This is a genomic window from Microbacterium oxydans, assembly GCF_900095745.1.
Taxonomy (GTDB): Bacteria; Actinomycetota; Actinomycetes; order Actinomycetales; family Microbacteriaceae; genus Microbacterium; species Microbacterium oxydans_B.
Genome location: NZ_FMIR01000013.1, coordinates 55,310 through 170,652, shown reverse-complemented (window position 1 = coordinate 170,652; position 115,343 = coordinate 55,310). Strand labels below are relative to the sequence as shown.

94 protein-coding genes and 1 tRNA gene (2 of these 95 running past the window's edge) are annotated in these 115,343 nt (G+C 69.6%); 58 read left to right on the top strand and 37 right to left on the bottom strand.

Annotation, left to right across the window (positions count from 1 at the left end):
- On the bottom strand, positions 1 to 388 hold the beginning of the coding sequence (locus tag BQ2383_RS06130) for an ROK family protein (protein WP_091031161.1). 806 nt of this gene lie to the left of the window's left edge; 388 of the gene's 1,194 nt are visible here — the first part of the coding sequence; it begins with the start codon at positions 386 to 388; the stop codon falls past the left edge of the window.
- A gap of 113 nt (positions 389 to 501) precedes the next feature.
- Here BQ2383_RS06130 and BQ2383_RS06125 point away from each other — a divergent pair, with 113 nt between their 5' ends.
- The 8 genes from BQ2383_RS06125 to BQ2383_RS06090 all read left to right on the top strand — a co-directional run bounded on the left by BQ2383_RS06125 (position 502) and on the right by BQ2383_RS06090 (position 8,798).
- On the top strand, positions 502 to 1,611 hold the full coding sequence (locus tag BQ2383_RS06125) for a Gfo/Idh/MocA family protein (protein ID WP_091031157.1): 1,110 nt from the start codon (positions 502 to 504) through the stop codon (positions 1,609 to 1,611).
- On the top strand, positions 1,608 to 3,146 hold the full coding sequence (locus BQ2383_RS06120) for a sugar ABC transporter ATP-binding protein (protein WP_091031154.1): 1,539 nt from the start codon (positions 1,608 to 1,610) through the stop codon (positions 3,144 to 3,146). The genes BQ2383_RS06125 and BQ2383_RS06120 overlap by 4 nt, the downstream gene beginning before the upstream one ends.
- Positions 3,143 to 4,249: an ABC transporter permease gene (locus tag BQ2383_RS06115; protein WP_081859863.1), complete on the top strand. Its 1,107-nt coding sequence runs from the start codon at positions 3,143 to 3,145 to the stop codon at positions 4,247 to 4,249. The genes BQ2383_RS06120 and BQ2383_RS06115 overlap by 4 nt, the downstream gene beginning before the upstream one ends.
- Positions 4,246 to 5,310 carry an ABC transporter permease gene (locus tag BQ2383_RS06110; RefSeq protein WP_244175915.1) on the top strand — a complete coding sequence of 355 codons (1,065 nt, stop codon included), beginning with the start codon at positions 4,246 to 4,248 and terminating at the stop codon, positions 5,308 to 5,310. The genes BQ2383_RS06115 and BQ2383_RS06110 overlap by 4 nt, the downstream gene beginning before the upstream one ends.
- Before the next feature lie 2 nt (positions 5,311 to 5,312).
- Positions 5,313 to 6,521: a substrate-binding domain-containing protein gene (locus BQ2383_RS06105; RefSeq protein WP_029262663.1), complete on the top strand. Its 1,209-nt coding sequence runs from the start codon at positions 5,313 to 5,315 to the stop codon at positions 6,519 to 6,521.
- A gap of 78 nt (positions 6,522 to 6,599) precedes the next feature.
- Entirely contained in the window at positions 6,600 to 7,481 is an 882-nt protein-coding gene (locus BQ2383_RS06100; protein ID WP_091031150.1) for a sugar phosphate isomerase/epimerase family protein, read from the top strand.
- On the top strand, positions 7,478 to 8,485 hold the full coding sequence (locus BQ2383_RS06095) for a sugar phosphate isomerase/epimerase family protein (RefSeq protein ID WP_029262661.1): 1,008 nt from the start codon (positions 7,478 to 7,480) through the stop codon (positions 8,483 to 8,485). Before BQ2383_RS06100 ends, BQ2383_RS06095 begins: the two co-directional genes overlap by 4 nt.
- Before the next feature lie 19 nt (positions 8,486 to 8,504).
- The gene (locus tag BQ2383_RS06090) at positions 8,505 to 8,798 is read left to right on the top strand and encodes a Dabb family protein (protein WP_091031146.1); all 294 of its coding nucleotides are present in this window, start codon (positions 8,505 to 8,507) and stop codon (positions 8,796 to 8,798) included.
- Positions 8,799 to 8,807: 9 nt separating this feature from the next.
- Here the strand turns inward: BQ2383_RS06090 and BQ2383_RS06085 are convergent, their stop codons facing one another.
- Complete coding sequence (locus BQ2383_RS06085) at positions 8,808 to 9,791, bottom strand: NYN domain-containing protein (RefSeq protein ID WP_091031143.1); 984 nt, start codon at positions 9,789 to 9,791, stop codon at positions 8,808 to 8,810.
- Between the two features lie 2 nt (positions 9,792 to 9,793).
- Positions 9,794 to 10,780, bottom strand: a complete 987-nt coding sequence (locus BQ2383_RS06080; RefSeq protein ID WP_091031140.1) for a Gfo/Idh/MocA family protein — start codon at positions 10,778 to 10,780, stop codon at positions 9,794 to 9,796.
- A gap of 106 nt (positions 10,781 to 10,886) precedes the next feature.
- On the opposite strand from BQ2383_RS06080, the gene BQ2383_RS06075 reads away from it, so the two are divergent.
- The 8 genes from BQ2383_RS06075 (at position 10,887) to BQ2383_RS06040 (ending at position 19,830) form a co-directional block, all read left to right on the top strand.
- Positions 10,887 to 12,284 (top strand): NtaA/DmoA family FMN-dependent monooxygenase, encoded by a 1,398-nt coding sequence (locus tag BQ2383_RS06075; RefSeq protein WP_091031135.1) that lies wholly within the window; start codon positions 10,887 to 10,889, stop codon positions 12,282 to 12,284.
- Between the two features lie 107 nt (positions 12,285 to 12,391).
- Entirely contained in the window at positions 12,392 to 14,026 is a 1,635-nt protein-coding gene (locus BQ2383_RS06070; RefSeq protein ID WP_091031314.1) for a TIGR04028 family ABC transporter substrate-binding protein, read from the top strand.
- Positions 14,027 to 14,042: 16 nt separating this feature from the next.
- Positions 14,043 to 15,011, top strand: a complete 969-nt coding sequence (locus tag BQ2383_RS06065) for an ABC transporter permease (RefSeq protein WP_091031132.1) — start codon at positions 14,043 to 14,045, stop codon at positions 15,009 to 15,011.
- On the top strand, positions 15,008 to 15,904 hold the full coding sequence (locus BQ2383_RS06060; RefSeq protein WP_091031129.1) for an ABC transporter permease: 897 nt from the start codon (positions 15,008 to 15,010) through the stop codon (positions 15,902 to 15,904). The genes BQ2383_RS06065 and BQ2383_RS06060 overlap by 4 nt, the downstream gene beginning before the upstream one ends.
- Positions 15,901 to 17,550 carry a dipeptide ABC transporter ATP-binding protein gene (locus tag BQ2383_RS06055; protein WP_091031125.1) on the top strand — a complete coding sequence of 550 codons (1,650 nt, stop codon included), beginning with the start codon at positions 15,901 to 15,903 and terminating at the stop codon, positions 17,548 to 17,550. Before BQ2383_RS06060 ends, BQ2383_RS06055 begins: the two co-directional genes overlap by 4 nt.
- Entirely contained in the window at positions 17,547 to 18,599 is a 1,053-nt protein-coding gene (locus BQ2383_RS06050) for a putative FMN-dependent luciferase-like monooxygenase (protein ID WP_091031122.1), read from the top strand. The genes BQ2383_RS06055 and BQ2383_RS06050 overlap by 4 nt, the downstream gene beginning before the upstream one ends.
- Complete coding sequence (locus tag BQ2383_RS06045) at positions 18,596 to 19,225, top strand: CMD domain protein (protein WP_091031119.1); 630 nt, start codon at positions 18,596 to 18,598, stop codon at positions 19,223 to 19,225. The genes BQ2383_RS06050 and BQ2383_RS06045 overlap by 4 nt, the downstream gene beginning before the upstream one ends.
- Entirely contained in the window at positions 19,222 to 19,830 is a 609-nt protein-coding gene (locus BQ2383_RS06040; protein ID WP_091031115.1) for an alkylhydroperoxidase domain protein, read from the top strand. The genes BQ2383_RS06045 and BQ2383_RS06040 overlap by 4 nt, the downstream gene beginning before the upstream one ends.
- Positions 19,831 to 19,852: 22 nt before the next feature.
- On the opposite strand, the gene BQ2383_RS06035 is transcribed toward BQ2383_RS06040, so the two are convergent.
- Positions 19,853 to 20,797: a quinone oxidoreductase family protein gene (locus BQ2383_RS06035; protein ID WP_091031112.1), complete on the bottom strand. Its 945-nt coding sequence runs from the start codon at positions 20,795 to 20,797 to the stop codon at positions 19,853 to 19,855.
- A gap of 38 nt (positions 20,798 to 20,835) precedes the next feature.
- Positions 20,836 to 24,771, bottom strand: a complete 3,936-nt coding sequence (hrpA, locus tag BQ2383_RS06030) for an ATP-dependent RNA helicase HrpA (protein ID WP_091031108.1) — start codon at positions 24,769 to 24,771, stop codon at positions 20,836 to 20,838.
- 43 nt (positions 24,772 to 24,814) lie between these two features.
- Here hrpA and BQ2383_RS06025 point away from each other — a divergent pair, with 43 nt between their 5' ends.
- The 3 genes from BQ2383_RS06025 (at position 24,815) to msuE (ending at position 27,566) form a co-directional block, all read left to right on the top strand.
- Positions 24,815 to 26,074, top strand: a complete 1,260-nt coding sequence (locus tag BQ2383_RS06025) for a heparan-alpha-glucosaminide N-acetyltransferase domain-containing protein (protein ID WP_244175913.1) — start codon at positions 24,815 to 24,817, stop codon at positions 26,072 to 26,074.
- The gene (locus tag BQ2383_RS06020) at positions 26,071 to 26,907 is read left to right on the top strand and encodes an aldo/keto reductase (protein WP_091031103.1); all 837 of its coding nucleotides are present in this window, start codon (positions 26,071 to 26,073) and stop codon (positions 26,905 to 26,907) included. Before BQ2383_RS06025 ends, BQ2383_RS06020 begins: the two co-directional genes overlap by 4 nt.
- An 89-nt stretch (positions 26,908 to 26,996) precedes the next feature.
- Entirely contained in the window at positions 26,997 to 27,566 is a 570-nt protein-coding gene (msuE, locus tag BQ2383_RS06015; RefSeq protein ID WP_029262645.1) for an FMN reductase, read from the top strand.
- A 27-nt stretch (positions 27,567 to 27,593) separates the two neighbouring features.
- Here msuE and BQ2383_RS06010 read toward each other — a convergent pair whose 3' ends face one another.
- The gene (locus BQ2383_RS06010) at positions 27,594 to 28,574 is read right to left on the bottom strand and encodes an aldo/keto reductase (protein WP_091031101.1); all 981 of its coding nucleotides are present in this window, start codon (positions 28,572 to 28,574) and stop codon (positions 27,594 to 27,596) included.
- A 125-nt stretch (positions 28,575 to 28,699) separates the two neighbouring features.
- Here BQ2383_RS06010 and BQ2383_RS06005 point away from each other — a divergent pair, with 125 nt between their 5' ends.
- The 5 genes from BQ2383_RS06005 (at position 28,700) to BQ2383_RS05985 (ending at position 34,493) form a co-directional block, all read left to right on the top strand.
- A complete protein-coding gene (locus BQ2383_RS06005; RefSeq protein ID WP_091031099.1) occupies positions 28,700 to 29,569 on the top strand; it encodes a helix-turn-helix transcriptional regulator in 870 nt (289 codons plus the stop codon).
- A 4-nt stretch (positions 29,570 to 29,573) separates the two neighbouring features.
- A complete protein-coding gene (locus BQ2383_RS06000) occupies positions 29,574 to 31,376 on the top strand; it encodes a thioredoxin domain-containing protein (protein ID WP_091031096.1) in 1,803 nt (600 codons plus the stop codon).
- A 163-nt stretch (positions 31,377 to 31,539) separates the two neighbouring features.
- On the top strand, positions 31,540 to 32,607 hold the full coding sequence (gene hisC, locus BQ2383_RS05995) for a histidinol-phosphate transaminase (protein WP_091031093.1): 1,068 nt from the start codon (positions 31,540 to 31,542) through the stop codon (positions 32,605 to 32,607).
- The gene (locus BQ2383_RS05990) at positions 32,604 to 34,007 is read left to right on the top strand and encodes an amino acid permease (RefSeq protein WP_091031091.1); all 1,404 of its coding nucleotides are present in this window, start codon (positions 32,604 to 32,606) and stop codon (positions 34,005 to 34,007) included. Before hisC ends, BQ2383_RS05990 begins: the two co-directional genes overlap by 4 nt.
- A 3-nt stretch (positions 34,008 to 34,010) precedes the next feature.
- Positions 34,011 to 34,493, top strand: a complete 483-nt coding sequence (locus tag BQ2383_RS05985) for an Lrp/AsnC family transcriptional regulator (protein WP_091031088.1) — start codon at positions 34,011 to 34,013, stop codon at positions 34,491 to 34,493.
- Between the two features lie 4 nt (positions 34,494 to 34,497).
- Here the strand turns inward: BQ2383_RS05985 and BQ2383_RS05980 are convergent, their stop codons facing one another.
- Positions 34,498 to 36,051 (bottom strand): dolichyl-phosphate-mannose--protein mannosyltransferase, encoded by a 1,554-nt coding sequence (locus BQ2383_RS05980; protein ID WP_091031085.1) that lies wholly within the window; start codon positions 36,049 to 36,051, stop codon positions 34,498 to 34,500.
- Between the two features lie 35 nt (positions 36,052 to 36,086).
- Between BQ2383_RS05980 and rsmI the strand changes: the two genes are divergently transcribed.
- The 10 genes from rsmI (at position 36,087) to BQ2383_RS05930 (ending at position 48,677) form a co-directional block, all read left to right on the top strand.
- Positions 36,087 to 36,914 (top strand): 16S rRNA (cytidine(1402)-2'-O)-methyltransferase, encoded by an 828-nt coding sequence (gene rsmI, locus BQ2383_RS05975; RefSeq protein WP_091031082.1) that lies wholly within the window; start codon positions 36,087 to 36,089, stop codon positions 36,912 to 36,914.
- Positions 36,911 to 38,017 (top strand): LacI family DNA-binding transcriptional regulator, encoded by a 1,107-nt coding sequence (locus tag BQ2383_RS05970; protein WP_091031078.1) that lies wholly within the window; start codon positions 36,911 to 36,913, stop codon positions 38,015 to 38,017. Before rsmI ends, BQ2383_RS05970 begins: the two co-directional genes overlap by 4 nt.
- A gap of 107 nt (positions 38,018 to 38,124) precedes the next feature.
- Positions 38,125 to 39,816 (top strand): ABC transporter substrate-binding protein, encoded by a 1,692-nt coding sequence (locus BQ2383_RS05965; protein ID WP_237682466.1) that lies wholly within the window; start codon positions 38,125 to 38,127, stop codon positions 39,814 to 39,816.
- Positions 39,813 to 40,793, top strand: a complete 981-nt coding sequence (locus tag BQ2383_RS05960) for an ABC transporter permease (protein ID WP_091031072.1) — start codon at positions 39,813 to 39,815, stop codon at positions 40,791 to 40,793. The genes BQ2383_RS05965 and BQ2383_RS05960 overlap by 4 nt, the downstream gene beginning before the upstream one ends.
- Entirely contained in the window at positions 40,790 to 41,704 is a 915-nt protein-coding gene (locus tag BQ2383_RS05955; RefSeq protein ID WP_091031069.1) for an ABC transporter permease, read from the top strand. Before BQ2383_RS05960 ends, BQ2383_RS05955 begins: the two co-directional genes overlap by 4 nt.
- 5 nt (positions 41,705 to 41,709) lie before the next feature.
- Positions 41,710 to 43,410, top strand: coding sequence for an ABC transporter ATP-binding protein (locus BQ2383_RS05950; protein ID WP_091031311.1), 1,701 nt, complete (start codon positions 41,710 to 41,712; stop codon positions 43,408 to 43,410).
- Between the two features lie 34 nt (positions 43,411 to 43,444).
- Positions 43,445 to 44,614: a glycoside hydrolase family 1 protein gene (locus BQ2383_RS05945; protein WP_091031064.1), complete on the top strand. Its 1,170-nt coding sequence runs from the start codon at positions 43,445 to 43,447 to the stop codon at positions 44,612 to 44,614.
- 22 nt (positions 44,615 to 44,636) lie between these two features.
- Positions 44,637 to 46,178, top strand: coding sequence for a molybdopterin-dependent oxidoreductase (locus tag BQ2383_RS05940; protein ID WP_237682464.1), 1,542 nt, complete (start codon positions 44,637 to 44,639; stop codon positions 46,176 to 46,178).
- Positions 46,179 to 46,217: 39 nt separating this feature from the next.
- Positions 46,218 to 47,795 (top strand): methionine--tRNA ligase, encoded by a 1,578-nt coding sequence (gene metG / locus BQ2383_RS05935; protein ID WP_091031060.1) that lies wholly within the window; start codon positions 46,218 to 46,220, stop codon positions 47,793 to 47,795.
- Positions 47,796 to 47,798: 3 nt separating this feature from the next.
- Positions 47,799 to 48,677 (top strand): TatD family hydrolase, encoded by an 879-nt coding sequence (locus BQ2383_RS05930; protein WP_091031057.1) that lies wholly within the window; start codon positions 47,799 to 47,801, stop codon positions 48,675 to 48,677.
- Here BQ2383_RS05930 and BQ2383_RS05925 read toward each other — a convergent pair.
- A complete protein-coding gene (locus tag BQ2383_RS05925) occupies positions 48,656 to 49,921 on the bottom strand; it encodes an MFS transporter (protein WP_244175910.1) in 1,266 nt (421 codons plus the stop codon). The genes BQ2383_RS05930 and BQ2383_RS05925 overlap by 22 nt on opposite strands.
- A gap of 67 nt (positions 49,922 to 49,988) precedes the next feature.
- On the opposite strand from BQ2383_RS05925, the gene rsmA reads away from it, so the two are divergent.
- The 3 genes from rsmA to BQ2383_RS05910 are packed head-to-tail and all read left to right on the top strand — an operon-like array spanning position 49,989 to position 52,853.
- Positions 49,989 to 50,849 (top strand): 16S rRNA (adenine(1518)-N(6)/adenine(1519)-N(6))-dimethyltransferase RsmA, encoded by an 861-nt coding sequence (gene rsmA / locus BQ2383_RS05920; RefSeq protein WP_091031054.1) that lies wholly within the window; start codon positions 49,989 to 49,991, stop codon positions 50,847 to 50,849.
- Positions 50,846 to 51,913, top strand: a complete 1,068-nt coding sequence (mgrA, locus tag BQ2383_RS05915; RefSeq protein WP_091031052.1) for an L-glyceraldehyde 3-phosphate reductase — start codon at positions 50,846 to 50,848, stop codon at positions 51,911 to 51,913. Before rsmA ends, mgrA begins: the two co-directional genes overlap by 4 nt.
- Before the next feature lie 7 nt (positions 51,914 to 51,920).
- Positions 51,921 to 52,853 (top strand): 4-(cytidine 5'-diphospho)-2-C-methyl-D-erythritol kinase, encoded by a 933-nt coding sequence (locus BQ2383_RS05910; protein ID WP_091031050.1) that lies wholly within the window; start codon positions 51,921 to 51,923, stop codon positions 52,851 to 52,853.
- Between the two features lie 17 nt (positions 52,854 to 52,870).
- On the opposite strand, the gene BQ2383_RS05905 is transcribed toward BQ2383_RS05910, so the two are convergent.
- The 13 genes from BQ2383_RS05905 to BQ2383_RS05845 form a co-directional block, all read right to left on the bottom strand.
- Entirely contained in the window at positions 52,871 to 53,332 is a 462-nt protein-coding gene (locus tag BQ2383_RS05905) for an Lrp/AsnC family transcriptional regulator (protein WP_091031302.1), read from the bottom strand.
- A gap of 218 nt (positions 53,333 to 53,550) precedes the next feature.
- The gene (locus BQ2383_RS05900) at positions 53,551 to 55,221 is read right to left on the bottom strand and encodes a helix-turn-helix domain-containing protein (RefSeq protein ID WP_167381551.1); all 1,671 of its coding nucleotides are present in this window, start codon (positions 55,219 to 55,221) and stop codon (positions 53,551 to 53,553) included.
- 122 nt (positions 55,222 to 55,343) lie between these two features.
- A complete protein-coding gene (menC, locus tag BQ2383_RS05895) occupies positions 55,344 to 56,450 on the bottom strand; it encodes an o-succinylbenzoate synthase (protein ID WP_091031046.1) in 1,107 nt (368 codons plus the stop codon).
- Entirely contained in the window at positions 56,447 to 57,316 is an 870-nt protein-coding gene (locus tag BQ2383_RS05890) for a GNAT family N-acetyltransferase (RefSeq protein WP_208617626.1), read from the bottom strand. The genes menC and BQ2383_RS05890 overlap by 4 nt, the downstream gene beginning before the upstream one ends.
- Positions 57,313 to 58,416 (bottom strand): M20 family metallopeptidase, encoded by a 1,104-nt coding sequence (locus BQ2383_RS05885; RefSeq protein ID WP_091031040.1) that lies wholly within the window; start codon positions 58,414 to 58,416, stop codon positions 57,313 to 57,315. The genes BQ2383_RS05890 and BQ2383_RS05885 overlap by 4 nt, the downstream gene beginning before the upstream one ends.
- Complete coding sequence (locus BQ2383_RS05880; protein WP_091031037.1) at positions 58,416 to 61,748, bottom strand: serine hydrolase; 3,333 nt, start codon at positions 61,746 to 61,748, stop codon at positions 58,416 to 58,418. Before BQ2383_RS05880 ends, BQ2383_RS05885 begins: the two co-directional genes overlap by 1 nt.
- A gap of 19 nt (positions 61,749 to 61,767) precedes the next feature.
- On the bottom strand, positions 61,768 to 62,811 hold the full coding sequence (locus tag BQ2383_RS05875) for an ABC transporter ATP-binding protein (protein ID WP_091031034.1): 1,044 nt from the start codon (positions 62,809 to 62,811) through the stop codon (positions 61,768 to 61,770).
- Positions 62,808 to 64,739, bottom strand: coding sequence for a dipeptide/oligopeptide/nickel ABC transporter permease/ATP-binding protein (locus BQ2383_RS05870; RefSeq protein WP_091031031.1), 1,932 nt, complete (start codon positions 64,737 to 64,739; stop codon positions 62,808 to 62,810). Before BQ2383_RS05870 ends, BQ2383_RS05875 begins: the two co-directional genes overlap by 4 nt.
- Positions 64,736 to 65,734, bottom strand: a complete 999-nt coding sequence (locus BQ2383_RS05865) for an ABC transporter permease (RefSeq protein ID WP_091031028.1) — start codon at positions 65,732 to 65,734, stop codon at positions 64,736 to 64,738. Before BQ2383_RS05865 ends, BQ2383_RS05870 begins: the two co-directional genes overlap by 4 nt.
- 22 nt (positions 65,735 to 65,756) lie before the next feature.
- Positions 65,757 to 67,352 (bottom strand): ABC transporter substrate-binding protein, encoded by a 1,596-nt coding sequence (locus BQ2383_RS05860; protein WP_091031024.1) that lies wholly within the window; start codon positions 67,350 to 67,352, stop codon positions 65,757 to 65,759.
- A gap of 65 nt (positions 67,353 to 67,417) precedes the next feature.
- The gene (locus BQ2383_RS05855; RefSeq protein ID WP_091031020.1) at positions 67,418 to 68,341 is read right to left on the bottom strand and encodes a serine hydrolase; all 924 of its coding nucleotides are present in this window, start codon (positions 68,339 to 68,341) and stop codon (positions 67,418 to 67,420) included.
- Positions 68,338 to 69,726 carry a serine hydrolase domain-containing protein gene (locus BQ2383_RS05850; protein WP_091031017.1) on the bottom strand — a complete coding sequence of 463 codons (1,389 nt, stop codon included), beginning with the start codon at positions 69,724 to 69,726 and terminating at the stop codon, positions 68,338 to 68,340. The genes BQ2383_RS05855 and BQ2383_RS05850 overlap by 4 nt, the downstream gene beginning before the upstream one ends.
- 143 nt (positions 69,727 to 69,869) lie before the next feature.
- Positions 69,870 to 71,354, bottom strand: a complete 1,485-nt coding sequence (locus tag BQ2383_RS05845; RefSeq protein ID WP_091031013.1) for an amidohydrolase family protein — start codon at positions 71,352 to 71,354, stop codon at positions 69,870 to 69,872.
- Between the two features lie 180 nt (positions 71,355 to 71,534).
- Here BQ2383_RS05845 and BQ2383_RS05840 point away from each other — a divergent pair, with 180 nt between their 5' ends.
- The 4 genes from BQ2383_RS05840 (at position 71,535) to BQ2383_RS05825 (ending at position 76,843) form a co-directional block, all read left to right on the top strand.
- Positions 71,535 to 72,548: a LacI family DNA-binding transcriptional regulator gene (locus BQ2383_RS05840; protein WP_091031010.1), complete on the top strand. Its 1,014-nt coding sequence runs from the start codon at positions 71,535 to 71,537 to the stop codon at positions 72,546 to 72,548.
- A gap of 182 nt (positions 72,549 to 72,730) precedes the next feature.
- Positions 72,731 to 74,299, top strand: a complete 1,569-nt coding sequence (gene mmsA / locus BQ2383_RS05835; protein WP_432206335.1) for a multiple monosaccharide ABC transporter ATP-binding protein — start codon at positions 72,731 to 72,733, stop codon at positions 74,297 to 74,299.
- Entirely contained in the window at positions 74,296 to 75,663 is a 1,368-nt protein-coding gene (gene mmsB, locus BQ2383_RS05830) for a multiple monosaccharide ABC transporter permease (protein WP_091031004.1), read from the top strand. Before mmsA ends, mmsB begins: the two co-directional genes overlap by 4 nt.
- A 61-nt stretch (positions 75,664 to 75,724) precedes the next feature.
- On the top strand, positions 75,725 to 76,843 hold the full coding sequence (locus tag BQ2383_RS05825; RefSeq protein ID WP_091031000.1) for a substrate-binding domain-containing protein: 1,119 nt from the start codon (positions 75,725 to 75,727) through the stop codon (positions 76,841 to 76,843).
- A 99-nt stretch (positions 76,844 to 76,942) separates the two neighbouring features.
- Here the strand turns inward: BQ2383_RS05825 and BQ2383_RS05820 are convergent, their stop codons facing one another.
- From BQ2383_RS05820 to BQ2383_RS05795, 6 genes are read right to left on the bottom strand one after another with little or no spacing between them, the layout of a single operon-like run.
- On the bottom strand, positions 76,943 to 78,313 hold the full coding sequence (locus tag BQ2383_RS05820) for an HNH endonuclease signature motif containing protein (protein WP_091030997.1): 1,371 nt from the start codon (positions 78,311 to 78,313) through the stop codon (positions 76,943 to 76,945).
- 41 nt (positions 78,314 to 78,354) lie between these two features.
- The gene (locus tag BQ2383_RS05815) at positions 78,355 to 79,680 is read right to left on the bottom strand and encodes a glycoside hydrolase family 125 protein (RefSeq protein ID WP_091030993.1); all 1,326 of its coding nucleotides are present in this window, start codon (positions 79,678 to 79,680) and stop codon (positions 78,355 to 78,357) included.
- Positions 79,668 to 81,941: a glycoside hydrolase family 3 protein gene (locus tag BQ2383_RS05810; protein WP_091030990.1), complete on the bottom strand. Its 2,274-nt coding sequence runs from the start codon at positions 81,939 to 81,941 to the stop codon at positions 79,668 to 79,670. The genes BQ2383_RS05815 and BQ2383_RS05810 overlap by 13 nt, the downstream gene beginning before the upstream one ends.
- Complete coding sequence (locus tag BQ2383_RS05805; protein ID WP_091030986.1) at positions 81,938 to 82,789, bottom strand: carbohydrate ABC transporter permease; 852 nt, start codon at positions 82,787 to 82,789, stop codon at positions 81,938 to 81,940. Before BQ2383_RS05805 ends, BQ2383_RS05810 begins: the two co-directional genes overlap by 4 nt.
- A gap of 20 nt (positions 82,790 to 82,809) precedes the next feature.
- Entirely contained in the window at positions 82,810 to 83,742 is a 933-nt protein-coding gene (locus tag BQ2383_RS05800) for a carbohydrate ABC transporter permease (RefSeq protein ID WP_091030982.1), read from the bottom strand.
- A gap of 17 nt (positions 83,743 to 83,759) precedes the next feature.
- Entirely contained in the window at positions 83,760 to 85,043 is a 1,284-nt protein-coding gene (locus BQ2383_RS05795; RefSeq protein ID WP_091030977.1) for an ABC transporter substrate-binding protein, read from the bottom strand.
- Positions 85,044 to 85,178: 135 nt separating this feature from the next.
- Between BQ2383_RS05795 and BQ2383_RS05790 the strand changes: the two genes are divergently transcribed.
- Together BQ2383_RS05790 and BQ2383_RS05785 are read left to right on the top strand one after the other, a co-directional pair.
- Positions 85,179 to 86,219 (top strand): LacI family DNA-binding transcriptional regulator, encoded by a 1,041-nt coding sequence (locus BQ2383_RS05790; RefSeq protein ID WP_091031295.1) that lies wholly within the window; start codon positions 85,179 to 85,181, stop codon positions 86,217 to 86,219.
- A gap of 7 nt (positions 86,220 to 86,226) precedes the next feature.
- A complete protein-coding gene (locus BQ2383_RS05785) occupies positions 86,227 to 87,483 on the top strand; it encodes a glycoside hydrolase 5 family protein (RefSeq protein WP_244175909.1) in 1,257 nt (418 codons plus the stop codon).
- A gap of 3 nt (positions 87,484 to 87,486) precedes the next feature.
- Here the strand turns inward: BQ2383_RS05785 and BQ2383_RS05780 are convergent, their stop codons facing one another.
- Positions 87,487 to 88,335, bottom strand: coding sequence for a spermidine synthase (locus BQ2383_RS05780; RefSeq protein WP_140403306.1), 849 nt, complete (start codon positions 88,333 to 88,335; stop codon positions 87,487 to 87,489).
- Positions 88,336 to 88,391: 56 nt separating this feature from the next.
- Here BQ2383_RS05780 and BQ2383_RS05775 point away from each other — a divergent pair, with 56 nt between their 5' ends.
- The 5 genes from BQ2383_RS05775 to BQ2383_RS05755 all read left to right on the top strand — a co-directional run bounded on the left by BQ2383_RS05775 (position 88,392) and on the right by BQ2383_RS05755 (position 94,840).
- Positions 88,392 to 90,215: an ABC-F family ATP-binding cassette domain-containing protein gene (locus tag BQ2383_RS05775; RefSeq protein WP_091030969.1), complete on the top strand. Its 1,824-nt coding sequence runs from the start codon at positions 88,392 to 88,394 to the stop codon at positions 90,213 to 90,215.
- Between the two features lie 40 nt (positions 90,216 to 90,255).
- Complete coding sequence (locus BQ2383_RS05770) at positions 90,256 to 92,025, top strand: Na+/H+ antiporter (RefSeq protein ID WP_091030966.1); 1,770 nt, start codon at positions 90,256 to 90,258, stop codon at positions 92,023 to 92,025.
- Between the two features lie 103 nt (positions 92,026 to 92,128).
- Positions 92,129 to 93,040, top strand: coding sequence for a MetQ/NlpA family ABC transporter substrate-binding protein (locus BQ2383_RS05765; protein ID WP_091030962.1), 912 nt, complete (start codon positions 92,129 to 92,131; stop codon positions 93,038 to 93,040).
- 97 nt (positions 93,041 to 93,137) lie between these two features.
- Positions 93,138 to 94,181, top strand: a complete 1,044-nt coding sequence (locus tag BQ2383_RS05760) for a methionine ABC transporter ATP-binding protein (RefSeq protein ID WP_091030959.1) — start codon at positions 93,138 to 93,140, stop codon at positions 94,179 to 94,181.
- The gene (locus BQ2383_RS05755; RefSeq protein ID WP_091030955.1) at positions 94,181 to 94,840 is read left to right on the top strand and encodes a methionine ABC transporter permease; all 660 of its coding nucleotides are present in this window, start codon (positions 94,181 to 94,183) and stop codon (positions 94,838 to 94,840) included. The genes BQ2383_RS05760 and BQ2383_RS05755 overlap by 1 nt, the downstream gene beginning before the upstream one ends.
- Here BQ2383_RS05755 and BQ2383_RS05750 read toward each other — a convergent pair.
- Both BQ2383_RS05750 and BQ2383_RS05745 read right to left on the bottom strand, forming a co-directional pair.
- Positions 94,827 to 95,750 carry a pseudouridine synthase gene (locus BQ2383_RS05750; RefSeq protein WP_208617625.1) on the bottom strand — a complete coding sequence of 308 codons (924 nt, stop codon included), beginning with the start codon at positions 95,748 to 95,750 and terminating at the stop codon, positions 94,827 to 94,829. The genes BQ2383_RS05755 and BQ2383_RS05750 overlap by 14 nt on opposite strands.
- Positions 95,751 to 95,839: 89 nt before the next feature.
- Positions 95,840 to 96,589 carry an SDR family oxidoreductase gene (locus tag BQ2383_RS05745; protein ID WP_091030948.1) on the bottom strand — a complete coding sequence of 250 codons (750 nt, stop codon included), beginning with the start codon at positions 96,587 to 96,589 and terminating at the stop codon, positions 95,840 to 95,842.
- A gap of 62 nt (positions 96,590 to 96,651) precedes the next feature.
- Here BQ2383_RS05745 and BQ2383_RS05740 point away from each other — a divergent pair, with 62 nt between their 5' ends.
- Positions 96,652 to 97,128: an RrF2 family transcriptional regulator gene (locus tag BQ2383_RS05740; protein ID WP_091030945.1), complete on the top strand. Its 477-nt coding sequence runs from the start codon at positions 96,652 to 96,654 to the stop codon at positions 97,126 to 97,128.
- 32 nt (positions 97,129 to 97,160) lie between these two features.
- On the opposite strand, the gene BQ2383_RS05735 is transcribed toward BQ2383_RS05740, so the two are convergent.
- Positions 97,161 to 97,655: a MarR family winged helix-turn-helix transcriptional regulator gene (locus tag BQ2383_RS05735; protein WP_091030941.1), complete on the bottom strand. Its 495-nt coding sequence runs from the start codon at positions 97,653 to 97,655 to the stop codon at positions 97,161 to 97,163.
- 7 nt (positions 97,656 to 97,662) lie between these two features.
- Complete coding sequence (locus BQ2383_RS05730) at positions 97,663 to 98,160, bottom strand: GNAT family N-acetyltransferase (protein ID WP_091031289.1); 498 nt, start codon at positions 98,158 to 98,160, stop codon at positions 97,663 to 97,665.
- A 126-nt stretch (positions 98,161 to 98,286) separates the two neighbouring features.
- On the opposite strand from BQ2383_RS05730, the gene BQ2383_RS05725 reads away from it, so the two are divergent.
- The 6 genes from BQ2383_RS05725 (at position 98,287) to BQ2383_RS05700 (ending at position 103,885) form a co-directional block, all read left to right on the top strand.
- Positions 98,287 to 98,358, top strand: a tRNA-Gln gene (locus BQ2383_RS05725).
- A 1-nt stretch (position 98,359) separates the two neighbouring features.
- A complete protein-coding gene (gene glmU / locus BQ2383_RS05720) occupies positions 98,360 to 99,790 on the top strand; it encodes a bifunctional UDP-N-acetylglucosamine diphosphorylase/glucosamine-1-phosphate N-acetyltransferase GlmU (protein ID WP_091030938.1) in 1,431 nt (476 codons plus the stop codon).
- A 7-nt stretch (positions 99,791 to 99,797) separates the two neighbouring features.
- Entirely contained in the window at positions 99,798 to 100,832 is a 1,035-nt protein-coding gene (locus tag BQ2383_RS05715) for a ribose-phosphate diphosphokinase (RefSeq protein ID WP_091030934.1), read from the top strand.
- 93 nt (positions 100,833 to 100,925) lie between these two features.
- Complete coding sequence (locus BQ2383_RS05710) at positions 100,926 to 101,399, top strand: FMN-binding protein (RefSeq protein WP_091030931.1); 474 nt, start codon at positions 100,926 to 100,928, stop codon at positions 101,397 to 101,399.
- 14 nt (positions 101,400 to 101,413) lie between these two features.
- Positions 101,414 to 102,295, top strand: coding sequence for an FAD:protein FMN transferase (locus BQ2383_RS05705; protein WP_091030926.1), 882 nt, complete (start codon positions 101,414 to 101,416; stop codon positions 102,293 to 102,295).
- A gap of 15 nt (positions 102,296 to 102,310) precedes the next feature.
- Positions 102,311 to 103,885, top strand: a complete 1,575-nt coding sequence (locus BQ2383_RS05700) for a flavodoxin reductase (protein ID WP_091031287.1) — start codon at positions 102,311 to 102,313, stop codon at positions 103,883 to 103,885.
- A gap of 19 nt (positions 103,886 to 103,904) precedes the next feature.
- On the opposite strand, the gene BQ2383_RS05695 is transcribed toward BQ2383_RS05700, so the two are convergent.
- The 3 genes from BQ2383_RS05695 to BQ2383_RS05685 form a co-directional block, all read right to left on the bottom strand.
- The gene (locus BQ2383_RS05695) at positions 103,905 to 105,413 is read right to left on the bottom strand and encodes a sensor histidine kinase (protein WP_091030922.1); all 1,509 of its coding nucleotides are present in this window, start codon (positions 105,411 to 105,413) and stop codon (positions 103,905 to 103,907) included.
- Between the two features lie 26 nt (positions 105,414 to 105,439).
- Positions 105,440 to 106,168 carry a response regulator transcription factor gene (locus BQ2383_RS05690; RefSeq protein ID WP_091030915.1) on the bottom strand — a complete coding sequence of 243 codons (729 nt, stop codon included), beginning with the start codon at positions 106,166 to 106,168 and terminating at the stop codon, positions 105,440 to 105,442.
- A 75-nt stretch (positions 106,169 to 106,243) separates the two neighbouring features.
- A complete protein-coding gene (locus tag BQ2383_RS05685; protein ID WP_167381547.1) occupies positions 106,244 to 107,209 on the bottom strand; it encodes an acetylxylan esterase in 966 nt (321 codons plus the stop codon).
- A 123-nt stretch (positions 107,210 to 107,332) separates the two neighbouring features.
- Here BQ2383_RS05685 and BQ2383_RS05680 point away from each other — a divergent pair, with 123 nt between their 5' ends.
- On the top strand, positions 107,333 to 111,343 hold the full coding sequence (locus BQ2383_RS05680) for a hypothetical protein (RefSeq protein ID WP_140403305.1): 4,011 nt from the start codon (positions 107,333 to 107,335) through the stop codon (positions 111,341 to 111,343).
- 72 nt (positions 111,344 to 111,415) lie between these two features.
- On the opposite strand, the gene BQ2383_RS05675 is transcribed toward BQ2383_RS05680, so the two are convergent.
- Entirely contained in the window at positions 111,416 to 112,576 is a 1,161-nt protein-coding gene (locus tag BQ2383_RS05675; protein ID WP_091030903.1) for a mandelate racemase/muconate lactonizing enzyme family protein, read from the bottom strand.
- Between the two features lie 83 nt (positions 112,577 to 112,659).
- Entirely contained in the window at positions 112,660 to 113,463 is an 804-nt protein-coding gene (locus BQ2383_RS05670) for an IclR family transcriptional regulator (protein ID WP_029273785.1), read from the bottom strand.
- Between the two features lie 335 nt (positions 113,464 to 113,798).
- On the opposite strand from BQ2383_RS05670, the gene BQ2383_RS05665 reads away from it, so the two are divergent.
- Positions 113,799 to 114,629 carry a carbohydrate ABC transporter permease gene (locus tag BQ2383_RS05665; protein ID WP_231481692.1) on the top strand — a complete coding sequence of 277 codons (831 nt, stop codon included), beginning with the start codon at positions 113,799 to 113,801 and terminating at the stop codon, positions 114,627 to 114,629.
- Positions 114,629 to 115,343, top strand: partial view of a carbohydrate ABC transporter permease gene (locus BQ2383_RS05660; protein WP_051662341.1) — the 5' portion only. Its footprint extends 143 nt past the window's final position; 715 of the gene's 858 nt are visible here — the first part of the coding sequence; it begins with the start codon at positions 114,629 to 114,631; its stop codon lies beyond the right edge, outside the window. Before BQ2383_RS05665 ends, BQ2383_RS05660 begins: the two co-directional genes overlap by 1 nt.

Sequence of the window (115,343 nt, the reverse complement as noted above, 5' to 3'; positions counted from 1 at the left end):
CGGCGTCGGCGAGGATCGTGTCGAGCAGGCTCTCCGGCCCGTCGCCGATGTCGATCGTGCGCGTGCGGGCATCGAGGATGACGGCGGCCAGGTCGGCGACCGCGACCGTCGCGTGCGTGGCGCCGAGGTCGACCGCCAGCACGAGCCCGGCGCGCGGGTTGAAGGCCACGCGTGCGGGCGGTCGGCCACCCGTGGAGACGGCTTCTCCGGCGGGGCGGACGAGGTCGGCGGCGAGGAGCGCGTCGACCCGCAGGGCGACAGTCGACCGGGCGAGGCCGGTGAGGATGGCGAGTTCCGCCTTCGTTCTGGCGTGGCCGTCGCGGAGGATCTGGAAGATCTCTCCGATCCCCGATGCGATCGCCGGAGTCGGCCTGAGAACGTCAACCATTGCGTCAGTAAACCACAGCACTTCGGCGTCTCGCCGATCGACTTCCGATTTCCGTCAGATAACTTTTGACGAAGGTATAGCAAAAGTCTGCAGGTCTGTGTCAGAATCGCCGCATGACAACGGATGTCACTGACACCGGTCTCGGAACGATCCGAGCCGGCATCCTCGGCGGAGGATTCATGGCCCGCGTGCATCGCACCGCGGCCCGCGACGCCGGCGGCGAACTGCGCGCCGTCGCCACCCGCTCTCGCGAAGGAAGCCGCGATGCCGCACTGGCACTCGGCGCCGGTCGAGCCGAGAGCGATGCGGCCGGTCTGCTGACAGCGGCGGACATCGACGTCGTGCACATCTGCACGCCGAACGCCACGCACGCCGAACTGGCGCTCCAGGCTCTGAACGCCGGCAAGCACGTCGTATGCGAGAAGCCGCTCGCGACGACGGCCCCGGACGCGAGGGTTCTCGCCGAGACAGCCGAGGCCCGCGGGCTGGTGGCGGCCGTGCCGTTCATCTACCGCTATCACCCGATGGTGCGCGAGGCCAGGGCACGGATCGCCCGCGGCGAGGCCGGCGACCTGCTCACCCTCGACTGCTCCTATCTGCAGGACTGGATGCTGCTGTCGAGCGACGACGACTGGCGGGTGCGCTCCGAGTCCGGCGGTGCATCCCGCGCCTTCGCCGACATCGGCTCGCACCTGTGCGACCTGATCGAGTTCGTGATCGGCGAGCGCATCCACGCGCTGAGCGCCCGCACCCGTCGGGTCTTCTCGGAGCGCTCGGGGCAGTCGGTCGACACGGAGGACATCGTCGCGGTGCTCGTCGAGACCGAGTCGGGCGCCCTCGGCACGCTGCTCATCTCGCAGATGGCCGCCGGCCGCAAGAACGCCCTCACCCTCGAGTTGCACGGCTCGCGGCAGAGCCTGCGCTTCGAGCAGGAGCGCCCCGAGGAGCTGTGGATCGGCATGCGCGAGGAATCCCGGCTGCTGCTGCGCGACCCCGCCACCGCCGACCCGGATTCCGCGCGGCTGCAGCGGGTTCCGGCAGGACACCCGATGGGGTACCAGGATGCCTTCAACAGCTTCATCGCCGACGTCTATGCGGCGATCGCCGGTGCGGAACCCGATGGGCTCCCGACTTTCGCCGACGGATACCGCTCGGCCGTGCTCACGGAGGCCGTGCTCGCCTCGGCGGCCGATGGCGGACGATGGGTGGAGGTGACGGCATGATCACGACCACGACCGAACCCGTGCTGCAGGTGGCCGGCATCCGCAAGTCGTTCTTCGGCGTCGAGGTGCTCAAGGGCATCGACTTCGACGTGCGACCCGGCGAGGTGCACGGTCTCGTCGGCGAGAACGGCGCGGGCAAGTCCACGCTGATGAAGATCATCGCCGGCGTGCAGCCGGCCGATGAGGGCACGATCTCGTATCGCGGCGAAGAGGTGCATCACGCGCACCCGCGCCAGGCGATGGATGCCGGCATCGTCACGGTCTTCCAGGAGTTCACCCTGCTGCCGGAGCGCACGGTGGCGCAGAACGTCTACCTCGGACGCGAGCCGCGTCGGCGGGGATTCGTCGACCAGCGCGCCATGAACTCGCGGACCGCCGACCTACTGACCGACCTCGGGGTCTCCTTCATCGAGCCGACCGCGCGCGTCGGTTCGCTCACGGTCGCCGAGCAGCAGATCGTCGAGATCGTCAAGGCGCTCTCCTTCGATGCTCGGGTCATCTCGATGGACGAGCCGACCGCCGCCCTCAGCGACCGCGAGGTCGAGCTGCTCTACGCGATCATCCGCCGGCTCACCTCCCGCGGCGTCGCCGTGATCTACGTCTCGCACCGGTTGAAGGAGATCTTCGACCTGTGCGATCGCATCACGATCCTCAAGGACGGCGCGCTCGTCTCGACCGACGAGACCGCGGCACTGACCACGGATGAGCTCGTGCGGCGCATGGTCGGCCGCTCCATCCAGTCGTACTTCCCGGATGCGGTCGAGGGCACGACGGTCGGGAAGGCGCGGCTCGAACTCGACGGCTGCGGCAACGCCTACGTCGACGGGGTCTCCCTCGCACTCCGCGCCGGGGAGATCGTCGGCATCGCCGGTCTGCAGGGTTCCGGACGCACCGAGTTGGTGGAAGGGGTGTTCGGCATCCAGGCCTTCACCCGCGGATCGATGCGCATCGACGGGGCGCCCGTGCGCATCGGCACCGCCCGCGCCGCCGTCCGCGCCGGGCTCGCCCTCGTCTCCGAGGACCGCAAGGCGCAGGGCCTCGCCCTCGGGCAGTCCGTCCTCGACAACGCTCTGCTGGTCGTCCGCAGTGTCTTCGCCGGTCGCACCGCCGCCTCCCGGCGGGAGGTGCCCGGCATCCTGAGCTCGCTCGAGGTCAGCTCGCGGGGCCTGGATCAGGAGGTGCGCTTCCTCTCCGGCGGCAACCAGCAGAAGGTGGTGCTGGCCAAGTGGCTGCTCACCCAGCCGCAGATCGTGCTCTTCGACGAGCCCACCCGCGGCATCGACGTCGGTGCGAAGTACGCCGTCTACCAGCTGATGCGCGAGCTCGCAGCGCAAGGGAAGGCCGTGCTGATGGTGTCGAGCGAACTGCCGGAGGTGATCGGCATGAGCGACCGGATCCTGGTCATGCACGACGGCGAACTCGTCGCCGAACTGCCGGCGGGCTCCGCCGAGCACGAGATCCTCGGGGCCGCAACCGGCGCCGCCCATCCGGGCACCCTCGATCCCGGCACCGCGGCGGAAGGGGGTGCGCGATGAAGCGTCTGAAGATCGATTCCACGGTCATCGTGCTCGGCATCCTGCTCCTGGTGCTCGTCATCGGCGCGATCCTGGTCGGTACGGTGGGACGTAACTTCCTCAGCGCCGGCAACATCCGCGACATCCTGACCGGCATGAGCGTGCTCGGCCTCGTCGCGATCGGGCAGACGCTCGTGGTGCTCGGTGCCTCGCTCGACCTCTCGGTCACCTACGTGATCAGCCTGTCGAGTCTGCTGGCGGCCACGATGATGAACGACAACGCGGCGAACATCCCGGTGGCCGTGATCGTCACGCTGCTCGTGTGCGCCGGCGTGGGTCTCGTGAACGGACTCATCGTCACGGTGCTCAAGGTCAACGGCTTCATCGCCACACTCGGCGTCGGACTCATCCTGCAGGGCATCCTCAACACGAACTTCGAGGGATCTGCGGGGAAGGTGCCCTGGGCGTTCCAGCTCATCGGCGCCACCGGCGTCGGCCCCATCCCGGTCTCCACGCTCATCATGATCGTGCTGGCCGTCGTGATCTGGGTGCTCCTCAACCGCACCCGCACCGGCGCCCACCTCTACGCCGTCGGCGGCGATCCCGAGATCGCCCGGCTCTCCGGCGTGCGCACCCGGATGCCGCTCATCTGGGCGCACGTGCTCTGCTCGGTGTTCGCGGGTCTCGCGGGTCTGCTGCTCGCCAGCCGCCTCGGCGTCGGCAGCCCGACCGTCGGGCAGCAGGGCGGCTACGCGCTGCTCTCGATCGCGGCGGTCGTGCTCGGCGGAACACTGCTGCTCGGTGGACGCGGCTCCGTCTGGGGCACGATCGGCGGCGTGGCGATCCTCGCGGTCGTCGACAACGTCATGAGCGTCATGCAGGTCAACCCGTTCCTCAAGGACGTCGTCCGCGGCGTCGTCATCGTCGCCGCGGTGGCCGTGTACAGCCGCCGCTCGATCATCCGCCGCCGTCCACGCTTCGGCGCCGGAGGCACCCGCACCGGTGGGGACGATGCCGCGAAGGCAGCGGCACCCGAGATGGCCGCCGCCGCGTCGCAGCTCGCCGACGTCACCACTGTCACCGCATCCGATATCGGCACCGCCACGGAAGGAGGACGCTCATGAACGCGCTGCGCACTCTCGTGAGTCCCCGCGGGGCCGTGTTCCTGTTGCTCGTGCTGCTGTTGGTGGCCGTCACGATCCTCAACCCGAGCTTCGCCGAGCCCGGTCAGTTCATGCGCTTCATCCAGCGGGTGGCGCCCATCGCGATCGTCGCGATCGGCCAGTACTTCGTGATCATCGCGGGGGAGTTCGACCTCTCGCAGGGCTCGCTCATCACGGCGCAGGTGATCATCGCCGGCAACCTGGTCGGTCAGGACGACGCCCGCACGGTGCCGGTCCTGCTGCTCATGACCGTCTTCGCGGTGGCCGTCGGGCTCGTGAACGGGGTGATCACGACACTGCTGAAGGTGCCGTCGTTCATCGTCACGCTCGGCATGATGCTCGCCCTCCTAGGTGGAGTGATGTGGTGGACCGGGGGAGCGGCCACCGGGAACCCGGCCGACAGCTTCCGCGAGATCGGTCGCGGCGGCATCCGCGACGTGCCGTTCCTCGAGTTCATCCCCTGGGCGGTGCTGCTGCTCATCGTGTGGCTGGGACTCGGCATCTGGATCACCAAGCGCCCGCTGGGCAAGACGCTGATCGCGGTCGGCGACAACGCCGGTGCGGTCGACTACGCCGGGGCCCGCCGCGCCTGGGTGACGACGCGCGCGTTCGTCATCTCGTCGCTCTCCGCCTCGCTGTCGGCCGTGCTCCTCGTCGGATACGCCGGCGTGCACCCCTCGGTCGGCCGCGGATACGAGTTCACGGCGATCACCGCCGTGGTGCTCGGAGGCGTGGTGCTGGGCGGTGGCCGAGGGTGGATCGTCGGCGCGGTCGCCGGTGCCTTCGCCCTCGAGGCCCTGTTCATGCTGCTGAACATCGCGGGCATCCCCTCGACACTGCGCGATGCCGTGCAGGGCGTCATCATCATCGCCGCGGTCGCCTACTCCGCCGTCGCCTTCCGGGCGCGGCGCAAGCGCGGCCCGCTGCCCTCGGACATCCCTCCCGAAGAACCCAGGATCCCTGAAGCAACCAGAATCCCTGAAACCACCAGCACCATCAACACAGAAACCAGAGGAGATTAGCAATGCGACGATCGATGAAGATCGCCACCGCAGGGGTGGCTCTCTTCGGCCTCATCGCGCTCGCCGGGTGTACGACCGACCCGTCCGTGGCGCCGGCGGAGTCGGAGAACCCCGAGGAGACGGCAGAGACGACAGAGTGGTTCGACCAGGAGCTCTTCGACAAGCAGGACGAGGAGCGCGGCGTCACCCCTCAGGGGCCGGAAGACGAGCCCTACCTGCAGCACATCAACGCCGAGATGGTCGACACGGCGGAGTTCGCGAGCGAAGGGGCCAAGAAGGCCTGCTTCGCCAACGCGTCGATCTCCAACCCGTGGCGCCAGACCGGCTGGATCACGATGAACGAGCAGCTGAAGTCGCTGCAGGACGCGGGCGCCATCAGCGAGATGGAGACCCGCGACGCGCAGGACTCCGATGACACGCAGATCGCGGACATCGACTACTTCATCGCCGAGGGCGAATGCGACGTCTTCCTCATCTCGCCGAACAGCACGGCGGCCATGACCCCGGCCGTCGAGCGGGCCTGCGAGACGGGCAAGCCGGTCGTCGTGTTCGACCGCGGCGTGAACACTGACTGCCCGGTCACGTTCATCCACCCGATCGGCGGCTTCGCCTGGGGCATCGACACTGCCGAGTTCCTCATCGACAACCTCGAAGAGGGCGACAAGGTCGTGGCACTGCGCATCCTCCCGGGTGTCGACGTGCTCGAGCACCGCTGGGCCGCCGCCGAGAAGCTCTTCGACGAGGCCGGCATCGAGGCCGTGGACCACTTCACGGGCGCCGACCCCGCCGAGATCAAGAGCATCATCAGCGACGAGCTCGCCAAGGGCGACGTGCACGGCATCTGGATGGATGCCGGTGACGGCGCCGTCGCGGCCATCGAGGCGTTCGAGGACGCCGGAGCGGACTACCCGGTCATGACCGGTGAGGACGAGATGAGCTTCCTGCGCAAGTGGAAGGACACGGGGCTCACGGGTCTCGCGCCGGTGTACTCCAACTTCCAGTGGCGCACTCCGCTGCTCGCGGCGCAGATGATCTTCGCCGGCGAAGAAGTTCCGAAGGAATGGGTCCTCCCGCAGAAGCCGATCACGGAGCCCGAGCTCGACGACTACCTGAAGGCCAACGAGGGCATGCCCGACGGCCACTACGCCAAGTTCGGCGGGGAGAACCTCCCCGGCTACCCGACGGTGTGGCAGCAGCGTCAGATCCCGTAACCGAAATCCGCTCCCGCCCTTCCGCTCCGCACCCGCGGGGTGGGAGGGTGGGAGCGCTTCACGATCACAAGGACAACGATGCCCCGCACGATCGCCGTCAACACTTGGGTGTGGACGTCTCCGCTGACCGACGCGACGCTCGAGCCGCTCGCCCGCAAGGCCCAGAGCCTCGGGTACGACGCGCTGGAGCTGCCGCTCGAGAGCGTCGGCGACTGGGATCCCGTGCGCACCCGCGACCTGCTCGACGCGCTCGGGCTCGGCGCGATCGTCGTCGGAGCCATGGGGCCCGGACGCTCGCTGGTCGCCTGTGCCGGCGATGTCGCCGCGACCCAGACGTACCTGCGGGCCTGCATCGCGGCGGCGCAGACGCTCGGGGCCGGAGTCGTGGCCGGCCCCTTCTACGCGCCGACCGGCGTGACCTGGCGGATGGATGCCGACGAGCGGGCGGCGGTCGTGGGGGAGCTGCGGGAGAACCTCGCGCCCCTCGTGGCCGAGGCCGCCGAGGCGGGCATCACCCTCGCGATCGAGCCGCTGAACCGCTACGAGACGAGCCTGCTCAACACGGTCGAGCAGAGCCTCGACGCTCTCGGCCCGCTGCTCGGTGCCGGTCTCGGACTCGCGCTCGACACGTATCACCTCAACATCGAAGAGAAGAAGCCCGACGAGGCGATCCGGGCCGCCGGTGCCGCCATCGCCCACGTGCAGGTATGCGGTAGCGACCGCGGTGCCGTCGGCGACGACCACACCGACTGGCCAGGGATCCTCGCGGCCCTCGATGATGCCGGCTATCGCGGCCCGCTCGGGTTGGAGAGCTTCACGGGGGAGAACGCCACGATCGCGGTCGCGGCCTCGGTGTGGCGACCGCTCGCCCCGAGCCAGGACGAACTCGCCGCGCGCAGCATCGCTGCCCTGCGCGCTTTCGATACGAACCGAGCCCTCGATACGAAGGAGTATCCATGAGCACGCATCCGGTCACCCTCTTCACCGGGCAATGGGCGGACTTGCCGTTCGAGGAGGTCGCCCGCCTTGCCGCGGAGTGGGGGTATGACGGGCTCGAGGTCGCCGCGTCCGGTGATCATCTCGACCTGCGGCGTGCCGATGAGGACGACGCCTATGTGGCGTCGCGCCGGGAGATCCTCGACCGGCACGGCCTGAAGATCTTCGCGATCTCGAACCATCTCGCCGGTCAAGCCGTGTGTGATGCGCCGATCGACTTTCGACACCAGGCGATCCTGCGCGAGTACGTGTGGGGTGACGGTGAGGCGGAGGGCGTGCGGCAGCGGGCTGCCGAAGACATGAAGCGGGCGGCCCGCGTCGCGCGCAAGCTCGACATCGACACCGTGGTCGGGTTCACCGGCTCCTCGATCTGGCCCTATCTGGCGATGTTCCCGCCGGTGCCGGCATCCGTCATCGAGGGCGGGTTCGAGGACTTCGCGGCCCGGTGGAATCCGATCCTCGACGTGTTCGATGCGGAGGGCGTGCGGTTCGCGCACGAGGTGCACCCGGGAGAGATCGCCTACGACTACTGGTCGTCGGTGCGTGCGCTGGAGGCGATCGACCACCGCGAGGCGTTCGGGTTCAACTGGGACCCGTCGCACATGATGTGGCAGAACATCGACCCGGTCGGGTTCATCGTGGACTTCGCGGACCGGATCTACCACGTGGACTGCAAGGACACCCGGATGCGGCCGCACAACGGCCGGGCCGGGGTGCTCGGCTCGCACCTGCCGTGGGGTGATCCGCGGCGCGGCTGGGACTTCGTCTCGACGGGGCACGGGGATGTGCCGTGGGAGGATTCGTTCCGCGCTCTGGATGCGATCGGCTACTCCGGCCCCATTTCGATCGAGTGGGAGGATGCCGGGATGGACCGCCTGCATGGCGCCCCCGAGGCGCTGGCCTACGTGCGTTCGCTGCTGTGGCCGAAACCCGAAGCATCGTTCGACGCCGCGTTCAGCAACCAGTGACCACCCCGACAGGAACCCCATGCCGATCCAGCACACCGTCGTCTTCCGCCTGATCCATCCGGCCGGTTCCGCCGAGGAGCAGGAGTTCCTGGCGACCGGCCATGCCGTGCTCACGTCGATCCCCGGCGTCGGGGACTTCACGATCCGCCGTCAGGTCAGCGCGAAGAGCGACCTCACGCATCAGTTCTCGATGGTGTTCGCCGATCAGAGCGTTTACGACGCCTACGACGGCCATCCCGCGCACAGGGCGTTCGTCGCGGAGCGGTGGGTGCCCGAGGTCGCCGAGTTCCAGGAGTACGACTTCGTGGAGTGAGTCTCCCGATCAGCCCGTGAGCTCGCGCAACCGCACGAGGCGCTCGTGCCCGGTCTCTTCGAGTTCCGCGATGTCGTCGCGGGACTTGAGGAAGTCGGAGAATGAGCGGTAGCCGAGGGCCTTCTCGCTGAACGAGGGGTCCATGCGACGCATGTGCGTCTTCACGGCGGAGCTGTGCAGCCACTCGTCGGCATCGGCCTTGTCGTGGCCGAGACGCAGGGCGCGCTCGAGCAGCTGTGTCGCTTCGCCCTGTTCGTCGAGCTTGGGCTCCTCGACCTTGGCCGCGGCCGCCTTCGACCTCGCGCGGCGCGGGGCCTTGGCCTTCGGCGCATCCGCCGCGTCGGCCGCATCCGGCACCGTCTCCGGCGCGGGCTCCGCGACGGCCTCGGCCTTCGCCGCTGCGACGACGGGAGCGGCCTTGGCCGGACGCACGACACCGGGCAGCGAGTCGTACGACTCGAACTCGTCGCAGGCTGCGGCGAGCGACTTGGCCGTCGAGCCGGACACGCCGACGCCGATCACGTAACGTCCGAGACGCTTGCAGCGCTGGGCAAGCGGCACGTAGTCGCTGTCGCCGGCCACGATCACGACGTGCGTGAGGTCGGGTAGGCGGAACATGTCTTCGACCGCATCCACGGCGAGGCGGATGTCGGCGCCGTTCTTGGCGTAGGCCGCGGCGGGGAACAGCTGCACGAGGTCGACGGCGCGGGCCACGAGCTGCGAGCGGTACACGGCGTTCACGGGGGAGGACCAGTCGGCGTAGGCGCGCGTCAGCACGAGCGTGCCGAAGGACGCGGCGTAGTCGATGATGGCGCCGACCTCGATCATGGCGCGGCTGAGGCGCTCGACGACGTCGGGGTCGTTCGGGTTCTCGGTGATCCGCTGCCGGTCCTTGCCGTAGGCGTTGCGCCCGTGCACCCGGTCGTACCAGGAGATGACGATGTTGTCGAAGTCGAGGTAGACGGCGACGCGGGCATCGGTGGTCTCGGCCATGATCAGGCCTCCTCACGGGGGTAGCGGACGCCGATCTGCGCCCTGATCTCATCGAGCGTGCCCATGATGGCGACGCTCTCGGCGATCGGAAGGATGTCGCCCTCGAGGATGCCGTCGCGCACCAGGCGCTCGGCGGCGAGGGCCTGGAACTGCATGCCGCGGCCGTCGACCTCGGAGACGTACTCCTCCTGCACCGTGCCGTCCGGGAGGGTGACCCGGAACGTGGTGGGGGTGTACCAGACCCGGTCGATGTCGATCCGCGCCTTGGTGCCGATGATGCTGGCCGCGTTCGGCCCGGATGCCCGCGAGGAGGAGAGCGTGGTCGAGATCGCACCGCCCTCGTGCGTCATGACGGTGGCGACCTCGGAGTCGGCGCCGGTCTCGATCAGACGGCCGACGGCGCGGATATCGGTCGGAGCTCCCAGCATGTCCCAGACGAAGGAGATCGGGTAGATGCCCAGGTCGAGCAGCGCGCCGCCGCCCAGCTCCAGGGCGTTGAGCCGGTGCGTCGGGTCGGTGGGCAGCAGCTGGGTGTGATCGGCGCTGACCGCACGGATCTCGCCGAGGGCGCCATCGGCGATGAGCTCGCGGATGCGGATCATGTGCGGCAGATACCGCGTCCACATCGCCTCCATCACCAGGAGGCCCTTCTCGGCGGCGAGCGCCTGCAGGTCTTCGGCCTCGGCGCGGTTCAACGTGAACGCCTTCTCGGCGAGCACGTGCTTGCCGTGCTCGAGCGCGAGCCGGGCGTTCTCGTGATGCATCGGATGCGGCGTGGAGACGTAGATGATGTCGACGTCGGGGTCGGACACCAGCGCCTCGTACGAGGGGTGCGCGTGCGCGATGTCGAAGCGGGCGGCGAACGCATCGGCCGACTCCTGGGAACGTGAACCCACCGCCACGAGGTCGAGCCCCGCCGTGCGCAGATCGGATGCGAACGCGCCGGCGATGCCGCCGGTAGCGAGGATTCCCCAACGAAGACCAGTCATGGTCTCAGCGTACGGGGTGGGGTGCGCATGTCGGACTGTTACACCCCGAGACGTCCGGCGACGGCCGCCTGGTCGCGGGTGCGCGCCCGCTCCTACCGTGACGAGCATGACCGAACCCCTCATCATCGGCGCCATGGTGCGCACCCTGGGGGCCTACCCCTCGGGCTGGCGTCAGCCTGGCGCGCACCGCGATCCCGCCGCGGACGCCGCCATCCTCCGGCACATCGCATGCGAGGGGGAGGAGGCCGGACTCGACTACCTCTTCTTCGGCGACTGGCTCGCGACGGGCCCCGACCTGGAGTTCCGCGACCCGTATCTGCTGGCGCGCATCGACCCGGTGAGCGCGGTGCTGTTCCTCGCCGGGGTCACCTCGCGCATCGGCCTCATCGCCACGGTCAACACCACCTACGCCGACCCGTACACGACGGCGCGCTCGCTGGCCTCGCTCGACGTACTCACCGGCGGACGTGCGGGCGTGAACCTCGTCACGGGTGCCGAGCCGCGTGCAGCGGGCAACCACGGCCGCGACGCGCACGCCGACAACGAGACGCGCTACGACCGCGCCGAGGAGTTCGTCGAGGCGCTCCGGCGCCTCTGGGACTCGTGGGACGAAGACGCCTGGATCGCGGATGCCGACCGCGGCGTGCTCATCGACCCGCAGGGTCTCCGTGCCGCCGACCTGCAGGGCTCGCAGGTGCGGGTCACCGGTCCGCTCAACGTCGCGCGGCCGCCGCAGGGGCAGATCCCGATCGTGCATGCCGGCACGTCGCCGCGGTCGCGTGCGCTCGCCGCGACCGAGGCCGACCTCGCCCTGACCGCCGCGCCGACGCTCGCCGACGCGATCGCCACGCGCCGCCTGCTGCGCGACATCGCGGCCGAAGCCGGACGGTCACCCGATGCGGTGAAGGTGATCGCCCCGGTGCTGCCGGTCGTCGCCGACACGGATGCCGACGCCCGCCGCATCGTCGAGCGCCTGCTCGCCCTCGTGCCGCTCGCCGAGGGACGTCAGACGGCTCGCACCGCGTTCCCGCCGAACCGCACGGTGGCCGCGCTCGCCGATGCGTTCGACGTCGCCGCAGACGACCCGCTGCGCGCGTCGGAGTTCGACCGCCCGGTCACGGCCGCCGAGGCGCAGCGGTTGGGGGAGCGCGGCTCCGCACTCATCGAGCGCCTCGCCGGCATCGCCGGACTGCGCATCTCGGGAGCCGGGTTGACGACCGGCGATCCGCTCACCTGGCGGCACCTCGTGGCTGCCAACGCGGTGCCGGCGGCCTTCGTGGTCGGCGACGCCGGCACCATCGCGGACCACTTCGAGACCTGGCGCGACGAGGGGGCGGCCGACGGGTTCAACGTGCTGTCGGCCTTCCAGCCCGCCCAGTTCGAGGCGTTCACGCGGCAGGCCGCCCCCGAGCTGCGCCGCCGCGGGCTGCTGCGAGACGCGGCGGAGAGTGAGGGGGCGACCCTCCGCGACCGTCTGCGCATTTCCTCGTATGTCGACGCGTGACCACGCATGTCGTCGCGCGACACCCGGTGTCCGCCGCCTCGCGGCACGGCCACTCCGATTCCTACCGTGAACACATCCCGACACCCGAAGCCCAGGAGACCCTCCGCATGAACCGCCGTCTCATCCGTGCCGCCGCCATCGCGGTCCCGCTCGTCCTCGCGGGCAGCCTCGCCGCCTGCGCCTCCTCGCCTGCTCCTGCCAACGCCCCCTCCGAGGGCGGCGACCCCGTCACCGGCGGCACGCTCACCTACCTCGAGCACCAGGCGTACACGAACCTGTACCCGCCGCAGGCCGGCTTCTACCCGAACGGCGGCATCGTCAACAACATCGCCGCCCGCCTGACCTGGCAGAACCCGGAGACGCTCGAGATCGAGCCGTGGATCGCCTCGGACTGGACCGTGAACGCGGATGCCACCGAGTACACGTTCGACCTGAACCCCGACGTGACGTTCTCGGACGGCACCGTGCTCGATGCCGCGGCCGTCGCGAAGAACTTCGACACGTACGGGCTGGGCGATGCGGACCGCGGCCTCACGGTCTCGGAGGCGATCAACAACTACGCCAGCAGCGAGGTCGTCGACGAGGACACCGTGACGTTCCGCTTCAGTGCGCCGTCGCCCGGGTTCCTGCAGGCCACCTCGACCATCAACTCGGGCCTGCTGTCGCCGGAGACGCTCGACGGCACGATCGAGGACTTCGGCGCGGGCAACGCGGCCGAGATCATCGGATCCGGACCGTTCACCGTCACCGACGAGAAGCTGGGCACCGAATACACGCTCACCGCCCGTGACGACTACGAGTGGGGCCCCGACAGCGTCGACAACGCCGGCCGCCCCTACCTCGACGCCGTGCACGTGCTCATCACCCCCGAGGACTCGGTGCGCATCGGCTCGCTGCTCGCGGGTCAGGCCGACTACGTCCGCTACGTGCAGGCGTTCGACGAGGACCGCGTCGAAGGCGCCGGCTTCACGCTCTACGCCCCGCAGACCCGCGGCGTGAACAACTCGATCGCTCTGCGCCCCGAGAACCCGCTGCTGGGCGACATCCGCGTGCGCCAGGCGCTCGTCGCCGCCGTGGACGCGAAGGAGGTCGTCGACACGCTCTTCACCGAGAACTACCCGGTGGCGACGTCGGTGCTCTCCTCGCAGGCCGTCGGCTACAAGGACGAGTCCGCGCACTACGCCTACGACCCCGACAAGGCCGAGGAGCTGCTCGACGAGGCGGGCTGGGAGCCCGGCGCCGACGGCATCCGCGAGAAGGACGGCGAGCGCCTGTCGATCACCGTCTACGAGGCCAAGCCGCAGCCGCTGTCGAAGCAGACGCTCGAGCTCGTCGCGCAGCAGCTGGCGAAGGTCGGTGTGGAGCTCTCGGTCAAGCCCGGCGACGCCGGCAGCGCGGCCGAAGACACCCGCGATCCGCTGAAGACCGGCTTCTACCACTCGATGGTCGGACGGGCGGACCTCGACGTCATCAAGAGCCAGTACTTCACGAAGAACCGTGACGTGCTGATCTCGAAGGACGCGAAGCTCGACGAGCTGCTGCTCGCCGTGGCCTCCGAGCCCGACGCTGACAAGCGCATCGCCGCCTCGCAGGCCGTGCAGGACTACATCGCCGAGCAGGCCTATGTCATCCCCCTGTTCGAGGAGCCGCAGGTGTACGGCACCGCGACCTACGTGCAGGGCGTCGCCTTCGAGTCGGTGGGGCGTCCGACGTTCTCCGGCGTCTGGCTCGCCGAGCACTGAGAGTACCGGTGACACGATGAGCTTCGTCCTCCGACGAGCCGGGCAGGCCGCGATCGTTCTGATCGCGGCCTTCACGGCCACCTTCTTCCTGCTGCAGCTGCTGCCGGGCGACGCGATCCTGATCAAGTTCTCCGACCCCAGCCTCGGGCTGTCGCCGGACCAGCTCGACAGCATCCGCGCCACCTACGGCGCAGACCTGCCGTGGTGGGAGCAGTACGTGCACGCGGGACTCGGCTTCCTCGCCGGGGACTTCGGGTTCTCGACCCAGTTCGGCACCCCGGTGCTGACGATGCTGGGCGAAGCACTCCCCGCGACCCTGCTGCTCGCGTCGCTCGGACTCGTCGTGGCGCTGATCCTCGCCATCCTCATCGCCGGGCTCTCCTCGCTCGCGCCGTTCGCCTGGCTGCGCGACGGCCTGCGTCAGGTGCCCGGGCTGTTCGTGGCGGTGCCGGTCTTCTGGCTCGGCATCCTGCTCATCCAGGTGTTCTCGTTCGGGCTCGGATGGGTGCCTATCGTCGGCGCCGACCCGGTGGCCGGACTCGTCCTGCCGGTGCTCACCCTCGCCGTGCCGATCTCGGCCCCGCTGGCCCAGGTGCTGGTGCGCGCGATCGACCAGGTGCAGGCGCAGCCGTTCGTCACGGTGGTGCGGGCGAAGGGCGCTCCGCCGCTGTGGGTGCTCACCCGCTCGGTGGCCCGGAACGCCGCCGTGCCGACCCTGACCATCGCCGGTGTCCTGTTCGGCGAGCTCGTCGGCGGGGCCGTGGTGACCGAGACCGTGTTCGGCCGCACGGGCATCGGCCGCCTCACCGAGCAGGCCGTCGCGAACCAGGACATCCCGGTGCTGCAGGGCGTCGTGCTGCTGTCGGCCCTCGGCTTCGTGATCATCAGCTTCGCGGTCGACCTCGTGACGCCGCTCATCGACCCCCGCCAACGCACCGTCGCCCGCGCCTCGGCGCCCCGCGTACTCCAGGAGGCGACCGCATGACCGCTCCCGTGATCATCGATCCCGTGGTCGGGCCCGACCCGGCCGCGCCCGCGCATCCGGCCGCGACCGAGACCGAGAAGGCCCCTCGCCGCCGACTGCGCGGCCGCGCCTGGGGTCTGTACCTGGCCTACGCGATCGTCGCGCTCGCCGTGCTCTGGGCCGTCATCCCCGGGGTTTTCGCCCCCGGCGACCCGCTCACGGGCGTCCCGGCCGACAAGCTGCTCGCGCCGAGCGCCGCACACTGGTTCGGCACCGACACCCTCGGCCGCGACCTGTTCGGCCGTGTCGTGCACGGCGCGGTGCACTCGCTCTCGGGAGCGCTCATCGCCGTCACGGTCGGGCTCGCCCTCGGCACGCTGATCGGTGCGATCGCCGGTGCCGTCGGGGGTGTGGTCGACGACGTGCTGATGCGCGTGGTCGACGTGCTGCTCGCGATCCCGGGACTGCTCCTCGCCCTCACCGTCATCATCCTGCTCGGCTTCGGCACCGTGAACGCCGCGATCGCGGTCGGTCTCGGCAGCGTCGCGGCCTTCGCCCGGCTCATGCGCGCCGAGGTCGCGCGCGTGCGGCGCACCGAGTACGTCGAAGCCGCCTTCGGCAGCGGCGGCACGTTCTTCACCGTCCTGCGCCGCCACGTGCTGCCCAACTCGCTGACGCCGATCGTCGCGCTCGCCGCACTGCAGTTCGGCACGGCGATCCTCGCGATCTCGACGCTCGGGTTCCTCGGCTACGGTGCGCCGCCGCCCACGCCGGAGTGGGGCCTGCTGATCGCCGACGGCCGCAACTACGTGGGCACCGCCTGGTGGCTCACCGCCCTGCCCGGTCTCGTCGTGGTCGTCGTCGTCCTCAGCGCCAACCGGATCAGCCACCGCATCGGAAGGAGCGCGAAGTGAGCACCGTCATCTCCGCCACCGACCTCCGGATCTCCTACGGCGACAAGGACCGCCGCCGCGAGGTCGTGCACGGCGTCTCGTTCGAGATAGCGGAGGGCGAGACCCTGGCGCTCGTGGGGGAGTCGGGTTCGGGCAAGTCCACCACCGCGCACGCCCTGCTCGGGCTGCTGCCCGAAGGCGGCCGCGTCGACGGCGGGCGGGTGCTGCTCGGCGACCTCGACATCTCGGGGTGGTCCGATCGTGCGCTGCGCGGCATCCGCGGTCCCGAGATCGGTCTCGTGCCGCAGGATCCGACCACCTCGCTCGACCCCGTGCGCACGATCGGTGCGCAGGTCGAGGAGATCCTCCGTCTGCACGGGCACCGGGATCGCCGGTCGCGGCGGGCGCGGGCCATCGAGCTGCTCGACCGTGTCGGCATCGACGACCCCGACCTGCGGGCGTGCCAGTATCCGCACGAGCTCTCGGGCGGCATGCGCCAGCGCGTGCTCATCGCCACCGCGATCGCCCTGCGGCCGCGGCTCCTGATCGCCGACGAGCCCACCAGCGCCCTCGACGCCACGGTGCAGCGCAAGGTGCTCGACCTGCTCGACGAGCTGCAGCGCGAGGAAGGCACCAGCATCCTGCTCGTGACCCACGACCTCGGCGTCGCGGCCGACCGGGCCGAGCGGCTCGTCGTGCTCAAAGACGGTCGCATCGTCGAGCAGGGCTCCAGCGAGGCGGTGCTCGCCGCACCGGCCGACCCGTACACGAAGCAGCTGCTCGCCGACGCTCCGGCGTTCGCGACAGGTTTCCGTCGGCCGGATGCCCCGCCGTTCCTGCGTGATGCCGCGGCGGTCGCCGCCGAGAACCCCTGGGCGATCGTGGCCGACGGGCTCGTGAAGGAGTTCCGCGTCGCGGGGCGCGAGCGCTTCCGTGCCGTCGACGACGTGTCGTTCCGGGTGCGCAAGGGCACCACGCATGCGCTCGTGGGGGAGTCGGGCTCGGGCAAGACCACGACGGCACGGCTCATCACCCGCTTCCACCAACCGGATGCCGGAACGATCGAGGTCGACGGCGACGACGTGACCCACGCGAAGCGCGAGCAGCTGCGGGTGCTGCGCCGACGCATCCAGCTCGTCTATCAGAACCCGTTCGCCTCGCTCGACCCGCGCCAGCAGATCGCGGAGATCGTCGCCGAGCCGCTGGTGAACTTCGGCGTGGGCAGTCGCACCGAGCGCCGCGAGCGCGCTCTCGCCCTCCTCGACCGTGTGTCACTCCCCGCGGAGGTCGCACGGCGCACCCCGCGGGAACTGTCGGGCGGGCAGCGCCAGCGCGTCGCGATCGCCCGTGCGCTCGCGATCGACCCCGACATCGTGGTGCTCGACGAGGCGGTGTCGGCGCTGGACGTGACCGTGCAGGCCCGCATCCTCGAGCTGCTCACCTCGCTGCAGGCCGAGCTCGGGCTCACCTACCTGTTCATCTCGCACGACCTCGCGGTGGTGCGGCGGATCAGCCACACGGTCTCGGTGATGCGCCGCGGCCGGATCGTCGAGGAGGGGCAGACGGAAGACCTCTTCCGCGACCCGCAGCACGACTACACCCGGGAGCTGCTGGCCGCAGTGCCCGGAACCAGAGAAGTCTCCGGCATCAGAGAGGTACCCGCATGACCGCACCCACCGTCGCCTTCTTCACCCGACTGCTCGACGACGCCGCCCCTGCCGAGCGGTATGCGTTCGCGACCGCGCAGATCCAGCAGGCCGAGCGGCACGGCATCGGTCGGGCGTGGGTCGCGCAGCACCACTTCCACGCGGCCGAGGGCGGGCTGCCGTCGCCCCTGGTGTTCCTCGCGAACGTCGCCGCCGTGACTTCCACCATCCGTCTCGGCACCGGCGTGATCACGCTGCCGCTCGAGGACCCGGTGCGGGTGGCGGAGGATGCCGTGGTCGCCGATCTGCTCTCCGGGGGGCGCGTGGATCTGGGACTCGGCAGCGGCGGCACGCCCTCGTCGTTCGCGCCGTTCGGCGAGGACGTGCGCGACAAGGGGCCGACCTACGACCGGAAGCTGCGGACACTGCTCGACGGTCTCGCCGGCCGTGACGTCGGTGCCGGCAACACCCTCTACCCGGATGCCGGAGACCTCGCCGACCGCGTCTGGCAGGCCACCTTCTCGGTGCCGGGCGGGCATCGGGCCGGCATCCACGGGCACGGGCTGCTGCTGTCTCGCACGCAACCGCGCAGTGCCGACCGGCTGCACGCACCGCTGTCGGCCCTGCAGGATCCGATCATCGACGCGTACCTCGAAGCGCTGCCGGAGGGGGTGGCGCCGCGGATCACCGCCTCGCGCACCGTGTTCGTCGCCGACGACCGTGCCGAGGCGCTGCGCTTCGCCGAGGTCGGGCTGCGCCGGGCGGCGGAGGGCTTCCGGCGTCAGGGCCAGACCATCCCGGGCGACAGCATCGACGAGCTGATCGCCGCGCTCGACACGCACCTGGGCACGCCGGAGCAGGTGGCGGAATCGCTCGCCGCCGACACCACCCTCGCCCGCGCGACCGAGGTGGCGTTCCAGGTGCACTCGGTCGACGCCCCGCACGAGCACGTGCTGCGCTCGATCGCGCTCTTCGCCGACGAGGTCGCCCCGGCCCTCGGCTACGCGCTGACCCCGACACCGCACGGAACCACTACCGACCAGAACCTCACCCTCAAGGAGAACGCATGACCGACGACATCGTGGACCGGATCGCGGAGGTGACGCCGGAGCTCGATGCCCTGCGCCGTCGCCGTCCGGTGACCAGGGAGCAGCTGCAGGCGAGCTTCGACGCCCTCTTCCAGCCGGTGAGCACGGAGCACGTCTCGCAGGCCGAACGCGAACTCGTGGCCGCTTTCGCCACCGGTCTCGCGGGAGCCGAAGACCCGACCGCCGAGTTCTACGCCGGTCGTGCGCAGGAGGCCGACGCCCAGCGCGCGGCCGTCGTGCTCGCGGAGGCCGCCCGGGCGGCGACCACCGGACCCTTCGGCGCCTACACCGAGCTCGGGCTGCAGGCCGAGAACGCCGACGGGGCGCGCTACGTCCCGTCCGAGGCTGTCATCGCCGCGGCGGGTGAGCGCCTCGCGGCTGCCCTCGCGCACACGCACCTCCTGGTGTTCCGCCCCCGCGAGGCCTCGGGCGCCGACCTCGGCCGTCTGGTCGATGCGGGCTGGTCGGCCGACGGCATCGTGACGCTCTCGCAGCTGGTGTCGTTCCTCGCCTTCCAACAGCGCGTCGTCACCGGACTCCGCGTGCTCGCCGCTGCGGGGCTGGCGTCCGAATCCGTTACCGACAATCCCGAGGAGGAGGCCGCATGACCGCCGAACAGAGCGTGCTCCGGCACGATGACGCCCCGCACCCGCACGCGTTCACCCGCGGCGAGGTCGGGTGGGTGCCGCACCTCGAGCCCCTCGCCGAGGAGGAGCTGACCGAGCGCCACTACGACGGCCTCGTCGATGCGGCTCGCGCGAAGAACGACTACTTCCGCCTGCTGGCCCGCGACCCCGAAGTGCTGAAGGCCCGCACCCTGGTCGACAAGGACATCTTCTACAACGCCGCGGAGGGCCTGCCCCGTGCCGACCGAGAGCTCGCGGCGACCGCGGCATCCCGCCGCAACGGCTGCGTGTTCTGCGCCTCGGTGCACTCGCGCTTCGCCGCGCACCACAGCAAGCGCGCAGACGACGTCGACCTGCTGCTCGACGAGGGCGTGGATGCGGACCTCGGCGAGCGCTGGAACGCCGTCGTCGCGGCATCCGTCGCCCTCACCGACACCCCGAACGCGTTCGGCGCGGACGAGATCGTGCGGCTGCGTGCCGCCGGGCTCGACGACCTGGAGATCTCGGACCTCATCCACGGCGCCGCGTTCTTCAACTGGGCGAACCGGCTGATGCTGTCGATCGGACGGCCGGTGGCTCCGGCCTGACCGCTCTTACGGCACCTCGCCGTCAGGGGACGAGGATGATCTTGCCCGAGGCGGCGCCGGATTCCATGAGCTCATGGGCCTGCGCCGCCTCGGTCAGCGGCAGCTGGGGGCCGAGCTCGATCACGAAGTCACCGGCGTCGAGGAGGGCGATCGTCTCGGGGAGCGCCTCGGCGCGCCAGGCGAGCTCTTCTTCGGTCAGGGGCACAGGGGAGCCGCCGGAGAACGCGCGGATGCCGAAGGACGCGGAATCCGGTCCGCGCACGATCGTCGCGATCCGGTCGCGGTCGGCGACCAGCGCGAGGGAGGTCTCGATCGCCTCGTCGGTGCCGGCGCAGTCCAGGGCCACGGTGACGGCCTCGGGGGCGGCGTCGCGCACGCGGTCGAGCAGGCCCTCGCCGTAGGCCACGGGGATCGCGCCGAGTTCGCGCAGCTGGTCGTGGCGGGCGGGGCTCGCCGTCGCGATCACGGTTGCACCCCAGGCCACCGCGAACTGCACGGCGGCCTGTCCGACCGAACCGGAGCCGCCGTGCACGAGCAGCACATCGCCCTCGGTGACCCCGAGTGAACGCAGCGACTGGTACGCGGTGCCCGCGGGGATCCCGATCGCCGCCCCCTCGGCGGTCGTGACGGAGTCGGGGAGCTTCGCGAGCTTCTCGGTGGAGATCGCGATCGCCGAGGCGTAGGTGCCGTGCGCGTCACGGATCGCCACGCGGTCGCCGACCGCGAAGTCGTCGACACCCTCGCCCAGCAGCTCGACCACGCCGGCCCCGTCGAACCCGACAGGACGCGGCTCGGTGATCGGGGGAGACGGCCGCTTGGCGCTGCGCAGCTTGGCGTCGATGGGATTCGCCCCCGCTGCCTCGATGCGCACCACGACCTCGCCGCGAGCCGCGACGGGATCGGGGATCTCCATCAGGTGCAGGACATCGGGGGAGCCGAACTCGGTGTAGACGATCGCGCGTGCCATGGATTCAGGCTACCCGCGCCGACGCCCGCCGTCGCGGATCAGCGCCCGGACAGCACCTTCATGATGCGCTGCGGCGACACCGGCTGCGCGGTGCCGAGGCGCTGCGCGAACACGCTGACGCGGTACTCCTCCAGCAGCCAGCGCACCTCGACGAGCGCAGGGGGAGCGTCGGACGGAAGGGGGATCGTGCCGCCCGCATCCTCGAACGCCTTCGCCATCCGCTCGTACTCGGTCATGCGTGCGCGGTCCTTGCCCGGTTCGCTCCCGAGCGTCTTCAGCCGGTCGAGCATGCCTTCGAGGTAGCGCGGGAAGTGTGCGAGACGGTCGACTCCGGCCGCGGAGACGAAGCCCGGATGCAGCAGGCCGCTGAGCTGTGTGCGGATGTCGTTCAGCGGGCCGAGCAGGGCGAGCGAGTTCTGCGACTTGATGCCGCGTTCGACATCGCGGGACTTCGTCAGGATGCGGGCCACCAGTGAGACGCACGCGAAGAGCTGATCGACCAGCACGCCCGAGACGGCGTCGCGCACCCGGACGAAGTCGGCTTCGCTGCGCACGATACCGCCCGGTGCCGTCTGCTCGATGACCTGCCGGGCCACGGCCCCGCGGCAGTCCTCGATGAGGGCGGCGGCGGACTGGTACGGCGAGGCGGCGAGGGCGAGCTTCTCCTGGCTCGTCAGGTGCTCCTGCACGTACGACGAGGGGGAGGGGACGCCCAGCAGCACGAGCCGCAGCACGCCGTCGCGGGTGGCGGCGGCCGCGGCATCCGGGGTCGATTCGACGCGCACCGACACGCTCTTGCCCTGGTCGACGATCGCCGGGTAGCCGCGCACGACGCCGCCGGCGACACGCGTGTCGAGCACCTCGGGCAGGTCTCCGAAGGTCCACGCCGTGAGACCGGTCTGTTCGATCGGTGCGGCAGCGACGCGCTCGGCACCACCGCGCTCAGCGCCGTTGTGGGCACCCTTGGCGCCGGACTTCGGCGGCGCAGCGATCGATCGCGCCACGCTGCTGCGCGCCCGGTCGGAGAGCTGCGCCTGCAGCGCCCGCAGGTCGCGACCCGAGCCGACCACCCGGCCGCGTTCGTCGACCGCGCGGAAGTTCATGCGCAGATGTGGCGGCACGCGCTCGTCGTCGAAGTCGGCGGCGGAGACCAGCTGGTTCGCGAGCGGCTGGATGAGCCGGGCCAGTGCCTCCTTGAGCGTGCGCGGCGGCAGGCCGCCGTGCGACTCCGGCCCCTGCTCGGCCAGCTCGGCACCGAACTTCTCGGCCCAGTCCGCGGCGGGCACGACATGACGGCGGATGGCCTTGGGCAGCGCACGCAGCAGCCCGGTCACGAGCTCGGCACGCAGCCCCGGAACCTGCCAGTCGAAGCCGCGGTCCTCGAGCTGCGCGAGCAGCGGCAGCGGCACGACCACGCTCACACCGTCGTCGTCGGCACCCGGTTCGAACCGGTACGCGAGGCCCAGCACCTGGTCGCCCTGCGTCCACCGCGTCGGGAACTCGCGCTGATCGGCGCGCTCCTCGTCGTCGATCAGGTCGCTCTCGCGCATGACGAGCAGCTTCGGCGTCGCGGCCATCGCCTCGCGCCACCAGCTCTCGAACGACCGCACGTCGAACACGTCGGCGGGAATGCGCTCGTCGTAGAACCGGAACACGGCCTCGTCGCCGGCGAGGATGTCGCGGCGGCGCTCGCGCTCCTCCAGCTTCTCGAGGCGCTTGCGCAGCTCGGCGTTGCTGCGCCAGAACGCGCTCACCCGCTTGTCGATCCGCGTCGGATCCCACTCGCCCTCGACCAGCGCATGGCGCACGAAGAGCTCGCGCGAGGCGGCCCGGTCGATGCGCGCGAACTGCACACGGCGGCGCGGGATGATCTCGAGCCCGAACAGCGTGACCTTCTCGAACGCGACGGCGGCGCCGGCATCCTTCGACCAGTGCGGCTCGGTCACCTGACGCTTGGCGAGGTCGCCGGCGAGGGGCTCGGCCCACGCCGGGTCGATCGCGGCGACCGTGCGCGCGAACGTGCGGGAGGTCTCCACGATCTCGGCCGCGATCACCGCGCGCGGACTCTTCTTGCGCAGTCCCGAGCCGGGGAAGATCGAGAAGCGGATGCCACGGGCGCCGCGGTACTCGGCGATGCGACGGCCCTTCGGCTCTTTCGCGGGGGAGTGCGACTTGCCCGCAGGGGCGGTGCGCTCGTCGAGGAGGCCGATCTGCGACAGGAGTCCCGACAGCAGGGCGCGGTGGATGGCGTCCGGGTCGCTCGTGCCGGTATCGTCGCCGGTGCGTTCGGGCGTCTTCACGAGCGTGCGCAGCTGGCGGTGCACGTCGAACCACTCGCGCACCCGCACGTAGTTGAGGTGCTCCGAGCGGCACAGGCGACGGAACGCGCTGGATCCGAGTTCGCGCTGCTGCTCGCGCAGGTGGTTCCACAGATTCAGCAGAGTCAGGAAGTCGCTGGTCGGGTCGACGAAGCGGGCGTGCAGGCGGTCGGCCTCCTCGCGGCGCTCCTCCGGACGCTCCCGCACATCCTGGATCGTCATACCCGACACGATCGCGAGCACGTCACGGGTCACAGTGCCGACCGAGCCCCCGCGCCCCGCCTCGATCAGCATCCGCGCGAACCGCGGGTCGATCGGCATCCGCGAGATGTCGCGTCCGATGCGGGTGAGGTGCGGAGCGCCGTCGCGGCGGGACGGTTCGACCGCGCCGAGCTCGGTGAGCAGGTCGAACGCCGCCTTCACACCCCGCGAGTCGGGCGGGGTGAGGAAGGGGAATGCGGTGATGTCGCCGAAGCCGAGCGACAGCATCTGCAGGATCACGGAGGCGAGCGAGGTGCGCAGGATCTCGGGCTCGGTGTACTCCGGGCGCCGGTCGTAGTCCTCCTCCGAGTAGAGGCGGATCGCGATGCCGTCGCTGGTGCGGCCGGCGCGGCCGGATCGCTGGTTCGCCGAGGCCTGCGAGACGGCCTCGATCGGCAGCCGCTGCACCTTGGACCGGTTGCTGTAGCGCGAGATGCGTGCGGTGCCGGTGTCGATCACGTACTTGATGCCGGGCACCGTGAGGCTCGTCTCGGCGACGTTCGTGGCGAGGATGACGCGGCGGCGGACGCCCGCCACCCTGCTGCGCTCGAACACGCGGTGCTGGTCGGCGGCGGAGAGCCGGCCGAACAGCGGCAGCACCTCGGTGGGGGCGCGGTCGTTCGCGTAGGCGCCGCGCACCGCGTCGGCCGCATCCCTGATCTCGGCCTCGCCGGGGAGGAACACGAGCACATCGCCCGGCGCCTCGCGGTCGAGCTCGCGCAGGGCGGCGACGATGGCCGAGACCTCGTCCTCCGGCTCGGCCGGTGCAACCTCCTCGTCGTCTCCGTCTTCGACCTGTCCGCGGTAGCGGATCTCGACCGGATACGTGCGACCGGATACTTCGATGATCGGCGCCGGTGTGCCATCCGCTGCGGCGAAGTGCTTCGCGAAGCTCTCCGGGTCGATGGTCGCCGAGGTGATGATCACCTTGAGGTCGGGGCGCTCCGGCAGGATGCGGGCCAGGTAGCCGAGCAGGAAGTCGACGTTGAGGGAGCGTTCGTGCGCCTCGTCGATGATGATCGTGTCGTACCGGGTGAGCAGCCGGTCGCGGTGGATCTCGTTGAGCAGGATGCCGTCGGTCATCAGCGCGATGCGCGTGGCGTCGGACACCTTGTCGGTGAAGCGCACCTTGTAGCCGACGAGCGTGCCGAGTTCGACCTGGAGCTCTTCGGCGACCCGCTCGGCGATCGTCCGGGCGGCGAGGCGACGCGGTTGGGTGTGCGCGATGCGCTCCCGCCCGAGCTCGAGCGCGATCTTCGGCAGTTGGGTGGTCTTGCCCGACCCGGTGGCACCCGCGACGATCACGACCTGGTGGTCGCGGATGGCGTCGCCGATCTCGACCCGGGCAGCGCTGACGGGCAGCTCCGGGGGGTAGGAGATCACGGGGGAGGACATAGCCCTCCATCGTATGACGGGAATCGCCCCCTACGATCATCTGGTGATCACCGCCGCAGCCCCCGTCCGCTGGTTCCGCGAGTTCGGGCGCCCGCCGCGCATCCTCGGTCTCGACGTCGCTCGCGGGCTGGCGATCCTCGGCATGGCCGGCGCGCACATCGGTGAGACCGAGGCATTCGAGTGGACGAACCCGGCGACGTGGACCGACCTCGTGCACGGGCGGTCATCGATCCTCTTCGCGCTGCTCGCCGGAGTGTCCATCGCGCTGATGACCGGACGCAGCGCGCTTCCGGAGCGCGAGCGCCTCCCGAGCATCCGCCTGAACCTCGTCGGGCGCGGGGCCGTGATCTTCCTCATCGGACTGGCGCTGGAGATGCTGAATACCCCGATCGCCGTGATCCTCACGCTCTACGGCATCCTCTATGTCGCGGTGATCCCGTTCCTCCGGTGGCGTCCGTGGCAGCTGCTGCTCGCCGCCGCCGCGCTCGCCCTGCTCGGCCCGGCGCTGCTGGCGTTCCTCGGAGCCGTGATGCTGCATCCCTTCGGCACCGGGATCGGCTTCGTGCTCTACGGCACCTACCCGATCACGGTGTGGCTGGCTCTCGTGCTCGGTGGCATGGCGCTGGGGCGGATGCACGTCGAGCGAGTCCGCACCGCCGTGATCGCGCTCGCGGTCGGCATCGTGCTCGCGGTGGTCGGCTACGGCCTCGGCGGCATCGGTCAGGCTGCGGGACTCAGCGCACCGGCGGAATACAGCAGCTCCTCGTTCGTCGACGGCTCGTCGTTCAGCGAAAGCTCCTTCGACGGGTCGTTCCCCGAGAGCGATGGCGGCGAGGTCTCGATGCCCAGCGGGTGGGAGGGGTATCCGCAGGCGCTGGAAGCGTCCGATCCGCTGGGCTCCGTGCTCGCGGCGGTGTTCGCGGTCGAGCCGCACAGCGGTGGCACGGCCGAGGTACTCGGCTCCGGCGGCTTCGCGCTGACCGTCATCGCCCTGTGCCTGCTGCTCAGCCGACCGCTGCGCTGGGTGCTGCTGCCGCTGGGCGCGCTGGGCTCCATGCCGCTGACGGCATACAGTGCGCACGTGCTGTCGATCGTCCTGTTCGGTGGGCCCGGCGGATTCTTCTCCAGCAACGAGTTCTGGGCCGCGACCGCCATCGGGCTGCTGGCCGTGACGACGCTCTGGTCGATGTTCTTCGGTCGAGGACCGCTGGAACGGCTGGTCGGCCGTGGGGCGGCCGCGATGGCACTTGTTTCCTCATCCCCGGCCTCGACGTCGGATGCCGGTCATAGGCTGGAGGGATGAGCATTCCTGCACTCGAACTGAACGACGGCAACTCCATCCCGCAGCTCGGCTACGGCGTCTTCAAGGTGCCGCCGGCAGAGACCGAGCGCGCGGTGAGCGAGGCGCTCGAGATCGGCTACCGCCACATCGACACCGCCGCTATCTACGGCAACGAAGAGGGCGTCGGCGCCGCGATCGCCGCGTCCGGCATCGCCCGCGACGAGCTGTTCATCACGACCAAGCTCTGGAACGACCGTCACCACGGCGACGAGCCGCGTGTGGCCATCGGCGAGAGCCTCGACAAGCTCGGCCTCGAGAAGGTCGACCTGTACCTGGTGCACTGGCCGGCCCCCGCGATCGGCGACTACCTGCACGCGTTCACGAAGCTCATCGAGCTGCGCGAGGCCGAACTCACCCGCAGCATCGGCGTCTCGAACTTCCTGGTGCCGCACCTCGAGCGCGTGGTGAAAGAGACCGGCGTGGTGCCGGCCGTGAACCAGATCGAGCTGCACCCGGCCTACCAGCAGCGCGACGTGGTCGCCTGGGCCGGCGAGCACGGCATCAAGATCGAGGCCTGGGGTCCGCTCGGTCAGGGCAAGTACGACCTGTTCGGTACCCCGGCGGTGGCGGATGCCGCGGCCGCGCACGGGGTCACCCCCGCGCAGGCCGTGCTGCGCTGGCACCTGCAGAAGGGGATCATCGTGTTCCCGAAGTCGGTGCGCGCCGAGCGTCTGCGCGAGAACCTCGACGTCTTCGGCTTCGAGCTGACCGATGCTGAGATCGCCGCGATCGACGCCCTCGACCCGCTCGATGGCTCGGGCCGCGTCGGCTCGCACCCGGACGAGGTCAACTGACCCGGGTGATCGGATCGGGCCTCCCGGCCTACATGACGCCCCGTGTCGCTCCGCGCGACACGGGGCGTCGTCGTGAGTAGCTTCGAGGCATGACAGCTCCGTTCCGCGTCGTGGCCGTGTCGGGATCCCTGCACGAGCCGAGCAAGACGACCGCCCTCGTCCGCGCGATCACGGCCGCCGTCGCCGAGCGCGCCGAGGTCGAGTCGCAGCTCATCGAGCTGACGCAGATCGGTCCTGGCCTCGCGGGCGCGCTCCAGCGCGACCAGCTGCCGCCGGAGGTCGAGGCGCAGCTGCAGGCGATCGAGTCTGCCGACCTGCTGATCGTGGGCAGCCCCGTCTATCGGGCCTCGTTCACCGGTCTCTTCAAGCACCTCTTCGACTTCGTCGGGCAGTACGACCTGGTGGGAAAGCCCGTGCTGCTCGCGGCGACCGGCGGCGGCGAGAAGCACGCGCTGATCATCGAGCACCAGCTGCGGCCGCTGTTCGCGTTCTTCCAGGCGCTCACCCTCCCGGTCGGCGTCTACGCGAGCAACACCGACTTCGACGGCTACGAGATCGCCTCGGATGTGCTGCAGGCGCGCATCTCTCTCGCCGCCGAGCGTGCCCTGCCGCTCGTGGGTTACGCGGCCTCGCGCCCCGTCGAGCTCCTGGTCGGCTGACCGACGGGCTCACTCCAACGCCGCGGGTCACTGATCGATGGTGCCCATGTTGGCCTCGTCGTGTCGCGCGCCCGCCGCGGGTTCGAGCGCCGACAGGCGCTCGGCCTGATCCGCGCTGAGTTCCACGGTGTCGGCGGCGACGTTCTCCTCCACGCGCGCCACCCGACGGGTGCCGGGGATCGGCGCGATGTCGTCTCCCCGGGTGAGGATCCACGCCAGCGCCGTCTGCGCCGGGGTCGCGCCGATCTCGGCGCCGATCGCGCGGACCTCGTCCACGAGACGCAGATTCCGCTCGAAGTTCTCGCCCACGAACCGCGGGTTCGTCTTGCGCCAGTCATCGTCCGGGATATCGGCGGACGAGCGGATTCCACCGGTCAGCAGACCATGCCCGAGCGGTGAGTACGGCACGAAGCCGATACCGAGCTCGCGGAGGACAGGCAGGATCTCTTCCTCCACGTCGCGAGTCCACAGCGAGTACTCCGTCTGCAGTGCCGAGACCGGCTGCACGGCGTGCGCCCGCCGGATCGTCTGTGTCGAGGCCTCGGAGAGGCCGAAATGAAGGACCTTGCCCTCGGCGATGAGATCGGCGACGGCGCCGGCGGTGTCCTCGATGGGCGTGTTCGGATCAACCCGATGCTGGTAATAGAGGTCGATCCGGTCGGTGCCGAGGCGACGCAGCGACCCTTCCACGGCGGCTTTCACGTTCTCCGGCGAGCTGTCGATCACTCCGGGACCGCCACCGGCGTGCGAGACGAGCCCGAACTTCGTCGCGATCCTCACCTGATCGCGGCGCTTGCGGACCGCACGGCCGACGATTTCCTCACTGAGGTAGGGACCGTAGATCTCCGCGGTGTCGATGTGTGTCACCCCGAGGTCGAGCGCGCGGTGGATGGTGCGGACGGACTCGTCATGGTCGAGGCCACCGCCGGTCGTGTAGGTGCCGGCCATGGTCATCGCGCCGAGGCCGATGCGGGAGACTTCGAGGGTCCCCAGAAGTGCGTTCTTCATGTCATTCCTTCGTCTGCGTTCCGTGCTTCGAGCAAACCCGTTTTCTCCGGATTCAGCGCGGCCCTGTCTATGGGTGCCCCCGCAGGGACCCCCTGCCGTGTCCGGTTCGGCGTAGTTTCGATCGCATGGACACTCCGGACGCCATCGGCGATTTCCTCACGACGAGGCGCGCGAGACTCACCCCCGAGGAGGTGGGCCTGCCGGATTTCGGCGGACGTCGCCGTGTGCCGGGGCTGCGTCGAGAAGAGGTCGCCCTCGTGGCCGGGATGAGTCCCGAGTACTACAAGCGCCTCGAACGGGGTCAGGCCAAGGGCGTGTCGGATGCCGTCATCGACGGCGTCAGCCGCGCGCTGCGCCTCGACGAGGCCGAGCATGCGCACCTGCACGACCTGATCCGCGCCGCGAATGCGGGCGCACGTCCGCGACAGAGCGAGCGTCCGGCGCGGGCAGTCCAGGTCTCCGCTGCCACGCGACAGACGATCGATGCGATGTCCACGGTCCCCGTCTATGTGCAGAACGGCCGTTTGGATGCCGTCGCGACCAACGCACTCGGACGCGCTCTCTTCTCGGAGATGCTCGACGATGCTCCTGCACCCGCGAATGCCGCGCGCTTCATCTTCCTCGAGTCCCGCGCGCAGACCTTCTACCGGGACTGGGACGCCCAGACGCGGCAGATCGTCGCCGTGCTGCGTACCGAGGCGGGCCGTTCGCCATACGACCGGAGGCTCAGCGACCTCGTCGGCGAGCTGTCCACCCGCAGCGATCTCTTCCGGAGGCTCTGGGGAACTCACGACGTCCGCGAACACCGCGCGGGCCTGAAGACGATCCATCACCCGGTCGTCGGCGACCTCGACCTCACGTACCAGGCGATGGATCTCGCGTCCGACCGCGGGCTGCAGATGATCGTGTTCTCCGCGGAGCCGGGTTCCGCCAGTCGAGAGCGGTTGCAGCTTCTCGCCAACCTGGCCGAGACAGCGGCGGAGGCGAGAGGATAGCCGTATGACGAACCGGCTCGCCGACACGCTCAGTCCGTACCTCCGCCAGCACGCCGAAAACCCGGTCGACTGGTACCCGTGGGGCGAAGAGGCGTTCGCGGAGGCCGCGCGCCGCGACGTGCCGCTGCTGATCTCGATCGGCTACTCGACCTGCCACTGGTGCCACGTGATGGCGCGGGAGTCCTTCGCCGATCCGGATACTGCCGCCCTCATCAACGAGGGCTTCGTCGCGGTGAAGGTCGACCGCGAGGAGCATCCGCAGGTCGATGGCGCCTATATGGCAGCAGCCTCCGCCTTCACGCAGAACCTCGGTTGGCCGCTCACAGTGTTCACCACGCCCCGCGGGCGCACGTTCTACGCCGGCACCTACTGGCCGCCGGAGGCCCGCGGCCAGATGCCCGGCTTCCGCGACGTGCTCGCCGCGGTGCGCGAGGCGTGGACCGTGCGGCGCGAGCAGGCCGAGGAGTCGGCGGATGCCGTGACCGACGCCCTCGCCCGCGCGGCGGAGTCCACCCCCTCGGACCTGCCCGACGTGGTGGCGATCGCGACGGCGGCGGAGACGATCGCGCAACGGGAGGACCGCGTGTACGGCGGTTTCGGCGGTGCCCCGAAGTTCCCCGTCGCCACGACGCTGCGGTTCCTGCAGCATCCGCTGGTGCGGGAGGGCGCTCCGCAGGCCGCGGCTTCGGCAGCACGGGCACTCTCGGCGATGGCAGGCTCCGACCTCCGCGATGCCGACAGCGGCTTCTTCCGATACGCCACCCAGCGTGACTGGACGGTGCCGCACTACGAACGGATGCTCACCGACAACGCGCAACTGCTCGACATCGCGCTGGCGGCGGGGGACGAGTCGACGGTGCGCGGGATCGCCGCCTTCCTGATCGACGTGCTCCGTCGCGACGGCGGCGGCTTCGGCGCCGCGCAGGATTCCGAGTCAACGATCGACGGCGCCCGCAGCGAGGGCGGCTACTACCTTCGTCCGGTCGCCGACCGCGCCGACCTGGAGCCGCCGGCCGTCGACGGCAAGGTGATCACCGGGTGGAACGGCCTGGCGATCGGCGCGCTGTCCCGGGCGGGTGCGGCATTCGGCGAGCGGGCCTGGATCGATGCCGCCGCTGCTGCCGCCGACCACGTGCTGCGGGTCAACCGGAACGCCACCGGCGCGCTCGTCCGCACCTCGCTCGACGGCCGCGCATCCGCCGCCGTCACGACCCCCGCCGATCTCGGACTCCTCGCCGACGGCCTGTTCGCCCTCGCCCTCGCGACGGGGGAGGCGGAGTGGGCCGTCACGGCACGAGGCATCCTCGACGACGCTCTCGCCGGCACCGGTGGCGACGACCCGCTGCTCTCGGCGCAGGGCATCGCGACCTCGCCCGACCAGACCGACGGCGACCTGCCCTCCGATGTCGCAGCCGTCGCCGGTGCCGCGCTCACCGCCTGGTGGCTGGGAGCGGGGGACCGGTACCGCGAGGCCGCCGCCGCGACCGTGAGCGCCCTCGCGTCGCGTTCGCTGGAGCAGCCGTTCGCCCACGGCACCCTGCTGCGGGTGGCCGCGGGCCTCGCCCTCCCGCCCCGGCAGCTGGTGGTGATCACCGCCGACCGCGACGGCGTGCTCGCCGCCGCCGCCCGGGGTGCGGACGCCGAGGTCATCGCCGTCGTCAGCCCCGCGCAGGCGCAGGCTTTCGCCGAAGCCGGGTTCGAGCTGTTCGAGGGCAAGGATGCGTCCGCCGAACGCGCCTACGACTGCCGCGCGTTCGTGTGCCGCCTGCCCGTGAGCGACCCGGCGGAGGTCTCGATCTCGCGCTGACCCCAGCGCTGGTTGCGGGTGCACAATCTGCACAGCAATTCGCGCGCAGACACCGTCCGGTTGCGCGGGTTGCGCAGCATTCGGTGCACCGATTGCTCAGCGCCGGGCATCCGTTCTACTGTTGCGCGACCCCACCCGCGATCACAGCAAGGATGCTCTGACGATGCCTCTCCCCACCCGTGCCGGACTCGACGCCGTTCCCGCGTACCGTCAGGGCCGCTCGGCCCCGGCCGGTGCCTCCAAGCTCTCCTCGAACGAATCGCCGCATCCGCCGCTTCCTTCGGTCGCCCAGGCCGTGCGCGACCGGGTCGACGGCATCAACCGCTACCCGGATATGAGTGCCGCCGCCCTCCGCGAACGGCTCGCTGCCCGCTACGGCGTCGACCCGGCCGAGGTCACCGTCGGTGCGGGTTCGGTCGAGATCGCCTCGCAGCTCATCCACGCGGTGGCCGGTGACGGCGACGAGGTGATCTTCGCCTGGCGGTCGTTCGAGGCGTATCCCTCGCTGGTCCGCATCGCCGGGGTCACACCGGTGGCCGTGCCCCTCGATGCCGATCACGCGCACGACCTCGACGCGATGCTCGCCGCGATCACCCCGCAGACGCGGCTGATCTTCGTGTGCAACCCGAACAACCCGACCGGAACCGTGGTCGGCGCCGACGAGCTGGAGCGCTTCGTCGCCGCCGTGCCGCACGACGTGCTCGTGGTGATCGATGAGGCGTACGTGCACTTCGACACGACCGCGAGCCGCGGCGCCGGCATCGAGCTGTTCCGTCGGCATCCGCACGTGGCCGTGCTGCACACGTTCTCCAAGGCGTACGGGCTCGCCGGGCTGCGCATCGGCTACGCGATCGCCCCGGCCGCCGTCGCCGAGAACCAGCGGAAAGTCGCCGTGCCGTTCGGGGTCACCGACCTCGCCCAGACGGCCGCCCTCGCCTCGCTGGATGCCGAAGAGGAGCTCGCGACGCGCATCGGCGAGGTGATCGAGCAACGCGACCGCCTGCACGACGTGCTCACCGCGGCCGGCTGGCCGGCCGTGCCCTCGCAGGCGAACTTCGTCTGGGTGCCGTCGGGTGACCGCACGGCGGAGCTCGAGGAACTGCTGCAGGAGGGCGGCGTCGTCGCCCGCGCCTTCGCCGGCGAGGGGATCCGCATCTCCTCCGGCTCCGCGACCGACATCGATCGCGTCGAGCAGGCGCTCGCCGCCGCGCGTGTGGAGGTCGGCGCGTGACCGGCGACCGCGCGACAGAACTCCCGCCCACCACGACGACCACCAAGGGTCTGCATCCGGGGCTGACCCGCCGCCAGATCTCGATGATGGGGCTCGGCGGCGCGATCGGCGCCGGCCTGTTCGTCGGATCCGGCCAGGCGATCAGCATCGCCGGTCCCGCCGTCCTGGTCTCCTATCTCGTGGCCGGTGGCATCGTCGTGCTCGTGATGGCGATGCTGGCCGAGATGGTGGCGGCACGACCGAGCTCCGGCGCTTTCAGCTCGTACGCCCAGAAGGCGATGGGCCGCAGCGCCGGCAGTGCGGTCGGATGGCTCTACTGGATCCAGCTGGTCGTCGTGATCGCCGCCGAGGCGACGGGTGCCGGGGCGATCGTGGCGAACTGGACCCCCGGCATCCCCGCCTGGGTGTGGGTGCTGATCTTCGTCGTGGCGCTCACCGCCGTGAACCTGTTCGGTGTGCGCAACTACGGCCGCTTCGAGTTCTGGTTCGCGGCGATCAAGGTCGCGGCGATCATCGCCTTCCTGATCGTGGGCGTGTGCGCGATCGTCGGACTCATCCCCGGCGTGCCGGCGACCGGCATCGCGAACCTCGTCGACAACGGCGGCTTCGCCCCGAACGGCATCGCCGGCATCGCGGGCGCCCTGCTCATCGTGGTGTTCGCGTTCGGAGGCACCGAGGTCGTCGCGATCGCCGCCGCCGAGTCGAACGACCCCGCGCACAACATCCGCCGCATCGTGCGCGAGGTGCTCGTGCGCATCCTCGTGTTCTACGTCGGATCGATCTTCGTGATCGTGGCCGTGCTGCCGTGGAACGATCCCGCGGTCAAGGACGGTCCGTTCTCGGCGGTGCTCGAGACTCTGAACGTGCCAGGCGTCGGACTCGTGATGGACCTGATCGTGATCATCGCGCTGCTGTCGGCCATGAACGCGAACATCTACGGCGCCTCCCGCATGGCCTACTCGCTGGGGGAGCGCGGACTCGCTCCGCTGGCCGCCACCCGCACGAGCCTCAAGGGCGTGCCGTTCGTCGCCGTGCTGGCCTCGGTCGCCTTCGGCTTCGTGACGGTCGGACTCAACTGGGCCTTCCCCGACGTCGTCCTCCCCGCGCTCCTGAACGTGGTCGGCTCGACGCTGCTCGTGATCTGGACGGCCACGGCGGTCGCGCAGATCATCCTCCGCACCCGCGCGGATCGCACGGGCGAGGAGATGCCGATGCGGATGTGGGGCTTCCCGTGGTTGTCGTGGCTGTGCCTGGTGCTGCTCGCCGCGGTGATCGCACTCGCGATGATCGACCCGGCCGCGCGCATCCAGCTGCTTTTGACTCTCGCCCTCACCGGTGTGCTCCTCCTCGTCGCCCGTGCGACCAGGGGATACGCGCGGGCCGGCGTGCCGAGGGAGTAGCCGATGCGCATCGATCGCCTCGACGCCCAGCTCATCCGGCTGCTCACCGAGTCGCCGCAGCTGCCGATCCTGGAGGTCGCGCGGCGTCTCGGGATCGCCCGCGGCACCGCGACGAGCCGTCTCGCGCGCCTCCACGAGGGCGGGGTGATCGAGGCGATCGTGCCGCGCGTCGACCCGGCCGGTTTCGGCTACGGCGTGGTCGCCTTCTGCCTGGTCGAGATCGATCAGAAGGTCGGGCACGACGAGGTGGCGACGGCCCTCGCGAACGCGGTGCCCGAGATCGTCGACATGCACACCGTCACGGGCGCCAGCGACATGCAGCTGCGGCTGGTCGCGCGGGATGCCACACGGCTGCAGGAGGTGCTCGACCGGGTCGCGCTCGTGCCCGGCGTCGCCCGGACGGCGTCGTCGATCGCGATGCGCACCCACTTGTCGGGGCGGGTGCTGCCGCTGGTGGACCACGTCGCGACGGACGATCCCGCCTAGCGCCTCACACCCAGCCGGGCAGCCAGTTGTGCAGCAGCCAGAACTCGTACGGCACGCTCATCCCGGTCCACAGCGGCAGGAAGAACGCCGAGACCAGCACCACGAACGTGAGGAAGATGATCACCGTGCGCTCGCCGGACTGCCGCCGGTACAGCGGATCCTCCCGCTTTCCGGCGATGATCCGCAGCGTCATCGCCAGGGCGAGCACGAGGAACGGCATCATCACCACCGTGTAGAACTGGAAGATCGTGCGCTCGGGGAACATCAGCCACGGCAGGTAGGTGACCGCCAGGCCCACGAGCGGAACGGTCAGCTCCGGCCCGACCGGCTGCCGCGTGATCCAGCTCCGCACCAGGCGGTAGATCAGATAGACGGCCGCAGCGACCCCGCCGTACCAGATGAGCGGATTGGGGATGGCCGAGATCACGCCGATGCAGTGATCCGTGCCGCAGCCCGAGGGGGAGGGGTCGACCCAGACCGCGGTCGGGCGCAGCAGCAGAGGCCACTCCCACGCGGGGCTCGCGTAGGGATGCCCGCGGCTCAGGCCGACGTGGAATCCGAGCATCGACTCGTGGTACTTCCACAGCGCGAGCAGGGGGTTGGTGTCGCTCTTGCGGTCATAGCCGCCGGCGGTCACGAGCCAGCCGGTCCAGCTGATGAGGTAGACCGCGAGAGCCGGGAAGACGAGCAGCACGAAGGAGACCGGGCCCTGGCGGAACGCGGCGGCCGTCGGCCACAGCACCACGCCGGCGCGGCGCCGAGCCAGCGCATCGGTGATCACGACGTACAGCCCGAAGCCGGCGAGGACGTAGAGTCCCGACCACTTCACGGCGCACGCCGCGCCCAGGGCGAGTCCCGCGGCGACCAGCCACGGACGGCGCCACAGGACGGGCCCCCAGAACGGGTCTGGCGCGTCGAGGTCGCGTCTCTCGAGCACCGGGATCGTCCGCTGCCGGTCGATCAGCATGAACAGCACGCCCAGCAGGATGAAGAACGTCAGGATGCCGTCGAGCAGGGCGATCCTGCTCATCACGATGCTGAGTCCGTCGATCGCGAGCAGGGTTCCGGCCACGCTCGCGACGACCACCGAACCGCTGAGGCGCCGGGCGATCAGGTACACCAGCAAGACGGATGCCGTGCCGAAGAGGGCCGTGGCCAGCCGCCAGCCGCCGCTGTTCTCCGGGCCGCCGATCGCCATGCCCAGCGCGATCAGCCACTTGCCCAGCGGCGGATGCACGATGAACGCACCCTGGTCGGAGAGCGGAAGATCCTCGCCGGTCGGGAACGCCTGGTTCGCGCCGTCGCCCCAGGTGCCTTCATAGCCCAGGGTCCACAGCGACCAGGCATCCTTGACGTAGTAGGTCTCGTCGAATGCCAGTTCGTGCGGATGGGCGACGCCGATCAGCCGCAGGACCGCGGCCAGGGCGGTGATGACCAGCGGGGCGAGCCAGCGGATCGCCCGCCCCCAGTCGGGGGCGAGGAGCACCCGATCGCGAAGCCGTCCGTAGCGCGTCAGCCGTGCCTCGGGAGCAGGGAGCAGGGGTACGGGCGCGGTCACCGGTCCAGCCTAGACAACGCGCCTAAGCTGGGCGGGTGATCATCCTCGCCGCCACTCCGATCGGAAATCTCGGCGACGCGTCTCGCCGCCTGGTGGAGGTGCTGGAGAACGCCGAGGTCGTCGTCGCGGAAGACACCCGCACCACGGTGCGGCTCCTGAAGGCGCTGCAGATCGAAAACCGTCCACGTCTGATCGCGCTGCACGACCACAACGAGAAGCAGAAGGCGGCAGAACTGGCCGCCCTCGCCGCGGAGACCGACATCGTCGTGATGAGCGACGCCGGGATGCCGACCGTGAGCGACCCGGGTTACGGGCTCGTCGCCGAGGCCGTGGCGCAGGGCGTCACGGTGACGGCGATCCCCGGTCCGAGTGCGGTGCTGATGGCGCTCGCGATCTCGGGCCTCCCCACCGACCGTTTCACGTTCGAGGGCTTCCTGCCGCGCAAGCCGGGGGAGCGCCGCTCGACGCTCCGCGCCCTCGCCGCGGAGCCCCGCACCATGGTGTTCTTCGAGTCCCCGGCCCGCCTCGCGAGTGCGCTCGCCGACATGGGTGCGGCGTTCGGCGACGAGCGGCGGATCGCGGTGTGCCGCGAGCTCACGAAACTGTACGAGGAGGTGCGTCGCGGCACGGCATCCGAGCTGGTCGCCTGGGCCGAGAACGGCGTCAAGGGTGAGATCGTCGTCGTCGTCGAGGGTGCTTCCCGCCGCGACGCCTCCCCGGAGGACGCGCTCGCCCAGGTGCAGAAACTCGTCGCCGACGGCATCCGCCTGAAGGATGCCGCCTCCGAGGTGGCGGCGCTCACCGGCCTGTCCTCCCGCGACCTCTACCAGGCCGCGTTGGCCGCCCGCTCCGGAGGGGCATGACCGTGAGCAAGGCGGCGACCGTGTACGACGTGGCCGATCGGGCGGGTGTGTCCATCGCCACCGTGTCGCGCGTGCTGCGCTCGCCGGATGCGGTGCGTCCAGTCACCCGGGAGCGCGTGCTCGATGCCGTGTCCGCGCTGGGCTATGTGCCCAGCGGCAGTGCCCGAGGTCTCGCGGAGCGCCGCACCGGGGTGCTCGGGCTGTACTTTCCCGGGTTCGACGCCGCGGAAGACGCTCCGCCGCTGGACGTGCTCTCCGACGCCGATGCGCCGCCGTTCGCGATCGTCCGCGATGACGCGGATGCCGATGACGGCCACACCTCGATGCTCTTCCTCGACGAGGTGCTGCGCGGCGCGGAGCTGGAGGCGTGGAAGCAGGGTTTCGTGCTCATGGTCGGCGTCGGACGCGACGATCCCGATCGCTCGACGGTGCGCGACATGGCCGGCCGCGTCGACGGCCTCATGGTGCTCGCGAGCAGTGTGCCCGACGACGTGCTGGCGCGCCTCGCCCGGCGGATCCCGGTCGTGGTGCTCTCCGGGCCGCCGCGCGGCGACCACTACGACCACGTCACCGTGAGCAACGCCGAGGCGATGGCCGAGCTGACCCGGCACGTCCTGGCCCAGGTGGGAGACGGGCGGCTCGCCTTCCTCGCCGGACCGGCGGACTCTCCGGACGGCCTGCAGCGGTGGGAGGGTTTCGCGGCGGCGGTCACGGCTGCCGGCCGCTCCCTCGACGACGTGTCCGTTCTCCGCGGCGACTTCACGCGCGGATCCGGCCGTCGTGCCGCCGAGGAACTCGTCGCATCCGGGGCTCCCGCGGCCCTGATCGCGGCGAACGACCAGATGGCGCTCGGCGCGCTCGATGTGCTGCGCGGCGCCGGCATCCGCGTGCCGGACGACGTTCTCGTGACCGGGTTCGACGGCATCGAGGCGGCGGCGCTGTCCCGCCCCCCGCTCACCACGATCCGCCAGCCCATGATCGACCTGGGGAGGGCAGCGGTGCAGGTGCTCGCCCGCCGCCTGGAGAACGTGGACGCCGAGCCGGTACTGGCCCGTCTGCCGCTGCAGATCATCCTGCGCGAGAGCTCGCAGCGCTCCGTCTGACCCGCGCGTCCCACGCCGGCCTGCCGGTGTCAAGGGGTTGCTTTCCCAAAATGTATGCGCTTACAATCACTGGGGCGGCGCGGGCCGCCAGTCATGACAGAGACGACATGAGGTGGCAGATGTCCGGTGGCAGAACACCGAGAGCGCGGATGATGGGACGCTGGCGCAGAGCCGCGATCGTCGGCCTTGCAGCAGCCGCAGTCGCACTGAGCGGCTGCAGCATCCAGATCACATCGCAACCCGATCCATCGATCGGCGACGACACGATGTTGATCAACGCCGACAAGGGCAACCCGTTCTTCACGAAGAACTTCAACCCGTACCTGACCAACGCGCGCACCGCGTCGAAATGGATCTACGAGCCGCTGATCCTGGTCAATCCGCTCGACGGCACGCTGAACCCCTGGCTCGCGACCGAGTGGACGCAGCCCGACGCCCGCACCATCGTCATGACGATCCGTGACGATGTCGAGTGGAGCGACGGCGAAGACCTGACCCCGGACGATGTGGCCTTCACGTTCCAGCTGCTCAAGGACAACCCCGCGCTCGACATCAAGGGCGCCTGGCAGCACCTGGAGAGCGTCGAGACCGAGGGCGACGACGTGATCATGCACCTCCAGACCGAGGACGCGCCTTCACTGTCGATCCTCGGGCTGACCATGATCGTGCCGGAGCACCTCTGGGCCGATGTGAAGAACGCAGACACCTACCGCAACGAAACGCCGGTCGGGACCGGGCCGTTCGTGCTCGGCAACTACAACGACCAGCAGTACTCGATGGACCGCAACCCCGACTACTGGCAGGCCGACAAGATCGAGATCGAGCACATCATCCTGCCCGCCACCAACTCCCAGCTCGACACCGTGAGCCGCGGGTACGACTGGGCCTACGCGTTCATCTCCGACGTGGAAGGCACCTGGGGTGCGGCGAGCCCGGACAACAACTGGTGGTTCCCGCCGGGCGGCGTGATCGCCCTGATGCCGAACCTCGAGGTCGCCCCGTTCGACGATGTGAACGTGCGGCGGGGCATCGCGCTCGCCCTCGATCGCGACGAGATCGCCGAGACCGCCTCCGAGGGGTACATGAAGCCGGCCGGTCAGACCGGACTCATCCTCCCGAACCAGGAGGAGTACCTCGACCCGAGCATCCCCGACCAGGGCATGATCACGCAGGACACGGATGCCGCACTCGACGCCTTCGAGAAGGCGGGCTACACCCTCGACGGTGACCGGCTCGTGGACGCCGACGGCGAGCAGCTCGAATTCGCGCTCACCACGGCCAACGGCTTCACCGACTGGACCAGGGCGGCGCAGACCGTGCGCAGCCAGCTCGCCGAGGTCGGTGTGAAGGTCACGCTCAAGCTCCCGCAGCCCGCGGGGTACCAGAGCGCGATCAGCAACGGCGACTTCGAGATGGCGATCGGCGGCATGGGCAACGGTGACGTCTACCAGGCCTACAACAACCTGCTCTCGAGCGAGTTCTACGTGCCATCGGGCGAGACCACGGCCAACAACTTCGAGCGGTACCGCTCGGACGAGGTCGATGCGCTGCTGGCCGAGTACCGCGAGACCGTCGACACGACCCGCCACGCGGAGATCGTGAAGGAGCTGCAGGGCATCGTCTACGACGAACTGCCCGTGATCGGCCTGTACTACGGCGGCATCTGGGGTCTGTTCAACGACGCCAAGTTCACCGGCTGGCCCAGCGAGGAAGACCCGTACATGATCCCGCAGAACTACGACTCCGCGCCGCTGGGCATCTTCACGCGGCTCGAGCGAGTCAAGGAGGACGACAAGTGAAGTACGTGCTCCAGAAGTTCGGCCTGTTCGTCCTCACCCTGTGGGCCGCGGTCACCCTGAACTTCTTCCTCCCGCGCATGATGCCGGGCTCCCCGGCGGATGCCGCCATCGCCAAGCTGTCCCAGAACGGGCCGGTGTCCGACGCCACTCGCGCCGCCATCGAAGCCCAACTGGGTGTGCCGACCGGGTCGTTGTGGGACCAGTACATCGCCTACCTCGGCCAGGTCGTCCGGCTCGACTTCGGCGTCTCGTACACGTTCTATCCGCAGTCGGTGGCGAGCATGGTGTCGACGGCATTGCCGTACACGATCGCCCTCGTCGGCATCGTCACGATCCTCGCGTTCGTGATCGGAACCCTCATCGGCGTCGCGGCCGCCTGGCGCCGAGGCACCTGGCTCGACACGCTGCCGACGCTGACGGGCTCCTTCCTCAGCACGTTCCCCTACTTCTGGACCGCGCTGCTGCTGCTGTTCTTCTTCGGTTACGTGCTGCATTGGTTCCCGACCACGGGCGCCTACTCCGCGACGACGACACCCGGGTTCACCTGGGAGTTCTTCGGCGACCTCCTCAGCCACGCGTTCCTCCCCGCGCTCACGATCCTGCTCACCTCGCTCGGCGGCTGGATCATCGGGATGCGCAACGCCATGATCAACACGCTCGGTGAGGACTACATCACCTTCGGCGAGGCGAACGGGCTGCACGGCCGCACGATCGCCCTCCGCTACGCCGCGCGCAACGCGATCCTGCCGAACCTCACCGGCTTCGGGCTCACGCTCGGCGGAGTCGTGGGCGGATCGATCCTCGTCGAGCAGGTCTTCGGCTATCCCGGCATCGGGTACCTGCTGTTCAACGCCGTGATCGGGCAGGACTACCCGCTCATGCAGGCGCTCTTCCTGATGATCACCGTGAGCGTGCTCATCGCCAACTTCCTCGTGGACATCCTCTACGGGGTTCTCGACCCGAGGACACGCCGATGACTTCCACCATGAACGTCAAGATCCCCGCCGAGCGCATCGCCGCGCCCAGCCCGTGGCGCGCCTTCGGGCGCATGGTCGCCACCCTCTGGAGCAACGGCAAGGCCCGACTCGGCCTCTGCATCCTCGCCTTCTTCGTGCTCGTCGCGGTGTTCGCCCCGGTCCTCGCCCCGTACGGTGCGAAGGAGAACGGGTTCGAGCGCAGCGCCGACGCGTCCTGGGCGCACTGGCTCGGCACGACCGCCGCGGGGGAGGACGTGCTCAGCCAGCTCATCTACGGCGCGCAGATCAGCCTGCTCGTCGGCTTCGCTGCCGGCATCCTCTCGACGATCGTCGCTGTGCTCATCGGCCTCAGCTGGGGGTACATGCGCGGATTCCTGGGCGAGGTCGTCGGCTTCATCGTCAACCTCTTCCTGGTGATCCCCGGGCTCCCGCTCATGATCGTGATCGCCGCCTACCTGCAGAACGGCGGCATCCTGATGATCATCGCCGTGATCGTGGTGACCGGCTGGGCGTGGGGTGCTCGTGTGCTCCGCAGCCAGACGCAGTCGCTGCGCGGCAACGACTTCGTCACCTCGGCGCAGTTCTCGGGCGACAGCAGGACGCGCATCGTGTTCCGCGAGATCCTGCCGAACATGACGTCGATCATCGCCGGCACGCTCTTCGGGGCGGCGACGGCCGCGATCCTCGCCGAGGCGGGACTCGAGTTCCTCGGCCTCGGCGACTCCAGCATCGTCAGTTGGGGCACCATGCTCTACTGGGCGCAGAACTCCAACTCCCTGCTCACCGGACAGTGGCTGCTGCTGTTCGCCCCCGGTCTGTGCATCGCACTGCTGGCGCTGAGCCTGACACTGATCAACTTCGGCGTGGACGGCATCTCCAATCCGCGCCTGCGAGAGGGGAAGGGCCGATGACCGCCATGAACACGAATGATGTGCTGCTGGAGGTCGACTCCCTCTCGGTCGAATACGCCTCACCCGGGGCGACGCCGGTCGCCGCGGTCCACGATGTCTCGTTCTCGCTGCGCCGCGGCGAGTTCGTCGGACTGGTCGGCGAGTCGGGATCGGGCAAGTCGACGCTCGGCTTCGCGTTGACGCGGCTGCAGAAGCCGCCGGCGCGCATTAGCGGAGGCCGCATCCTCTTCGGCGGGCGCGACATCCGCGAGCTGGATGCCGAGGAGCTGCGTCGTCAGCGCCAGGGCGGGTTCGCGATGGTGCTGCAGTCGGGCATGAACGCACTGAACCCGGTGCGCACTGTGGGTAACCACTTCCGCGACATCTTCGCCGCCCACGGCCACGTGCCCAAGGGCGACCGGGATGCCCGGGCCCGCGAGCTCATCGGCAAGGTCGGCCTCGACGCGTCGGTGCTCGCCCGCTTCCCCGGGGAGCTCTCCGGCGGTATGCGTCAGCGTGCCTCGATCGCGCTCGCGCTCTCGCTGGAGCCGCAGCTCATGGTCTTCGACGAGCCGACCACCGCGCTCGACGTGCTCGTGCAGCACGCCGTCATGGACACGATCAAGGAGCTGCAGCGGGCCGAGCAGTTCACGGCCATTCTCATCAGCCATGACCTCGGCATCGTGCTCGAGGCCACCGACCGGGTGATGGTGATGCACGAGGGGCACATCGTCGAGGATGCGCCGAGCATCGACATCCTGCAGCGTCCGAAGGACGAGTACACGCGGATGCTGCTCAGCCACTACGCGGACCCGCGGGCGAAGACCCTGTCGATCCCCGGCTTCGTCGATCTCGGCACGCGGCGCAGTGAAGGCCGCTCGCGCACCGACGTCACCGAGACGCTGCCGACCGTGTCGTCGCGGGATGCGCGTCGCGCGGATGCGGCGATCGTGGTCGACGGGGTGTCGAAGCATTACCCGGCCCCGCGCCGTGGACAGGATGCCGTGACGGCCGTCGACGACGTGTCGTTCCGGCTCGAACCGGGGGAAGCGCTCGCGCTCGTCGGGGCCTCGGGCTCGGGCAAGTCGACCATCGCCAAGATGCTCACCGGTGTCGAGAAGCCGACCTCCGGCACGGTCCGCTTCGGCGATGTCGATGTGGCGACCCTCAAGCGCCGCGGTCTGCGCGACCTGCGCAAGGACGTGCAGATGGTGTTCCAAGACCCGTATGCGGCGCTGAACCCGCTGCACACGGTCGAGTACGCCCTGACGCGCCCGGTCATGAACTACACGAAGCTGCGCGGGCAGGAAGCCAGGGCGCGGGTGCTCGAGCTGCTCGAGACCGTGGGCCTCACGCCCGTCGAGCAGTTCGCGGCGAAGCTGCCGCATCAGCTCTCGGGTGGGCAGCGGCAGCGCGTCGTGATCGCCCGGGCGCTCGCGAGCGACCCACAGGTGCTCATCGCCGACGAGCCGGTGTCGATGCTCGACGTCTCGCTCCGTGCGGGTGTGCTGGCGCTGCTGGAGGATCTGCGCGAGCGATGGGGCATCAGCATGCTCTACATCACGCACGACCTGCTGAGCGCGCGACTGGTGACCCAGAACATTTTGGTGCTCAACGGCGGCCGGGTCGTCGAGCGCGGCGAGACCGCCGAGGTGCTGCAGCATCCGGAGGACCCGTACACGATCCAGCTGCTGGATGCCGTGCCCAACCCCGCACGACTTCGCTGACCCACGACTTCATCACAGAGAGAGGAGAGCATTCGTGCTCGCATTCCCCGACGGCTTCCTGTGGGGCGCCGCGACAGCAGCCCACCAGGTGGAGGGCAACAACACCACGAGCAACTGGTGGGCGATGGAACACGCCCCCGGCTCGCCGATGGTCGAGCCCTCCGGTGACGCGGCCGACCATTTCCACCGCTACCCGGAGGACATGCGGCTGCTGGCCGCCGCCGGGCTGAACTCCTACCGGTTCTCGGTGGAGTGGGCGCGGATCGAGCCCGAGCGCGGCTTCGTCTCCCGGGCCATGCTCGACCACTACCGCCGCATGATCGACACGGCGCGCGAGAACGGGCTCGACCCGACGATCACGCTCATGCACTTCACGGTGCCGCAGTGGTTCCAGAAGGACGGCTTCTGGCGTGCCGACGACGCGGTCGACCTGTTCGCCCGCTACGTCGAGACCGTGCTGCCGATCCTCGACGGCGTCGAGTACGTCTGCACCATCAACGAGCCGAACATCGCCGCGATGCTGGCCGGGGGAGAGGATGCCGCGAACCTCGTGGCGTTCGGCCTCCCGAACCCCGACCTCGCCGTGGCCGACACCCTGCTCGACGCACACCACCGCGCCTCCGAGATCCTGCACTCGGTGCCGGGGGTCAAGGCCGGCTGGACCATCGCCACGCAGGCGTTCCACTCCACCGGTGAGCCGGGTGCCGACGAGATGCTGGCCGAGTACGGCGACCCGCGCGACCACTGGTACCTGGATCAGTCGGCCGGCGACGACTTCGTGGGTGTGCAGGCGTACACGCGCACGTTCATCGGGCCGGAGGGTCCGCTCCCGGTGTCGTCCGACGTGGAGACCACGCTCACCGGCTGGGAGTTCTTCCCCGAGGCGCTCGAGCTCGGCGTGCGCAGCGCGTGGGAGCGCAGCGGCGGCGTGCCCGTGCTCGTGACCGAGAACGGCATCGCGACCTCCGACGACACCCGTCGCATCGCCTACACGCAGGGTGCGCTCGAGGGACTGCACCGCGCGATCTCCGACGGCATCGACGTGCGGGCGTACCAGCACTGGAGCGCGCTGGACAACTACGAGTGGGCCAGCGGCTTCGCCCCCACCTTCGGGCTGATCGGCTTCGACCGCGAGACGTTCGTGCGCACCCCGAAGCCCTCGCTGGCCTGGCTCGGTGAGGTCGCGCGCCGCAACGCGCTCTGACTTCGGGGGCTACGCTCAGGTCATGACGCACGCGATGCCCGCGACGCGGCAGGACCGGATCCGATCCGCAGCCGCGGGCCTGAGCGCGGCCGTCGTCGCGGTCGGCCTGGCCGAACTCGTCGCGGCGATCGTGGAGCCGAGTGCGAGCCCGTTCGCCGTGATCGGCAGCGGACTCATCGATCTCGCGCCGAGCTGGGCGAAAGACGCGGCCATCGCGCTGTTCGGCACCGGCGACAAGGTGGCCCTGATCGTGGGGGTCGCCATCGTCCTCGCGGTCGTCGCGGCGCTCGCCGGCGTCCTGGAGCTGCGGCGCCCTCCGATCGGGGCCGTGATCCTCGCCGCCCTCGGCGCGCTCGCCGTCGTGGCCGCGATGATCCGCCCCGGTGCGGGGCCGTTCGCCTGGCTCCCCGGCCTCGTCGCCGGTCTCGTCGCGGTGATCGTCGTGCGGATGCTGGTGCAGCGGCTCCGGCCCGTCGCCGGAATCACCCCCGACGAGATCGACCGGCGCCGGTTCCTGATCTGGACGACCGGTGCCGCGGCCGCCGGACTCGTGCTCCTGATCGTCGGGAACGTCGCACGTGGGGCGAGCCGCTCGATCGAGGTGGTCCGTGACGCGCTGCGGCTGCCCAAGCCGGCGCGAGCGGCGGCGCCGGTCCCTGCCGGCGCCGACCTGGAGATCCCCGGCCTCGCTCCCGTCGTCACCCCGAACGCCGAGTTCTACCGCATCGACACCGCACTGATCGTGCCTCGGATCGACCCGGCCGATTGGTCGCTGCGCATCCACGGGATGGTCGACCGCGAGGTGCGCCTCACGTGGGACGAGCTGGTCGCGCTGCCGATGCAGGAGTCCGACGTCACTCTCGCGTGCGTGTCGAACGAGGTCGGCGGATCGCTGATCGGCAACGCCCGCTGGCTGGGCGTTCCGGTGCGCGAGCTGCTCGCGCGCGCGGGTGTGGACCCCGACGCCGACATGGTGCTGTCGACCTCGTCCGACGGCTTCACGGCATCCACTCCGATCGAGGCGCTCACCGACGACCGCGACGCGCTGCTGGCCGTCGGCATGAACGGCGAGCCGTTGCCGATCGAACACGGGTTCCCGGCGCGACTCGTGGTCCCCGGGCTGTACGGATACGTGTCCGCCACGAAGTGGGTCACGCAGCTGGAGGTCACCCGTTTCGACCGGGCCACCGCGTACTGGACCACACGGGGATGGTCCGAGCGCGGCCCGATCAAGCTGCAGTCCCGCATCGACGTGCCGCGTCGAGGCCAGTCCGTTCCGGCCGGAGACACCGTGATCGCGGGGATGGCGTGGCAGCAGCAGGTCGGCATCGCCGGGGTCGAGGTGCGCATCGACGACGGGCCGTGGCAGCGGGCCGAGCTCGCAACCGCGATCTCGGCCGACACGTGGGTGCAGTGGAGTCTGGCGTGGACCGCGGAGAGCGGATCGCACACCGTCGAATGCCGGGCGCTCAGTGTCGAGGGGGAGACCCAGACATCGGATCCGGCGCCGCCGGCACCCGACGGCGCGCAGGGATGGCACCGCATCGACGTCTCGGTGGCCTGAGCGCGTAACCTCCGGTGCCCGGACACCTAGAATTGCTCCATGCCCGCAGGCGAATCCTTCTACATCACCACGCCCATCTACTACCCCTCCGACGTGCCGCACATCGGTCACGGGTACACGACGGTGGCCGTCGACACGCTCGCACGGTGGCACCGCCAGGCGGGGGATGACACCTGGATGCTCACCGGCACCGATGAGCACGGCCAGAAGATGCTGCGCGCCGCGGCGGCCAACAACGTGACGCCGCAGGAGTGGGTCGACAAGCTCGTCACCGAGAGCTGGTTCCCGCTGCTGACGACGCTCGACGTCGCCAACGACGACTTCATCCGCACCACGCAGGAGCGCCACGAGACGAACGTGCAGACGTTCTTCCAGCGGCTCTACGACCGCGGCTACATCTACGCCGGCGAGTACGAGGCGCTCTACTGTGTGGGCTGCGAGGAGTTCAAGCCCGAGTCGGAGATCGTCGACGGCACCGGTCCCTTCGAGGGGCTGAAGGTCTGCGCCATCCACTCGAAGCCGCTGGAGCTGCTGCAGGAGAAGAACTACTTCTTCAAGCTGAGCGAGTTCCAGGATCGTCTGCTCGAGCTCTACAAGACGCAGCCCGATTTCGTGCGCCCGGATTCCGCGCGCAACGAGGTCGTGTCGTTCGTGAGCCAGGGCCTGAAGGATCTGTCGATCTCGCGTTCGACCTTCGACTGGGGCATCCCGCTGCCGTGGGACGAGTCGCACGTCATCTACGTGTGGGTCGACGCCCTGCTCAACTACGCCACGGCCGTCGGCTACGGCTCCGACGACGAGACGTTCGAGCGCCGTTGGCCCGCGTACCACGTGGTGGGCAAGGACATCCTGCGCTTCCACGCGGTGATCTGGCCCGCCCTCCTGATGGCCGCCGGCCTCGAGGTGCCCCAGGGCGTCTTCGCGCACGGCTGGCTGCTGGTCGGCGGCGAGAAGATGTCGAAGTCGAAGCTCACCGGCATCGCGCCGACCGAGATCACCGACGTGTTCGGCTCCGACGCGTACCGCTTCTACTTCCTCTCCGCGATCGCGTTCGGTCAGGACGGGTCGTTCTCGTGGGAAGACCTGTCGGCTCGCTACCAGGCCGAGCTCGCGAACGGCTTCGGCAACCTCGCCTCGCGCACCACGGCGATGATCGAGAAGTACTTCGAAGGCGTGGTGCCGCCCGCGGCCGAATACACCGAGAAGGATCTCGCGATCCAGAAGATCGTGGCGGATGCGGCGTCGAACGCGGATGCCGCGGTCGCGCAGTTCCGCATCGACGAGGCCATCTCGTCGATCTGGACGATCGTCGACGCGCTCAACGGCTACATCACCGAGAACGAGCCGTGGGCCCTGGCCCGCGACGAGGCTCAGCGCGCGCGCCTCGGCACCGTGCTGTACACCTGCGCCGAGGGACTGCGCGCGCTCGCCGTGCTGCTGTCGCCGGTGATGCCGCAGTCGACCGAGAAGCTCTGGGTCGCACTCGGTGCCGCCGAGACCCTGGGCCGTCTGCAGGACCAGCCGATCCGCGAGGCCGGAGCCTGGGGCGTGCTGCGCCCCGGCACCAGCGTCAACGGTCTCGCACCGCTGTTCCCCCGGGTGGAGGCCGCGGCCTGAGCCATGTCGGGGACGTATGTGCAGCGCCGTGACGGCGACGGACGCAAGGATCTGAAGTATCCGGCGGCCCCCGAGCCGCTCACGGTCCCGGTGTACGACAACCACGCGCACCTGGAGATCGTCGACGGTGATGACCCGCTGTCGCTGACCGAGCAGCTCGATCGGGCGGCGGCGGTGGGCATCGCCGGCGTCGTGCAGGCGTCGGGCGACATCGAGTCGTCGCGGTGGGCGGTCGAGGCCGCAGCATCCGATCCGCGCGTGCTCGCCGCCGTCGCCATCCACCCGAACGACGCGCCGACCTATGCGGAGGAGGGCCGCCTCGATGAGGCTCTCGCGGTGATCGACGAACTCGCCGCCCACCCGCGCACCCGGGCGATCGGCGAGACGGGGCTCGACTTCTTCCGCACCGAGCCCGAGCGGCAGGCGCCGCAGTTCGCCTCGTTCGAGGCGCACATCGCGCTGGCGAAGAAGCACGGCATCGCCATGCAGATCCACGACCGCGACGCGCACGATGCGGTGCTGGAGACCCTGACCCGCGTCGGCGCCCCCGAACGTACGGTGTTCCACTGCTTCTCGGGCGACGACGCCATGGCGCGCGTCTGCGCCGATGCGGGGTACCACCTGTCGTTTGCGGGAAACGTGACGTTCAAGAACGCCCAGAACCTGCGGGATGCGCTGAAGGTCACCCCGCTCGATCGCATCCTGGTCGAGACGGACGCGCCGTTCCTCACTCCGGTGCCGCTGCGGGGTCGTCCGAATGCGCCCTACCTCGTGCCGATCACGGTGCGCTTCATGGCGGCCGAGCTCGGTATCGAGGTCGATGAGCTGTGCGCCCAGCTGGCCGAGAACACCCTGCGGGTCTACGGCTCGTTCGCCGACTGACTCTCCGGATCGGCGACGGGCTTCGCCGACACGATCTGCGAGATCGGCTTCCACACCAGCAGCAGCGTGAGGGCCGCGCCCACGAACGCGAACCACCACGGTGCCGTGAGGCCCCAGACCTGGGCGATCACGCCGCCGAGCGCCTGGCCGACGACCATGCCGCCGAACACCCCGACCATGTTCACCGAGGCCACGCGCCCCTGCAGCTCGGCGGGGACCAGCCGCTGCCGCACGGTCGTGGAGATCGTGCCCCACACGAACGCGTAGGCGCCGAAGAAGAACATGATGATCAGCGCCACCCAGCCCGTGGTGGTGAGCGCGAACGACAGGTGCATGAGCACCTCGAGCGAGAGCACCACCCGCATCAGGGTCGCGAACGACACGTGCCGCTCCAGCCAGCCGAAGCTGAGCGTGGCGAGGATGCCGCCCGCCGCGGATGCCGTGGTGAGCGCTCCGTAGCCGACCGCGCCCATGTGCAGGTGCTCGGTGGCGTAGAGCACGAGCACGCCCCAGGGGGCGGCCCAGGTGATGTTGAAGACCAGGATGATGAGCACCAGCATGCGCACCGGGGGATTGCGCCACAGCCAGCGGATGCCCTCGGCGATGTCGGTGTGCACGGGCGGATGCGTGTCGGTCTCGCGAGGAGGGACGGGCGTCTTCGCCATGCGCGAGATGAGCACGACCGCGAAGCTCACGCACACGACCTCGAGCAGGAACGGCCAGGCGGTGCCCGCGGCGAACAGGAAGGCGCCCAGCGGCGGCCCGGCGAACTGATTCGCGACGAGGTATCCGGCCTGCAGGCGGGCGTTGCCGATGCCGAGGTCGGCGGGCTTCACCAGCATCGGCAGCAGCGTGCTGCCCGCCGTGTCGACGAAGACCTCGGCCGTGCCGTAGAGGAAGGCCACCGCGAGCACGATCCAGATGTTCGCGACGCCCGTCACGAGGAACACGCACAGGGCGAGGAGGACCACGGCCCGCGCGGCGTTGGCGAACATGACCAGGCGGCGGCGGTCGAAGCGGTCGGCGATCGCACCCGCGTGCAGCCCGAACAGCAGCCACGGGAGGAACTGCAGGATCGCGCCGGATGCCACCAGGATCGGCGACGAGGTCATCGACGCGATCAGCAGGGGAGCGGCCGCGAGTGCCACGCCGTCGCCGATGTTGCTGGTCCACGACGAGGCGAGGAGCCAGCGGAAGTCGCGGCCCATGCGGCGGGGCGCGACGAGTTCACCGAGGGAAGGCACCAGAGAAGACTACTGACGGCGGGGGACATCGGCGGGGGACACCGGGAGAGTAGGGGACAATGGCAGGATGACCGTCACCCTGCTCGGCGCCTCCGAGATCCGCCGACTCGCCGCCGAGCTCGACGTCACTCCGACCAAGAAGCTCGGCCAGAACTTCGTCACCGACGCGAACACCGTCCGCAAGATCGTGCAGGCGGCCCGTGTGCAACCGCACGAGCGTGTGGTCGAGGTCGGTCCGGGGCTGGGTTCCCTGACCCTGGCGATCCTCGAGACCGGGGCATCCGTCACGGCCGTCGAGATCGACCACCGTCTCGCGGCTCGGCTCGCGCAGACCGCCGCCGAGCACGGCGTCGAGGCCGACCGGCTCACCGTCGTCGATGCGGATGCGCTGCGCATCACCGAGCTGCCGGGCGAGCCCACGGTGCTGGTCGCGAACCTGCCCTACAACGTCTCGGTGCCGGTGCTGCTGCACTTCCTCGAGAACTTCGCCTACCTGCAGCGCGGTGTGGTGATGGTGCAGGCCGAGGTCGCCGAGCGTCTGGCCGCGAAGCCGGGGTCGAAGATCTACGGCTCGCCCAGCGTCAAGGCTGCCTGGTACGGGGAGTGGAAGCTCTCCGGGAACGTCTCGCGCCAGGTGTTCTGGCCGGTGCCGAACGTCGACAGCCTGCTCGTGGGCTTCGACCGCTCCGAGGGGGAGCGCGGCACCGAGGACGAGCGTCGCCGCACGTTCAAGATCGTGGATGCCGCGTTCAACCAGCGCCGCAAGATGCTCCGCCAGGCACTGTCGGGGATCTTCGGCAGCTCAGCGGTGGCGTCCGAGGTGCTGATCGCCGCCGGCGTCGCCCCCACGGCCCGCGGCGAAGACCTCACGGTCGAGGACTACCAGCGCATCGCGCAGCATGCACCAGGGACTAATCTGGCACCGTGACCGACTCCCCGCGCTTCCGCCCCGATGTCCCCGAGCTGCACCGCCCGTACGCGGCGGACGAGAGCCGCTATCAGCAGTTCGCCTACCGCCAGGTCGGCACGTCCGGTCTGTATCTGCCCCCGATCTCGCTCGGGCTGTGGTGGAACTTCGGCGACAACATCCCGCTCGACAACCAGCGCGCACTGCTGCGCCACGCGTTCGACCGCGGCATCACGCACTTCGACCTGGCGAACAACTACGGCCCGCCCTACGGCTCGGCCGAGAAGAACTTCGGACGCATCTTCGCCGAGGACCTCCGCCCGTACCGCGACGAGCTGATCATCTCGTCGAAGGCCGGCTGGGACATGTGGCCCGGCCCCTACGGCGACTTCGCGAGCCGCAAGTACATCCTCGCGAGCGCCGAGCAGTCGCTGACCCGCATGGGCCTCGACTACGTCGACATCTTCTACTCGCACCGCGTCGACCCGGTCACTCCGATCGAGGAGACCGTCGGTGCGCTCGATACGCTCGTGCGCCAGGGCAAGGCCCTCTACGTCGGCATCTCCTCGTACAGCGCCGAGCGCACGGCCGAGGCCGTCGCCGTCGCCAAGGACCTCGGCACGCCCTTGGTCATCCACCAGCCGGCGTACTCGATCCTGAACCGCTGGGTCGAAGACGGTCTGACCGACACCCTCGAGCAGTCGGGCCTGGGCGCGATCGCCTTCACCCCGCTCGCGCAGGGGCTGCTCACCGACAAGTACCTCGGCGACGGCACGGCCGAGCGCGCCCAGAAGCGCGGCTCGCTGCCGGATGGGCGACTCACGGATGAGGCCGTACAGACCCTGCGATCGCTGAACGAGGTCGCGCAGAGCCGTGGACAGTCGCTCGCGCAGCTGGCGCTGCAGTGGACGCTGCGCAACCCGGTCGTCGCGTCCGCGCTGATCGGCGCCTCGCGCCCGGAGCAGCTCGACGAGAACATCGCCGCCGTCAACGGCCCCGACTTCACCGCGGAGGAGCTGACCCGCATCGACGAGCTCGCCGGGGCGATCGACGTGAACCTGTGGGCGAAGTCCTCGGAGCTGTGATCCGATCATGAGCCACGCCGCGTTCACCGACTCCGTGCACGTGCGCGCCCCGGGGAAGATCAACGTCTACCTCGGGGTCGGCGGCAAGCACGACGACGGCTATCACGCGTTGGCGACGGTCTTCCAGGCGGTCTCGCTGTATGAAGACGTGATCGCCCGCCCGGCCGACGACTTCTCGGTCACGGTCGCAGGCGTCGAGGACATCGGCTCGGTCCCGCTCGACGACCGCAACCTGGCGATGCGCGCCGCCAAGCTGCTCGCACTCGCTGTCGACCACCAGGGCGGCGTCGCGCTCGAGATCCGCAAGAGCGTTCCCGTCGCCGGCGGCATGGGTGGAGGGTCGGCGGATGCCGCTGCCGCTCTGGTCGCGTGCGACGCGCTGTGGGGGACCGGGCTCTCGCAGGCCCGGCTGCACGACCTCGCCGCCCGTCTCGGCGCCGACGTGCCGTTCGCCCTGCACGGCGGCACCGCGGTCGGCACCGGTCGCGGCGATCAGCTCAATCCGGCGCTCGCACGCGGGCGTTTCGACTGGATCCTGGTGCCGAGCGACAAGGGACTCTCGACGCCCGTCGTCTACGAGCGCCTCGACATCCTGCGCGAGGAGGAGGGCGCCCTCGCCGACGACCCGCCGCTGTCGCTCGACGTGCCGATCCCGGTGCTGCAGGCGCTGCGGACGGGCGACCCCGCCCAGCTCGCCGAGACCCTGTTCAACGACCTGCAGGCCGCTGCGCTGTTCGAGCGCCCCGACCTCGCCGAGACCATCCGACAGGGCGTCGCGGCGGGTGCGCTGCAGGGGATCGTGTCGGGTTCCGGTCCCACCGTGGCCCTCCTCTGCCCCGACCCCGAGACGGCGCAGGACGTGCAGTCCTCCCTGCGCGAGATCGGCCTCGACCCGCTCCACGTGCACGGCCCCGTGCCGGGCGCGCGCATCATCGGCTGACACCCGCTTCCCGCGCCTCACCCCGCCTGCAACAACGCACTCACCCGGTAGGGGATGACCTCGCGGAGGAACAGGCTCGTCGAGGTGCGGAGGATGCCGGGGCAGAGGCGCACGACCTCAGCCACGCGGTAGAGGTCGTCGGGGTCCTTGGCCACGACGCGCAGCAGCAGGTCGGTGTCGCCGGCGGGGGCGAAGCACTCCAGCACTTCGGGGACCCGGCTGAGCGCATCGATCGCGGCGGTGATCTGGTGCTGATCGAGCTCGACGAGGATCGAGGCCGCGACGCCGCGTCCCAGCGCCTGCGGGAGGATGCGCGCGCTGTGGGCGCGCAGATACCCGCCGGATTCGAGCCGGTCGAGCCGGGCGTGCACGGTGCCGCGGGCGAGGCCCAGATCCTGGGCGATCAGGGCGACCGGGCGGCGGGGGTCGGTGTCGAGCACTCCGAGGATTCTCCGGTCGGTCTCGTCGAGGTTGGCCATTTCGATCACCATCGCCTTTCTCGCGGGGTCAGGATTGATCGGATCGATCAATCAGAAATCACTCTATGGTCTGAATGCGCGTCTCGTGGTGAGATATCTGTCAGATACGCAGGATGCCGGCCACGAGCGGGCATCACGCGCACTCGACGGAAGGCCACAAGCCGCACACGCCGGGTGGCGACGGCGACCGGCCACGAGCCTCAGCCGTCGATCGGATATCAGTCCCGAGGGAGCAGCAGTCGCAGCTGCACCATGGCCGAGAACCGGGCCTCGGGGTCGGTCAGATCGAGTCCGCTGATCTCCGACAGCCGGCGCAGCCGGTAGCGGAACGTGTTGGGGTGGGTGTAGACGCGCGCCGCGGCCACGGCCACATCGCCGAACGCGTCCAGCCAGGCCCGCAGCGTCTCCACCAGGTGCGTGCCCTTCTCCCGGTCCTGCGCCAGCAGCTGAGCGACGGGACCGGTGGGTTGGTCGCCACGGGAGCGCACGAGATCCCCGAGCTCGACGAGCAGGGCCTCCATCTGCACCGCCGTGAAGCGGGCGACGGGCTCGTGTGACGGCGCCTGGCGGACCACTCGGAGGGCGCGGTCGGCATTCGCGCGCGATGCGGGGATGCCCGCCGCGCCCTCTGCGACGGTGCCGACGCCGATGCGGATCTCGCGTGCTGCGCCGAGCCGGCCCAGGAAGTCGGTCGCGACGCGGGCCGCGCGGCTGTCGGCGTCGGGGTGCTCCGCGCCCGCCTCGGCGTCGGAATGCTCCGGCCGGATGCCGACAACCGCGTACACGACGTTGCCGATCATGGCGACAGCCGAACGGAGGTAGACGGCGCCCAGGTGCACGGCGAAGGCATCGGCGATCCGTTGCCGCTCCGCCACACCGCGGGCGCCGGCGGACGGTTCGTCGTCGACCTCTTCCGCGGCGGACAGCGCGAGCACGACGCAACGATGATCGCTGAGACGCAGCCGAGCGGTGGCATCCGCCGCTCCGGGGCCGCCCTCGAGGATCGTGGCGAGCAGGTCGGCGCGCAGTCGGCGCTCGACGTCGGCGCCGGCCCGCAGCCGCAGCATGTGCAGAGCGACCAGCCCGGCGGAGTCCTTGAGCGCCCGCACGCGATCGGGGGACAGCGGCTCTTGCACGGCCGCCCAGATGGAGCCGAGGATCTCGTCGCCGGCGCGGACGGCGAGCGCCACGCGCGGGAACGAGGGGAGTCCTTCGGTGTTGTTCACGGGGCCGACGTCGATCGGGTCGACGCTGCGGTAGAGCTCCTGGAAGACGCCGCGCTCCTCGAGCTGACGTGCGAACCGCTCAGGCACCTGCCGCCCGAGCACCGTCTCGATGCGGGCGGGATCGGCCTCGTGCTGGCGTCCGGAGAAGGCGACGACGCGGGAGTTGCGGTCCTCGATCGTGACCGGCGCGTTCAGCAGGGTGGCGATCGCGTTGGCGAGGGCGAAGAGGTCGCCGGACGGCATCCCGCCGAGTGTCGTGGCCCCCTGTTCGCCGACGTCGCCCTCGGCGATCAACGAGCGCAGCATCGCCGCCAGCTGCGCCCAGGAGGCGCCGCGGGTGAGGGCGAGCACGGGGATGCCGGACGCCTCGGATGCTTCGCGCACCGGCAGCTCGGCTCGCACCGGCGCACGCAGCACCAGGGCGCAGGCCTGCTGCGCGGCGAGCACCCGGAGCAGCTCCGCGATCTCATCCGGATCGCTCAGACCGACGCCCAGAACGAGCGCGCCTCGCATCGGCATCGCATCGTCGAGGACGTCGTGGATGACGACGGTCTCGATCTCGGCGTCGTCGTCGGCCGCGCCGCTGACCACCTCGAGCAGGGTGTTGCCGAGGTCTTCGATGACCCGGCCGAGGCTGGCGCGGGGCCTTGTCGTCACGGACATGAGCACAGGGCCCAGGCTAGGGGGCGACCACCGGTCGCGGAACTGTGGGGCACGACGAAATCGTATCGACAGTTGGTCGATCTCGACAGGCTCGTCGTGCCCCGCGGGACATCAACCCATGCTCAGAAGGTGATCCACTCCGTGCGCACCGTCACGGCATCCAGCGCATCGGCATCCGGGGTCACGCCGATGCCCGGACCGGTCGGGACCGTCAGCGTGCCGTCCTCGACGACGAACGGTTCGGTGATGTCGCGTGAGTAGTAGCGGCCGGAGCCCGAGGTGTCACCGGGGAGGGTGAAGCCCGGGAGAGCGGCGAGGGCGACGTTCGCGGCCCGGCCGATCCCGGTCTCCAGCATTCCGCCGCACCACACCGGGATGTCGTTCGCCACGCACACGTCGTGGATGCGACGGGCCTCGAGGTAGCCGCCGACGCGGCCGGGCTTGATGTTCACGATCGAGCAGGCACCCAGGGCGATGGCATCCGCCGCAGCACGCGCCGACACGATCGACTCGTCGAGGCACACCGGGGTCGTGATGGCCTTCGCGAGCTGGGCATGGCCGAGCAGATCCTCCTCGTCGAGCGGCTGCTCGATCAGGAGCAGGTCGAACGGATCGAGCTTGGCGAGGTGCCGGGCGTCGCCCCGGTGATAGGCGGTGTTCGCGTCGACCTGCAGCAGCACGTCGTCGCCGAACCGCTCGCGCACGGCACGGACGGGATCGATGTCCCAGCCCGGCTCGATCTTCAGCTTGATGCGCACGTATCCCTCGTCGAGGTAGCCGTCGACCGCGTCGAGCAGCTCGGGAATCGAGTCCATGATGCCGACCGAGACGCCGCAGTCGACCCGGTCGCGCACGGCGCCCAGCTCGCGCGACAGCGGCACGCCCGTGGCCCGCAGCTCGGCGTCGAGGATCGCCAGCTCGACGGCGGCCTTCGACATGCGATGCCCCTTGAACTTCGCGAGCGCCGGAGCCACGCCACCGGCATGCAGGTCCTTCACCTGCGCCAGCGCCGGCAGCAGGAAGCGGGTGATGACGTCGACGCTCGCCTCGACATACTCGGAGGAGTACAGCGGGTCGTTCATCGCGACGCCCTCGCCCCAGCCCTCCGCCTCGTCGGTGACGGCCCGCACGATCAGCGCCTCGCGCACGGTCTGCACGCCGAACGACGTGCGGAACGGCGACACCAACGGCATCTCGATCACACGCAGCTCGAATCCGGTGAGCTTCATCCCTGTTCTCCTCTGTCGATGGTGTACGCGCCGGAGCGATCGAACGAGAGCACGCGCCCTCCACCCTCCAGCGCAGATCCGAGCGTCTCCCGCAGGGCCAGGCGCCACGCGGTCGCGCGGGCGGGCTCGGCGAGACGCAGGGACTCGATGTCGCGCGGCAGCGCCACACGCACGAGCCGCGCGTCGGTGCGATGCCGGAGTGGCCCGAGGTCATCGCCCACGCTGAGCAGCGCCGCACCGTCGTGTTCTCTCGCAGGCGCGGGCTCCCCGTGACAGGCGGCGACGACGCGCGGATCGCGCACGTACCAGGTGACGAGCATCCGGTCGGTGTCGTCCGCACCGTTGAGGGCGTCGGCCATGTGCCCGTAGAAGTTGCGGTGGTACGACGTGGGCGTCGCAGCGAGCTTCACGAGATTGAAGTGGGCGTTGCGGCTGATGAGCGGATCGAACGTCCAGGAGATCTCGTCGAGTCCCTCCTCGAGCGCCCAGGCGCGCTGATGCACCTTGAGCGCGAAGCCGACGCTGCGACCGCGCATCCGTGCCGAGACCCCGGCGATGTGGCTGTGCAGGGCGCGCTGATCCGGAGCCGCGAAGAAGCCGAAGCAGGCGCCGACGAGCTCGTCGTGCTCGAACGCGCCGCCCACGTAGCTGCCGGCCTTCGACAGGGCACGCAGGGTCTCGACGTTGACCGGCGAGGTCTCGCCCTGCTTGGTCCAGATGCTCTGGAACAGCTCCGCCACCCGGGCGAAGTCCCCGACGTCCTCGAGCAACCGGATCTCCACCCCCGCCCTCGACGCGGCGGCGCTCGCCGCGTCGGCAGCCTCCTCCGGCGAGGCGCGGAAAGCTGCGGCATCCGTCATGCTCATGCCCTTACTCCGGAGATCAGTCCCTGCAGGAGCAGGATGCGCTCCGGGATCATCTCCACGATCACGTGTTCGTCATCGGCGTGGGCTCCGCCGCCCACCGCGCCGAGGCCGTCGAGGGTCGGAACCCCCAGCGCCGCGGTGAAGTTGCCGTCGGACGCTCCACCCACCGCGACGCCTTCGAACGGCGTCAGACCGGCCTCCTGGGCGATCGCCACGGCGGCGCGGAACAGGTCCGCAGAGGCCTCGGGCTCCATCGGTCGACGGTTGGGACCGCCCTCCACGCGCACCGTGGCGCCGGGAAGCGTGGCGGGGAGGGCGCGGAGCGCCGCATCCACCCGGTCCTGCTCCGCGACCGTGCGCACCCGCACATCGACGGCGAACTCCGCATCGGCCGGCACCGTGTTCGTGGTGCTGCCGGCGCGCAGGAGCGTGGGCGTGACGCTGGTCCCCGCCGCCGCATCGCCGAGCTCGGAGACCGCGAGGAGGAGGTGCGCGGCCTCCACCGCCGCGTTCACGCCGCGCTCCGGTTCCAATCCGGCATGAGCCGCCCGCCCCGAGACGTGCAGCCGATAGAGCGAGACCCCCTTACGGGCGATCTTCACGGCGCCGCCGTCGGCCGACGCCTCGAGCACGAACACCGCGGCGCAGCCGAGCGCCTCCTGCTCGATCAGCGTGCGCGAGCTGGGGGAGCCGAGTTCCTCGTCGCCCGTGATCAGGATGCTGACGCCCGTGCGGTCGCTGAGCGAGGCCACGGCGTGCAGAGCCATCACCACGCCCGTCTTCATGTCGAAGCATCCGGGACCGCGGAGCACGCCGTCATCGATGCGGAACGGATGCCGCCGCAACGAGCCGAGCGGCCACACCGTGTCGTGATGCCCGAGGAGCAGGACCGTGGGCTCACCGAACCGCCACCGCAGATGCGTACGACCGTCGATGACGATGCGTTCCGGCGCGACGCCCAGCAGGCGCTCGCCGAGGGCGGCGACGACATCGGCGCTGTGGGCGACGGCGTCGAGGTCATCGGAGGGCGACTCGCAGGAGACCAGTGTCTCGATGTCGGCGAGGACCAGGTCGAGGTCCACGCCGGCCTGCACCGGCATCACGACACCTTCGGCGCCGCGCGGACGCCGTGGTGCAGGTAGCGCTCGCCGCCGGGCAGGGAATAGAACACCACGGCGTGCCAGGCCTGCTCACCCTCGGGGCGCATCACGAACTCGCCGCGACGGACGGGCACCAGCGGATGCTCCTGCACCGGGTCGGGAAGCATGGCGGCGAGCGGCCCATTCAGGGTCGTGCGCATACGCAGGCCGTTCTCGTCGCGGAAGATCTCGGTGCGCACGCCCGAGCGGTCGTAGACGCCCTCGAACTCGGAGAAGTCATCTGTGAACGGCTCCTCGGGCGGAGTGAGGCCGGCCGGCAGCTCCAGCGCCGCCAGCTCGCGGAAGATCTCCCCGAACAGCTCGACGTAGAGATCGTGGGTGTTGCCGCCGTTGGTCAGCAGCGTCACCGCGAGGCCCTCCTCGGGGAGGATGCGCAGGAACGACGCCTGCCCGATCGTGTTCCCGTCGTGCCCGATGAGGCGGTGGCCGTTCCAGTCGAACAGGATCCAGCCCACGCCCCACGCGTCTCCGAGCGTGTACGGGTCGGGCATGTCCACCTCACGCTCCTGCATCCGCGCCACGGCGGCCTCGGACAGCACGCGCGTCCCATCGGCGGCCAGTCCGCCTGTCAGGTGCATGCGGGCGAAGGCGAGCACGTCGGCCGTAGTGGAGTTGATGAGTCCGGCCGGGCCCATCGATCGCGGGAGCATCCAGGCGGGCGCGAGGTGCGGACCATCTTCGTCGACCACGGTGTGCCCGCTGGCCGCCCGGAACATGATCGCCTCCTCCGGGAGGGTCGAGGAGTGGGTGAGTCCGAGGGGCGTGAACACGAGGTCGCGCATGGCCTGATCCCAGGTCGTTCCGGTGACCTTCTCGATCACGCGCCCGGCCAGCGAGAATCCGGAGTTGCAGTACGACATCGTCGCACCAAGCGGGTGATTCTGCGCGACGCCGTCCAGGAGCGCGACGTACTTCTCGAGTGTCTCGTCGCCGCGTCCGGTGTCGGTGAAGACGTCGCCGTCGATCCCACTGGTGTGATTCAGGAGGTGACGCAGCGTCACTGTCCGCGTGATCTCCGGGTCGGAGGACGAGAACTCCGGCACGTACGAGACGACCGGGGCATCGAGGTCGAGCACACCCTGATCGACGAGGCGCATGATCGCGGTCGTCGTCCACACCTTGCCCATCGAGCCGATCTGGAACACGGAGTCGTCGGTGGTCTCGATGCCCGTGCGCGCGTTGAGTATGCCGTGGTGCGCATATACCGGCTCCTCGCCGAGACGCAGGATGCCGAGAGTCGCGCCCGGCACCTTGTGCGCTGCGGCCAGCGCACTGAGTCGCTGCTGCCAATGACGGGCGTCGAGGCGGGCGCGCACGGGTGTGCCGGCCGGCGGCGCGTACTGCTCGACCCAGTCGATCACGCGCTGCGAATAGTCGGCGCGGTGCGACGGAGGACCGGAGAGCACGAACAGGTGCGAGCCGCCGGGGTAGAGCACCAGGCGCGTGGGCACGTCGCGCTCGCGCAGCGCCGTGAACCACTGCTCGGCCTGACCGACCGGGCAGCGGTCATCGGCCGCACCCTGCAGGATCAGAGTCGGGGTGGTGACCTGGTCGACCTGCGTGAACGGCGACTGCGCGGAGAGGCGCTCCTCATCGCGCCAGGGGAGCCCGCCGTTCTCCTTCGCCGAGAGGTAGTGCCCGAAGTCGGAGGTGCCGCCCATCGAGAAGAGATCGGTGACCACGCCTCCGCCCACGGCCGCCGCGAAGCGGTCGTCGCGCGACGTGAGGAAGCAGGTCATGAATCCGCCGTAGCTGTATCCGGTCACGGCCAGTCGGGCCGGGTCTGCGATGCCCTCGGCGACGAGCTGGTCGATCGGCTCGAGGAAGTCGTTCGCGTCGTTGACGCCCCACCCGCCGGAGACCGCGGAGAAGAACGCGTCGCCGTAGCCGTCGCTGCCGCGGGGGTTGAGGGTGAGGATCGCCCAGCCGCGGCGCGCGAGCACCTGGTGGTACGGGTGGACGAGGTCGGCGGCACCGTTCCAGGCGTTGTGCGGACCGCCGTGGATGTCGAGCAGCAGCGGGAGCGGACCCGCGGCATCGGGATCGCGGCGCAGCCATCCCGTGACGACGGTGCCGTCGGCGATCGTGAAACGGCGCTCCTCCGCCGGGAGGAGATCGAATGCGGGTGTGCCGTAGTCGGTGAGGACACGCGTGGATCCATCCGTGAGGTCCAGCACCGCGATGTCGCCGAAGGATTCCGGCGTCGCGAGCGTGATCGCCGCGGAGGATGCCGCCACCGAGAGTCCTGACACGTTCGCGGTGCCGTCCACGAGGGCCGTGGCGCCCGAACCGTCCGGGGTGACGCGGTACACGTGCGAGTAGCCGTTGTCGCGGAGGCAGAACACGAGGTCCCCGCCGTCCGTGAACTGCGGCATGCCGCCCGGGTAGCCGGGACCACCCGGCATCACGTTGCGGTCGAGACTGCGCGTGATGTTCTGCGGTTCGCCGCCGTCGACCGGGAACAGCAGGAGGTCTGCGTTGCCGACCTCGGTGTCGGTGCGTCCGGCGGCGACGACATGGCGGCCGTCCGGCGTCCAGCCCACCGCGGTCGCCTGCACATCGGCGGCGCTGACCTGCACGGCCTCGCTGTTCGGATCGGTGGCGGAGCGGACGAACACGGGGACGCGCATCGTCAGATCCGCGTCATCCTCGACGCTCGCGGAGTAGGCGATCCGCGTGCCGTCGGGCGACCAGAACGGGTCGGAGGCGTGGGAGCGGCCGCGGGTGAGGACCGTCACCTTCCCCGAGTCGACGTCGAGCACGTGCAGCTGCTGCACGAGCGTGCCCAGGTTGCCCGCACCATCGGCCTTGTAGCCCAGCCGGTCGGTCGAGGCCGGCGCTGAGCGTCGGGCGAGGATGGTCTCCGCGGTCTCGCCGGGAAGCGCCGCGCTGTCGACCGGGGCGGTGAAGGCGACGCGTGTCCCGTCGGGGCTCCAGGCCGGAGCGCCGGCACCGAGCGGGAGAGTCGTGAGTCCGCGGGCCTCGCCACCGCCGGCCGGGAGCAGCCAGAGCTGCGCCGGGCCGTCCTGTGCGCGCAGGAACGCGAGCTGCGACCCGTCGGGGCTCCAGACCGGGGTCGAGTCGGCCGTCGCGTGCGTGAGCGGGACGGGGTCACCGCCGGTGGTCGGCACCTGCCACAGGGCGCGCGTGTCCCGGTCGCCGTCGCGGTCGGTCGTCCGCAGCACGAAGGCGATGCGGGCGCCGTCGGGTGACAGTGCCGGTTGCTCGGGGGTGCGGACGGCGAGCAGGTCGTCGACGGTGACACGGTTCATGGGAGCTCCAATCGGATGGTCAGTTCACTGTGTCCGCTGAGAGCGGGGTCGGTGTTGTGGTCGCGGCCGAAACCAGGGGGATGCTTTGGGAGATGGGCACAGTCCCGATCGGTGCATCCGCGGGCAGCCCCGCGAAATGACAGGCTGCGCCCGCCGGACCCGTGGGCAGCGGAGGCTCCGCGATCACGCAGAGCTGCCGGTCGGGGCGAGCGGCAGGACCGATCGGGCACCGTGGGTGGAAGCGGCATCCGCTCGGCGGCGCATGCGGATCGGCGGGCTCCACGTCGACAGGGGCGAGCGGGTCGACCGCCAACAGGTTCCCGTGCCGGGTCGGCGCCGCCTGGAGCAGGTCCCGCGTGTACGGGTGCTGCGGGTCGGCGAGCACCTGCTCGGTCTGCCCGAACTCGACGATGCGGCCGAGGTACATCACCGCGATGTGATCGCTCAGGTAGCGCACCACGGAGAGGTTGTGCGAGATGAAGAGCATCGTCAGGTCGAGCTCCGCCCGCAGTTCGCGCACGAGGTTGAGCACCGAGCCCTGCACCGAGACGTCGAGCGCGGAGGTGATCTCGTCGGCGATCACGAGCTCGGGGCGGGCGGCGAGAGCCCGCGCCAGGGCGATGCGCTGACGCTGTCCGCCCGAGAGCGCCGACGGGAGCGACTGTGCGCGGTCGGCGTCGAGGCTCACCAGGTCGAGCAGGCGGGCGACCTCGGCGCGGCGGGCCCTGGTTCCGCGGATGTCGCGGGGGAGGGCCTCGGCGATCGATTCGCCGATCGTCATGCGCGGGTCGAGCGAGGAAAACGGGTCCTGGAACACCATCTGGATGGGGCGACGACGGCGGAAGCTGCGCACGTCCACGCCGTCGAGGGTGATCGAGCCCTCGCTGATGGGCGCGAGGCCGATCGCGGCGCGGGCGAGAGTGGACTTACCCGAACCCGACTCGCCCACGAGTCCCACGACGGATCCCGACGGGACCGTGAGGGTCACGTCGTCGACAGCCGTGAGACCTGCGCGGTGCGTGCCGTAGCGCACGCTGACCCGGTCGAAGCGCAGTTCGCTCATCGCAGCACCGTCTCTTCCTCTTCGGCGACCGTGGCGATGGTCACCGGAACCGCCGTCTCGCCGCTGACCGGATGCCAGCACGCGACCCGATGGCCTTCGGCATCCGCCACGAGCTCGGGATCGGTCTCCCGGCAGAGCTCGGTGGCGAGCGGGCAACGGGCGGCGAACGCGCAGCCGGTGGGGAACGCGCCCGGTGCCGGGGGACGCCCCGGGATCATCTTCAGCGGCTCGCTGCGATCGGCGTCGATCTCGGGCACGACCTCGAGCAGGGCGCGGGTGTACGGGTGCCGGGCGTCGGTGTGGAGGGTCGCCGCGGGCAGGTCCTCCACGATCCGTCCCGCGTACATCACCAGCACGCGGTCGCAGGTCTGTGCGACGACCGCGATGTCGTGGCTGATGAGCAGGATCGCGGCGTCGGTGTCCCGGCGCACGCCGGCGAGGAGCTGCAGCACCTGTCGCTGCACCGTGACGTCGAGAGCCGTGGTCGGCTCGTCCGCGATGATGAGGCGCGGGTGGTTCATGAGCCCCATGGCGATCATCGCCCGCTGCCGCATGCCGCCGGAGAACTCGTGCGGGTACTGGTGGGCGCGTCGTGCCGCGGCGGGCACCCGCACCGACTGCAGGCGCTCGATCGCCCGATTCATCGCCTGCTTTCGGGTGATGTCCTGGTGCTCCGACGCGGCCTCGGCGAGCTGCGATCCGATCCGCCTCGTCGGGTTGAACGACGTCATCGGGTCCTGGAAGACCATGGCGAGCGAGGTGCCGAGCAGGCTCCGCACCGCGCGGTCGGATGTCGTCAGCAGCGGGGTGCCGCAGAAGTCCAGTCGTGCGGCGGTGACATCTCCGGGGCGCTCGATGAGCCGGGCGGCGGCCAACGCGGTGAGGCTCTTGCCGGAGCCCGATTCGCCGACCACGCCGATCGCTTCGCCGCGCGAGACCGTGAACGAGACGCCGCGCACGGGGGTGACCCATCCGCTCGGCGTCGGGAAGGAGACGCGCAGATCGTCGACGAGGAGCACCACTTCTTCGTCGTCGACCTGCGCGGGCTGAGCGGCTCGGGGGCGCACGATGGCGGGGAGGCGGAGGCGTCGGCGATCGGAGCGACCACCCAGGGCTGCCGCTGCGGTCTCGCCGAGGAGGTTGAACGCGAGTCCGGCGATCACCACGGCCACGGCGGGGCCGAGCGCGGCCGCCGGGTTGAGGTAGATCCGGTTCAGGCCCTCGCCCAGCAGCCGGCCCCAGTCGTACTCGGGCACCTGCACGCCCAGGCCGAGGAACGAGAGTCCGGCGAAGGCGAGCAGCGTCGATCCCGCGGAGACGGTGGCGTTCACGATGAGCGGTTCGCCGATGTTCGGCAGGATGTGCCGGATGAGGATGCGGAACCGCGAGACCCCGGCGACCCGCGCGGCGTCGATGAAGTCGCGTCCGGCGATCGCCGCGGACAGCGTCTGGGTGAGCCGCGCGAACTGCGGCGCCATCGCGAACCCGATCGCGAGGACGGCGCCTGTGGATCCGACCCCGAAGATCACCGCGAAGAACAGCGCGAGCAGGAGTCCGGGGAAGGCGACCGCGATGTTCACGAACCCGACGATCGGGCGCCCGATCCAGCGGGGGAGCACCGACGGTGCGGTACCGAGCAGCGTGCCGGCGACGACGCCGATGATCACGGCGATCACCGCGAGCACCACCGAGAGCCGGGTCGCGACCAGCACGCGGGCGAGCACGTCGCGACCGAGGGTGTCGGTGCCCAGCAGGTGCGCGGCGCTCGGTCCCTGGGTGATCTCGGTCGGATTCACCTGCTCGGCCTGCGCGCCCCAGATGATCGGCGCGAAGATCGCGGTGAGCGTGACGAGGAGGACCAGGCTGAGCGCGGTGATCCCCAGCGGTGAGCGGACGATGCCCGACCATGCCGTACGTGCCGACATCATGCCTCCCGGATGGTGGATCGAGGGTCGAGGAGGGCGAGGATCACGTCGACCACCAGGTTCACGATGAGCACTCCGATCCCGTAGACGAGCACGATGCCCTGCACGACCGAGTAGTCCTTGGTGAGGATCGATTGCACGATCATGGTGCCCAGGCCCGGCCAGGCGAACACGTTCTCGACCAGCACGGTGCCGGCGACCATGCCCGTCAGGAGCAGGCCGGTGAGGGTGAGGGTCGCGGTCATGGCGTTCGGCAGTGCGTGGCGCGAGTAGATCCGGTGCGGCGCGAGCCGCTTGGCCCGGGCGGTGCGGATGAAGTCCTGGCTGAGGACGGACAGCACCTCGACCCGGATGATGCGCGAGAACACTGCAGTGGGGGCGACGGCGAGGGCGATCACGGGGAGCACGAGGGCGAACGGGGCGGTGTTTCCGGCGACGGGGAACCAGTTGAGAGAGACCGCGAAGAAGTAGACGAGTCCGACGGCGAGGAGGAACTCGGGGATCGCCGCGAGGATGACGGATCCGGTCGCGAAGGCCAGCTCGAGGCCGCGACGCCGGCCGCCGCGGGTCGCGACGGCCATCGTCACCCCGAGCGGGACGGAGACCAGCAGCACCAGCACGACGGCGAGCAGGGCGAGCTGCAGGGTGGCGGGCAGGCGGGTGGAGATGATCTCGGAGACCGGCTGCCCGGTGATCATCGACGTGCCCATGTCGCCGGTGAAGAGGCCGCCGATGTAGTGGAAGTACTGCACGAAGAGCGGCTGGTCGAGCCCGAGCGCCGTGCGACGGGCCTCGACGAGCTCGGCCGGGGCGTTCATCCCGAGTGCGGCGCGGACCGGGTCGCCCGGCACCAGGTGGATCATGAGGAAGGCAGCCGTGACCAGCACCCACACCGACAGGACGAACTGCCCTCCGCGCCGGACCAGGAAGGACACCCAGGGGTTGTCCGACCGTGCGGATCTGATCAGTATCGCCTGTGTGGCGGTGGTGCTGGCCATCGGCTGCCTCCGGCTCTCGGGTCTACTCGTACATGCGGATCGAGGCGGGGTCGATGCCGTCGCCCTCGGTGAAGGTCACCTTGTTGCCGAACGTCGTCAGCACATTGTTGGCGTACGGGACGACCGACACCGACGTGTACAGGGCCTTCTCGGCGTCGCCCCAGTCGGCGCATCCTTCGGTGCCCGGCTTCGACGAGGCGGCGGTGACGGCGGCCGTGTAGGCGTCATCTGCCACCGACGCGAAGTTCGTGCCGTTGGGCGGGGTCGGTCCGGAGTAGAACGGCACCAGCATGCTCGGCAGCGAGACCCCCAGCGGAGCAGCGGAGACGTCCCAGTCGCCGGAGGCGAAGAGAGTCTCGCTCAACGAGGGCGCATCGACGGTCTTGATCGTCACGTCGACACCGAGCTTCTTCCACGATGCCTGCATGAGCTCCGCCGCGGCGCTGCCGCCGTCGCCGAGCGTCGTGGGAGTGAGGAGAGTGATCGTCATCGCCGTCCCGTCCTTCTCACGGATGCCGTCGGAGCCGGCCTTCCATCCGGCGGCGTCGAGGCCCGCGGCGGCCTTCTTCTCGTCGAAGGCGGGGAGCAGATCGCCGACGACATCGGCCTGGCAGGGGTTCGGAGCGATCGTGATGAGGCTCTTCGCCGCCGTGCCCTCTCCGCTCGTGAGGACCTGGCGGAGCTGAGCGAGGTCGAGTGCTTCCGTGAGGGCTTCACGCACTGCCTGATCAGAGCCGGGGTGGCCGTCCGCCTGGTTGAAGAACAGCTGTCCGGCCGCCAGCGGCAGCTCGGAGACGAACAGCCCGGCGTCCTGCAGGCGCTGGCGATCCGGGCCGATCACGAGTGCCGTGTTGACCTCGCCGGAGAGCACGAGGTTCGCCGCGGTCGTCTCGTTCGGGATGACTCGGTAGACGACCTTGTCGGGAATGCCCGGCTGCTTCGGATCCCAGTCGCCGGGCCCCCAGGTGAAGTCGTCGCGACGGGTCAGGGTGTACTGGCTGTTCGGCACGACCTCGGTGAGTGTGAACATCCCGGTCGCGCCTTCGCCGGCGGCTCGGGCGTCGGCGTCGTCGACGACGTTGCCGCACACGATCGAGATGCTTCCGATGTTCTCCACGAGGAAGGCATCGGGCCGTCCGCTCGTGACGGTGACGATGCCGCTGGCGTCGTCGCCCGTCGCGGTGGTGCCCGGCTGCACCTGCACGCCGGCGAGGGGAGAGCCGTTCGCCGGATCGCCGATGAACGAGATGTTCGCGGCGACGTCGGAGGCCGTGAGCGGCGAGCCGTCCTGGCAGGTGATGTCGTCGCGCAGCGTGAAGGTCGCCTGCTCCGTCCCGGCTTCCCATTCGGAGGCGAGGCCGGACAGGATCGTCCCGTCGCTCTGCACCTCGACGAGGCGACCGTACAGGTAGCGATCGATCTGTCGAGCGGTGCCGATGACGGTCGTGAACGGGTCGAGCGTGCCCGGATCGGTGGCGACGGCGGCGGTGAACGTCTTGCCGTCCGCGAGGACGCCTTCGGCACTGTCACCGCCTCCGGGGGGAGCGCTCGCGGCACAGGACGTCAGGGCGAGCGCCGCAACGCCCAGCAGCGCGATCAGCGGGGTACGAGAACGCATCAGAAGCCTCCAGCAGTGTTCGGGATGGTGCAGGTGGATGGTGCAGGGGGGGTGGATGGTGCAGGTCAGAGGGCGCGCAGGTGCTCGACGGCCGCGAAGCCCGCGCGGCCGATCGAGGCGTCCACCAGAGGCTGTCGTTCGGCCAGCGATGCGGCGCGGGTGAACACGGCCACCGCGTACTGCCGGCCGTCGGGATAGGTCACCACGCCGGCCTCGTTGCGCCAGGTGGGCAGCGTGCCGGTCTTCGCCGCGATGCGCACACCGGAGGGGAAGCCGGAGCTCAGCCGGTGCGGCCAGATCTGCTGCGCCATGATGTCGCGTGCCTGACGGCAGGCCTCGGCCGGTGCCGCGGTGTCGGTCCACAGCGCGTCGAGCAGCGTCGTGACATCCCGCGGAGTGGAGTGCGAGGTCTTGATCGGATGCACCGCGTCGAGCGCGAGGATCTGCTCGGCGCTCGCCCCCTCGAACAGCTCGTCGAGGTCGCTGTCGGGTGTGCCGCCGAGATCGGAGACGACCGAGGCGAACAGGTCTTCGCAGCACCCCACGAGCCGCGTCTGCCGCAGCCCCAGGTCGCTGATGACCCGGTTCACGGCATCGCTCCCGAGCCGGTGGTACACGACGTCGGTCGCGGCGTTGTCGCTCATGGTCATCATGTTCTGCGCGAGGTCGCGCCAACTGGCCTCGACGTCGTCCGAGAACCCCGCGGTGCCCACGCCGCCGATGCGGTAGCGCGCCGTCACGGTGGTCCGCTCGGTCGGGTCGAGTTCACCGGCGGCGACCGCACGGACGTACGCCGTGAGCACGAGGATCTTGAACACCGAGGCGAGCACCACGGGCTCGTCGGCATCGACGCTCACCTCCGGGCCGCCCTCTTCGCCGATCTCCCGCGCGTGCAGGAACCCGGTGGCGCCGGCATCCGCGAAGATCTCGGCGATGCTCTCCCCGCTGGTCACCGCGGTGTCCGGCTCGATCGCCGCCGTCGTGCTCATGCGTCGACCCGGCGGTCGGCTCGTCCGGTGTGCAGGTACAGGGCTCGTCCGGTGCCGTCATCGCCGACGAAGGCGTGCGGCATGCGCATCCCGTGCTCCTGCTTGCGGGGGAGCAGTGTGTCCGTCGTCCAGCCGACGAGTTCGACCGGCTCCGGTGCCGGGCCCAGCTCGGCGAAGATCCCCTTCATCGTGCGCTCGAGCCAGATGCGGCCGTCGTCGTCGAGTCGCACGGTCGAGTCCGAGACCGATGACGAATACGTGCCGAGGATGCGGTCCACGTCGACCTCGACCGGCGTCTCCGGGATCGTGGGCAGCGCGGGCATCGTGACCCCGGCCAGCTCCGCGAGCACTCGCGAGGTGATGGCGTGGTAGGCGTCGACCGTCTGCCCGCCGTTCGTGAGGACCGCCACGGCGACCCCCGCGGAGGGCACCATCCGCAGGAACGCGTTCTGCCCGATGGTGCCGCCGTCGTGGCCGATCACGGGGCCACCGTCCCAGTCGAAGATCTCCCAGCCCAGGCCCCAGGCATCGCCCATGAGGCCGAGCTCGGGGAGCTCGACCTGACGCTCCTGCATCGCGCAGACGCTCTGCTCCGACAGCACACGAGTCCCGTCGGGGGCGACGCCGCCGTCCAGGTGCATGCGGGCGTAGCTCACCAGATCATGCGCGGTCATCGCGAGCATCGACCCGGCGGGTGCGTTGGAGCGCACGAGGTTCCAGACCGGTGCGGGAACCGGCTCGTCGCTGCCCTCTGCCGGGATGTGCCCGAGCGCGGCGCGGAACATGATCGCCTCCGAGGCCGTGGTGGCCACATGCGTCAGGCCCAGCGGACCGGCGAGGTGAGTACGCAGCGCCTGGTCGTAGGACGTGCCGCGCAGGACCTCGACGATGCGGCCGAGCACCACGAAGGCGGCGTTGTTGTACGAGAAGCGCTCGCCGGGGGTGAAGAGCTGCGGAGCGTCGGCGATCGTCGCGAGGTACTTCTCCACGGCGTCGTCGCCGACCCCGGTGTCGTTGAAGAGATCGCCCTCGAAGCCGCTCACGTGGCTCAGCAACTGTCGGGCCGTGATCGTGCTCGCTGCCGCATCGTCGCCGATCGCGAAGGCGGGCACGGTGTCGCGCACCGGGGCGTCGATGTCGAGCAGCCCCTCGTCGACGAGCTGCATGATGAGCGTCGCCGTCCAGGTCTTGGTGATCGAGCCGATCTGGAAGACCGAGTCCACGTCGGCTTCGACACCGGTGTTGCGGTTCAGGATTCCTGCGGCGGTGGTGAAGATCTCACCGTCGGACAGGATCGCGACGGAGGCCGCGGGGATGTGCGCGTCGGCCAGCATCGCGGGAAGGTTCTCCCGCACCCAGCTGCCGATTTCGTTCAGGTCGGACACGTGCGCTCCTCTGCATCGAGTGGGTCGTCGCATTCGGGGCGACGGCGATGGGGCCGAGACTATTCGCGTGCTCCGCCGGCCCGTTGGTGCCGGGCGACGAGACTTGCGCAGACGTTGGTTCGCCCGGACGAAGGATCGATGCCTCAGGCATTCCCTCGTACGGGGCGCCCCGGAAGGGCCTCGGTCACGATCGCGCCGGCGCGCACGACGGGGGTGCCGTGCACATACAGGTGGCGGATGCCCCGCGAGGGCCGGGTCGGGTCGGAGTACGTCGCCCGGTCGGTCAGGGTCGTCGGATCGAGCACCACGATGTCGGCATCGGCTCCGATGGCCAGATGCCCTTTGCCGCGCATGCCGGAGGAGACCTCATCGAGCACCCGCGCGGGCAGGAAGGCGCAGCGACGGAAGGCTTCGAGCCAGCTCCACGTTCCGCTCTCGACGACCATGAGACGAAGGGACTTCGTGAACGTCCCCGCCGTGCGCGGGTGCGTGTGCCCGCCGGAGGGGAGAGGCCAGTCGCGCTGCTCGTACACGGTCCGGCCGTCGGTCTCTGCCCACGAGATCGGCATCGCATCGCTCGCGACGATCGAATCGGGGTAGGCGAGGGCACGGTGCAGGTGCGCGCGATCGAGGGGGTCCGCTTCGTCGAGGAACGTCACGATGCACGCGGCGCCGGGGTCGGTGGCGCGGACTTCGCGCAGCCGGGCGTCGTCGGCGATGCGCTCGCCGGTGTCGACGAGCACGAGCGAGCTCGGGGTGATTCCGAGTCCCTTGAGCTTCTCCGGGGCGAGGAAGAACGCGCCGATCGCCGTGCTGCCCGCGCCGTAGGGATAGGCCTCGACCGTCACACGGGAGCCCGCCGCGCGGCTGCGGTCGAGCAGAGCCAGCACGCGGTCGATGTGGCGCAGCGACGTGCTGTTCACATGGCAGTGGTGCATGGCGGCGCCGGTCTCGGCGGCCGCGCGGACGAGCTCTTCCGATCCGTCGATCGGCGTGCGGGGGTCGGCTTCGATCAGCTCGCGCACGTGCGTGAACGTCGGGGCATGCGCGGCCGCGGCCAGCCGGGCGAGCTCCAGGTACTCGTCCGGATCGGAGCGGGGCGCGTAACCCATGAGCACACCGATCCCGAGGGCGCCGGCGCCAAGCTCGTCCTCGAGCAGGCTCAACCAGCGGCGGCGTTCGGCGGGGGAGGAGGCGCGCTGCCACTCGGGCTTGCCGAGCAGGTCCATCGACGCGGCGAAGTCGGCGACGGGCACCCGGTCGAGGTGCGCGTACGCCCGCGCCTGCGACCAGGAGGCCGAGAATCCGTAGTTCAGGGGGCGGCCGTCTGCTGCGGCGCGTGCGAGAGCCTCGGCGATCGGCATGAGGCCCGCTTCGAGGTCGAGTGCGGTGGTGACGCCGTCCATCGCCTGCAGACGCTGTCCGGCGATCGAGTGCACGTGGCTGTGCAGGTCGACGAAGCCCGGCCCGACGATGAGACCCGTGGCGTCGACGATGTCCGCATCCACCGGCGCCGTGAGCGCGTCGCCGACGGCGGCCACCCGTCCGTCCGCGATCAGGAGGTCGGCGATCCGGTCGGATCCGGTCTTCGGGTCGATGACGCGCCCGCCGCGCAGCAGAGTGTCCACGTGGTCACGATGCCATGCTGAGGGAGGCCGTTCCGGTGCAGTTCGACGAAACCGGGTGCACGTTCCCGTGCCCCCGCACAACCGTCGACGCGTGGCGACGGTCGGCGAGAGGTGCGTGCGCGCGTCCCAGCAGACATAATGAAGTGACGATGTGACCGTGCACACGCGAGGAGGCTAGTGATGTCCACCGCCTCCGAGCGTGCGCGGCTGCCCAGCATCCGCGACGTCGCGCGGCTCGCCGGGGTCTCGCATCAGACCGTGTCCCGGGTGCTGAACGATCATCCGAGCATCCGTCCCGAGACGAAGGCCAAGGTCCTCGACGCGATCGCCGTGCTCGACTACCGGCCGAATCTCGCGGCCAGGGCGCTGGTCACCAGCAAGTCGAACATGCTGGGGATCCTCTCGGCGACGATCGGGGAGTTCGGTCCGACGTCGTCCATCGCGGGGATCGAGGATGCGGCGCGCGAGGAGGGGTACTCGGTCTCGACCCTGAACCTCCCCGCGACGAGTCCCGAGGCGATCGGCAACGCGGTGCGGCAGCTCTCGCGCGAGCAGGTGGACGGGATCGTGGTGCTCGCACCGCAGGTCCGGGTCTTCCATGTCCTTCGCGGCATGTCCGTCGACATGCCGTTCGTCACGCTGCAGACGGCATCCGGCTCGGACGGGGTGAGCCTGTCCGCCGACCAGGTCGCCGGTGCCAGAGCGGCCACGGAGCACCTGATCTCGCTCGGTCACAGTGACATCCTGCACCTGGCGGGGCCGCAGGACTGGATCGAGGCCGAGTCACGCATGCGCGGCTATCTCGACGGGCTGCGCGAAGCCGATCTGCCGACGTTCCCGCCGATCCGTGGCGACTGGACCGCGGACTTCGGGTACTTCGCGGGCAAGGAGCTCTCGCTCCGGCGCGACTTCACCGCCGTGTTCGCCGCCAACGACCTCATGGCGATCGGGCTGATGCACGGGTTCCGCGACTCCGGGATACGCGTCCCGCACGACGTGAGTGTGATCGGTTTCGATGACATCCCCGTCGCGGCGCATGTGGCTCCGTCGCTCAGCACCGTGCACCAGGACTTCCCCGAGCTCGGGCGCCGCGCCGTGCGCATCCTGCTCGCGCAGATCCGTGGTGAGCAGGTGCCGGAGTTCGGCCCGCTGCAGACGATCCTGCGTGCGCGCGAATCCGCCGCATCACGCTGACCGTCGAGAAACCGCGGTGCATCGCTGCGGCGACGGTGCTGCGCCATGCCTGCGTAATGCCTGCGCATCACGGTAGCGACACGAAATCCCGGCGTGGACTTGACAGCGGTCCGCCAGAAGACGACGATATATCGATGTGAACGGTCACATTGAAGGTGACCGCACGTCGCGAGGAATGATCCGTGAGCACCACTGCAACGTTGCCGACTGTGTCAGGCCCGATCCTGGAGATGCGCAGCATCACCAAGGAGTTCCCGGGGGTCAAGGCGCTGGCCGATGTCTCCATCACCGTCCGCGCCGGCGAGATCCACGCGATCTGCGGTGAGAACGGCGCCGGGAAGTCGACCCTGATGAAGGTCCTCTCCGGGGTGTACCCCTACGGGACCTACGAGGGCGAGATCCTGCTGTACGGCGAGGAGCAGCGCTTCAAGGACATCGTCGCCAGCGAGCAGGCCGGCATCGCGATCATCCACCAGGAGCTCGCGCTGATCCCCGAGCTCTCGGTCACCGAGAACATCTTCCTCGGCAACGAGATCTCCCGCGGCGGCCGCATCGACTGGCAGGCGCAGAAGGAGCGCACGATCGAGCTCCTCGCCCGCGTCGGTCTGAGCGAGGACCCGGACGCGCAGATCAAGACCCTGGGCGTCGGCAAGCAGCAGCTGATCGAGATCGCCAAGGCGCTCAACAAGGAGGTCAAGCTCCTGATCCTCGATGAGCCGACCGCCGCGCTCAACGAGAACGACTCCCAGCACCTGCTCGACCTGATCCTCGGCCTCAAGGCCAAGGGCATCGCGTCGATCATGATCAGCCACAAGCTCAACGAGATCGAGCAGATCGCCGATGAGATCACGATCATCCGCGACGGCCGCACGGTCGAGACGCTCGACGTCTCCCGCGGTGAGATCAACGAGGACCGGATCATCCGCGGCATGGTCGGCCGCTCGCTCGAGAGCCGGTACCCCGACCGCACGCCCGAGATCGGCGAGGTGTTCTTCGAGGTCAAGGACTGGTGGGTGCAGCATCCGACCGTCCCGGAGCGCATGGTCGTGAAGGGCTCGAACATCAACGTCCGCCGCGGCGAGGTCGTCGGCATCGCCGGGCTCATGGGCGCCGGGCGCACCGAGTTCGCCATGAGCATCTTCGGTCGCTCCTACGGCAACTTCCTCTCCGGCACCCTGATCAAGGACGGCCAGGAGGTCGCGCTCCACGACGTGTCATCCGCGATCAAGCACGGCCTGGCGTACGTCAGCGAGGACCGCAAGGTGCTCGGGCTCAACCTGCTCGACACCATCAAGCGCTCGGTCGTCGCCGCCAAGCTCTCCAAGATCGCCAAGCGCGGCGTCGTCGATGCGCGTGCCGAGTTCGCCGTGGCGGAGGACTACCGCAAGGCGCTCCGCATCAAGACGCCCTCGGTCGAGGAGGGGGTCGGCAAGCTGTCCGGTGGAAACCAGCAGAAGGTCGTGCTGGCGAAGTGGATGTTCACCGACCCCGACCTGCTGATCCTCGACGAGCCGACCCGCGGCATCGACGTGGGCGCGAAGTACGAGATCTACGCGATCATCAACCAGCTCGCAGCTCAAGGTAAGGGCGTCATCGTCATCTCCAGCGAGCTGCCCGAGCTGCTCGGCATCTCCGACCGCATCTACACCGTCTTCGAAGGTCGGGTCACCGACTGCATCCCGGCCGACCAGGCGACACCCGAGGACCTCATGCGCAGCATGACCTCGACGAACCAGAAAGCATCCGCATGACCACCGACACCACCGCAACGAAGCGCGGCTTCCACTTCAAGGACATCACGAAGATGTTCGGGGGCGGCCAGTCGACGCTCCGCCAGTTCGGCATCCTCGGCAGCCTCGTCGTGATCCTGGTCGTCTTCCAGGTGCTGACCTGGATCTTCAAGGGCACCGGCCTCACGCTCTCGTCCGGCAACCTGATCAACGTCGTCAACCAGTACTCGTACATCCTGATCCTCGCGATCGGCATGGTGATGGTGATCATCATGGGTCACATCGACCTGTCGGTCGGCTCGGTCGCCGCGTTCACCGGCATCGTGGTCGCGAAGGCCATGGCCGACTGGAACCTCCCCTGGCCGCTCGGTGTGCTCCTCGGCCTCGGCGTCGGCGTGCTCGTGGGTGCCTGGCAAGGGTTCTGGGTGGCGTATGTCGGGGTACCGGCGTTCATCGTGACGCTGGCGGGCATGCTGTTCTTCCGCGGAGCGAACCAGTGGGTCGGCGACTCGCAGTCGATCCCGGTCCCGCAGGGCTTCAAGGTCATCGGCGCCGGTTACCTGCCCGAGCTGTCGTTCATCCCCGTGCCGTTCAACGTCTTCACCATGCTGCTCGCGCTGCTCGGCGTCGCGTGGATCGTCTTCTGGGAGATCCGCACCCGTCGCATCCAGCACAAGATGGGTGCCGAGATGGCGCCGCTGTGGGTGAGCGTCACCAAGGTCGTGCTGATCTCGGTCGTGATCCTCATCGCGGGCTGGTTGTTCGCCACCGGCCGTGAGGGCACCAGCTTCCCGATCTCGGGCATCATCCTGCTCGCGCTCGTCATCCTCTACTCGTTCATCACGAACAACACCGTGTTCGGTCGCCACATCTACGCGGTCGGTGGCAACCGCCAGGCCGCGCGCCTGTCGGGTGTGAAGGACCGCTGGGTCGACTTCTTCGTGATGATGAACATGTCGGTGCTCGCCTCGCTGGCCGGCATGATCTATGTCGCCAGGGCCACGGCCTCGGGGCCGCAGGACGGCAACGGCTGGGAGCTGGATGCGATCGCGTCGGTCTTCATCGGTGGCGCGGCCGTCTCGGGCGGTATCGGAACCGTGATCGGCTCGATCATCGGTGGTCTCGTGATGGCGTTCCTGAACAACGGTCTCGCGCTGCTGGGCGCCGGTGCCGACGTGGTCTCGATGATCAAGGGCCTCGTGCTCCTGTTCGCCGTCGGTGTCGACGTCTGGAACAAGCAGCAGGGCCGCCCGTCGATCACCGGCTTCCTCACGCGTCGCTTCGGCCGCAAGGAAGACCCGATGACCGACACCTTCGACCCGAAGGCGAACTACCCCACCAGTCAGAAGTACGAAGCCCCCGCCGTCGACGAGACGCGCGGATAGTAGGGGTCTCACTGCGCACGCACACGCGTCGAGACCTACACACACCAGAGAAAGAGATCACATGAAGAAGATGCTTCTTACGGCGACAGCGATCGTCGCCGTGGGCGCTTTCGCCCTCACCGGCTGCTCCTCGGAGCGTGGCGGAGACACCGGCGCCGATGGGGGCGACGAGGCGGCAGCAGGCTTCGCCGCCGACGCCACGATCGGTGTCGCCCTCCCGGACAAGACCTCGGAGAACTGGGTCCTCGCCGGTCAGCTGTTCACCGACGGACTCGAGAAGGCCGGGTTCAAGGCCGACGTGCAGTACGCGCCGGCCAGCAACACGGTCGCCGAGCAGCAGAACCAGATCCAGGCGATGGTCACCGGTGGCGCCAAGGTCATCATCATCGGCGCCAAGGACGGCAAGCAGCTCGCGACGCAGGTCGAGGCCGCCCGCGACGCCGGTGTCGCCGTCATCGCGTACGACCGTCTGATCGAGAACACGGAGGCCGTCGACTACTACGTCGCGTTCGACAACTTCGAGGTCGGCAAGCTCCAGGGTCAGGCTCTGCTCGACGGTCTCGCCGAGCGTGCGGGCCACGAGGCTCCGTACAACATCGAGCTGTTCTCGGGCTCGCCGGATGACGCGAACTCCGCGGTGTTCTTCAACGGCGCCATGGAGGTCCTCCAGCCGAAGATCGACGACGGCACGCTGAAGGTCGTCTCGGGTCAGACCGAGATCGCCCAGACGGCGACCGAGGGCTGGAAGGCCGAGAACGCGCAGCGCCGTATGGACTCGATCCTCACGTCGACCTACAGCTCTGAGACGCTCGACGGCGTCCTGTCCCCGAACGACACGCTCGCTCGCGCCATCATCACCTCGGTGCAGGGTGCGGGCAAGGATGTCCCGGTCGTCACCGGCCAGGACTCCGAGGTCGAGTCGGTGAAGTCGATCATGGAGGGCATCCAGTACTCCACGATCAACAAGGACACCACGCTCCTCGTCGAGCAGTCGATCAAGATGGTCGGCCAGCTCCAGAAGGGCGAAGAGGTCGACGTGAACGACACCGAGCAGTACGACAACGGTGCGAAGGTCGTTCCCGCGTTCCTGCTGCCTCCGGTCATCGTCACGAAGGAGAACGCGGCCGAGGCGTACGCCAACGTCCCGAGCCTCCTCGAGATCGTGAAGTCGTACCAGTAATCCCGCAGCATCCTCGGGCCGTCCGGACCTTCGGGTTCGGGCGGCCCGTTCGCTGTGTCCCGCTTCCGGTCGCCGTTTCCTGCTACCGGTCGCCACCGTTCAGAACGGAGCGGGCACTGTTGACTCGGTGAACCTCACCGTGTTCTGGGGCGGCGGCCGATCGATGTACGTGCGTCCGGTCGGGCTCGTCCACTCCAGCACGCCACCCGCACGCTGTTCGACCTGCCAGGGGGAGTGGTGCTTGAGCATGTGATGTCGTCGGCAGAACGCGGCGAGATTCACATCCGTGGTCGCGCCCCCGGTCGAAGCCGCGTGATTGTGGTCGAGATCGCACTTCCGCGCCCCGATCCCGCACCCGGGGAACCGGCACCGCTGATCCCGCGCGCGCAGATGTCGCCGCAACTGCTCGCTCGGCCGGTAGCGGTCGACGGCGAGCAGCGCGCCGGAGATCGGATGCGTCAGCACACGATCCCAGCCCACGGCCGAGCCGGCAAGCCTGCGGGCGGTCGTGATGTCGATCGGCATCGTGCCGTCGAGCAGGGCTGGCGGCACGGAGTCACCGGAGCGCCCGCATCCGGAATCGCCGGGCGTGCGCACGAAAGCGGCGGCATCCGGAGCCTTCCGGTCATCGTCCATCAGAGACATCACCGGCACGGAGACCTCGACGCGGGCGCGGATCTCGCCGAGCAGCCCGTCGGTCGTGTCGTGTCCTGCCGGGGTTCCCGTGAGCAGGAGGTCGGCGAGCAGGTCGGCGCGCAACTGATCGATCGTGCGCTCGTCTGCCGGAGGGCCATCGGAGTCGGCATCTCTCGCCGCGCGGGCATTGTCTTTCTTCACCGCGTGCGCCATCTGCGAGAGCCGGTCGAACATGCCGTGGATGAGCGCGGCCGGGCCGCGGGTGCCGAGCTCGGCCATCCCGTCGTCGAGATCTCTCGCCCACACGCGGCGGCCCTTGCGGGCCTCGCGGTGCCGTTCGGTGACCGTGCGCTCCTGGAACCGTTCGGCCAGGCGCCGCGCGAGCCGCCGTAGCCGGTTCGGGGACTCGGTCTCGGCGATCGCCACCGCTTCGCCGGCGTAGGCCCGCCGGTCGGCGGCATCGTCGAGGTGGGCGCCCGCGTCGACGATCACCCGCGCGTGCGCAGCGCTGATGCGCCCCTCGCCCTGCGCCTCCCACACCGTCGGGAAGCGCTCGACGAGCCAGGAGGCCTCTGCCATCCGTCGCTCGATCGTGCGGTCGCTCAGGTGCTGCGCGGCGCCGATCTCGGCCGCCACCGTGCGGATCGCCATGTCGCCATGATCGGGATGCGCAGCCTCCCGGGCGATGTCGATCGCCAGACGCCCGGCCATCGCGAGCATGCCGTCTCTGGCCGCGTGCATGCTGCTCAGCGTCGCTTCTGCCGCCTCGAGCGACGCCACCAGATCGGCGAGCATCGCCATCTGGGAGTCGGTCGCGTGGAGCAGTGCTGTCATGACTTCAGTCCATCACGAACCACCGACATTCGAAACTATGTTCACCGAGATTCCGGCATCCGATCGGGACCGTCTCGGGCATCGTCGACGACGGCGAGAGCGAGCTCGCAGAACATCGATTCCGCCCACGAGAACCAGGCGCGGGAGAAGACAGCCGGGTCGTCGATGTCGATGCTCTCGTGGATGTGTCCCGTGCCGGCATCCGTGGCGGCGATCACCGCGAGAGCGCGCGCACGGTCTTCGGGGGAGCCGACGAGCCCTTCGACGACGAGCGCGATCGGCCAGACCCGGCGATCCCGCGTATGCGGACTCCCGATACCGGTCAGCGCGGTCCCGGAGAACCAGTACGGGTTCGCGGGGCTGAGGATCACATCGCGTGTGGCCGCCCAGATGTCGCGATCGAGCACATCCGGCGCGATGAGGGGCAGGGACAACAGCGAAGGAGTGTTGGCGTCGTCCATGATGAGCGCACCGCCGAATCCATCGACCTCGTAGGCGTAGATCGCGCGCCCGTCGGCGGACGCGACCACCCCGTGCGCGTGCACGCCGGCCCGCAGCTCGCCGGAGAGTCGTCGGGCATCGGCGGCCAGCGCGGCGTCGGCGAGGACCTCGTCGGCGATTTCCGCGATGTTGCGAAGCGCCTGGGAGGCGAAGAGGTTCGCGGGGATGTTGTAGCCGTAGGTGCAGGCATCGTCCGAGGGGCGGAAAGCGCTCCAGGTCATGCCCGTGTCGGCGACAGCCGACCCGCGTCCCCCTCGGGCCAGCGTCTCGGTGGGGATCGCGCCCGGCCGTTCGAACCGGTACGGAGAGCGGTCGTGGTGCTGTTCCTCGCGCAGTTGCGTCACGATCGAACGCAGCACGTCGGGGGTTCCGTCCTCGACGAGGAACGCGCTGCGCCCGGTGCGGCGCCAGAGCGCGTGCGCCAGCGTGACCGGATAGCAGAGGCTGTCGACCTCGTACTTCTGCTCCCAGACGGCGGGATCGTCGCAGACGTCGTCCGGGTCGTAGTGTGCGCCGGTCGGTCCGTCGTTGAAGGCGTTCGCGTAGGAGTCGTGCGCGATGAACGTCATCTGCCGACGGACCACACGCTCCACCAGGTCGGCCAGCTGCGGGGCGCGGTCGACGAATCGCAGGTACGGCGTGAGCTGGGTCGTCGAATCACGCAGCCACATCGCCGGGATGTCGCCGGTGATCACGAACACCCTCCCGGTCGGGTCGATGCCCACGGTGTCGGTGAGGGTGCGCAGCAGCGCGGCTTCGACCAGGTCGCCGATGCGCGTCCCGCACAGCTCCCGGACTTCGTCGGCCGCGTGGCGGAGCAGCCCGCGCGTGTGAGCATCCGGCGTGAACGCGGTCAGCTCTCCCATCCGGTGCGTCCCTTCCCATCGGTGATCCGCACGGCGACCGCGTCGGCGGGGGGATCGTGAGTGGATGCCGTCCAGGCGAGCACCTCCGCGGGCGCTGCCTCCGGGCGGCCTGCCGCCCAGGACCCCAGTTCATCCGTGCCGAGGACGAAGGGCAGCACCGCGCCGGACCGCGCCTCGACGCGCACGCGGCGGACGCTGAGCAGCGTGCGTCGGCGCGGCCGCAGTCCGCGCTCGTGTCGTCTGCCGTACAGCGGCACGGCGAGCGAGACGGCTGAGTCGGAGGAGTTGACGATGTCGGCGTGGAGGGTGACCGTGTCGCCGTCGTTCAGCGCGTCGGTCGCGATCCCGGGGTCGGCGGGGCGCAGGGTCACCGTGATCCCGGCCGGCGCTCCGGCACCGAAGAGCTGACCGACGGGGATGCGGGCGTCGACGTACCCGCGCGCCGTCTCCATCCGCTCGTCGTGGGCGACGGGGAGGACACCGTCCGCGCGCGGGTGCGTGGCCGGCAGGAGTCCGCCACCGCGGCCGCCGGCGATCACGTCGACGATGGCCGCCCCGCCGGCGGGCCCGGGGAACGGAGACACGATCAGGGCGTCGCAGAACGGGATCAGCTCGTCGAGCGGTCGAGGGCGACCGTCGATCAGCACCGCGATCACCAGCGGAACGGCGGCGCGGGCGGCGCGGAGCAGGGCGAGCTGCTCGGCGGGCAGGGCCAGGCGGGAGAGATCGACGCCCTCGCCGTTCGTGGTGTCCGGCGCCGGTCCGTCGACAGCGCCGTTGTCCGCGAATTCGTCCTCGTAGCTGCGCCTGCTCGTTCCTCCCAGCACGACGACAGCGGCCGTCGCGCCGGCGAGAGCGTCGTCGACGGCGGCGGTCGCCTCGTCGGAGAGCGCTGTGCGATGGCCCGACCCCTGCGCGTACCTCACGTTGCCGACACCGTGACGCGCCTCGAGAGCGGAGCGGACCGTGGAGACACCCGGATCGTCCTGCGGGCGCGGAGGGGTGTAGTCGCCCAACTGTGCTTCGAGGTCATCGGCGTTGGGGCCGATCACCGCGACGACGGCCGAGGCCGGGAGGGGGAGTGCGTCGTCGTCGTGCACCAGCACGCAGGCCTGGGCCGCCGCGCGAGAGACGAGCGCGATGAACTCACGGGTGGTCGCGGCGTCCGGCTCCGCTGCGTGGTCCCTCGATATCGACCCGTCGAGCAGTCCCACGCGCTCCTTGAGGGCGAGCACCCGATCGGCGGCACGCGTCACGTCGGCCTCATCGAGGATCCCGCGCTGGACCGCCTCCTCCACGTGGGTGAAGGCCTCGTCCCACAGGCTCAGGTCGACACCCGCATGGATGGCGAGCGCGGCGGCGGTGGCCGGATCCGGTGTGCTGTCGCGCAGCCGATCGACAGCGGTGCCGTCGGCCATGACGATGCCCGTCCAGTTCCAGTCGTCGCGCAGCGTGCCGGTGAGCAGGTCTCTGTTCGCGGTGCAGGCGACGCCGTCGATGTCGTTGTATGCCGCCATGAATCCGGCGACACCTGCTCGAGCGGCGGCGTAGGCGGGGCGCAGGTGGATCTCGCCCAGTTCCCGCCGACCGATCGGCGCCCCCGATCCGTTCCTGCCGCCGATCCCCGCGCCCTGGGCGGCGAGGTGCTTGGCCACGACGGCGATGTGGTCGCCGTCGATCCGGCCGTCCGATCGGGAGCCCTGCATACCTCGCACCGTTGCCTCCATGAGTGCGGCTGCCAGGGCGGGGTCCTCGCTGAAGCACTCCTCCGCCCGCCCCCATCGAGGGTCCCGCAGGATGTCGAGTCCCGATACCAGAGCCACGTGAGCGCCGCGGGCCCGGGTCTCGGCGGCGATGTGCGCCGCGAGCTGCGCGGTGAGCTCGGGGTCCATGCCTGCGCCCAGCGCCAGGTTCACCGGCACGGTGGTGCCGCCGAGCGCCATGAGTCCGTGCGGCACCTCCTCCACGAAGAGCGTCGGCAGCCCGGCGCCCCGAGTGCGCACGAAATCCTGCACGAGCTCATAGGTCTCCGCGCTGCGCGCGGGTGGGATCCCGTTGCTCCAGCGCACCTGCGACCAGGGGTCGGCGCGGAGCACGCCGTAGAGGGCGCCGATGCCGCCCCAGCGGTCGACCGCGCGCCGCAGGACATCGGTGATCCGGGGAGCGCCGTCGACCCAGCGGACGGCCTCCCACCCCTTCAGGCGCTGGTTGATCTGGCCGACCCGTTCGCGGAGCGGGAGGGTCGCCGACGACGGGGTCATCCCTTGATCGCCCCCGAGACGAGTGCCCGCTGCATCTGCCGCTGCAGCACCGTGTACACGAGGTACACCGGCAGCAGTGTCAGGAGCGTGCCGGCCATGAGCACGCCGTAGTCGGTGCCGGCGTCGACCTTGAGCGTGGGCAGAGCGACCTGGATGGTGCGCTGAGCGGTGTCGGGACCGATGAGGATGAGCGGATAGAGGTAGGCGTTCCAGAAGGACAGGAAGTTCAGCAGCAGCACGGTCGCGATGCCGGGGATGCAGATCGGCAGGTACACCTGCCGCAGCACCTGCAGCGTCGTCGCCCCGTCCATCGACGCCGCCTCTTCCAGCTCGCGCGGAATCGTGCGCATGAACGCCGTGAGGATCACGATCGAGAGGGGGAGGGCGGTGGCGGGAAGGAGCAGCACGACGAAAGTGCGCGTGTGGAACAGGCCGACCGACGCCGCCAGGAGGAAGGTCGGGAAGAGGGCGGCGAAGGAGGGGATCAGGAAGCCGAGGCTGAAGGTCGTCTCGATGATCCTGCCCAGGCGACCCTTCGCACGGGCGAGCGCGAACGACGCAGGCAGCGCCAGCACCAGGGTGAGCGCCAATGCGCCGACCGTCGTGAGGGCGGAGTTCGCGATCGCCAGACCCAGATCCGCCTGACGGAACGCGGTGGTGAAGTTCGAGAAGTCCCAGGTCGTGGGAAGGGCGAGGGGGGACTCGAAGATCTCCTCGTTCGACTTGAACGACGACGAGATGAAGTAGTAGAAGGGGATGAGCAGGGCAGCTGCGTACAGCCACGCGAGAGCGCCGCTGGTGAGGGAGCCCACTCGGTCGCGGAGGGGGAGGACGGTGCGTGATGCCATGGGAGAGATCCTTCGTCCGATCAGTGGGTGGCGCGCAGCGTGCGACGGATCAGCCACATGCCCAGCAGCCCGAGGATGAAGAGGATCACCCCGACCGCCTGGCTGTAGCCGAGATCGGTCTCGACGAACGCCTTGCTGTAGATGAGATACGACAGTGTCGTCGTCGACGTGCCGGGGCCGCCCTGAGTGAGCAGCAGCACGGTCTGCGCCGAGTTGAACAGCAGCGACAGGAACTGCAGCATCGTGACCACGCCGATGAAGTCCTGGGCGATGGGCCAGTACATCCGCCACGCCACGCGCCAGTCGCTCGCACCGTCGACGCGCGCCGCCTGCACGATCTCGGTGTCGACGCCGTCGAGCCGGGCGGCGATGAGCACGGCGGAGTATCCGATCCCGCTCCACAGCTCGACCGCGATGATCGCGCCGAGCGCCGTGTTCGGGTCGGCCAGCCAGGCGTTGCCCTGCAGTCCGAGCGGGGTGAGGATGCCGTTCACGAGGCCGTCGGGGTTCAGCATCGCGTAGAAGACCATCGCCGTGGCCGGTGCCGACATGAGCGCCGGGATGAACAGCAGATAGCGCAGGACCTTGTGGCCGCGCGGCTTCTGGACCACGTAGAAGGCGAGGAGGAACGCCAGCACGATCATGATCGGGAGCCCGATCACGATCTGCAGGGCGGAGTTGCCGAGCGCGGCCCAGAAGGTGGTGTCGGTGAACACCGCGCGGAAGTTGTCCCACCCGGCGAACGTGGGCGTCTCGAGCATCCCCGGCCAGTCGAGGAACGCGATCACGAAGATCGCGATGACCGGCCCGATCATGAACACCGCGTACCAGATGAGGGCGGGCAGGGCGAGGCCGGGGAACCTCTCGCGCAGGGGCGATCGTCGGGAGGGAATCTGAGCGGGGGGAATCGGGGGCAGCTGTGCCGTGGTGTCCGGCGTCGCGATCGCAGTCATGGTGTCCTTCCGGGCCGTCAGGCCGCGCGGTATGCCTTCTCGAACGTGTCGATGATCTGATCCGCGGACGCGCGGCCGTAGGCCATCGCCGTGGCCCGGATCATGGGTTCGAACACGGAGTCCGGAATGAGCAGGTCGGGCAGCATGACCGGCGTCACCTGGTCGGTGGTGAGCTGGGAAGCCTGGGCGACCAGGGGGAAGTCCTTGCTGACCACGTCGGTGATGCGGTTCATGTCACGCCCCGATCCGAGGATGAAGTCGCTCGTGACCTCGGGCGAGTAGAGGTTCTGGATGAAGGGCTTGAGCAGATCGAGCTTCTCCGCACCGTTCGCGCTGATCCAGATGCCGTGACCGTTGTAGCTCTGGATGACCGTGGGGTGATCGACGACGCCGCCTCGCGAGGGCTTCGGCCATCCGCCCACGACGACTTCGGTCGCGCGCTCCGCGGGGACGAGCGCGAGAGCCGACGACATCGCCGGTACGATCGCCGCCTTGCGGGTGTTGAACTGCGTGAGTTCGGAGTCGGATGTGTAGCCCTGCACATTGTCGACGAAGACGCCGGCGTCCCGCAGCTCGACGAAATGCTCGACTCCGGCGACGGCTCCGGGGAATTCCGAGAGCTTCCCGGTCGAGAACGCCTGCTTCACCTCGTCCCTGGTGAGGAAGCCCTGGAGGATCTGGAGGAACATCTTCTGGCCGCTCCAGTCCGACCCGCCGACGGTCACCGGGCCGATCCCCTTCGAGCGCAGCGCGTCGGCGACGGCGATCAGTTCATCCGACGTGGTCGGCAGCTGCACCCCTGCTTCTTCGAGCAGGCCGGTGTTGAACGACACGGGCCAGTTCGTCCGGGTGAAGGGGAACGCGCGCAGGCGGCCTTCATCGTCCGTCCACTCCTCGAGCGCCTCGGGAATGATCTTGTCGCGAAGGTCCCATTCGTCCAGCAGGTCCTGCACGGGCACGGTGGCGCCGAGTCGAGTCCACGAGAGCGTGCGGCCCTGAAGGTTCACCATGGCGATGTCGGCTTCTTTGCCCGCGAGTGAACTCGTCTCGAAGACGATCGGCAGGTCGGAGCCGTTCTTCAGCAGGGCGACGGGTGTGTCGGTTGCCCGCGTGTAGGCGGCGACCACGTCCGAGAACACCTGGGCTCCCGACACCGCACCGCTCAGCTGCGTGTGCACGGAGATCGATCCGGCGACGCCGGAGGTCGGCATGAGGGGCCCGCATCCGGTGAGCAGCGGGATCATCACTCCGCCGCCGATCACGGTGCCGAGAAAGGTGCGTCTGTCGATGCCTTCGGTCATGAGACCTCCTGAGAGCTGCGGTGCGTCTGTGGGGGACGATGTGCGCCAGACGTTCTTTGTATAGCGGTACACATCAACGTGCGATTAATGTATACCGCTTTACAAGATCGGGTCAACCCCCTAATCTCGGTGGTGATGAACGACAACAGACCTGCCAGGGCGACCATCGCCGCCGTCGCTGCCCGTGCCGGAGTATCTCCGTCGGCGGTGTCGCACGTCTTCAACGGGCGCCCCAACGTCTCGGCCGCCACCGAAGCCCGCATCCGTGCCGCCGCCGACGAGCTGCACTGGCGCCCCAACTATGCGAGCCGCAAGGTCAGCGGTCGGGGCGGGAGGAGCCTCGGCCTGGTCGTCGCCCGCTCCGGAGACACCTTCGAGCGCGACCCGTTCTTCATGCGTCTGATCGCCGGCCTCACCGAACCGCTCGCCGAGATCGGCTGGTCGCTGTCCCTCACCCTCGTGCGGGCCGAGGACGAGCAGCGCGTCTATCGGGAGTGGTGGAGCGAGCAGCGAGTGGATGCGTTCCTCCTCGTGGACGTTCGCGATGCCGATCCCCGTATCGGTCATCTGCGAGAGCTCGGTGCTCCTGCCGTTCTGCTCGGGTCTCCGGTCGACGACGCGGTGCCGGCGGTGACCGTGCAGGACGACGCCGCGTACGACGAGGTTCTCGAGCATCTGGGGGCACTCGGCCACCGAGCCCTCGCGCGCGTCAGCGATTCGCCGGGGCTGCTCCATTCCCGCGATCGCGACCGCCGCTTCTCGGACGCCGCTCGTGAGCACGGCATGATCCCGACCATCCTGCATTGGGCGCCCGAGGCAACGGATCCCGTCGAGGACATCCTTGGACGGCTCGGCGACGCCACGGCGCTCCTCGTCGACAGCGAGGCGATGGCAGCCGAGATCATCGCGCACGCACCCGAGCTCGGCGTCCGGATTCCGGAGCAGCTGTCCGTGATCGCCTGGGAGGACTCCTGGGTGTCGACCCTCGTCCGCCCGCGGATCACCGCACTGGATGCTCCGGTGGAGGAGAGCGCACGCACAGCGGTGAAGCTGCTCGCACAGCTCGTCGACGGAGAGCCCGCCGCGTCGCAGGTCGTCTCTGCGCGCCGCCTGATCGTCCGTGAATCCACAGCCCCGGCCCCCATGACCCCGCAGACCGCAGATCGAGAAGGATGACACACCCGTGACTGACCGCACTCCGCGTTTCGGAGCGAACTACACCCCCTCCCAAGACTGGATGTTCCAGTGGATGGACATCGACGCCGATGCGGTCCGAGCCGATTTCGAGGCGCTGGCCGACCTCGGACTCGATCACGTCAGGGTGTTCCCGCTCTGGCCTGTGCTCCAGCCGAACCGCACCCTGATCCGGCGCAAGGCGCTGCAGGACATCGCTGTCGTGGCCGACGTGGCTGCCGAATTCGAGCTCGACATCGCCGTCGACGTCATCCAGGGCCACATGTCCGGGTTCGACTTCGTGCCCGCCTGGCTCGTCAACTGGCACGAGGGCAACATGTTCGTCGACGAGGCGGCCATCCAGGCGCAGGCCGCGCTCGTGAGCGCCGTCTACGACGCCGTGCGCGACCGACCCAATCTGATCGGACTCACGCTGGGCAACGAGCTCAACCAGTTCCAGCTGCCGAACCCGGCGGCGATGCCGGCGGACAGCGATCAGATCGCCCACTGGCTGACGACGCTGCTGGAGGCGCCGGTCGACCCCGACCCGCGCCACCTGTTCACCCACAGCGAGAACGATCACCTCTGGTACCGCGACGGGCATCCGTTCCTCCCGGAGCACGCGTCTCGGCTGGGGGACATCACGACCGTCCACTCCTGGATCTTCAACGGCACGGCGAAGCTGTACGGCGGGCTGTCGTCGCAGTCGGTGCGTCATGCCGAGTGGATGATCGAGCTCTCGAAGGCCTTCGCCACGGATCCGCAGCGACTGGTCTGGCTCCAGGAGGTCGGGGCGCCGTCGATGAACCTGACGGATGCGGAGATGCCGGAGTTCGCCTCCCGCACCGTCGAGGCCGCGCTCAGCTCGCCGGGCCTCTACGGCATCACCTGGTGGTGCTCGCACGACGTGTCCCGATCCCTCGGCGACTACAAGGATCTGGAGTACTCCCTCGGTCTTCTCGACGTGGACAACGCCGTCAAGCCGCTCGGGCGCAGGTTCGCGGAGCTGGTCGCCGACGCGCGCGCCGGAGCGGGAACCACGGTGCTGCCGCGGACCGTCGGTGTGGTGGTCGATGTCGACGACGACGATCTGCCGACCTCGCGCGCCGACCTCGCCCCCGGCGGACGGGTGTTCGAGCGCTGGCACGATCTGCGCGCGCAGGGTCGACCGGTGACGGTGGTGACATCGCGCACGGCCGCAGACCCTCGGGCGCTGGCGGATCGAGGCATCACTGCTCTCGACACGGTTCCGAACCGGGTGGGCTGAGCGCTAATCCCAGATGGGGTCGTCGGGGTCGGGGGAGTCCGTGCCGTCGGCGTCGGTCATGATGCGCGCGTCGGCGATCCATGACGTCAGCGAATCGTCGTGGAGCATGTGCGGTCGCGGTGGGCCGAGCAGATCGGGGTTCGTCACGACGTCCAGCGGCGCATCGCTCGCGAAGACGACGACGTTGCCGAGTGGCCCTTCGTCATCGTTCGGTTCCGCGTCGAGAACCACGGCGACGTGATCGAACACCGAGCGCAACGTGGCCGCCTGTCGCCGTGAGTACTCGAACGGATGCCCGTCGAGCAGGTTCACCGCCACGACGCCGTCTGCGGCGGAGCGCGCGGCGACCCGGCGGTAGAACTCCTGACTGGCCACCCGATGTCGGATGACGGCGGCATCCCAGAGGTCGACGACGGTGAAGCGTGCATCCGTCCACTCGTCCGGGAGCTCCGCGTCGGCGACCGCTCGCGCATCGCCGAAGATGACCCGCAGATCGGCGCCGGCGGGCAGGGGCAGTGCCGCGATCACCGCTTCGTAGAGAGCGGGCTCGAACTCGACCACGAGTTGGGGTGATCCGGCACGCGTGGCCTCGACATAGCGCGCCAGCGTGAGTGCTCCGGCTCCCAGATGCACGGTGAACAGCGGTGCACCGGGCTCGGCCGCCGCATCCATCGCTCGGGCGATGTGCCGGGTGTAGTCGTATTCGAGCTCGGTGGGCTCCGTCATCGACACGACGGACTGCGGAATCCCATCGACGCTGAGTTCGTAGCGACCGGGTCGCTTTCTCGACTGCACCAGCTTCGCCTTGCGATTGTCGAGCATGAGCGAGAACACCCGGCGATTCCTTGGCACCCCTCGATTTTAGGCTGGCCGCCGCACACATCGCGCGCGGCTACCCTGGAGGGAACATGGCACATCTTCTCGGGGCTGAAGCCCTGCACCTCGAATATCCGACCAGGGTCGTCTTCGACTCCGTGACCCTCGGCATCGAAGAGGGTGACCGCATCGGCATCGTCGGCCGCAACGGCGACGGAAAGTCCAGCCTCCTCGGCATGCTCGCCGGCATCAAAGAGCCGAACTCCGGCCGCGTCACGGTGCGCGGCGGCACGCGTATCGGTGTGCTCGACCAGGCCGACAACCTGCCGGACGACCTCACGATCAGCGCCGCCGTGGTCGGCGACACCCCGGAGTACGAGTGGGCGGGCGACGCGCGCATCCGCGACGTGATCGACGGGCTCCTCACCGACCTGCCGTGGGATGCCGAGATCGGCTCGCTCAGCGGTGGCCAGCGGCGTCGAGTGTCGCTCGCGAAGCTGCTCACCGGCGACTGGGACGTCATCGCCCTCGACGAGCCCACCAACCACCTCGACGTCGAGGCGATCACGTGGCTCGCCGCGCATCTCAAGAAGCGCTGGTCGCAGAACTCGGGCGCGCTCATGGTCGTGACCCACGACCGGTGGTTCCTCGACGAGATCTGCACCGAGACCTGGGAGGTCCACGACCGCATCGTCGAGCCTTTCGAGGGCGGCTACGCGGCGTACATCCTGCAGCGCGTCGAGCGCGATCGGATGGCCTCGGCGACCGAGGCGAAGCGTCAGAACCTCGCCAAGAAGGAGCTCGCGTGGCTCCGTCGCGGTGCTCCCGCCCGCACGGCGAAGCCGAAGTTCCGCATCGACGCGGCCAACGAGCTCATCGCCGACGTGCCCGAGATCCGCGACAAGGTGTCGCTGCAGTCGCTCGCCGTCTCGCGCCTCGGCAAGGACGTGGTCGACCTGCTCGACGTCGGCGTGACCTACCCGACGGCGGATGGCGGCGAGAAGGTCGTGCTCCGCGACATCGAGTGGCGCATCGCGCCGGGGGAGCGCACCGGCATCCTCGGGGTGAACGGCGCGGGCAAGTCCACCCTCCTTGGACTCATCTCCGGCACCGTCGAACCGACCGTCGGCCGCGTCAAGCGCGGGACGACCGTGAAAGTGAAGACGCTCACCCAGCGGCTCGACGAGCTCACGCAGTACTGGAAAGACCCGGTGCGCGTGATCATCTCGGGGCTGCGCACCTCGTACTCGATGGGTGCCGGCTCCAAGGCGCAGGATCTCACGCCCGGGCAGCTGCTCGAGCGGCTCGGGTTCGACTCTGCCCAGCTCTCCACCCCGGTCAAGGACCTCTCGGGTGGCCAGCAGCGCCGTCTGCAGCTGCTGCTCGTGCTGCTCGACCAGCCGAACGTGCTGATCCTCGACGAGCCGACCAACGATCTCGACACCGACATGCTCGCCGCGATCGAAGACCTGCTCGACTCCTGGTCGGGCACGCTCCTGGTCGTCAGTCACGACCGGTACTTCCTCGAGCGCGTCACCGACCAGCAGTACGCGATCCTCGACGGACACCTGCGCCACCTCCCCGGCGGGGTCGACGAGTACCTGCGACTGCGCCACCTGCAGGCGTCGGCGGGCTCGAAGCAGACCGCGACGTCAGCAGCGACGGCGACGGCGACGGCAGCCGCCTCAGGTCTCGACGGTGCCGCTCTCCGCACCGCGCAGAAGGAGATCGCCTCCCTCGAACGGCGCATCCAGAAGCTGACGCAGCAGGTGAACGCCGCCAAGACCGCGCTCGCCGATCACGACCAGGCCGACTATGCGGGCCTCGGCGATCGCATGAAGAAGATCAGCGATCAGCAGGCCGAGATCGAGGAGTTGGAGCTGCGCTGGTTCGAACTCACCGAGGAGATCGGCTGACAGAGGAATATCCTTCTCCTGACGCTGTTGGGAGGTAGGGATGGAAGGCCTCGAAGTAACAGTCCTGCTCGGACTCACGATTCTCGTCGGAACCCTGATCGCCCCGCGCGTGCGTCTCGCGCTGCCCCTCGTCCTGGTCATCTTCGGGCTGCTGCTCGGCTTCGTGCCGCAGCTGCGCGAGGTGCAGCTGCCGCCCGAGACGGTGCTGCTGCTGTTCCTCCCGGTGATGCTGTTCTGGGAGAGCCTCACGACGTCGCTGCGCTCGATCCGCCGCGACTTCCGCTACATCCTCCCGATGAGCACGGTGCTCGTGGTCGCGTCGGCCTTCGCGGTCGCCGGCATCGGGGTGCTGTTCGGGATGCCGTGGGAGATCGCGCTCATCTTGGGGGCCGCGGTCGCCCCGCCGGATGCCACGGCCGTCGCCGCGCTCGGGCGGCTGCTGCCGCGCCGCATGTTCATGAAGCTGAAGGCCGAGAGTCTCACCAACGACGGCACGGCGCTCGTGCTGTACGCGATCGCGGTGTCGCTCGCGCTCGGCGGCCAGATCACCCCGCTCTCGGTCACGCTCGACGTGCTGATCTCGTATGTCGGCGGGATCGCCGCCGGTGTCGTGATCGCCGGTCTGGGGTACCTGCTGCTGCGGCGCACCTCCTCGACGATCGTGATCAACGTCGCGCTGCTGCTGATCCCGTTCACGGCGTTCCTCGCGGCCGAGATGATCCACGCCTCCGGGGTGCTCGCGGTCGTGGTGGCCGGGCTCATCGTCGCCTATGTCTCGCCGCGGGTGACCACGGCATCCTCCCGCCGACAGGCCGATGCGGCCTGGCCGTTCGGAGTGTTCCTGCTCAATGGCGCCCTGTTCGTGCTGATCGGCCTCGAGGTGCAGTACGTGGCGCACGAGATCTCGGTGGCGGCGATCGGCCGCCTCGTGCTGATCACGCTCGCGGTATGGGCGACCCTCCTGGTCGTGCGCTACGTGTTCCAGGTGCTGAACGTGCTCTTCCAGCGCCAGGGCGGGGGGCGTCCGGCGCGTGGAGCCCGGTCGCGGGCCCGCGTCGTGTCCACCGTGGCCGGCATGCGCGGTGCGGTCTCCCTCGCGATCGCGCTGTCGGTCCCCGCCACGGTCACCGACGGCGGTGCGGTGTCGGGACGCGACGAGATCGTGTTCGTCACGGCAGGGGTCATCCTGTTGAGCCTGCTCGTGCAGGCCCCGATGCTCCCCGCACTCGTCCGCTGGGCGCGGTTCCCCGCCGACCATGTCGAGGACGAGGAGTACGAGCTCGCCGAGCGGGCGATCTCGGGGGCGGCGCTCGCGGCCCTCGACGACCTCGCCGCCGAGCATGGCATCGGGCAGGAGGTCCGCGACCGTGTGCGCACCGAGGGATACGCGATGCTCGAGTTCGCGAACGCGCGCACGCTGGCGCGCGAGCAGGCGATCGTCGACGCGGAGGCCGACGCGCTGGACGAGATGCTCGGCGAGCCCGATCCGCTGAGCGCCGGAACCGCTGATCCGACCGAAGAAGATCCGGCACCGAGCGGGGGAGTGGATCAGGCCACGGGGCCCGATGGCACCGACGGGACGGTCCTGCAGATGATCGCGACCTCGGCCGACGTCGACCTCGCGCAGCGCTCGCCGCTGGTTCGGCACGAGGAGCACACGCGCCTCAAGCTCGCCCTCATCGACCGCAAGCGCGAGGTGCTGCTCGGCCTCCGCGGCGCCGGCACCGTCGACGACATGGTCGTGCGCCGCATCTCGGCTCGCCTCGACCTCGAGCAGGTGCGTCTGCAGGGGATCGAGGAGTTCGACTGACCCGCACCCGAGCGGGCTGTGACGCCGTGTGACGACTCGATTCCGCACGTTCGAGGGTGCCTGCCTAACGTATTCGAGTCCCCCCAAGAGAGGAACTCCTTCCATGTCACGCCGCACCACTTCCGTCATCGCCGCGCTCGCCGCGGTCCCGCTCTTCGTCGCACTCGCAGGCTGCGCGACGGCATCCTCCGAAGCCGGTTCCGGCAGCGCGGGCTCGACCGAGGACAAGGTCGTCAAGATCGGCGTCGTCGGCAAGGGCGACGAGCAGTGGCCCGCATTCGTCGATGCCGCGGCCGAGGAGGGCATCACCGTCGAGCTGGTCGACTTCGGCTCCTACGAGCAGCCCAACCCGGCGCTCAGCGAGGGCGAGATCGACCTCAACCAGTTCCAGCACATCGTGTACCTCGCGGAGTACAACAACGCCTCGGGCGCGGACCTGACCCCGATCGGGTCGACCGCGATCTACCCGCTCGGCCTGTACTCGACCAAGTACGACGATGTGAAGGACATCCCGAAGGGCGAGACCGTCGCCGTCCCGGACGACGCCTCCAACCAGGCCCGTGCGCTGAACGTGCTGCAGCAGGCCGGCCTCATCGAGCTGAAGAGCGGCGGCACTCCGTACTCCGACCTCGCCGATGTGGACACCGAGAAGTCCGAGGTCAAGGTCAAGGCGCTGGAGGCCGCGATCGTTCCGACGTCGCTCCCCGACGTCGCCGCGGCGATCATCAACAACGACTTCGTGGAGCCGGCCGGTCTCTCGTTCGAGGATGCGATCGCCCAGGACGACCCCGAGGATGCCGGCGCGCTGCCGTACGTGAACATCTTCGCCGCGCGCGCCGACGATGCCGACAACGAGACGTACCTCAAGCTCGTCGAGATCTTCCAGACGAACGAAGAGGTCCAGAAGGGCCTGCTGAAGTCGTCGGGCGGCACCGCCGTGGCGCTGCAGACCCCGGTCGACGACCTCGTCGCCTCGCTCGAGAAGGTCCAGAAGGACGCGGACTCGAAGAAGTAGGACGACGGGGAATCCCCCCTTCGTCCGATGAGGGAGAATCGGGTGCCGCGAACTGCGTCACCCGATTCTTCGTTCCCGAAGCAGACCGGAGCAGCCCATGCCGATCGTCACCCTGACGAACGTCTCCAAGACCTATCCGCCTCGAACCCGTGAGGGGTCCGAGGTCGTCGCCGTCGACGACGTGTCCCTCGAGATCGAGAAGGGCGACGTGTTCGGCATCATCGGCTACTCGGGCGCCGGCAAGTCCACGCTCGTGCGGCTGATCAACGCGCTCGAGCCGGCGACGAGCGGCACCATCACGGTGGACGGCGTCGACATCACCGCGCTCAAGGAGAGCGAGCTGCGCAAGGTCCGCGGCGGCATCGGAATGATCTTCCAGCAGTTCAACCTGTTCTCCTCGCGAAGCGTCAAGGCCAACATCGCCTACCCGCTCAAGCTCGCCGGCTGGTCCAAGGACGACATCGAGAAACGGGTCGCCGAGCTGCTCTCCTTCGTCGGCCTGGCCGACAAAGCCAAGGCCTACCCCGAACAGCTCTCCGGCGGGCAGAAGCAGCGCGTCGGCATCGCCCGCGCGCTCGCGACGGGCCCCGCGATCCTGCTCGCCGATGAGGCCACCAGCGCTCTCGACCCGCAGACCACCCACGAGGTGCTCGACCTGCTCAAGCGGGTCAACCAGGAGCAGGGCGTCACGATCGTGATCATCACGCACGAGATGGACGTCATCCAGACCATCGCCACCCGGGTCGCGGTCATGGAGAACGGTCGTGTGATCGAGCACGGCGATGTGTTCGACGTCTTCTCCGCTCCGCAGAATCCGGCATCCCAGCGATTCGTCGGCACGGTCGTGAAGGGCGTGCCGTCGCCAGCCGAGCTCGCGGTGCTCCGCGAGCGTCACCGCGGCCGCCTGGTGACGTTCTCGTTCCGCGACGGCGACTCGTCGCAGGCGCAGGTGTTCCTCGATCTCGCCGGCGCGGGCCTCGACTTCGAGCTCGTGTTCGGCGGCATCAACGACATCCGCGGGCGCGCCTTCGGGCATCTGACGCTCGCGATCCGGGGTGACGCCGCGGCGATTGACGGGGCACTCGCCCGCATCGCCGAACGCGTCCAAGTGCTCGAGATCGCCGGAGAGGAGGCCCGCTGATGGAGCGTCTGAACGAACTGTGGCCCGAATTCTGGGCGGCCGCACTCGAGACCCTGTACATGACGTCGTTCGCGCTGGTGCTCGGCGGCATCCTGGGGCTGGCGATCGGCATCATCCTGTACGTCACGCGCCCCGGTGGCCTCGCAGCGAACCGGGTCGTCTCGGTGCTCGCGAACCTCGTGGTGAACTTCTTCCGCCCGATCCCGTTCATCATCTTCCTCGTGGTCGCGCAGCCGCTGGCGCGCGCGGTCGTCGGCGTGGGCATCGGCACGACCGCCGGCGCCTTCATCATCGGTCTGGCCGCCGCGTTCGCGATCGGGCGCATCGTGGAGCAGCACCTCGTGTCGGTCTCGCCCGGAGTCATCGAGGCGGCGCGGGCGATGGGTGCCGGTCCGTGGCGCATCCTCTTCACCGTGGCCATCCCGGAGTCGCTCGGTCCGCTCATCCTCGGCTACACGTTCATCCTCGTGGCGCTGATCGACATGACGGCCATGGCGGGCCTCGTCGGCGGTGGCGGGCTCGGTGCGTTCGCGCAGATCTACGGCTTCCGGCAGTTCGAGCCGCTCGTCATGTGGGCGGCGATCGTCCTGATCGTGGTGTTCGTGCACCTGGTGCAGATGCTCGGCACGCGCCTGGCCCGCAAGGTCATGCGTCGCTGACGGGTGCTTCCTGCAGGGTGCGACGCGTGGTGAACACCCGGTCCGCGCCGCTGATCGGGTCCACGAAGCGCAGCTCGCGCGCCAGGAGCTGCAACGGGCGGTCGTAGTCGTCCGGCAGGTCTTCCTGCAGCTCGGGGTAGAAGCGGTCGTTCAGGATGCCGATGCCGAGGGCGGCGAGATGCACCCGCAGCTGGTGCATCTTGCCGCTGTGCGGGCGCAGCAGGGTGTGCAGTACGCGCTCGTCGGCGCGGATCAGCTCGACCAGCGTCTCCGAGTTCGGCTCCTTGGCGTCGTCGACCTGCACGCGTACCTGGCCGCGGAGCTTCTCGATGTTGTTGCGGTAGACGACGGGGAACGCGGGGAGAGGCCGGTCCGCGGGAAGCGCGGACACCGCCTCGTAGACTTTCTGCACCTGCCGCTTCTCGAACAGCAACTGGTAGGCGCCACGGGTGGCGGGGCGCGTCGAGAACATCAGCAGCCCGGCGGTGGCGCGATCCAGCCGGTGGATCGGCGCGAGGTCGGCATTGTCGAGCAGGTTGCGCAGCCGCACCAGCGCGGAGTTCTGCAGGAACTTGCCGCCCGGCGTGGTGGGCAGGAAGTGCGGTTTGTCGACGACGACGAGATGGTCGTCCTGGTGCAGGATCTCGACCTCGAACGGCATCCGGGTCTCGACGGCGGGTTCGCGGTAGTACCAGACGAACTCGACGCTGCCGAGTGCGGCGTCGCGGGGGACCGGAGAGCCGTCGGCCCGCACGATGTCGCCGCGGTCGAACCGTTCGAGCAGACGCTCCGGATCGAGGTGGAAGAAGCGCTCGACCATGTACGCGGCGACCGTCGGCCAGGAGCCGGTGAGCGGCACGTGCAGTCGGGTGGCTCCCACGCCGTCGCGCACCGGGAGGGGAGAGGGCATGCCCATCAGTCGGCCTCCGGAGAACAGTGTCGCGGGTCGCGAACGGGATCGTCCCAGCCTAAGCGAACCGCGACGCTGTTCTCCGTCGGTCAGAGGGCGCCCGCAGCGAGCCAGTCGTCGAACGACGTCGGAGCCAGGCGGGCGTCGGGAGCGGGGAGGAGGACCTCTCCGGCGAACTCGACGCCGAGCGCGGCGTCTCGCCACGCGGCACGCAGCGGCAGCTCTCGTCCGCGCGCCGCGAGGGTGCGGCGAGCCATGTCGACCGCGTCCTCGGTGCGCGGCCCCGCGATGTCGAACGATGCGGAGAGCGGCGCTTCGACGGCGGTCGCGACCAGCGCGGCCGCGACGTCTGCCGGGGCGATCGGCTGCAGCAGGAGCGGAGGGACGATCCCCTCACCGTCGACGACGGTCCACTCCGCGATCATCGCCGGGAAGTCGTGGAACTGGGTGGCGCGCACGATCGTGAAGGGCATCGCGCCGGCGGAGACCTCGCGCTCCTGGGCGCGCTTGCCGAAGTAGTGCGGGTTTCCGGCGACGGAGTCGAGTGCGGCGATCGACAGCGCGACATGGTGGCCGACGCCCGCCTCGGTCTCGGCCGTGAGGAGGTTGCGGGTGATCGTCGCGAAGGCGTGTTCCGCCTCGGCGATGTCGGCGACCGGGGGATTGGTCGCGTCGATCACGGCATCGACATCCTCGAGCCGCTGGCGCAGACCGACGCCGGTGAGCAGATCGATTCCCTCGCCGCGGCTCAGGGAGACCGCGACGTGTCCGGCTCGCGCTAGCTCCGCCACGACCAGTCGTCCGATCCGGCCCGTTCCACCAGCCACTGCGATGCGCATGCTCACTCCTCAATCATGGATATTACGTGTCCACAATAGGGGGAGGTGGATACACTGGGCAAGTGAAACTTCCGGAGACATCCGAATGGGTGCTGCACACGGTCGCCGTGATCGCGCAGCTCCCCGGAGGGGCGACCGTCTCCGGGGCGCAGCTGGCAGAGCACTTCGGTGTTCCGGGCCCGTACCTGTCGAAGCAGCTCGCCAAGCTCGTGCGCGCCGGCATCCTCACCGGCAGCACCGGACCCCGCGGTGGGTTCCGCCTGGCCAGGGAGCCGGAGCGCATCAGCATCCTCGACCTCGTCACCGCGGTCGACGGCGCCGCCGATCCCTACGTCTGCCGTGAGTTGCGGCAGCAGGGGCGCGGGGCGGCGCGACCCGAGGACTGCACACGGCCCTGTGCGCTCGCCGCGGTCATGCGCCGGGCACACGAGGCATGGCGAGAGTCGCTGGCGGGCGTCACCGTCGCCGAGATCGTCGCAGGTCTTCCGGTCGGCGTCCCGGAGAAGAACCGCCGGTTGCTCCTGGAACCCGCACGCTGAGACAGCGGCGCGGCGAGCTCAGGAGCAGCCGCTCACGTGTCGAAGCTCAGACTCAGCTTGCGCAGCAGTCCGGCGAGGCGATCCCGGTCCGAGCGCGAGAGCGCCTGCAGCAGGTCGGCCTCCACGTCGACGAGGCGGGTGATGGCGGCGTCCACCCGGATGCGTCCGTCGTCGGTCAGGATCACCAGCACGCTGCGTCCGTCGCCGGGGTCGGCCTCGCGGCGCACGAATCGGCGGCCGACCAGTCGGTCGATCCGGTTGGTCATCGTGCCGCTCGAGACCAGGGTCTGCTGCAGCAACTGCTTGGGGGAGAGCTGGAACGGCGCGCCTGCGCGGCGCAGGGCCGAGAGCACATCCCACTCCCAGTGCTCCAGGTCGCTGCGACGGAACACGTCGCGGCGGGCGCGGTCCAGATGGCGCGAGAGGCGGTCCATCCGGGAGAGCACCTCGAGGGGTGAGAAGTCGAGGTCGGGACGCTGCGTGTTCCACGCGCCGACGATCCGGTCGACCTCATCCACCTCGCTCATCCGCCCATTATCGCGTGTGCGGGTCGTGCGCGACGGACGCCTCCGGCAGGTCGAGGGTCATGAAGGTGCTGTACGGGTCGGGGAGGTAACGGCCGAACGGGCCCGATTCACGGAACCCGACCGCCGCATACATCCCGCGTGCGGGGATGAAGAAGTCGTCGCTGCCGGTCTCGAGCGAGAGTCGGCGGATGCCGCGCTCTTGCGCATCGGCGAGGAGGAAGGCCAGCATCGACTTCCCGAGTCCTCGGCCGCGCAGCGCCGGATCGGTGCGCATCGACTTGAGCTCCTCGTGGCCGTCTTCGACCGTGACCAGCGCGCCGGTGGCGACGGGGCGGTCGTCGATCGAGCCGGCGAAGAGCCGGACACCGGGGGCGAGCAGGCGCTCGAAGACCAGCGCATGACGGCTCTCCGCGGGCGCGGTGTGCTCCAACTCGGCGTGGTGGGCGACCAGGAATTCTGCGAGGGCCGGGGTCGCCGTCTCGACCCTTTCGATCACGATGCTCATGGTGTCAGCATTCCAGAGCAGTGTTTCCGAACCATGACGGCGCAGGGCGGCCGTCATCCGCGCACATCGGAACACAGGCCGGAGCATGGCAGACTTGACCCCGCGGTGCCCTCCTGGGCGGCGCGGTCCGCCGTGGTGTAATGGCAGCACGACAGCCTTTGGAGCTGTTAGGTCTAGGTTCGAGTCCTGGCGGCGGAGCATGACTGGGAACAATCTCGCCATCATCGTCCTCGCTGCGGGCCAGGGCACACGCATGAAATCGCGTCTGCCCAAGGTGCTGCACCCGATCGGCGGACGTCCTCTGGTGGGGCACGTGCTCACCACCGCGGGGCGGCTGCACGCCGCGCACGTCGAGGTGGTCGTGCGACACGAGCGCGATCAGGTCGTCGCCGCCCTCACGAAGGACTACCCCGACGCGGTGTTCGTCGACCAGGACGACGTGCCGGGAACCGGGCGGGCCGTGCAGGTGGCGGTCGACGCCCTTCCCGGCGACTTCGAGGGCGATGTGCTCGTGCTCTCCGGAGACTGCCCGCTCGCCGACGCCGACACGCTCTCCGCGTTCGTGGAGGAGCACCGTGCGTCCGGTGCGCCGGCCACGCTGATGACCGCACTGGTCGACGACCCGACGGGTTACGGACGCGTCGTCCGCGATGCCGACGGTGGGGTCGACCGCATCGTCGAGCAGAAGGACGCGAGTGCGGAAGAAGCCGCCGTCCGCGAGATCAACGCCGGGATGTACGTGTTCCGGGCCTCGACGCTGCGCACCTACCTGCCGCAGGTCAGTCTCGACAACGCGCAGGGCGAGATGTACCTGACCGATGTGCCCGGCCTGCTCCGCCGCGACGGCGACCGGGTGGCGGCATCCGTCGTCTCCGACATCTCGGTGACGTTCGGGGTGAACGACCGTGCACAGCTGACCGAGGTCGGTCGCCTGCTCAACCAGCGCATCGTGCGTCGCTGGCAGCTCGAGGGCGTCACCGTCATCGACCCGAACACCACCTGGATCGACGACGACGCGAAGCTCTCGCCCGACGTCACGCTCCTTCCGAACACCCACATCCTGGGTGCCACGTTCATCGCCGCAGGCGCCGTGATCGGACCCGACACGACCCTCGTCGACTGCGAGGTTGGCGAGGACGCGACCGTCCGTCGCACGGATGCCACCCTCGCCGTGATCGGCGCGGAGGCCACGGTCGGCCCGTTCTCGTTCCTCCGCGCCGGCACCGTCCTCGGCGCCAAGGGCAAGATCGGGGCCTACGTCGAGACGAAGAACGCCGAGATCGGCGAGGGCAGCAAGGTCCCGCACCTCTCCTACGTCGGCGACGCCACGATCGGCCGCGGCGTCAACCTCGGTGCGAGCACCATCACGGCGAACTACGACGACGTGAACAAGCACCGCACCGAGATCGGCGACGAGGTGCACACCGGCTCGCACACGGTGCTCGTCGCGCCCGTTAGGCTGGGAGCTGGCGCGAAGACCGGCGCCGGCGCGGTCGTCCGCAAGGATGTCCCGGCCGGAGCACTGGCCATGACCGTCGCACCCCAGCGCAACATCGAAGGCTGGGTCGCGAAGAACAGAGCAGGGACGGGCGCGGCGGATGCTGCGTCCCGCGAGAATTCGGCGGAATAGGCGGAGCATGGCGCGCAAGAAGAAGACGGTCGATCTGGATCGCGACAACGGCGTGGCTCCCGGCATCATCGCGAAGACCAAGAAGCGACTCGTTGTCGCGGGCGGGCGTTCGCACCCGGCGCTCACGGCGGCCGTCGCCGAGGCGCTCGGCACGGAGATCGCCCCCGTCGAGCACCGCACGTTCGCCTCCGGTGAGATCTACGCGCGCTTCGAGGTCTCGATCCGCGGCGTCGATCTCTTCCTGATCCAGACGTTCGGCGAGCCGGTCAATGAGTGGCTCATGGAGACGCTCATCATGATCGATGCCGCCAAGCGCGCCTCGGCCAAGCGCATCACCGTCGTGGCTCCGTACTATCCGTATTCGCGTCAGGACAAGAAGGGCCGCGGTCGTGAGCCGATCAGTGCCCGCCTCGTCGCCGACCTGCTGAAGACGGCCGGTGCCGATCGCGTCATGAGCGTCGATCTGCACGCGGCGCAGATCCAGGGCTTCTTCGACGGGCCCGTCGACCACCTGTTCGCCAAGCCCGTGCTGCTGGACTACTTCCAGCGCACGCTCTCGCCGGCAGACCGCGAGATCCTCACGGTCGTCTCGCCCGACATGGGTCGTGTGCGCGTCGCCGACACCTGGTCGGACAGCCTCGGCGCCCCGCTCGCGATCATCCACAAGCGCCGTGACCCGAAGGTGGCCAACCAGGTCTCCGTGCACGAGATCGTCGGCACGGTCGAGGGGCGCACCTGCCTCCTCGTCGACGACATGATCGACACCGGTGGCACGATCGTCAAGGCCGCCCAGGCGCTCAAGGCGGCCGGGGCGCACCGTGTGATCGTCGCGGCGACCCATGCGATCTTCAGTGACCCGGCATCCGATCGCCTGCAGGACTCGTCGATCGACGAGGTGGTCATCACCGACACGATCCCGCTCACCGAGTCGCGCCGATGGAACAACCTCACGATCCTTCCGATCGCGCCGCTGCTCGCCCGCGCCATCCACGAGGTCTTCGAAGACGGCTCCGTGACGAGCATGTTCGGCGGCGACGCGTAACGCATCGTCACGGCACAGCCCGCGCATAGACGCGGTGCTTACGGTCGAAGGGTCGGCGATCCCGTCGACAGACACCGCGCCGGGAGGACCAGCATGATCCGCACGACCGTACCGACCTCTGTCCGCAAGGGATCCGCGATCCTCGGGATCGCGGGACTGTTCGTCCTCGCCGGCTGCTCCGGCCCCGCCGACGCGGGTGACGCCTCGAACGACACCGGCAGCACGCCGGATGCCGGTTCGTCGGAGTCCTCCGGTGGAGACGCCACCGCCACCTACGCCGACGGGACCTACACGGCCGACGGTTCGTACCAGACGCCCGAGACCGTCGAGCAGATCTCCGTCACGCTGACCCTCGCCGACGGCGTCGTGACCGACGTCGAGGTCACGGGCGACCCGCAGGCCCCCGAGACCGAGCAGTATCAGGGTCAGTTCATCGACGGCATCGCCGACGAGGTCGAGGGCAAGTCGATCGATGACCTGAACGTCAGCCGGGTCGCCGGCTCCTCGCTCACCAGCGGCGGATTCAACGACGCCGTCGAGTCGATCAAGGAGCAGGCGGCCGCCTAGGCGCCTGAGCCCGCATGGCGAGCTGGCGCTTCGAGGCGATCGGAACGCACTGGGAGATCGAGACGACCGATCCGCTCGCGGACACCGTGCGTGCGGCGGTCGACGCCGAGATCGAGCGCTTCGACCGCGAGTGGTCGCGGTTCCGCGCCGACTCGGACGTGACACGGCTCGGCCGGGAGGGCGGTTCTTTCGCCTCGCCGGACGCCGGTCCGATGCTCGATGCGTACCGCGAGCTCTCGGCGGCGACGGGCAGCGCCGTCAACCCGCTCGTGGCGGTCAGTCTCGAAGCGCTCGGGTACGACGCGGGCTATTCGCTCGTCGGCGGTGACCCGGTGCGTGCTCCGGAGGCCTGGCGGGCGCAGGTGTCGTGGACGACCGGCGAGGTCGCGGCATCTGCCCCTGCCCTCCTCGACGTCGGCGCCCTCGGCAAGGGGCGACTGGTCGACCTCGTGATGGACATGCTCGGGGACGTTCCAGGCGATGTGGTGGTCGATGCCGGCGGCGACATCCGGGTGCGGGGTGCCGGTGTGCGCATCGGGCTCGAGCATCCGTACGACGCGACCAAGGCGATCGGCGTCGTCGAGGTGCGCGACCAGGCGCTGTGCGCCTCCGCGGTGAACCGGCGGGCGTGGGGGAGCGGACTGCACCACGTGCTCGACGCCCGCACCGGGCTGCCGGTGCGCACGTGGGCGGCGACCTGGGCGCTGGCCCCCGACGCGATGACGGCGGATGCCGTCTCGACCGCGCTGTTCTTCGACGGCGGACCGGAGCTCGCCGGCGCCTGGGGTGTGGAATGGGTGAGGATGAGCACCGACGGCCGGGTGCAGCGCTCGCCCGGCTGCCCCGCGGAACTGTTTATCGCGGGGGCGAACACGCGCCCCGCGGCGCCGAACTAGGGAAGAGTGGAGAACGTGATCACCTCATTCGCCGCCGCACGACAGCGGGTCCTCGCGGTCCTGGGGTCGCTGTCGATGTATCGCCTCGTGCTGTTCGCCCTGATCGCCCTCGCCGTGATCGCGTTCGCGCTCTCGCTGCTCGGGGTGATCGTCTCGCCCACGCCGCTCGAGATGGTGGCGTCGTTCCTGGTGCTCGCGATCGTGATCTCGGCCGTCGATGCCGTCGCCCAGCGCATCCTGCGGCTCCCGTGGCGCATCGAATCCTCCCTCGTCACGGCGCTCATCCTGCTGTTCGTGCTCCGCCCCGGCGTCGAGCTCGGCGCCCTTCTCGGGCTCGCCCTCGCCGGAGCCGTCGCGAGCGTGTCGAAGTACCTGATCGCGTGGCGCGGTCGACACATCTTCAACCCGGCGGCGTTCGGTGCGGCCGTCGTCTCGATCCTCGGCGCCTTCGGGGCGTTCGAGTGGCTGGGCACCTCGTCGTCCTGGTGGGTCGGGACGCCGGTACTGACGATCCCCGTGCTCATCCTGGGTCTCGCGGTGCTGTGGCGCACCGAGAAGGTGCGGGTGGTGCTGGTCTTCGTGCTGGTCGCCGTCGCCACCTCGGTCGTGCGCCAGGCCGTGCAGGCCGTGCAGTTCGACATCGGCTTCGACGTGCTCACCGCGCTGCAGTTCGCGGTGCTGCAGTCGCCGTTCCTGTTCCTCGGGGCGTTCATGCTCTCCGAGCCGCTCACGCTTCCGCCGCGTCGCCGCCAGCAGCTCGTGGTGGCCGTCGTGGTGGGTCTTCTCGCGGGATGGCCGATCTCGGTCGCCGGCCTGTTCACGCTCGGCCAGGAGCGGGCGCTCCTGATCGGAAACCTGGTGGCCTTCGCCTTCGCGCTGCGCGGGTCCGTGCGGCTCGTGCTCGAACGACGCGAATTCATCACGCCGACCGCGCAGGAGCTGACCTTCCGAGCCCGGGGCCGGGTCCGGTTCCTCCCGGGGCAGTACCTCGAGCTGGACGTCCCGCATCACCGCCCCGACGCGCGCGGCACCCGACGGGAGTTCAGCATCGTGTCGGCGCCGGCAGACCTCCCGACGCTGCGCATCGCCTACAAGAACGGCGACCAGAAGCATCCGTCGAGCTACAAGCGGGCTCTCGCCGCTGCGGAGCCGGGCGCGACGTTCGCGGTCACGGGCACCTGGGGAGACTTCATCCTGCCGCGCAGCGATCACCCGGTGCTGATGGTCGCCGCGGGCATCGGCGTCACGCCGTTCGTCTCCCAGCTGCGGCAGCTCCAGGCCGCGGGGCAGCAGCGCGACGTGGTGCTCGTGTACGTGGCATCCGAGGCGTCCGAGCTCGCCTTCCGCGATGAGCTCGCCGCGACCGGGGTGCGTACGGTCGTGTTCACCCGTGACGAGCCGCTCGATCTGCCCGCGCACTGGACCTGGGCGCAGGGCGCACGACTGGATGCCGAGACACTGGAGCGCACGGTCCCCGACCTCGGCAGCCGCCACGCGTTCATCTCCGGGCCCCCGCGCCTGATCGCCGACCTCGCTCCCGCACTGCAGAAGGCCCGCGCCCTCACGACCGACGCCTTCGCCGGCTACTGATCCGGCTCACGGCCGGCCGTCAGGCCTCGGACGCGTCGTCTTCGGCGGTCGCGGCGGCGGGGTTGACCGGGATGCGCACGGTGAAGGTCGTGTCGCCGGGCTCGCTGGCCACGGTGATCGTTCCGTGGTGGCCCTCGACGATGGCCTTGACTATCGCGAGGCCCAGTCCGGTCCCTCCGGTCTGGCGAGCGCGGGAGCTGTCGCCGCGGGCGAAGCGTGCGAAGAGCTCGTCGCGGATGGCGGGGTCGATGCCGGGACCGTCGTCGTGCACGCGCAGCACGGCGTCGTCACCCTCCCGCGCGACGCTCAGGGTGATCCTGGTGCCCGCCGGTGTGTGTGTCCGGGCGTTCGCGAGAAGGTTAGTGACGACCTGGTGCATCCGGCCCGCATCGCCGACGACCGTGACGGGCTCGTCCGGCACCTCGATGCTCCAGTGGTGGTCGGCGGCTGTCGGCCGAGCGTCCGAGAGTCCTTCGAGCGCCAACTGGGTGAGGTCGACCGTGCCGTAGACCAGCTCCTGCCCCTCGTCGAGCCGTGCGAGCAGCAGCAGGTCCTCGACGAGACGGGTCATCCGCAGCGACTGCGCCTGGATGCGCTCCAGCGATGAGGTCGTGCTCTCGATGACCTCGGGCCCCTGCTCCGCGGCCGGATGCCGGTGCAGTGCGCGCAGCGACAGTTCGGAGTACCCGCGGATGGAGGCGAGTGGCGTGCGCAGCTCATGACTGGCATCGGCGACGAACCGGCGCATCCGCTCCTCGTTCTTCTGTCGCGAGGCCAGCGAGGCGTTGACGTGGTCGAGGAGTTTGTTCAGTGAGGCGCCGACCAGGCCGGTCTCGGTGCGCGGATCGGCTTCGGATGCCGGCACCCGCTCGGTGATCGTGACCTCGCCCCGATCGAGCTGCTGATTCGCGACCCGGGTCGCGGTGACCGCGACGGCGCGGAGCGGGCGCAGGCTCACCCGGATGGTGATCGCGGTCGTGAGCGCCAGCAGGATCAGACCGCCGATCGTGGCGAGGGCGATCACGGTGAGCAACTGCGTGAGCTGGCTCTGGATCTCATCGCGGGGGAGCCCGGTCACGGCGAGGACGCCGTTGGTCGAGGGCAGTGCCATGACCCGATACGAGCCGAGGTCGGTGAGGGAGACCGTGGCGACGGACGTGCCCTTCAGCGCGGCGGCGATCTCGCTCAGCTGCTCGCCGGTCAGCGGCTGCAGGGTGCCCCTGAGCTCGTCGGCGGCGGTGCTCTTCACGAGCGAACCGCTGAAGCCGGTCACGGGGCTCGAGACGACGAACAGGAGCCCGGCCGGCGGCGAGTAGCGGCCGGCCAGAAGCACGTTCTGCGCGGTCGCCGAAGAGGGGTCGAAGGCCTCGGTGACGCTCACCAGCGCGTGCGCGCTGTTGTTCAGCTTCTGGTCGAGCTGGTCCTCCATGGTCTTGCCCAGCGTCGCGCTGGTGATGACGGCGACGATGATGAGGATCAGCGACACGAACCCGATCACGGCGGTCATCAGCCGTGTCTGCAGGCTCATCGGCCGTCTCATCATCGTCGCTGAGCTCACTGCGGAGCCTTGATCATGTAGCCGACGCCGCGGACGGTGTGCAGCAGCGGCGTGCGGCCGGCGTCGATCTTCTTGCGCAAGTACGAGATGTACAGCTCGACGACCGAGGACTTGCCGCCGAAGTCGTAGCTCCAGACCCGGTCGAGGATCTGGGCCTTCGACAGCACCCGTCGCTCGTTGCGCATGAGGTAGCGGAGCAGCTCGAACTCGGTCGCGGTCAGCTCGATCTCGGTGCCGTCGCGCACGACCTCGTGGCTGTCCTCGTTGAGCGTGAGGTCGGCGACGCGCAGGATCGACTGTCCGTCGTCGGTGGTCGCGTGCCCGGTGCGGCGGATGATCGCGCGCAGTCGGGCGATGACCTCCTCCAGGCTGAACGGCTTGGTGACGTAGTCGTCGCCGCCCGCGGTGAGTCCGGCGACGCGGTCGCCCACGGCATCCTTGGCGGTGAGGAACAGCACCGGGACGAGGTTGCCCGACTCGCGCAGCCGCTTCAACACCGACATGCCGTCGAGGTCGGGCATCATGATGTCGAGCACGAGCGCGTCGGGCTCGAAGTCGCGGGCGACCTGGAGTGCCTCCATGCCGGAGGAGGCCGTGCGCACCTCCCAGCCCTCCATGCGCAGGGCCATCGCGAGCAGGTCGGTCAGCATCTGCTCGTCGTCGACGGCGAGGATGCGCAGGGGGGTGCCGTCGGGGCGGCGCAGTTCGGGCAGGTCGCTGGTCATGTCCCTATTCTGCGGAATCTCCTATGTAATTTCTATGGAGATCGCTATGTGTTGTCTGGGAGGCGTCGGATGTGGTCATACCAGCCGCTCGTCGGGGAGGGCGAGGAAGTCGACGCCGGCCTGCAGCGCGAGCCGGTCTGACAGCTCGCCGATCGGTCCGTCCAGGTGCCCCACGGCGCGGACGTTCAGACGACGCGGCCCGGTCAGCGCGTGGTAGACCGCGAACTGGCCGCGGGGGTCGACGGCCGGATCCTGCACCGCCGCGGTCACGTGCACGGGAATCCGCAGCCGCCGTGCCGCGATCGCCGCGTCGAAGTAGTCGAGCACCGGGCGGTCCTCGGGGTGCCGGAGCAGATGCTGACGCACGGCCTCCCCGCTCCCGGTGCATTTCCGCGTGAGCCGCACGTCGTGGTCACCGAAGCTCGGCACGTCCAGCACGCCGCGGTGGAAGCGGGCGTCCCAGGGGAGGGCCATCGCGCCGATGCCGCCGCCGAAGCTGCCGCCGCTGAAGTCGAGTGCTCCGGCCGCTGCGGGCACCATCTCGAGCAGCACGGTGGCCGCACGCCAGATGTCCGCCGCACTGAAGCGGTGCGAGTAGGTGTCGCGGTGGGCGATCCCGGCGAGGACATGCTCGTCGGGGAGGGCGGGGAAGCGGCTCGCGGTGCCGGCGTGGGTGCCGGGGGCGACCGGGAAGATCGCGGCCGTGTCGGCGGGTACCCGGTCGAGGTCGGGCGCCGTGCGGCCCCCGTAGCCGTGTCCGACGACCAGCCCGCGGGGTGCGCTCCCGATCGTGTGCGGCAGCATCACGTAGGCCGCAGTAGCCTCACCGGCCGAGGAGTGGAAGCGGATCTCCGCGACGCGGTGCGTCGCGGTCGGCGCGAGTTCGCGGGTGGTTTCCCACGGCACGGGACCTGTGCCGAACTCCGCGAAGGTCGCGCGCCAGAAGTCGTCGAAGTCGTCCGGCTCGGCGGGCGGCGCGAGCGGGGTCAGCAGCGCGCTGAGTGAGTACTCGGTCAGTTCTGCGGGAGGATCCTGGGGCACCGCGCGCGTCCTTTCGGGTGTTTCTGCCTGCTCGACGTTACCGGCGTGGCACGACGAGGCGGCGCCGTGGCCCGGAAGGCCGACGCATTGACATGATCGCATACGGATTGCAGTATGTGCATCATGGATTCAATGCCTGGCGATGGAGCCGAAGACAATCCTCTGCTGTGGAGCCGACGCTCCGTGCTGCGCGCACTCGTGATCGCGGGAGTGCTTCCCCCGGTGATCGGGTCGTCGTATGGTGCGGCCCCGGCAGCGGCGACGGAGCTCACGACGACGACCGGTGCGTACGCTGATGCCCTCCGCCGCCTGGACAAGCCGAATCTCGCGTTCACGCAGGTCGCGCAGCTGGTCGGACAGAACCACCGGATGACCTTCTTCCAGGCGACCTGGGACGGCGGGGCCACGATCGTGCGCGACCTCGAGGTCGCGCACAACGGCGGCTGGCTGCAGATCACCGACCCCGCGCACCGCTTCGACGAGCAGTGGCTGGTGCTGGAGGGGACGCTGCCGTCGGGCAGCGCGCCGGAGCTGTACGGGCCGCTCACACCGAGCTGGCTCGGCTTCACGTCGTACCAGGTGCTGGGCTCGCAGGCCATCGAACTGACCACGAGCACGGACGACGTCGACCTGGTCGTCCGCTGGCGGCTCGAGGGCGCCCATCCCGAGGCGCACTACGTGCTGACGGCCAAGACCGCCGGTGACTACATCGTCGGATACCAGAGCCAGGACGCGAAGTCCCTCGACGACCTCGACGAGGTGCTGTGCGGGTCGTATCAGCACGCGCTCTCGGTGCTCGACGGATCCGCGCCCCTGGGCGCCTGGGAGCTCTTCGCGCCGATGGCGCTGACCCAGTACGCGGTGGGCGATGTGGCGGTCACCTCGGGGGTGTACCTGCCCGCCGAGGTGGCCGAGTTCGTGCACGAGCGGCAGCTGATGGCCGACCGACAGCCTTACGGGATGAGTCTGCGCAACGACAGCCTCGACATCGTGCCCAGCATGTACGCGCCGCAGCCCGGGCTGCGCACGGCCATGGCCGTCGGCGAGCAGCGCGGATTCGCGTTCGGCCTCGCGGCACGCCCGGACACGCTGTACGGCACGTACGCGCAGCTGTGCCGCAACGAGTACGGGCTGACCGCCTACCGCAGCAACGTCTACGACCGCTCGCTCACCGACGCCGTGCACGCGATGGCGGCACTGATCGCGGTGGAACCCGACGGAGACGACTCCGTCGACTACATCCCCTCGTACTCCGGGTGGTGGAACCGCGCCAAGGGGTTCGTCGATGTGGAGAACGAGGATGCCGTGCGCGCGGCGGCCAGCGGCGTCGTCCTCTCGGCGCACTATCTCACCGGCACAGCAGACGGCACTCTGTACGACCGCCGTGCGCGGCCGCTCGTCGAGTACCAGCTCTCCCGGAAGGGCATCGGGCACACACCGATGATCGGGAGCCCGGTCTACAACGACACGAGCCAGTACCGCATCGGCAGGATCCCCACGGATGCCGTGAACCTGGCGTCGCTCTACCAGCTCACGCACGGCCGCAACGCCGGCATCCAGCGGCTCGCGGTGAAGGCGACCAAGGCCGGCGTCGTCGGGCAGAGCAGGGCGCCGTTCTCGAACGCCCTCGCGACGTACCGGGTCACCGGGGATCCGGCCTACCTCGCCGAGGCGACGCTGATCGCCCGCCGCTACTCCCAGGAGCAGATCCTGGAGCCGTACCGCAGCAACGGCCAGCCGCCCGGCGGGTTCGCGTACAGCTTCTCGAAGTACTGGGTCGACCTGCTCGAGATGTTCGAGGCGACCGGCGAGACCGGGTTCCTCGACGGCGCGTACCGGGAGGTCCAGCGCTTCATCACGCAGACGGCGGTCCGCCCCGTTCCGGGTGGCACGGTCACGGTGCCGGCAGGTCACGTCATCAAGCAGCAGTACGACTGGGAGTCGCGTTCGTCGCTGCCGTCCTACCCGACCACGAACGTGCCGACCGAGAGCGTCCCGGCCTGGTACGTGTCTCCCTCGGGGCTCACGTTCGAGGCGCTGTCGTCGTTCAAGCTCGGCGTCAGCACACTGACCAACCCCGGCGGCGGCTATGTGTTCAACCCCTGCTGGGCGGGCGCCCTGCTGCGACTGGCGCATCACACCGGAGACGAGCTGCTGGCCGACATCGCCCACAACATGGTGATCGGCCGGTTCACGACCTACCCGGGCTACTACGGCCGACAGTTCCAGGTCGCGCACATGAAGCCCGACTTCGCGACGAGCGGTCCGGTGGGCATCACCGGGTACTACTTCCATCACGCCCCCGCGCAGCTCGGCCTCGCGATGGACTACCTGCTCAGTGAGAGCTTCTACCGCAGCGGTGGCGCGATCGAGTTCCCGCACGTGTTCGAGGCCGACTTCGCCTACTTCAAGTTCTTCGCCTACGGCCATGCCCCGGGGACGTTCTTCGGCGAGGACGGCGTCTGGCCGTATCTTCCGGCGGGGCTGATCTCGGTGTCCAATCCGCTCGTCAACTGGATCGGCGGCGTCGGCAACGACGCCCTCTACGTCAGCCTCACCAACTCCGCCGGATCGGCGCAGCAGGTGGTCGTCGACCTCTCCACCGAGCTGACCGGCATTCCCCGGGGGTTCTCCGGTGCCGTCGAGCTGGTCACCGCCAACGGCACCCGGTCCACCGGCGCGGCGGTCAGTGGCCGGGTCACCGTCAGTGTGCCGGCGCGGGGGCTCGTCGCCCTCGTCGTCCGGAACGTGGAGGTGCAGCGCCCCGGCCTGCCGTTCGACGACGTGGCCGACCATGGACGCGACAGCTTCCACGAGATCGACACGGACTCCGGCACCGACTACGGGATCGCCCGGGGAATGCTCCTGGTGAGACCCGACGGGCAGGGCTACGACGCCTACGTGCAGATCGACACCGAGGAGCAGGCGACGCTGTCGTATCGGATCGGCGACGGGGCGGCGAAGCAGGCTCCCGCGAAGGCCTACCCCTACGAGTGGACGATCCCGGTCGAGGATCTCACCGACAGATTCCGGTACACGATCACCTCGGGCGGGACGACGACCGACGAGGTGACCCTGCGGCTGCCGGCCAGGATCAGCGGAGCCAACCCGGGAGTCGTGGGCGACGTGATCGCGCAGGCGACGGGCACGGCCGGAGACCGCGTGCCGTTGACCTTCGAGGTGCGCAACGCCACCGCGGACCCGATCACCGGCGCCATCACGGTGGCCCTGCCGGCAGGGTGGCAGCTCGACGGGGCCGTCCCGGCGATCACGGTCCCCGCCGAGGGCTCCGCGCGGGTGGAATCGGCGGCGATCATCGCGACGAGCGCGGAGCTCGGCGAGGTCGATGTCACCGCGAACGTGACGGTCGCGGGGGAGGATCCGGTGCAGCTGCGCGCGGCCGCGATCGAGGTGATCGACCGCCGACGGCTGGTCTCCCTCACCTCGGACGTCGAGATCGTCAGCGGGCCGGGCGCCGTCGCCAAGCTCACCGCGCTCGTCATCAACACGGGCGTCACCCCGCTGCAGGGCACGCTCGCGCTGTACGGCCTCAGCGGATGGAGCGTGGGGCAGCAGAGCACGAGTATCACGGTGCCGCCGCGATCCGACCTCACTCACACGTGGACGGTGACCGCCGGGTCGGGCGTCGCGCCCGGCTCGTCGACGCGGTTCGAGGCGCGTCTCGATCAGACCCTGCGCCGGGGTGTGCTCGTGCGCGTCGCCGACGAGGGCGTCATCGCGCACACCCAGTCCCCGTGGCCCGGCTATCTGGAGTCCGGCAACTGGTACCCCAGCGGACTGTCCGGCTGGAACGGTACCAGGACGCGGTACAGCGACTCCGACTCCATGGGCAGCACGGTGACGTGGAACGTGGAGCTGCCGGATGCCGGTCTCTACCGCGTCTCGGTCTGGTACCCCACGAACTCGACGACCACGACCTCGGCGGCCTACGTCGTGGAGCATCAGGACGGCAGCTCCGAGGTCACCGTGGACCAGACGCAGGGCGCGGCGGCCTGGCGTTCGCTGGGCTCGTTCCGCTACGCCGCCGGAGCGACCGGCACGGTCCGACTCGAAGTCCGCAACACCAGCATCCACCGGGTCAGCGCCGCACAGTTCGTGCGCATCGGGAACTGACGCGAAAGAACGGGTGGGCGGGCCGGAGAGATCCGGCCCACCCACCCGTTCTTCGTCGGATGTCGATGCAGATCAGTGCCGCACGTACTCCTGGATCGCGTCCTCGTCGACGGTCACGCCGAGCCCGGGGCCGGTCGGCACGACGAACCCGCCGTCTGCGCGCACCTCGAGCGGGGTCGTCAGCAGGCGGTTGGCGACGGGAAGGGTGAACGGCTGGTACTCGAAGGCGAGGAGCGACGCGGAGCTCGCCGCGACATGCACGCCGGCGGCCATCGCGATGCCGAATGCGGCGGAGTGGTGCGGCGCGACCGGCACGTGGAAGGCATCGGAGACCGCGGCGATCGCGAGCCCTTCGGTGATGCCGGTGCGGCCGATGTCGGGCTGCGTGAGGCCGACCGCGCGGCGGGTGAGCCAGTCCGTGAACTCGAAGCGGCTGCGCATGGCCTCGCCGATCGCGATCGGGGTGGCGAGAGCGGTCGCGAGGTCGCGGTGCCCCTCGACGTCTTCCGGGGCGAGCGGCGCCTCGAAGAACCATGCCCGCCGGTCGTCCAGCTCGCGGCCGAGCGCGCGTGCCTCGCCGAGCCGGTACGTCCAGTGCGCATCGAGCGCGACGTCGAGATCGGGGTGCACACCGCGGACGGCGTCGTAGGTCGCCAGGTCGGTGCGGATGTCGACACCCAGGTGCAGCTTGATGCGGCGGACGCCGCCCTCCACGAGCTCTGCCGTCTTCTCGGCGCGCTCGACGTCGTCGACACCGCGGATGCCCGAGACGTAGGTCGGCAGCACCTCGTGGAAGCGCCCGCCGGCGAGCTCGGACACCGAGAGGCCGGTGGCGTGGCCCCAGAGATCCCACAGCGCGATGTCGACGGCGGCCATGGCGTCGGCCTGGTGCCCGGTGAGGTGTCCGCGCTCGCGCATCGACTCCGTCATGCGGTGCCACAGCGTGCGCACCGAGCGCGGGTCCTCGCCGAGGATGAGCGGGGTGAGCAGGTTGTCGACGATGGCCGCGGCGACGACCGGGGCCACGGGGGCGAGAGCCTCGCCCCAGCCGACCAGACCCTCATCGGTCTCGATCTTCACGAGCAGCGTCTCGTATCCGGGGGAGTACAGGCTCCGCCACGGCGGACGGATGACGTACCCGCGGTGATCCACGGCGGTGTCGCCGGCGTACGAGTTGTTCGCATCCTCCTTCGACAGGTAGAGCGGGAAGGTCTGGACGCGCGTGATTCTCACTGGGGTCTCCAATAGACGGGGTGGTCGAACGGCCGGCGGCGGGTGCCGTCGTCAGAGGGGGGAAGCCGCAGTGCGGCCGAGGGTCAGAGCGCCGCGAACGCCGATGCGGTGCGCGACGGGCTGTACCCGAGGGCCACCGAGATCTCGTCGGCGGCTTCGATGAGCTGTAGGGCGAGCTCCTGATGCGGTTCGTGCAGATCGAGCACGGAGAGGGGGCCGCTGGCCGAGATGCCGGCGACGATCTCACCGGCCCGGTTGCGGATCGGCGCGGCGATGCAGGCGCGACCGAAGGCCAGCTCCTCGATCTCGGTCGCGTAGCCGCGGCTGCGCGTCTCGTCGAGTGCGGTCTGCATCGCCGCGCGGTCCACGATCGTGTGCGGCGTGAAGCGCTGCGGCGTCTGCGCGAAGTACTCGTCGACCTGTGCATCGGACATGCCCGACAGCAGGGCCTTGCCGATGCCGGTGGCGTGCAGGGGCCCGGTGCGACCGGCCATGGCGAACGACTTCGGCGCCAGGGCGCCCTCGAAGTTGCAGAGGTAGGTGAAGGTGAAGCCGCTGAGCTCGGCCACGTTCACGCCGATCTCGATGCGGCGGGCGAGGTTCTGCGCGATCTGCCGCGAGGCGCGGAAGATGGGGGAACCGTTGATCGCGACCGTGCCCAGGGACACCGCCGCAGGGCCGAGGCGGTACAGGCCCGTGCGGGCGTCCTGGACCACGAACTTCATGCGGTCGAGTGCCGACATCATGCGAGAGACCGTCGACTGGCCGAGGCCGGTCAGCGTGCAGAGCTCGGAGACCCTCAGCTCGCCGGATTCCTCCGTGAAGCATGCGAGCAACGACATCGCCCGTTCGACGGTCTGCGTGCCGCCTACCGATTCCGACGCCATGGTGACTCCTCCTTGGTGATGTGGCCGCATCTGCGCGACCGCGGCTCGTCGCCGTTGCCAGTCATCCTATTCAGCGAAATGGCTTCGAGCAACACAAATGTGGGTGTCTTATGCATTTTGTGGATTTCGCATCCGCATTGTGGTTAACTGGCCGCACGTCGACGTCGACGACTGTGACGACGATGCGCAGGGCCCTCCGGGGTCGTCTCTACTGGAAAGTGACTGCAATGCAACAAGCCATACTCGAGCGGCCCGCAGAGAGCGAGCAGAAGGCCGTCGAGCCTCGCTCAGGGCGGCGCTCCACGTTGGGGGCGAAGGACCGCACCTTCGGTTTCATGATCGCACTTCCCGCGGTCCTCCTGTTCCTCGTGATCGCGATCTTCCCCCTCGTGTCGAGCATCTGGACCAGCCTCTACGACCAGTCGCTGCTCCGCCCGGAGCGCACGTTCGTCGGCCTCGACAACTACGTGGCGGTCTGGGACGAGTTCTTCGCCCGCCTCGGCACCACCCTGGTGTTCGCCTCGCTCGCGACGGTCTTCCCGCTCATCCTCGGCGTCGCCCTCGCGCTGCTGCTGAACGCCCGCATGCGCGGACGCAACATCCTGCGCGGCGCGCTCATGCTGCCGTGGCTGCTGCCCGGTGTGGTCGTCTCCTTCCTCTGGGCGTGGATCTTCAACGACAGCTACGGCGTCGTCAACCACGTGCTCTCGATCTTCGGGCTCCCCGAGGTCAGCATGCTCGGCACCCCGACCGGTGCGATGGCCGCGGTGGTCATCGCCAAGACCTGGCACTCGTTCCCGTGGATCATGGTCGTCGCCCTCGCGGTGCTCCAGACCCTGCCGAGCGAGCAGATCGAGGCCGCCACCATCGACGGTGCGACGCGTGCCCAGCGGTTCCGCCACATCTCGCTGCCGCACATCGCCGGCCCCGTCACCCTGGTCGCGGTGCTCGAGTTCATCTACAACTTCGGCAACTTCGACACCATCTTCGTGATGACCGGCGGTGGGCCGGGCAACTCGACCACGACGCTCGCGGTCAGCCTGTACGACCTCGCCTTCGGCAGCTATGAACTCGGCAAGGCCTCCGCCATGGGCGCCCTCTGGCTCGTCCTGCTCGCGATCATCACGAGCGGATACCTGTTCCTCAACCGACGGCTGGAGAAGTGATGCGCCGTAGTCGCGATGTGGGGGAGTCGATCATCCGCCCCCACCTGTCCATCCCGGGGCGCGTGCTGCTCCTGCTGCTGGCGCTGTTCGGCCTGCTGCCGGTCTACTGGCTCACGGCGACGGCGTTCACGAAGAAGGAAGACGTCTTCTCCCTGGATCGGCCGTTCTTCCCGGTCGACCCGACGTTCGACAACTTCATCGGCTTCTTCCAGAACGACCTCCTGCTGAAGAACCTGCTGAACAGCATCATCGTGTCCACCGGCACGGCCCTGCTCGCGGTGCTCGTCGGTGGTCTGATGGCGTACTCGCTGTCGAAGTTCCGCTACCGCGGCCGCAACGCGATCATGTTCATGTTCCTCATCGGCCAGCTGATCCCGGGCGCACTGCTGCTCATCTCGCTGTACCTGATGCTGAGCTCGGCCGGGCTGCTGTACACCTACACGGCGCTGATCATCTCGTTCACGACGTTCACCCTGCCGCTCGCGGTGTTCCTGCTGAAGGGCATCATCGACGCCCTTCCGGACGACATCCTCGAGGCGGCCAAGGTCGACGGTCTCTCACGCACCGGCACCATGTTCCGCATCGTGTTCCCGCTCGTGGTCCCCGGTCTCATCACCGCGGGCATGTTCGCCTTCATGCGCGGCTGGAGCGATCTCCTCTTCGCCCTCACGCTCGCCGGCCCCGACAAGCAGACGCTGCCGGCAGGCCTGACCC

What these genes read in the sequence shown, in the direction of transcription:
- BQ2383_RS06035 (WP_091031112.1), bottom strand. Translation starts at nt 20,797, where the DNA reads ATGGCACGCGCGATCGTCTACACCGAGTTCGGCTCCCCCGATGTCCTG.
- BQ2383_RS05805 (WP_091030986.1), bottom strand. Translation starts at nt 82,789, where the DNA reads ATGGCATCACGCACCGTCCTCCCCCTCCGCGACCGAGTGGGCTCCCTC.
- BQ2383_RS05705 (WP_091030926.1), top strand. Translation starts at nt 101,414, where the DNA reads ATGGCGAGCTGGCGCTTCGAGGCGATCGGAACGCACTGGGAGATCGAG.
- BQ2383_RS05820 (WP_091030997.1), bottom strand. Translation starts at nt 78,313, where the DNA reads ATGACAGCACTGCTCCACGCGACCGACTCCCAGATGGCGATGCTCGCC.
- BQ2383_RS05855 (WP_091031020.1), bottom strand. Translation starts at nt 68,341, where the DNA reads ATGAGCACGACGGCGGCGATCGAGCCGGACACCGCGGTGACCAGCGGG.
- BQ2383_RS06110 (WP_244175915.1), top strand. Translation starts at nt 4,246, where the DNA reads ATGAACGCGCTGCGCACTCTCGTGAGTCCCCGCGGGGCCGTGTTCCTG.
- msuE (WP_029262645.1), top strand. Translation starts at nt 26,997, where the DNA reads ATGACAGCTCCGTTCCGCGTCGTGGCCGTGTCGGGATCCCTGCACGAG.
- BQ2383_RS05875 (WP_091031034.1), bottom strand. Translation starts at nt 62,811, where the DNA reads ATGAGCGAACTGCGCTTCGACCGGGTCAGCGTGCGCTACGGCACGCAC.
- menC (WP_091031046.1), bottom strand. Translation starts at nt 56,450, where the DNA reads ATGAAGCTCACCGGATTCGAGCTGCGTGTGATCGAGATGCCGTTGGTG.
- BQ2383_RS05880 (WP_091031037.1), bottom strand. Translation starts at nt 61,748, where the DNA reads ATGAACCGTGTCACCGTCGACGACCTGCTCGCCGTCCGCACCCCCGAG.
- BQ2383_RS06000 (WP_091031096.1), top strand. Translation starts at nt 29,574, where the DNA reads ATGACGAACCGGCTCGCCGACACGCTCAGTCCGTACCTCCGCCAGCAC.
- BQ2383_RS05815 (WP_091030993.1), bottom strand. Translation starts at nt 79,680, where the DNA reads ATGGGAGAGCTGACCGCGTTCACGCCGGATGCTCACACGCGCGGGCTG.
- BQ2383_RS05940 (WP_237682464.1), top strand. Translation starts at nt 44,637, where the DNA reads ATGACGCACGCGATGCCCGCGACGCGGCAGGACCGGATCCGATCCGCA.
- BQ2383_RS06010 (WP_091031101.1), bottom strand. Translation starts at nt 28,574, where the DNA reads ATGAAGAACGCACTTCTGGGGACCCTCGAAGTCTCCCGCATCGGCCTC.
- BQ2383_RS05680 (WP_140403305.1), top strand. Translation starts at nt 107,333, where the DNA reads ATGGATTCAATGCCTGGCGATGGAGCCGAAGACAATCCTCTGCTGTGG.
- BQ2383_RS05955 (WP_091031069.1), top strand. Translation starts at nt 40,790, where the DNA reads ATGACTTCCACCATGAACGTCAAGATCCCCGCCGAGCGCATCGCCGCG.
- BQ2383_RS06005 (WP_091031099.1), top strand. Translation starts at nt 28,700, where the DNA reads ATGGACACTCCGGACGCCATCGGCGATTTCCTCACGACGAGGCGCGCG.
- BQ2383_RS05745 (WP_091030948.1), bottom strand. Translation starts at nt 96,589, where the DNA reads ATGCGCATCGCAGTGGCTGGTGGAACGGGCCGGATCGGACGACTGGTC.
- BQ2383_RS06095 (WP_029262661.1), top strand. Translation starts at nt 7,478, where the DNA reads ATGAGCACGCATCCGGTCACCCTCTTCACCGGGCAATGGGCGGACTTG.
- BQ2383_RS05790 (WP_091031295.1), top strand. Translation starts at nt 85,179, where the DNA reads ATGAACGACAACAGACCTGCCAGGGCGACCATCGCCGCCGTCGCTGCC.
- BQ2383_RS05970 (WP_091031078.1), top strand. Translation starts at nt 36,911, where the DNA reads ATGACCGTGAGCAAGGCGGCGACCGTGTACGACGTGGCCGATCGGGCG.
- BQ2383_RS06070 (WP_091031314.1), top strand. Translation starts at nt 12,392, where the DNA reads ATGAACCGCCGTCTCATCCGTGCCGCCGCCATCGCGGTCCCGCTCGTC.
- BQ2383_RS05870 (WP_091031031.1), bottom strand. Translation starts at nt 64,739, where the DNA reads ATGATGTCGGCACGTACGGCATGGTCGGGCATCGTCCGCTCACCGCTG.
- BQ2383_RS06100 (WP_091031150.1), top strand. Translation starts at nt 6,600, where the DNA reads ATGCCCCGCACGATCGCCGTCAACACTTGGGTGTGGACGTCTCCGCTG.
- BQ2383_RS06090 (WP_091031146.1), top strand. Translation starts at nt 8,505, where the DNA reads ATGCCGATCCAGCACACCGTCGTCTTCCGCCTGATCCATCCGGCCGGT.
- BQ2383_RS05905 (WP_091031302.1), bottom strand. Translation starts at nt 53,332, where the DNA reads ATGGCCAACCTCGACGAGACCGACCGGAGAATCCTCGGAGTGCTCGAC.
- BQ2383_RS06045 (WP_091031119.1), top strand. Translation starts at nt 18,596, where the DNA reads ATGACCGACGACATCGTGGACCGGATCGCGGAGGTGACGCCGGAGCTC.
- BQ2383_RS05825 (WP_091031000.1), top strand. Translation starts at nt 75,725, where the DNA reads ATGAAGAAGATGCTTCTTACGGCGACAGCGATCGTCGCCGTGGGCGCT.
- BQ2383_RS05985 (WP_091031088.1), top strand. Translation starts at nt 34,011, where the DNA reads ATGCGCATCGATCGCCTCGACGCCCAGCTCATCCGGCTGCTCACCGAG.
- BQ2383_RS05715 (WP_091030934.1), top strand. Translation starts at nt 99,798, where the DNA reads ATGGCGCGCAAGAAGAAGACGGTCGATCTGGATCGCGACAACGGCGTG.
- BQ2383_RS05910 (WP_091031050.1), top strand. Translation starts at nt 51,921, where the DNA reads ATGAGCCACGCCGCGTTCACCGACTCCGTGCACGTGCGCGCCCCGGGG.
- BQ2383_RS05670 (WP_029273785.1), bottom strand. Translation starts at nt 113,463, where the DNA reads ATGGCGTCGGAATCGGTAGGCGGCACGCAGACCGTCGAACGGGCGATG.
- BQ2383_RS05795 (WP_091030977.1), bottom strand. Translation starts at nt 85,043, where the DNA reads ATGACCGAAGGCATCGACAGACGCACCTTTCTCGGCACCGTGATCGGC.
- BQ2383_RS05965 (WP_237682466.1), top strand. Translation starts at nt 38,125, where the DNA reads ATGAGGTGGCAGATGTCCGGTGGCAGAACACCGAGAGCGCGGATGATG.
- BQ2383_RS06115 (WP_081859863.1), top strand. Translation starts at nt 3,143, where the DNA reads ATGAAGCGTCTGAAGATCGATTCCACGGTCATCGTGCTCGGCATCCTG.
- BQ2383_RS05890 (WP_208617626.1), bottom strand. Translation starts at nt 57,316, where the DNA reads ATGAGCATGACGGATGCCGCAGCTTTCCGCGCCTCGCCGGAGGAGGCT.
- BQ2383_RS05810 (WP_091030990.1), bottom strand. Translation starts at nt 81,941, where the DNA reads ATGACCCCGTCGTCGGCGACCCTCCCGCTCCGCGAACGGGTCGGCCAG.
- metG (WP_091031060.1), top strand. Translation starts at nt 46,218, where the DNA reads ATGCCCGCAGGCGAATCCTTCTACATCACCACGCCCATCTACTACCCC.
- hrpA (WP_091031108.1), bottom strand. Translation starts at nt 24,771, where the DNA reads ATGTCCTCCCCCGTGATCTCCTACCCCCCGGAGCTGCCCGTCAGCGCT.
- BQ2383_RS06075 (WP_091031135.1), top strand. Translation starts at nt 10,887, where the DNA reads ATGACCGAACCCCTCATCATCGGCGCCATGGTGCGCACCCTGGGGGCC.
- BQ2383_RS05665 (WP_231481692.1), top strand. Translation starts at nt 113,799, where the DNA reads ATGATCGCACTTCCCGCGGTCCTCCTGTTCCTCGTGATCGCGATCTTC.
- BQ2383_RS05730 (WP_091031289.1), bottom strand. Translation starts at nt 98,160, where the DNA reads ATGAGCATCGTGATCGAAAGGGTCGAGACGGCGACCCCGGCCCTCGCA.
- BQ2383_RS06125 (WP_091031157.1), top strand. Translation starts at nt 502, where the DNA reads ATGACAACGGATGTCACTGACACCGGTCTCGGAACGATCCGAGCCGGC.
- BQ2383_RS05735 (WP_091030941.1), bottom strand. Translation starts at nt 97,655, where the DNA reads ATGAGCGAGGTGGATGAGGTCGACCGGATCGTCGGCGCGTGGAACACG.
- BQ2383_RS05765 (WP_091030962.1), top strand. Translation starts at nt 92,129, where the DNA reads ATGTCACGCCGCACCACTTCCGTCATCGCCGCGCTCGCCGCGGTCCCG.
- BQ2383_RS05695 (WP_091030922.1), bottom strand. Translation starts at nt 105,413, where the DNA reads ATGAGCCTGCAGACACGGCTGATGACCGCCGTGATCGGGTTCGTGTCG.
- BQ2383_RS06080 (WP_091031140.1), bottom strand. Translation starts at nt 10,780, where the DNA reads ATGACTGGTCTTCGTTGGGGAATCCTCGCTACCGGCGGCATCGCCGGC.
- BQ2383_RS06065 (WP_091031132.1), top strand. Translation starts at nt 14,043, where the DNA reads ATGAGCTTCGTCCTCCGACGAGCCGGGCAGGCCGCGATCGTTCTGATC.
- BQ2383_RS05770 (WP_091030966.1), top strand. Translation starts at nt 90,256, where the DNA reads ATGGAAGGCCTCGAAGTAACAGTCCTGCTCGGACTCACGATTCTCGTC.
- BQ2383_RS05865 (WP_091031028.1), bottom strand. Translation starts at nt 65,734, where the DNA reads ATGGCCAGCACCACCGCCACACAGGCGATACTGATCAGATCCGCACGG.
- BQ2383_RS05800 (WP_091030982.1), bottom strand. Translation starts at nt 83,742, where the DNA reads ATGACTGCGATCGCGACGCCGGACACCACGGCACAGCTGCCCCCGATT.
- BQ2383_RS05860 (WP_091031024.1), bottom strand. Translation starts at nt 67,352, where the DNA reads ATGCGTTCTCGTACCCCGCTGATCGCGCTGCTGGGCGTTGCGGCGCTC.
- BQ2383_RS06040 (WP_091031115.1), top strand. Translation starts at nt 19,222, where the DNA reads ATGACCGCCGAACAGAGCGTGCTCCGGCACGATGACGCCCCGCACCCG.
- BQ2383_RS05690 (WP_091030915.1), bottom strand. Translation starts at nt 106,168, where the DNA reads ATGACCAGCGACCTGCCCGAACTGCGCCGCCCCGACGGCACCCCCCTG.
- BQ2383_RS05710 (WP_091030931.1), top strand. Translation starts at nt 100,926, where the DNA reads ATGATCCGCACGACCGTACCGACCTCTGTCCGCAAGGGATCCGCGATC.
- BQ2383_RS05885 (WP_091031040.1), bottom strand. Translation starts at nt 58,416, where the DNA reads ATGCCGGTGCAGGCCGGCGTGGACCTCGACCTGGTCCTCGCCGACATC.
- BQ2383_RS05760 (WP_091030959.1), top strand. Translation starts at nt 93,138, where the DNA reads ATGCCGATCGTCACCCTGACGAACGTCTCCAAGACCTATCCGCCTCGA.
- BQ2383_RS06050 (WP_091031122.1), top strand. Translation starts at nt 17,547, where the DNA reads ATGACCGCACCCACCGTCGCCTTCTTCACCCGACTGCTCGACGACGCC.
- BQ2383_RS05750 (WP_208617625.1), bottom strand. Translation starts at nt 95,750, where the DNA reads ATGCCCTCTCCCCTCCCGGTGCGCGACGGCGTGGGAGCCACCCGACTG.
- BQ2383_RS05775 (WP_091030969.1), top strand. Translation starts at nt 88,392, where the DNA reads ATGGCACATCTTCTCGGGGCTGAAGCCCTGCACCTCGAATATCCGACC.
- glmU (WP_091030938.1), top strand. Translation starts at nt 98,360, where the DNA reads ATGACTGGGAACAATCTCGCCATCATCGTCCTCGCTGCGGGCCAGGGC.
- BQ2383_RS06105 (WP_029262663.1), top strand. Translation starts at nt 5,313, where the DNA reads ATGCGACGATCGATGAAGATCGCCACCGCAGGGGTGGCTCTCTTCGGC.
- BQ2383_RS05755 (WP_091030955.1), top strand. Translation starts at nt 94,181, where the DNA reads ATGGAGCGTCTGAACGAACTGTGGCCCGAATTCTGGGCGGCCGCACTC.
- BQ2383_RS05840 (WP_091031010.1), top strand. Translation starts at nt 71,535, where the DNA reads ATGTCCACCGCCTCCGAGCGTGCGCGGCTGCCCAGCATCCGCGACGTC.
- BQ2383_RS06120 (WP_091031154.1), top strand. Translation starts at nt 1,608, where the DNA reads ATGATCACGACCACGACCGAACCCGTGCTGCAGGTGGCCGGCATCCGC.
- rsmA (WP_091031054.1), top strand. Translation starts at nt 49,989, where the DNA reads ATGACCGTCACCCTGCTCGGCGCCTCCGAGATCCGCCGACTCGCCGCC.
- BQ2383_RS06085 (WP_091031143.1), bottom strand. Translation starts at nt 9,791, where the DNA reads ATGGCCGAGACCACCGATGCCCGCGTCGCCGTCTACCTCGACTTCGAC.
- hisC (WP_091031093.1), top strand. Translation starts at nt 31,540, where the DNA reads ATGCCTCTCCCCACCCGTGCCGGACTCGACGCCGTTCCCGCGTACCGT.
- BQ2383_RS05930 (WP_091031057.1), top strand. Translation starts at nt 47,799, where the DNA reads ATGTCGGGGACGTATGTGCAGCGCCGTGACGGCGACGGACGCAAGGAT.
- BQ2383_RS06060 (WP_091031129.1), top strand. Translation starts at nt 15,008, where the DNA reads ATGACCGCTCCCGTGATCATCGATCCCGTGGTCGGGCCCGACCCGGCC.
- BQ2383_RS05900 (WP_167381551.1), bottom strand. Translation starts at nt 55,221, where the DNA reads ATGTCCGTGACGACAAGGCCCCGCGCCAGCCTCGGCCGGGTCATCGAA.
- BQ2383_RS05950 (WP_091031311.1), top strand. Translation starts at nt 41,710, where the DNA reads ATGAACACGAATGATGTGCTGCTGGAGGTCGACTCCCTCTCGGTCGAA.
- BQ2383_RS06020 (WP_091031103.1), top strand. Translation starts at nt 26,071, where the DNA reads ATGAGCATTCCTGCACTCGAACTGAACGACGGCAACTCCATCCCGCAG.
- mmsB (WP_091031004.1), top strand. Translation starts at nt 74,296, where the DNA reads ATGACCACCGACACCACCGCAACGAAGCGCGGCTTCCACTTCAAGGAC.